The sequence below is a fragment of the Vibrio artabrorum genome, from assembly GCF_024347295.1.
Taxonomy (GTDB): Bacteria; Pseudomonadota; Gammaproteobacteria; order Enterobacterales; family Vibrionaceae; genus Vibrio; species Vibrio artabrorum.
The window spans coordinates 2,016,068-2,131,410 of the sequence record NZ_AP025458.1; the positions used below are offsets into that span (position 1 = coordinate 2,016,068).

Here is a 115,343-nt window from a genome sequence, read left to right on the forward strand (position 1 = left end):
GGTCTTTCGTAGAAGAGAACCTAGCTAAGTAATTATTGCTTACGCTCCGCTATTTATAGCGAGTTATCTATTGAAAGCTCATGCCCCGGCGTGAGCTTTTTTGTTCCTATCACATTTCACACAATCCAGACAATTCTAAATAAATCCATCAATATAGCCGACTTTTTAAGCGATTATTCCCGTTCTCATCTGTTGTGCATAAATTCTCTATTTGCCTGTAATTAAAGACTAAAGTTTGCCACTGCCATGCCGTTAAAGGTGTATCCAATGAGAGGTAACATGCAAATACATACTTTAGACAAAGCAGGAATCATCAACGAACTCAAGTTCGGCATCGGGATCAGCCAAGCGGTTGAACAAGGTCGCCGTGCAGATTTCGCGTTGTTGCTATCTCTGTTTTCTAATGATGTTCGTGATTGCACCCCCATCGACACCATCGAAGTCACAGAAACAAATGAAGATCGCCTGCGTAAACAATTTGGCGTAGCAGAACCTCAACAACTGCGTTCAAACCAGTCGTCGTATGAGATTTCAGCTCAGCAATCTAATCATTTTCATCAAGCTAGCCTTGCCAGCGCTAAGCTCAGCCATTACTTAAAACCTGAAGCGCTTGCCTTCATGCCTGAAGATACAGCCGACTTACCCGAAGAGGTTTACCAAAACCTTTCAGGTCATGACCGACGTAAATTAGCCAACAAGCAATTACCTGATCTACCACTTGCTACGCTCTACAATGAACTATCAACGGCCCACCGTCAGTATCAAATTCAAGCTCAAGCATAACGGTCACCTGCCTTTTTCACGTGGACTTTACTGCCATTCTTAATTAGTTCGTCATATTTTAAAGCATTCACGTAAATAATATGAACCATTAGCCTTGGATGAACTAAAAACTCGACTCGTCGGTTACTGCTTGAAGTTACTACAAAATGTGACTTGCCACTAAGTTCATAAAAACTTATTAATTGGCACGCCTTACTTTGAGCCAATTCACACCAACTGTACAAAATTTAACCCATCCTTGTCTAACATGAACGATTTGTTTAGGTGCTGGGATGGAAATAAAAAGCTCAATCATATTGGTAACATCTGCTGGTTCACGACTCGGAGGGACGATAGCCAACCACTTTGTTAACCTTGGAGCCACCGTCATTCTCTGCGATAGTGACACGCAAGCACTTCAGACGACCTATTCACAATGCACCCGGTTTTCTGATTCGGTTTATTACTACACACTCGATAGTAATGACAACCAAGCGATTAGCCGCGTATTTGATTTCATTCAAACCACCTTCAACACCACGCCGGATGTATTAGTCAATAACTGGATTAGCTCACCAATGCCAAGCCTGATTGGTGACCAGCCCGTAAGCCGATTTATTACTGACCTATCTTCTATGGCGTCGACCCTCTTCTCATTTGGTCAAATCTGTGCGGAAAGATTACGAGAAGAAAATAAGGAAGGCGTGATTGTGAATGTCATATCTCACGATGATTTTCATGATGTGTCTGGCTTAGAGAGTGCAAACTCAATGATCACCGGCTTTACCCACAGTTGGGCTAAAGAACTGAATCCATTTGGTATTCGAGTTGGAGGGGTGGTCCCCGCCGTTCATAACTCCGATGGCAAGCTCAACCGATGTCATTGGGCGCAGCTGCAAGACGAATTAACCAGAACCACTGAGTACATTGTCTCGAATGACTACTTCAGTGGGCGAGTTGTAGCGGCAGAGGTTTAATTCCAAATGAACATGACTAACTCCGCTCATATTAAGTAGCCTTTCAATCCGTTTTACAAACGAACCAAACATAAAAAAAGCCCCAGTCTCTCGACTGGGGCTTTCATCTTTTCCCGATAAGATAAGGTTCGTGCTAGCGAAAACTTATCTCAAAACTGAATGTTACTTATTCTTCAGTTCTTATTTTTTATTTTTTGCTGCTTTCTTGTCAGCTGGCTTTTGGTCTTCTTTCTTAAGGATTACCGTAGTACCTTCGAAAGTTTCGCCTTCAACGTAAGGAGTACCGAAGTACGACGTTGTTAGAACTTCTTTAAGCTCAGTGATTAGAGGGTAACGTGGGTTCGCACCTGTACACTGGTCATCAAACGCTTCAACCGCTAGCTCATCTAGTTTCGCAACGAAGTCAGACTCGTTAACACCCGCAGCTTGAATAGATAGTGGGATGTCTAGTTCAACTTTTAGCTCTTCTAACCAAGTCAGTAGACGTTCAATCTTCTGAGCAGTACGGTCACCAGCTTGGCTTAGGCCTAGGTGGTCAGCAACTTCAGCGTAACGACGACGTGCTTGTGGACGGTCGTACTGAGAGAATGCAGTCTGCTTAGTTGGGTTATCGTTCGCGTTGTAACGTACAACGTTTGAGATAAGTAGTGCGTTAGCAAGACCGTGTGGTAGGTGGAACTCAGCACCAATTTTGTGAGCCATTGAGTGACACACACCTAGGAATGCGTTCGCAAATGCTACACCAGCGATAGTTGCTGCGTTGTGTACTTTCTCACGAGCGATTGGGTCAGCCGCACCATTTTTGTAGCTTGATGGTAGGTATTCTTTAAGCATCTTAAGTGCTTGAAGAGCTTGACCGTCTGAGTACTCGTTCGCTAGAACAGAAACGTAAGCTTCAAGAGCGTGAGTTACTGCATCGTAACCACCGAACGCTGTTAGAGACTTAGGCATGTTCATTACTAAGTTCGCATCAACGATAGCCATGTTTGGTGTGATTTCGTAATCAGCTAGTGGGTACTTAGCACCAGTCTTGTCGTCGGTAACAACAGCGAATGGAGTAACCTCTGAACCCGTACCTGAAGTTGTAGTGATACATACAAGCTCAGCTTTTTGACCCATTTTAGGGAACTTGTAGATACGTTTACGGATATCCATAAAGCGCATTGCTAGTTCTTCGAAGTGAGTTTCTGGGTGCTCGTACATAACCCACATGATCTTAGCCGCGTCCATTGGAGAACCGCCACCTAGAGCAAGGATTACGTCAGGTTGGAAGCTCTTCATTGCTGCAGCGCCTTTCTCAACAACAGATAGCGTTGGATCCGCTTCTACGTCGAAGAAAGTTTGAACTTCGATACCTTGTGCTTTCAGCAGTCTAACTACGTCATCAGCGTAACCGTTGTTGAATAGGAAACGGTCTGTTACTAGGAATGCGCGTTTTTTACCTTCTAGGTCGCTCATTGCGATCGGAAGGCTACCACGGCGGAAGTAGATTGACTTAGGTAGTTTGTGCCACAACATGTTTTCAGCTCGCTTCGCTACAGTTTTCTTGTTGATAAGGTGCTTAGGACCTACGTTCTCAGAGATAGAGTTACCACCCCATGAACCACAACCTAGAGTTAGTGAAGGTGCAACGTTGAAGTTGTACAGGTCACCGATACCACCGTGAGTAGTCGGGATGTTGATTAGGATACGAGCGGTCTTCATCTTGTCACCGAAGTAACGGATGCGGTCTGCGTTTACATCTTGGTTAGTGTAAAGACCAGATGTGTGACCGATACCACCGATTTCAACCATAGTCACCGCTTGAGCAACAGCATCTTCGAAGTTGTCTGCGCGGAATAGACCTAGAGTTGGAGACAGTTTCTCGTGAGCGAATTCGTCATCGTAAGAAACCTTACCAAGGCCTTCACCTACAAGAACTTTTGTATCCGCAGGAACTTTAACACCCGCCATTTCAGCGATTGCTGGAGCAGGTTGACCTACGATTTTCGCGTTTAGCGCGCCGTCGATAAGCAGTACTTTACGTACTTTATCAGCGTCTGCTTTAGATAGTACGTGAGCTTTGTGAGAAGCGAAACGCTCTTTCACTTCGTCATAAACTTCGCTAACTACGATTGCCGCTTGCTCTGAAGCACATACAACGCCGTTATCGAATGTTTTAGACATAAGGATAGAAGCTACAGCACGTTTGATGTCTGCCGTTTCGTCGATAACAACAGGTACGTTACCAGCACCAACACCGATTGCAGGCTTACCAGAAGAGTATGCTGCTTTAACCATGCCCGGACCACCAGTTGCAAGGATAAGTGCGATACCGTCGTGCTTCATAAGCGCGTTAGAAAGCTCTACAGATGGTTGGTCGATCCAACCGATGATGTCTTTTGGAGCACCCGCTTTAACAGCCGCTTCTAAAACAAGTTTCGCAGCGTCGTTAGTAGAGTTCTTTGCACGTGGGTGTGGCGAGAAGATGATGCCGTTACGTGTTTTAAGAGAAATTAGAGATTTGAAGATTGCTGTAGAAGTTGGGTTCGTTGTTGGAACGATACCACAAATGATACCTACAGGCTCAGCGATAGTCATCGTGCCTAGGTTGTCATCTTCTTCTAAAATACCACATGTTTTTTCGTCTTTGTATTTGTTGTAGATAAATTCTGAAGCGAAGTGGTTTTTGATAACTTTATCTTCAACAATACCCATTCCAGATTCAGCAACAGCTTGTTGTGCTAGTGGAATACGAGCATGGTTAGCGGCAAGAGAAGCAGCACGGAAGATTGCGTCTACTTTCTCTTGAGAAAATGTTGCAAACTCTTCTTGAGCTGCTTTAACGCGTGCTACTAGAGCATCAAGTTCCGCTAAGTTAGTTACAGGCATGGTGGATCTCCTAAAATAATAAATATTAAAAACTTTTTATTAAAATCGCTGTTTGCCTTTAACCTTAAACACTAGCGTTCTTAGTAAATTGCTTTCAGGACTGAGTATATTATTTCACAGTGTAAAAAAAATTGACCCAGATCAGTTCCCAAAAAATAATTAACCATAAAGTAGTAATGAAATCACAGAATTAAAGTTAAGCTCATGATTTAGTTAGATTAAAATCACACTTTTCACTCGAGCAAAAAACAAGCAAACAGACATTTTTTTTCTACATCGCGTCATAACCTGTAAAAAAGTTTCATTTTTAGTCAGTTTTATTACATGTATACAGCGATATTCGTGCTACTGAGAGTATATCCATAGTGTTTCGGGGGCTAGATTCTGTCATAATTTTTATTAATTTCGTGCGACAGTTAACATTTACAAGAGAGAAGTTACAAAATGAAACAATTACAACCAAATTGAAACAGGTTTAATACAAAAGTGAAGTTCAATTAGTTTTTCTAAAAAATAGCCCCTGCTTCACGTTAGTTTTTTTCATTCGTGAAATTCGTAAATGTCACTTACATTACGCATTCTGACGATTCACAGAACACACCTTCATATCAAATACGCTAACTGGAGACCGCTCTCATGCAAGGTTTAGAACTGGCAATTTTTCTGCAATTCTTCCTTGGGCTTGTTGCTGCCGTAAACCCCATCGGCATCATGCCTATTTTTGTTTCTCTTACAGCTCATATGCCCCCTGAAGAGAGAAATAGGACCGCCTTGCAAGCCAACGTCGCCGTTGCCGTTATCTTAATTGTGTCGCTTGTTGCTGGGCAATTACTATTAGACATGTTCAGCATCTCATTGGATTCGTTCCGAGTTGCCGGCGGCTTACTCTTATTGAGCATCGCCTTTTCGATGATGAGCGGTAAGCTCGGTGAAGATAAACAGAACAAGCAAGAGAAATCTGAGTACATCAGTAAAGAGCAAATCGGTGTCGTACCTTTAGCGATGCCGCTCATGGCTGGTCCGGGTGCAATCAGCTCGACGATAGTGTACAGCTCTCGTTACCCTGCTGCGATTGATACACTCGGTATAGGCATTAGCATTATTGTATTTGCGACCTGTTCTTGGCTACTGTTCCGCTCTGCGCCTGTCATCGTTCGTTTCTTGGGACAAACAGGGATCAACGTCATCACACGTATCATGGGGTTAATTCTTGGCGCACTCGGTATCGAGTTTATTACGAATGGATTACGTAATTTATTACCTGGCTTAGCATAACGTTCAACAGCACCCCAAACGCCTTTTATTGGCATATCGTATCGTTCACACACGAGCCGAGTAGAGCACATTGGCTTTCACTCGCCTCGTGATTGTGAAGCTTGTATACTCGTTGTTAACAAGTTTAAAAAGACGAATGTCACTAATGCCATAAAACGTAAATCGTCTAGCGTGAAGCACAAAAAAGCGCCCTAAGGCGCTTCTTCGTTAATTCTTCTAAAAAATGAGGCAGTTACGCTTTCTCAGCAAGGATAATGCGCAGAGTACGACGTAGTGGTTCTGCCGCCCCCCAAAGCAGTTGGTCACCAACAGTGAAGGCGTTTAGGAAATCGTTACCCATCGACATCTTACGCAGACGACCGACTGGTACAGACATTGTGCCTGTTACTTTCGCTGGTGTTAGCTCCTGTGCCGTGATGTCACGGTCGTTAGGAATCACTTTAACCCAATCATTGTGCGTTGCGATGATCTCTTCGATCTCGTCCATTGGCACGTCTTGCTTAAGCTTGATCGTGAGTGCTTGAGCGTGACAACGCATTGCACCGATTCGTACACAAGTACCATCAATTGGGATTGGCTGACCATCTAGACCAAGAATCTTGTTCGCTTCAACACCGGCTTTCCACTCTTCTTTGCTCTGACCGTTTTCACGCTTTACATCAATCCAAGGAATCAGTGAGCCCGCAAGCGGAGCTCCAAATTGTTCAGTTGGGAATGACGATGAACGAATCGTATCTGCGACTTTCTTATCGATGTCAAGAATCGAACTTGCAGGGTTCGCTAATTCAGAACTTACGCTGCCATTGATCACACCCATTTGTGAAATCAACTCACGCATGTTCTTAGCGCCCGCACCTGAAGCCGCCTGGTAAGTCATGGCACTCATCCATTCAACCATGCCTTTCTCGTATAGGCCGCCCAGAGCCATCAGCATTAAGCTCACAGTACAGTTACCGCCAACGAAAGTGTTGGTGCCACTGTGAATGCCTTGCTGGATTTGAGCCAAGTTAACAGGATCAAGAGTGATGATTGAATCCGCGTCCATACGCAGAGTAGAAGCTGCATCAATCCAGTAACCTTTCCAACCGGCTTGACGCAGTGCTGGGTATACTTTTGATGTGTAATCGCCACCTTGACAGGTAATCACAGCATCAAGCTGTTTTAGGCTATCAATATCAAAAGCGTCTTGAAGGAGGCCTGCATCTTTACCACCTAGAACAGGGGCAGGAATACCAATCTGAGATGTGCTGTAATAAACAGGCTCAATCAGGTCGAAATCTTTTTCTTCAACCATACGTTGCATCAGTACCGAACCAACCATACCACGCCAACCAACTAGACCTACTCTCATCGCTCACTCTCCATGTATAAATTAAAAAATTACTCTCCCCCATCTATAAGTTTTTCAGAAACAGAACTCAAGTGCTTTTTAGCAAAAAGTGTAACTTTTTCGTTTATTTTAAGTGAACGCGATAAATAGTGCAGTTATCTCTAAATCGTATGAGGTGTCCTTGTCTTTAATACATCACGCATTACGTGGATCACCCAAGATGTTGCCGCCCAAAAGAGCCAATTGCCATTCCGATAAAAATCAACGTCAATAGTGATTGTCACTATTTGATAGCACTTAACCCGAGTAGCATTTCACAAAGCACAAACAATACACAACAAAAAACAACACATGGCATTCATCATTTTAACAAAAAATCAGACAATACAACCACAAATAAATAATTTAACAGTCAAATATCACAACTAATACGCATTTGTTCGATATAATACTCTAATTGATGTAATGTCTACTTCGCACCCCAAACCGATAACCAAGTACTATAAATGCTCGAAATAATAAGAGGCTTTTATGAAGCAGAGTAAAACTCGACTGCCGAACCTGTTGCAGGTATTCATTGCGTTAGGACTATTTCTATCCCTTGCTTTTTCCTTTACGGCAAAGTTCGACCTCCCAATCCAACTCGCCTTGTACATTGGCTGGTTCATTATCATTGTTCTTGGTCTTCGTCTTGGACACCAATACAAAGACCTAGAAAAAGCGGCACTCAAGGGAATATCGAATGGCTTAGGCGCGGTTTTAATACTTTTAGCCGTTGGCGCTCTTGTTGGTACCTGGATCTCTGGCGGGATTGTGCCAACCATCATTTACTATGGTCTTAAAGCTATTCATCCTTCTATCTTCCTTTTAGCGACTATGATCATCTGTTCCCTCACGGCTTTAGCAACTGGCACCTCTTGGGGAGCTGCTGGTACCGCGGGGATTGCAATGATGGGGATTGGCCAAGGTCTGGGGGTTCCAGCACCAATCACCGCGGGTGCCGTACTTTCGGGTTGTTACTTTGGCGACAAGATGTCTCCGCTTTCTGATTCAGTGATCCTTGCTTCATCGATGTCTGGTGTCGAAGTTGTTGAACATATTAAAGGCATGTTACCCGTCGCACTAATCAGCTACGTAATTACGGGGATAATGTTTACTGCATTTGGTTTCCACTACGCGGGCAACGTTGACATGAGCCAAGTCGACTCAGTAATTAAAGCAATGGAAGTCCAGTTCTACATCACGCCATACTCATTCGTACCCGTATTGATTGTACTTGGCCTGTTGGCTTTCCGCATGCCGTCATTCCCTGTGATCAGTTTTGGTTCTCTGCTCGGTATAATCTGGGCCGTGATGATCCAAGAAATCGACTTCCTTACTGCTTTTAATACAGCATGGGCACCGTTCTCTATTTCATCTGGCGTGGAGTTCATCGACTCGATTCTTAACCGTGGTGGCATGTCTTCAATGTTAGGTTCAGTTGCGGTTATCGTGTTTGGTTTAGGCTTCGGTGGTCTACTGGATAAAGTCGGTGTGCTAGAGACGATTGCTAAGGTGTTCGAACGCCGGGTTAAGAGCGCAGGCTCACTGGCAACCAGCACCATTGGTACAGCTTTCATGGGTAACGTTTTTGGTTCTGCAATGTATGTATCTCTCATCCTGACGCCAAAAATCTGTGCGAAAAACTATGACCGCTTAGGCTACAAACGTAAGAATCTCTCTCGTAACGCTGAATTTGGCGGTACGTTAACGTCGGGTATGGTTCCTTGGAGTGATAACGGTATTTACATGGCGAGTATTCTTGGCGTTGCTACACTCTCTTACGCGCCATTCATGTGGTTAAGCTTCATCTGTATCATCGTGACTATCGTAACGTCTTATATGGGTTGGTTCGTTGACAAGTGTGAACCAACAGCGCCAGCACTTGACACCGAAGAAGTGATAGAACTCACTAAGCAACAAGCTTAACATCCTGATGTGTTAGCGGCTTTATCACCCTCGATCTTTTGGAAGATCCGTACCCAAAAAGCATTAATGGTATCGATGCAAAAAGAGCGCCCTAGAGCGCTCTTTTTCTACTTTGACCAACACTCCCCTCACGATGGAGTGCTTAACCAAAGTCATATAAATCATCTCGACAGGCATTAACGCTGACGATCTAAATACGCTTGAGCAAAATCCACAGATGCTTTTATTGCCAACTCGAGTTCCATTAAATCGTGTTCCTCAATCGGACTCGACTGCTTCATTGTCAATTCAATACTCGTGGCAATGATCGCTAATCGAGATGCTTTAATCGTGCCTGCCACGCCTTTTAGGCTATGCACAACACGAACCGCTGAGGTTTGATCGTCGGCTAGTAGAGATTTAAACTTTGTAAAGTCCTCTGCGTGATCTTGAACAAAGACGCCAAGCAACAGTTCAACTGACTCAACATCACCATCGAGCGTTTCGAGCATATCTTCAATATCAATTGCAGGCTTTGAATTGATCACACTGGCGACAGAACGCTCTGCCTCCGGCACGTCTTGATTACTTTGCTCGATAGTTTGTTGATTGGTAATACTGTTCTTCTCTGGTAATGACACTTCGCAAGATTCATTAAGGTGTCCGTCCTCCCCTACGTAAGCGTCTCTGTCCGTTTTCGCTGAGAAAACATCACCACCACGAGAGGCACTGAATACCCGCTCTTCCTGGTTAGCCATCGTGAACGCATCTTGTTTGCTTAAATTAATATCAGAATCAAAAGAGGGTTTACTCTCTTCTTCTCTTCTCGTTTTTGAGCGAGCCCCCCATACAGCTAACACGAACACCGCCACTAAACTTAAACCTAACATCATGACTAATAGCTTAAATTGACGGTTATGAAATTCAGCTTCGAGTTTAATGATCTGTTCTGTCACTGAATTTATCTTGATTTTATCCACTAAATAATTGAGCTTCGCGTAATCCCCTAATAAGGTTGATGCCTCAGCAAGTAGTTGTTGCATCGCATCTTGCTCTTCGATTCCCAATGAATAAGATTTTTCTAAAATCATATCAAAGGCTCGATAGGTGGCTGACGATCTTTGATTATCAGAATACATAGCTTCAAAAACCACCACGCCGAATTCATTTAACAGCGGTTTTAGGCTGGGAGAAAGATTGGAGTCAGCACGTAATACCTTGATGTTATAAACGAGGTCTTGAACCTGACTTTCTATCGGGATGAACTCATCAAAGTTTTCTAGAAACTGATCGGCTACGTAAAGCAGTTGGTTGACATCAGGGCGAAACAAGGCATGTTGGAAATCTGATTCAATCTGAAGTCGAATTGAATAAACCAACTGAGCATTGAGTGCTAGATCATTGATACGAGAGACTCGAAGCGGTTCCGAGAAATAAAGAGATTGTCTCAATTCGTTAACGCGGATACCAAGCTCATTGATTTGAGCAAGAGAATTGGTGTAGGAGCGACTTAGATTAAGAAGAGCCAATGAAGGAACTAACCACAGAGCCAAGAGCACGACCAAGAAGGTGGCTGGTTTTTTAAAGCGTTTCGGCTTTACTACTGATTGTTCCATCTATATTCCTTGTGCATGTTAACTTGAAGCCATGACATTAGCTATAAGATTGAGCACAAAACAAGCGACAACACCCTGCTGCCGCTTTTATCCGTTAACCTAGGACTATGACTTATTGCGAGTCAGTTGGTCTCGTAAGTTCGGTGGTGTGCCTTTAATCGTTAGCGTGTCGGTCTCCGGATCGTAAAAGATACGCTCGCCTAGAAGTAGACTATCAAAACTAACATTTAAACCACCACCAGCACCAACAAATTTTGTTAGTTTACGCATAGTTGCGCGATCGGCAGGAAAGCTTTCTTCTAACTCATAGCCTTGCTCACTAGTATAGTCAAAGAAGCTTGTACCATCGGTACTTGTTGGCAACTCACCAGAAAGTTCACGCACTTGAACTTCATCGCCCGCTTTTAGCTGCTCATTACAGTAGTCTGCAACCTGCTTTTTATAGCTGATCGCTTCTTCTTTTTCTAACTTAGAATCCGAAACAAAATCTTCTACCGCTTGCATCAATACTTGGTTTTGCTGCTTTGCATCTAAACCAACTTCTGCCTGCAAGAAATCTAAAAAGAAATCGGCGACTTTACGACCAACACGCCCCTTAATATAAGTCAGGTAACGGTTTGACTCTTTGTCTGTATCGTATGTTGAGAGATCAAGGCGCGCGACAATGTCCATCTTCGAGATATCAAGATAATCCGTTGCACTGATATCAAGCCCTTCTGTCACTTTCAAGCTTTGGTTTGAAGGCAGTAAGCCAATGAACAGATAGTCTGTCGCCAGTGATTGATATTCCGCTAACACCAAAGTCCCCTCATCAGCAAAAGGATACTTTGAAAGCTCATCTTTTAGACGTAATGCACTTTTTTGAGAGAAATCATAGAAGCTTTGTTCTCCGGTACGAAATTCATGCAAAGACTGTTGAAATTCACTGTCGGATTTAAACGAACCAAACCCTTTGCCTGCTTTTGAGTTGAACACTCGGTGAAGCTCAGCCACTAGGCTTTCAGATGACGCATCGTTTTCGAGAGACTCAGCACGATAGTTAACAATCAGCTCTTCCTGATCGTTCTTGCTTAATTGATGTAAAATTACGTTGGAAAGGTGAAGGCTCATAATGAAAATATTACCGTTCAGGTTTCAGTTGTCGTGAATAGTAGGTTATCATAAGCCGCTTTTACTATCATTATTAGAGTCCTTATGCCGATTATATCGAAATACACAGATGATCAAGTTGAAAACATCCTGGCTGAAGTAGGCGCTGTGCTCACTAAGCACAAAGCTTCACCTGAGCTTTCACTGATGATCGCTGGAAATATCGCAACCAATGTCTTAAATCAGAATGTTGCAGCTTCACAACGCAAAGGAATTGCTGAAAAATTTGCCGAGGCTTTAATTTCTTCTCTTGAAGACAAAAAGTCTCACTAAATTTGATTGACGGATAAAAGAACTATACATGGTAGACAGCGCAAACTCATATAGCGATCGTGTATCTCGACTGGTTGGTTGGGGTCATTGGTTTGCATTTTTCAACATCATTGCGGCGATGTTGATCGGTACTCGTTATATCACTCAATCTGCTTGGCCAGAAACCCTATTAGGTCAATTCTATTTGGCCGTATCTTGGGTTGGTCATTTTGGCTTTTTAGTCTTTGCTCTCTACCTGTTAGTGCTGTTCCCACTTACGTTCATTCTTCCGTCGAGGAAGTTATTACGTTTGGTTGCCGTTATCTTTGCAACCATAGGTTTAACTGTCCTACTGATTGATACCCAAACGTATCAAAATATAAACCTCCACCTGACACCTGTCGTGTGGGAGGTTTTATTCAGTGGAGAGGAGTCTGCATTTACCTCAGATTTGCAGCACCTCTTCATTATGATGCCGCTCATATTCTTATTACAGCTAGGTCTCTCTGAATGGGTTTGGCGTAAACAACGTAAACTGTCTCACAAACGCATTGGCCGACCGATCGCTGCCGTCTTCTTCTTATGTTTTATCAGCAGCCATTTGACCTACATGTGGGCTGATGCTTATTTCTATAATCCAGTTACCAATCAAAAGACCAATTTCCCACTGTCTTACCCTATGACAGCAAAAAGCTTTATGGAAAAACACGGCCTTTTAGATCGAGAAGAATATCTACAGCGTTTAGAGGAAAATAAAGAGTCCGTAAACTTAATCAGCTACCCACTAGAAAAGATCCAATACAACCGCCGCAGCGATGATCTCAACATCCTGATGGTAAGTGTAAACAACCTTCGTTCTGATGCGCTCAATGCCACAGCGATGCCAAATAGCTATGCCTATGCACAACAGTCGATCAACTTCACCAATCACTACAGTTCCAGTAACGATATGTTTGGTGTTTTCGGCTTGTTCTATGGTCTTCCAAGCAGCTACGCAAGCAGCATTGAAGCACAGGGATCTAGCTCAGTGTTATTCGATGTTTTAGATAATCACAATTATAAGTTTGCTGCTTTTAGTGGTGATAACTTCGACGATCCTCTTTACTCGGAAATTATTTTCCGCGGCCGTGATGTGATGTCAAAGAAAGCAACCTACGATGATCAAAGCGCGATTCAAGCATGGTCAGATTGGGTGCAGTCGTCAGGGAAAAAAGGCCCTTGGTTCAACTTTATTGAGCTTACAACACTCGATAACTTCTCAAATTACGATTCTGTTTCTGATTCGGCGTTGAGCACTGATCAGCGTTTAGCGGCTGATTATCAAAAGTCAGCGCAGGCAGCAGACAACCAATTGGCAACTCTCTACGCTGAACTAAAACGTCTAGAACTTAACGAGAATACCGTCGTCATCATTACGTCTAATCACGGTACTGAATTTAACGAAACGAAGACCAACAGTTGGGGCGCAAACTCTAACTACAGTCGCTACCAGTTACAAGTTCCTTTGTTTATCCATTGGCCTGGCAAGCCGGCTTCCAAATACACGCACCGTTCGAGTCACTTAGATGTGTCAGTCACACTGATGCAAGAACTGCTTGGGGTATCTTCAAATCCTACAGATTTCAGTAGCGGTCGCAGCCTATTTGATGAACGTACGCGGAAATGGATACTTGCAGGCAATTCACGTGAACTCGCACTTGTTACCGACAAGCAAACCACGGTGCTCGATAAGTTTGGTAACTATAAGCTGTATGATGAACACTATAAGCGACTAAAAGACGTTAGCCCTCGTTTACCGGTATTGATGCAAGGCCTAACAGAACTACAACGTTTCTACACAAAGAATGATTAAATAATCATCAAATAAAAAAGGGAAGCGAGTGGCTTCCCTTTTTTATTCTCGTAATCGGTTAGAAAACAAGCAAGTAAACAATATTATTATAATTAAGGGTTTACAAGGCACTCTCTCCCTTATATTATTCACGCCACTGGAGGGATGGCTGAGTGGTCGAAAGCACCGGTCTTGAAAACCGGCAACCGTTAATAGCGGTTCTAGGGTTCAAATCCCTATCCCTCCACCACATTAAAGAAAGCCGCTGAGAAATCAGCGGCTTTTTTGTATCTAAAGCCTCGAAAATCATCTTGCACAGAAAGGTAGCACAGATGTACTTATTGAGACTTCCAAATAGCGTATACCACACACGCATCGCCATCCCACTTTCACTGCGTAGCAGCGGGGCTTTGTTGCTTAATTCAGAGAGAAGACATGCCTGTCCCATCGTGCTTAATTCTTAAACGATATACTGAATTTCAGGCATACCTAGCCCTGTAAGCTTATTCAGCGCTTTGATCATAGCGTAAGTCTCGCCAACTTGAGCGTTGTAGTTTCTCAGGCTTAACCTCCCACCTAGCAACTGCTTCACGCGATACATGGCTGTTTCAGAGAGCGAACGCTTGTGATAACCATACCGCTTTTTCCACTTATTGTTGGAGCCGTAGAGCTTCTGACAACCTACTGCTAAATTACGAGGGTGTCCTTGCTCCCAGAAGGCTGCACCTTCTCGTGGCGGGATAAGCGGAACCGCTCGCTTGATCCGTATGACATCATGGCAATTCCTTGTGTCATAAGCGCCATCACCTGATATCTCAATGATTTTACGACGTGTCTGCTTGAGTAAGTTGGGGAGCACTTCGGCATCGGTTACGTTAGATAAGCTCAGCTCTGCTGCGACTATTTCGTGGGTGCTTGTATCTACTGCGATATGCAGCTTACGCCAGACTCTGCGCTTCCCATCACTACCATGCTTCTTGACTTTCCGTTCACCTTCACCATAAACCTTGAGGCCAGTGGCATCAATGGCCAGATGTTGTATTGCTCCTCTGGTTTTGGTTTTAAATGAAACTTCAACTTCTTTAGCTCGGCGGCTTATACAAGTGTAGTGCGGCAAACAAGTGGGATGTTAGCCAGCTTAAATACTGAGTCTAGAAAACCTTGCAGCGCTCTCAATGGCATAGAGAAAACGCGTTTCACCATCAATCCAAAAGGTCAGAGAACCACGGTTGATTGAGGCTTTATGTACTGCTTCCAGTTAGTTGTTTTGTAACGAGGTTTAGGCATGAGGCTACGACGATTGATGGGTGTAGCCGATCAGATCGTAGCTTCTTGATTTAGTTCCATTGATTTAAGCATATTGATGATAATATCCAGTCCATTGGCTGCTCTCGGCCTCCATTAATAGTAAATCAAGTCACCTCGATGAACGCTTACAAAGAATGTGACATATTGCACACATTGTGAAGAGCACGTTAATAAAGTGTATCATTTTGTTTCATTTTCATTTTACTATTTCTTTAGCAGAGAGATTGGATGCAAGGAGAATGATATTGTTTACGAATGAAACTAAAGAATTTGAACTCGTCGGAATAGGCTGTGGACCATCGAATTTGAGTGTAGCTTCACTGCTGCACAACAAACCTGAGATAACTAATATCTTTTTTGATCAGAAACCTAGCTTTGCATGGCACGATGGGATGATGCTGAAGAATACGAGTCTTCAAGTCTCAATGTTTAAAGATCTGGTTACCTTAGCTGACCCCACAAACAAATTTTCGTTTGTGTCATATTTGCATCATCATGGTCGATTGCTTCAATTTTTAAACTCAAAATTCGACCAAATATCCCGACTTGAGTTTGCAGATTATCTTAAGTGGGCTGCAGAAAATAACAGCAACGTTTGCTTCAATGAGAGCGTAAATAGCATCGATTTTAATGGAGAGCATTTCATCATCAATACGTCACGTAGGCGAGTTCTTGGAAAACATGTTGTTATTGGCGCGGGTATTACCCCTTACGTTCCCCAATTTGTAAGCGATCAATTAGATTGTGACACAAATTTCCATATTCACGAGTTTGCTAAACGGCAACGAAATTTCGACGGAAAGAAAGTAGTAGTTGTTGGCGGAGGGCAATCTGGTGCAGAGGCTGTACTTGAACTACTAAATCGAACTGGAAATAATGCCCCGCGCGAAATTATATGGTTATCGCGTCGAGAAAACTTCTTCCCTATAGATGATTCCCCATTTACTAACGATTTTTTTACCCCCTCTCATTCGAACCATTTCTTTGAACAAGATCCAGATTTCCGTAATAGTTTTCTTGAACGCAATGTACTTGCTAGTGACGGTATCTCAGAGCATACATTACGAGATATTTACCAACGTATTTACTTCATGCGATATATTGAGCGTTCTCCTGTGTGTATAAATCTTATGCCAAGCCAAGACGTAAATATGATTAATCGTAAAGGGAGTGAATGGAAGCTTAAAGTTAAACACTTATATAGCAATCATTCTGAATTCTTATCTAGCGATGTGATCATCTGGGCTACGGGATTCCAGTCAGCTCCAATGCCATTCCTGAGTCCGTTGGATAATCGAATAGAACGAACAGGAAATGAAGTACTAATCGATAAAGATTATTCAGCGATATGGGATGGGCCAAGGGACAGGAAAATATTTTTTCTAAATTCCGCACGCTCTCAACGTGGACTCGCTGAGCCTAATTTGAGTCTTACTGCGTGGAGAAGTCAAATCGTAGTAAATAAAATACTTGGCCGCCAGGCTAGCAGTGTGCCTATTGATGATGCATTTGTAAAATGGGCAGCACCTTCTTCTATAACTGCCATCAGTGACAATGCATATTAAGCAGATACGAATTAAAATTTATGCTATCAAGGAGTAGGATGTGATTAATTTATTTCAAAAAGATACTATAGTTGTTGTTGGTGGTTTTTCCAGTGGGAACCATATAGCTCCCCTTTTCAGTGGATTAGGTTTCAACTGTGTTCACGTTTGCACTGAGGAAAATAAAGAACATCCACTTCTAAAGCCAACTTTTAATCCTAGCAATTATTCAGAAAATTACGTGCTTACCTCTGAAGCTGAAGCAGATGACTTTGTAAGGAAAATGTCCCAGCATCGTGTTAGGGCTGTAATTGCCGGTTGTGAACCATGCGTCGAATTCGCAGATAAGCTGAGCGAAAAGTTTGATACACCCCGTAATGATTTTTCACTAAGTCAAGCTCGGAGAAGTAAATTCCGTATGCATGAGACCTTGCATAAGAATGGTTTAAAGTCTGCCAGGCAAATTCTGACATCAGATATCGACGAAATTACTAACTTCTATAAAATGATAGGAGGTCAGATTGTTCTGAAACCTGAAGCGAGCTCCAATACTGATGGTGTATTTTATTGCAATTCAGTACAACAGATCCCCGAAACTGTAGACAAAATATTAGGTGTAAAAAACTATTTAGGTATTGTTAACTCAAAGGTGTTGGTTCAGGAATATTTATTAGGGAAACAGTATCTAGTAAATACAGTATCTTCTAATGGTTACCACTATGTTTGTGATGCCTGGGTCGAAACTCGATACAACGACGAAGCTCCTTCAAACGATAGTCATGCCGATTTTGTCACCGTAAATTCGGATATTTATCATGAACTAGCTGATTACACGGAAAAAGTGCTAAATGCACTGGGTATTCGATATGGAGCTGCACACCTAGAACTTCGAATGACTGACGAAGGACCATGTCTAGTTGAAGTGGCTGCAAGAATGTCTGGAAATGTTGATTTTTCAGTGCTTTACGACGTAAACAGCTTGACACAATTGTCTCTTCTACCTGATGCACTTTTGGACACGGAATCATTTATAAAGCGTATTAACTGTGCGAATTCGAGTGAAAAATTCGCGAGAAAGGTCTACCTTTCATCTTCGGTTGAAGGTCATGTGTGGAATGATCCGAATTTGGAACTATTTCTAGATATCGATAGCGTAAGGAGTGTCAGTTTTAGAATTGGCAATAGTGATTATTTATATAAAACTGACCGATCTCAAGGCAAAGGTAGGCCGGGATATCTGTACATGGTTGCTAGCTCCCAAGAAAAAATCAAGTGTGATTATGATTTAGTGCGAAACAACGAAGTAATACTGTACAAAATGATGCTCCGACTATCAGAAATAGCACAGGAATAGACCTCTTAGTGCATGGTGTGGCGCATACTAAAATGTTGAGCCCCCAAATTATTCTTTCATTTTTGATAAGACTTTTTTGTTTTCATTCTGATTAGAGACTAATAAGTTAATTATGAAAATTACAAAAAAAATACCAGATTCATTTAAAACCAAAACAAATAAGATTAATACTCGAGATTTAGTTATCCCGCCTTCAGAAAAAACAAATATTCATAACCATCATGACCGAGAATATTGGTCCGTAAAAAGCGGTGAGGGAGTGCTATACTCTAATAATAAAAAAGTAAAGCTAACTTCAGGTGATTACATTGAATTTTCACCTTTTGAAGCCCATACGGTTGAAAATCTAGGTAACGAAGATTTTTGTTTCACATCCTACTGGTATGTTGACTGGGAGTCTCTTTTAGCAGTGTTCGATCAAGAACAACAATTTGACTCAAAGTTGATGATTGAAACGGCGTTCCCAACACCGAATGGACCTCTTCATTTAGGGCATCTTTCTGGAGCTTACTTGATATCGGACATCCAAAAGCGATGCTGCGAACTAATAGGTATTGAATACTTCTCATATTGTGGAACCTATGGTCATACTAACCACATAGACAAAACGGCTATTTGTCAAAAAGTCTCTTATGATAACCTTGTATCAAGAAGTGAAGAAGCTATTTTTACTGCTTTAGAACGGTTCCAAGTAAACTACAATTCCTTCTTACCTCACTTTCCTTCTTCTGAAGAGTTTCAGTACTCTAAAAATATGTTTCTCAACCTATTGAACGCATCTCCATTTCTTATTGAACGTGAGGTAGATCATCCGTATAGTGAAGCGTCCAAGGAATACGTCTGTGAGAGTTATGTGGCTGGCGGATGCCCTCAGTGCGGAGAAATAACTATTGGCATTGAGTGCGAAAATTGTGGTTTATATCAGGATGAATGTAATTTGATTGCGCCTTTCCACTCTGTAACAAAAGAAAACCTTGTCCTTAAGCCAGTAAATCGACTTTATATTAAGCTAGAAAAAGAAATATCAGATAAACTCTTAATACAAATGTATTGTAACAACAATGCAATGAGTCGTGTTTGCTATGATAATTATAATAAATACTTAGATAAAGGAAACTTAAAGTATATTCCTGTTTCCTCTCTACGAAAAAAAGGTGTACCTGTATATGGTGAACAGGTTCTTTCTGTAGTAATGGAACGCGCTTTACGTTCTTATCATGGTATATCTCAATATCCACGAGCAAATCGACACTTATTTTTCTGTGGATATGACAATATGTGTGGTAGTGGGATGCTACTTCCATATATCTTAAAAATTTTAGGTATACCTAATTCTCAATTACCTGTAGGAGTTATCAATAACTTCTGCTTACTCGAAAATAAAAAATTCTCTACCGGAGAAAATCATGCCATCTGGGCGAATGAGTTCCTAAGTTCGCACCCTTCAGACTTAGTCCGACTTTATCTTTCTTATATTCAATCACCTACAATAAATAGTAACTTCTGCCTTAAAGAATTATATAACTTATCAAACCAATTCGTTACATTGCTCATTACTATTTTTGAAGAGTGGAATAGATTAAATACGTATTACACCGGCATCGTTGAAGCCGGACCTTGGCTGAAACAAGATATTATATTTTATAAAGAGCTCAATAGTTCAATGTCCTTCTGCATCGACAATCTATTAAGTTACGCTTCAAAAGCCACCGTAAATCGTGTGATATACTTATTAAAGTCAATTAAAGATTATATTTTTGAAAGTGACAGCTACCGATATAATCAAAATTATCTCAGAACAAGGCTTGCACTTATTTCCTATGCATATCAGTGTCTGGCATTTTGCTTATATCCTTTGACACCTATAATATCTACTTGCATCTTAGATTGTTTAAATACAGATATCGCCAATTATCAATCACAGAAAAACGAGATTCCGGTTATAGAAGGTTTGGATTTTTCTAAACTTATAGAGGAATTAAGTAAAATAAAAGAGGATGTCCTGTAAAATGAAAAAACGTATAGGATTAATTGGCTGTGGTAATCTAGGTTACTCTATTGCATATTACATTGGAAAGCTTGGATTTGACGAATTATATGTACACGACCTTGGAAAGGAAAAAGCTTTAAAGCTTAAAAAGCAAATATCAGAAATTTTCCCGCTAATGCATGTTGAAGAAGGTATTAACAGTGAAAAGTTGGATGTGGTAATTCTATCACTCAGTGGCCCAGCAACTATCGACTTTGTCACTAACCCCAAAAACCACTCATTCTTTAATGGGAATAAAGTCTTCGTAAGTTTAGGCAGGCCGAACTATGATGATGAGGCAAGACACAGAAAACTTAACAGCTATCTCGTTGAAAATGGTATTACTTTATTATTTGGTTTTGGATTAGAACCCGGTCTCGTTGAGATACTAATGAATTATTTGGGATGGAAGCATCGAGAAGACGAATTAGAGAGCATATACGCTGTTTGTGGTGGTGTTCCGAAGCATCCGACTAATCCATTAAATTACGATTTACTTTTCGGTGATCGATTGCCAGCATTAAATCGTAGGGCTTTATTCAAGCTAAATAGTGAGTTAAGTCATTGTAATCGCTTTGACATAAGCGAAAAAAGATTTGTTGAGGGTGTTGGCATGCTTGAAGTATATCACGATGGGCTATCACCGTACCTCCTTTCTTCGCCTTATATTCAAAAGATCCCAAATATAAAGCAACAAACTGGTAGGTGGCCTGGATTTTTCAACTGCATGCAAGTCTTAATTAATTTAGGTTTGCTTGATGAAAATAAAACACTAGCTTGTGAAGCCACACCTAGTGACTTAACACATTCTATCCTCAAGCGTAGTGGCAATCTCAAGTATAATAAACCTGATATTAGTTTTGTAGAAGTTTCTTGCCAAGTGACCTCGGGAGAACATTCAATAATTAGTGTTATATCTTCGTTTGATGAAAAAATTAATCTGACAGGAATGGCACAGATGACAAGCTTCATGGCTACATGGACTGCATGGTTAGTTTCACATCAAACAGATGTTTGCGAACCTGGATTAATGTTAAGTCACGAATATATAAAAGGCGATAAGACTTGTGATTTACTTGAGTCATTTAATAAACACCTAAACTGCGTAGTCAGGTTTTCGTAAACAAACTACAATAGATACGCTAATGTCTAGAATACATAATATGTATATTTCAATTATCAATCTCTTCAGAGATGAATTAATTATCACCTTGAATTAGTAAAAGAATCAAGGAACACCTTTATTGATGACACCTTGAAATCATAAGTAAAAGGAAATGTATGACTTCAACTAAATATGTTCCACTTTCCAGTGAAAATTTGATTGTGGTAATAATCCTAACTTTTCTACTTTTTATTGGATTGTTGGGTACAGATATTCATCTTTCTGCGTTACCGGAGATGATGGACTTCATGAATACCAATCAGCAACTGATGCAATCTTCAATTTCAATTTTCCTATTAGGGGTAGGAGTAAGTTCTCTCATTTATGGTCCGTTAAGTGACAAATATGGTAGAAAACCAGTTATTATAGTAGGTCTTTTCATTGCAATTTTTGGCAACTTATGGGCTGTTACACTTTCTACTATAGAGCCATTTCTGATTGCTCGCTTTGTTCAAGGAGTTGGTTGCGGTGTTTGCATTGCGCTACCAAGAATCGTACTATCAGATATAGTACAAGGTGAACGTTATGCTATCACCAGCTCTTACATTACTTTGTTTACAGGTCTTTCCATAGTACTTGGTCCAGTTTTAGGGAGTTTCATCCAAAGCTGGTATGGATGGAAGGCCAACTTCATTGCTATGGCACTAATGATTTTTTTTATGCTAATAATGTATACTTGGCTTTGCCCAGAAACGAACAAATATAAGAATCAATCCATACAATTAGTTAATGTATTTGCAAATTACAGGTTAGTTTTACAGAATAAAATATTTTTTTCGGCTACGTTATTAGCGGGCATTGGCATGACCTGCTTTGTGATGTATACCAGTTCTAGTTCTTTTGTATTACAGGAGCAGTTTGGGTTATCTCCGACAGTCTATGGCTGGATGTCTGCTTTCGTTGGTTCAGGGTTGCTGATTAGTCGCTTTCTGCTGCCAAAGTTTATAAAGCGCTATGGTATGAACCAAATGATCCTCACAGGGTTGTTCATCCTGATAATCTGCGGTTCATCTTTGCTTATTTTTTCGAAACTTGGGTATTTAACTATTGCTTCCTTTCTTTTAAGCGTAGCAGGAATATTCTTCAGTTACACATTCATTGTTCTTTGCGCTTCCGCAATATCTATGACCCCATTCACAGACAAACGTGGCTCAGCTGGTGCGGTATATTCATGCTCACAAATGGCGTTAGCATTTGCGGTGAACTCGATAGTATCGTTGTTATCAGATAATGCTGTTGAAATACTAGGTGTCAGCTATATAGCTCTTCCTGTACTTGGCATATATCTCTTAAGGAAAATACAAAGTAAACAAGATCACATAATTTCAGGAGTTAGTTCCTCATGATTAATTATCGTCATAACTACCCTCTAGATCCACAAGATGTTGCTAGAGTCTTCGATTCATCTGGTATTATACGACCTAGCAATAATATTCCTCGTATAAAACGGATGTTAGATGGGGCCAATTTAACATTTTCGGCTTGGGATGAAGATACACTAATTGGTGTCTGTCGTGCACTAACAGACTTTAGCTACTGTTGTTATTTATCAGATCTTGCCGTAGACGCAAAGTACCAGGGAAAAGGTATTGGTAAGCATCTTATTAGCATGGTTCAAGAAGCTATTGGCGAAGAAGTGTCTTTAATATTACTTTCAGCTGCCGGAGCTATAAACTATTATCCACATATCGGTTTATCGAAAGCTGACAATGCATTTATTTTAAAGAGAAGCCGATAATTATTAGTTCTAACTAATAATTATTAATGGTATTTTTCTAAGGGAGGAGACTTGGTCAGTAATCCTCCCACTGCAACTGTACGCTCTTGTTTTTGTTGCTCTGTATCCGCCCCATGATCCCACGGGGCGATATTATTAGTGTTTGAAGGGCTTTGTTGCTTAATTCAGAGAGAAGACATGCCTGTCCCATCGTGCTTAATTCTTAAACGATATACTGAGTTTCAAGCATACCTAGCCCTGTAAGCTTATTCGGCGCTTTGATCATAGCGTAAGTCTCGCCAACTTGAGCGTTGTAGTTTCTCAGGCTTAACCTCCCACCTAGCAACTGCTTCACGCGATACATGGCTGTTTCAGAGAGCGAACGCTTGTGATAACCATACCGCTTTTTCCACTTCTTGTTAGAGCCGTAGAGCTTCTGACAACCTACTGCTAAATTACGAGGGTGTCCTTGCTCCCAGTCTCATAGCGGGATAAGCGGAACCGCTCGCTTGATCCGTATGGCATCATGGCAATTCCTTGTGTCATAAACGCCATCACCTGATATCTCAATGATTTTACGACATGTCTGCTTGAGTAAGTTGGGGAGCACTTCGGCATCGGTTACGTTAGATAAGCTCAGCTCTGCTGCGACTATTTCGTGGGTGCTTGTATCTACTGCGATATGCAGCTTACGCTAGACTCTGCGCTTCCCATCACTATCATGCTTCTTGACTTTCCGTTCACCTTCACCATAAACCTTGAGGCCAGTGGCATCAATGGCCAGATGTTTTATTGCTCCTCTGGTTTTGGTTTTAAATGAAACTTCAACTTCTTTAGCTCGGCAGCTTATAACAGGTGTAGTGCGGGCAAACAAGTGGGATGTTAGCCAGCTTAAATACTGGGTCTAGAAAACCTTGCAGCGATCTCAATGGCATAGAAAAAACGCGTTTCATCATCAGTGCGGTAGTAATGGCTAAGTCGCTGAATCGGCTAGATCTACCGCGCTTGCCTTGTTTGTTTTGCTTCCACTTGGCTATCGCTTCCTCATCAATCCAAAAAGTCAGAGAACCACGGTTGATTAAGGCTTTATTGTACTGCTTCCAGTTAGTTGTTTTGTAACGAGGTTTAGACATGAGGCTACGACGATTGATAGGTGTAGCCGATCAGATCGTAGCTTCTAGATTTAATTCCATTGATTTAAGCAACAAAGCCTAGGTCAAATTATAGTCACGATAACGGACAGGAATGTGTCCGATTTTTCTCAAGAGGTATCAGAGAACGCTTGTTGATGTATGAATTAAGAGTCTTTGTTCTCGAGGAGTACGTTTGTGATGAACTAAATTGCTGCTAAAAGAATTAAGTAGATAAGGAGTGGGATGAGTTATCAAGAAGTGAACATGAAGGAAGTTTGGGAATTGCCTGCGTAATCCTAAATGAAAATCGCCCGCTGTTGGGTTAGATTAGGATGAGGACAACTTATCTAAAGCCAATAAAGTAAACCACTAATCCAAAGAAGCTTCTGTCCAAAAGTGTGTCAGCACTCAGTTTTAGGGACAAAGTTAGTAACTTAACAATCGTATATATCTTGACGTCAAATGGTGAACCAAGATTTAATCTGTACAATACAAACGATTAAATTGATTTTATAACATAACGAAAAGCTATTATAAAGTAAGCATTTAATTTTTTTGTGTTTGGGTTCAAATCCCTCCACCACATTAAAGAAAGCCGGGTATTTTGAACTGACCCCCCAATAGTTGGACACCAATTATTGGGGGTCTTTTTATGTCCAAATATAGCCGTGAGCTAAAATGTATCATTGCTAAGCAATACTTAGATGGCACGTCATCTCTCTACTTAGCAAAACAATATTCAATTTCTTCAAGGCAGATACGGTATTGGGCTCAAGTCTTTGCTACCCATGGTACTGATTCATTTTACCAACTAAGCATGCCGCGACTGTTCAAACAAAACGAAAAGCATTGAATTTAATGTGGACGAATGAATGGTCTCTCACGCACACTAGCGCTGTATTAAACCTCTCATCCCCTGGGATACTCTCTGTCTGGCTCAAAAGATTTAATGAGCTCGGTATCAAAGGGCTCAAAATGCGCCGGAAAGGAAGACCCTCAATGAAACAGCAACCTCAACGTACCACTAAGCCTGATAATGAAATGACGCTTGAGGAGCTAAAAGAGGAGTTGGTCTACTTACGAACCGAGAATGCCGTTCTAAAAAAGTTGGAAGAGTTGGAGCAGGAAAAAAACCGTCGAACAAAGAAAAAGCGGTCATAGCTCTAACTCTTAAAGGCAAGTACCCGTTAAAGTACTTACTACACACTCTACAGCTGGCAAAAAGTGTCTTTTATTATCAGGCTCAAACGAGCAAGCGCCCAAATAGCTACGAACGTGAGCTGCGGTTGATAAAGTCAATTTATCATGAACATAAGGGACGATACGGCTACCGCCGTATTCACTTGGAACTAAAAAATCAGGGGTTCGTGCTTAATCACAAAACGGTTCAAAGGCTTATGGCTCAGCTCAACCTTAAGTCGACGGTCAGGATTCAAAAGTACCGTTCATACCGAGGAGAGTCTGGAACAGCTGATCCCAACGTGCTTGAAAGAGATTTTAGTGCGACTCAACCCGACGAAAAGTGGGTAACTGATGTCACGGAGTTCAAAGTCAAAGAGCAGAAAGTATACTTGTCTCCCGTTGTCGACTTGTTTACTCAGGAAGTGGTTGCTTATAGAGTGGCCAAAAATACCTGCTTGCCGCTTGTCACGGATATGCTGACGGAAGCCATATCAAAGCTTAAACCCAACTCAAAGCCAATTATACACAGCGATCAAGGTTGGCAATATCGCCATCGACAGTATCAGAAAAAGGTAGCGGAGAGTGGGTTAACGCAAAGCATGTCGAGAAAAGGGAACTGCTTGGATAATGCTGTTGCTGAAAACTTTTTTGCTTTACTCAAAACCGAGATGTATCACAACCAAAACTTTGAAGACGCAGATGCTCTGATAGAGCAAATTAAAGAATACATAGAGTACTACAATACCAAACGTATAAAAGTGAAACTAAAAGGCCTGACTCCGATAGAATATCGAACTCAGGCCTTGAAAGCCGCTTGACAGAAATGTCCAACTTTACGGAGTCACTTCAGAAATCAGCGGCTTTTTTGCATCTGGTGATCACACAAGCTCATCGTTCAACGGCTGACAGCAAATGCCGCTTTCAACAGCTGCATATGAATCGGCACCAAATCTTGATGTTGAGTTCGATACCCGCCACCGACTACGCATGCCATCGGAATAGACTCTGATTTCGCTAATTCAATCATCAAACAGTCACGTTCAAATATCCCTTGTGTCGAGACATTCAAATAGCCCAGTTCATCGTCTTGATGGATATCGACCCCCGCATCATAAATAATCAGATCAGGTTGCTGGTGAGCAATCGCTAACTTAATGACTTGCTCAAAACAACGTAAGAACTCTTCATCTTCTGTTTCACGACTTAATGGCACATCGAAATCAGAGAGTGGTTTGCGTGCTGGGAAGTTTTTGTCGCAGTGAAACGACAGAGTAATGATGTCGTCGATCTCTTGGCAAAGAGTTGCTGTGCCATCACCATGATGAACGTCGCTATCGACGATCAACACTCTATCGATATGTTCAAAGGTCAGCGCGTGTTTTGCCGCTAAAACCAGATCGTTCAACAAACAAAAGCCACTGCCAAAATCATGATGCGCGTGATGATAACCACCACTCAAATGAATTGCTAACCCACGCTCTATTGCCATTTCAGCGGCCAAGCAGGTTCCACCACTGGAGTAGAGTGTTCTTTCGATAAGTTGCTCGCTCCACGGGAACCCGATACGTCTCATCTTTGCCGCAGGTAAATGCCCAGACACAAGTAAATCGACATATTCACTATCGTGAACCTGTTTGACTTGTTCAACCGAAACTGGCGTTGGTTCGAAAACTTCAAACTTGCTCTTCCATTGAGGCTCACTATCCATTAATGCCTCTACTGCACGATGTAACAACTGATATTTGTTGATTGGGTAGCGGTGGCCTTCTGGTAAAGACAACTGTGAATAGATTGAGTGGTAAATTAAAGGGATCATAATCAGGTTAATTGCGCATCTTTCTCAAAATCATAACAGTCTCAGACTTGGCGACAACCTTAATTAACAATGACTATTATCATTGGTATCAGGGATTATCAGGAGCGAAAGCGAACAACGAACGTAGCTCCTCTGAGTGATCTGTGACTCTATGCCAACAGTAATGATTTTTATAAGAATATTTAACGACCATCGATGGTGTGTTGGTTTTAACGAGTCAAGCCAGCAAAGTGAACTGATTGAACAGAGAAGGAATCACCATGATCGAAATGTCTATGCCTGAAGCGAACCGCGGCATTCAATTAGAGATAACTGACAAGATACACGAGTAAGCGACATATGAACCCTCACCTTCTGCCAAACTTATTGCTGCGCTCACCTCTGGTTTTAATCATCTTGGGGCTCGTCGGCTGTTTTGGTGAAGGACCCAAAGAGTTATTCGATGACTATCATACTAAGATAGCCAACGTGCAAGATGCTGACGAGATACAGGAAGACAGGGCGTTTGAAAGCCTACCGAGAAAACGAGAACTGTTGCTGGACGTGCCCTCGCTGTCTATTGGGCTCATCGACAGCTACCAACTTCGTCAGTGTGGATTGTTCAACCTGATTGCTGAAAGAAATTCTATTCTTGGAAAGGTCGCGGACGAGTTTCGTAATTACGATTATCAAGTTGCCCTGCTCAAAGGTGTTGGTCAGTGTTTATCTGATCATGAATTAGACCGAGAGATCTTAGAGCTTCTGAAAGAGATCGAGCAGCAGAAGCTCGCACAGTTTCCACTGCATCAATGGAATCTCATCTATGCCAGTGATGCGATGCAGTCACAAATGCGGGGGAGTCAGTGGTTACACGCTGATCTCGGTAATCAGGTACAACAAACCCGTGGGGCCTTAGAGCATATTAATCAAGCATTAAACGCACCGCTCGTGTCCGGTGAGACCACTAAAGTTCAAGAAATATTAGAGAGGAGTTCGACTCTCGGGGATTTGTACTACTCGCTCACACGAGCTTCGGCGGAACTTGATACCATCACCAAACAGCTGACAACTTTTGATGACAATATCATTTGTGGCAAGCAACGGGACACCACTAAGTTTCGTTATCTCAACAATGTGTTCGAGCAACAATACATAGGTAAGGTTCAGCCTTACATGGCGCAACTGGATGGCTACTATCAGCAGTTAGCCCCGCAACTCGGAATGTTTGACGCGCAACCTGATCTGCACAGTTATTACTTTCCCATTCAAGATGCACACCAAGCCTTTCGATCATCAACTCGTCGCCATGTGGATTATTGGCAGCAGCTGTTTAAACGTTGTGGTCGTAAAGTCGGACGTTAATATCGATTCCCAATATCGCTAGTAAACAGCGGTTTGCTCACAGTTTTAGCTCTTGGTGCCCTTCTTAGCGTAAGTCCCTTTAGCATAAGACTTCTTCGTACCACCACCTTTACGACGTTTAAAAGCCGGTCTTTCGACTTTAGGAAGATGGCGCAGAGACTCAGGAACTTCGCCTGTTTTGACCTTGCCCATCAAACCATCAATCTTGCTTTCTAACGCTTGCATGAAAGGCTGATACGCTTGATTTCGTTCTGCCATGCCTTGCAGCTGGTGCTCCCAATGTGCCGTCATGTCTGGGAAGGTCGAATCCTCAGGTAAGGCATGAATCAAGCCTCTGCCCGCAGGGCTACTGTGAATGCTCTTACCTTGGCGCGTTAGCAGTTGTCTTTTGAAAAGGGTATCGAGAATGCCTGCACGGGTTGCTTCTGTGCCAAGGCCGTCGGTCTCTTTCAAAATCGCTTTAAGGTCTTTGTTCGCGACAAAACGTGCGATACCTGTCATCGCTTGAAGCAATGTCGCTTCCGTGAAATGTTTTGGTGGCTCTGTTTTCTTATCACCAATCACGCCTTCACGACAGGTCAGCACCGTACCTTTATCCAATGGGGGAACCGTGTCCGTGCCATCACCTTTTTCTTCGGTGTCTGTTTTGCCCATCAACACCTTCCAACCGGGGTTGATAAGCTGACGCCCTTTTGCAATGAACACGCCACCAGCGATATCAAAAACCAGCTTAGCATCCGCAAAAACCGCAGGTGGGTAGAACTGCATCAGATACTGGCGAGCAATTTGCTGATAGATTTTCATCTCATTGGCAGACAGGCCATTCACTGATGACTTCTTCGATGTTGGGATGATTGCGTGGTGAGCATCGACCTTGCTGTCGTTCCATGCTTTTGATTTCAGAGAAAGATCCGCACCTTGAGCACCACTTTGTAGCTCTTTCGCATTGTTGGCGATAGCGCCTACTATCGATTCCCGCTGCGAGTAGTGCTCTTTAGGTAGATAGCGGCTGTCAGAACGTGGGTAAGTGATGAGTTTGTGCTTCTCGTACAACGACTGACACGTATCTAACACCTGCTGAGCACTCATACCAAAACGCTTAGACGCATCAATCTGCAAAGCAGACAACGAGTAAGGCAGTGGCGCTGCTTGTTTGCTTTGCTTCTGCTCTGATTCCGTCACCGTCGCGGGTTGATTCGCAATTCGGTTAGCCACATTCTCAACCAGCTTGCGATTGAGCACGCGCCCTTCTTCATCTTGCCACGGTTTACATGCTTCGCTTGGTTTCCAACGCGCACGAATATCAAAGCTCTGGCCGTTATTTTGGTAAGGGATCAGCGCATGCAGCGTGAAGTAATCTTTGGGAATGAAATTCTCAATTTCTTCATCACGTCTTACAACCAAACCAAGCACCGGCGTTTGCACTCGACCAACCGACAATACGCCTTGGTAACCGGCTTTTTGACCAAGCAAAGTATAAGCACGAGTCATGTTCATGCCGTACAGCCAATCGGCTCTAGAGCGTGCTAATGCAGAAATAGAGAGTGGAATAAAGTCGCGGTTACTGCGCATTTGAGAGAGCGCACGTTTTACGGCAGGTAAGTTCAGGTCGCTGATCAATAGCCTGTCCATCGACTCTTTTTTGGCCTTAGAGACCTTGCAATAATCAATGACTTCATCAACCAGTAACTGCCCTTCTCTGTCTGGGTCGCCTGCATGGACAATTTGGGTCGCGTCCTTCAATAGCTTTCGGATCACCGTGAGCTGTTTGCTTGAAGCTTTACGCGGTCTCAGCTGCCATTGCTCTGGCACAATAGGAAGATCGGCTAAGTTCCACTTTTTATAACGGTTATCATAAGCATCCGGTTCAACCTGTTCCAATAAGTGTCCAACACACCAAGTCACCACATCCCCATTACCACATTTGATAAACCCTTGGTCTTTCTTCTGTGGATTCGGTAGTGCAGCGGCAATCGCGCGGCCGAGGCTTGGTTTTTCAGCAATAATAAGGCGAGACATGTTTTTCCAGATGCTACAAACAATGAGGGCCACATTATCTAATGTGACCCTAATAAATCAAGAAAAACTGGTTGTTTATACAGTTATCATTCCACTATTCAAGTTTCAGCTTTCTTTATAAGAATTCGACGAACTTCGAGAAATCACGCTCTGGCACCTTCATTGGTGTACAACCCGGAGTACCTAGGTATAAGAAACCAACGATTTGGTCGTCACCTTCTAAGCCAAATGCCTGACGCACCTCTGGGTGAAACATCCAATGCCCGGAGCGCCAAAAACCTTGGAAACCTTGTGCGACGGCCGCCATTTGCATCGCCTGTGCAGCACACCCCGCAGATAGGTGCTGTTCAAATGCGGGCACTTTTTCGTGCTCAGTGACTTTTGCGATGATAGTGATGACCATTGGCGCTCGAAACGGCGATTTCTTTACTTTCTCAATCACCGCTTCTTCACTTTGATCCGCTTGTGCCGCACGAACCAAAATATCAGCAAGCTTTTGAAGCCCTGAACCTTGTGCGATAACAAAACGCCACGGTGTTAACGCGCCGTGGTCCGGTGCACGTAAACCTGCTTTGATGATATTTTCTAACGCCACACCTTCAGGTGCCGGATCAGAGAGTTTTGCGATTGAGCGTCTGTTGAGCAATAGATCCAAAGCATCCATTTGAAGTCCTTACTATTTCTTTATTATTTGTATACTTGAACTTTAGCACAGAATACAAACGATAATAAATCTCAATACCTATCCATTTTAAATAATATTTGAGCCGCGACGAAAAACAATTAAGGCCCCTAAATCGTTGACTTAGGAGCCTTATCTATCGTTCAATCGCTAAGTTAAACACCATTATTCAACGGTTTCTAAAGCTTAATAGCTAACTCAACACCTTGACGAATTGCGCGTACTGCATCCAGTTCGCCGGCGTAATCGGCACCGCCTATCACATGCAGTTTGCCACCAAACTCTTGCCACATATCTTCAAATGGACGAACAGACACTTGACCCGCACACACGATAACGGAGTCGGCATCCAACACTCGGTCTTTCTTATCAATGGTAATATGTAAACCTTGGTCATCAATCTTGTTGTAGATCACTCCCCCCAATAGATTAACGCCACGTTTCTCGAGTGTACGCTTATGGATCCAACCTGTGGTTTTACCCGGCCCTTTACCCACTCGGCCCACTTTACGTTGCATCACCCAAACCGTTTTGTCGCTGAATGAATCTGGATAAGGATAAAGCCCACCAGGATGTTCCATATTTTTATCAATGCCCCATTCGTGAAGCCAGTCCTCTAAACTGTGTGACGTCGGTTCTGTCAACATAGTCGCCACATCGATGCCAATACCACCCGCCCCCACAATCGCGACTTTTTCGCCTACCGGTGTCTTTTCGCGAATCAAGGTTTGATAATCGACTACATTTTCTTGGTCAATGCCTTCAATATCAAGCTTTCTGGGTTCAACACCCGCCGCCATCACGACTTCATCGTACTTCAGCAACATCTCAAACGTCGCTTCAGTATCCAGTTTTAAGTTGACGCCTGTCGCATCAATCTGGTTAGCAAAGTAACGAATCGTTTCTCTGAACTCTTCTTTCCCGGGTATCTGCATGGCCAGTCTAAATTGACCACCGATGCGGTCGTTTTTCTCTATCAAATCCACCTTGTGTCCACGCTGAGCTAACGTCGTCGCACAAGCTAAACCTGCTGGGCCTGCACCGACAACGGCAATAGTCTTCGTGGCTGTGGCTGGTTGGATAATAATTTCTGTTTCGTAACACGCGCGAGGGTTAACCAAACAACTCGCGCGTTTACCTTTAAACACGTTATCCAAACAGGCTTGGTTACAGCCGATACAGGTATTGATGAATTGAGCTTGGTCTTGCGCTGCTTTATTAACGAAATCGGGATCCGCCAAGAAAGGGCGAGCCATCGACACCATATCGGCCTGTCCTGAACTGAGAATACGCTCAGCTTCTTCTGGGGTATTAATCCGGTTACAGGTGATCACAGGAATTGTCACGTGAGGTTTCACTTTTTCAGTTACCCAAGAAAATGCACCTCTGGGTACTTGTGTCGCAATTGTCGGGATACGAGCTTCATGCCATCCAATCCCCGTATTGATGATACTCACGCCGGCCTCTTCTAGCTTTTGAGCCAAAAGGACAACATCTTCAAACGTACTGCCTTGTTCAACTAAATCAAGCATCGACAGACGGAAAATAATAATGAATTCTTTACCCACCACTTCGCGAATCGATTTAACAATCTCTATCGGAAAACGCATGCGCTTTTCATAAGATCCCCCCCATTCGTCATAACGCATATTGGTACGTTTACAGATGAATTGGTTAATAAGGTACCCCTCAGAACCCATGATCTCGATGCCATCATAACCAGCGACTTGAGCAAGCTCTGCACTGTTTGCAAAGGCATCAATGGTTTTCTTTATCTGACGAGGGCTCATTTCACTTGGTGCGAATTTGGCGATCGGCGCTTTAATCCCTGAAGCACTTTGCGCAAATGGATGCATAGCATAACGACCAGCATGCAATAATTGAAGCGCAATTTTACCACCATGCTTATGCACGGCTTCAGTCACAACTTGATGCGCTTTTGCGTGCTTAACTTTACTGAATTCAGCACTAAATGGGGTCAATCTACCCCGTAAATTAGGGGAGAAACCACCAGTAACAATAAGACCAACGCCTCCTTTCGCTCGCTCTTCATAAAACGCGGCAAGCTTATGTAGGCCTTCTTTATTTTCTTCTAAACCTGTGTGCATTGATCCCATCAATACACGGTTACGTAAATGAGTAAATCCAAGATCAAGAGGTTCAAGTAAATGTGGGTACATGGCAGACATCACTTCTATTATTTTATCCTTGTGGTCTGACCACGATATCGTTCAATCTTCAAAAGTTCAAACAACCGTTTACATTTTTGTAACACCGATCATAATGCTTTGAATTTTAATGCCTCAAAAGCGATGGAACTGGCTACAATTCAAGAGAATTAAGGCGATTAATACTTGTTGTGATAGTTTGAGCATGGAAATTATCGTAGGATACTAAGCAGTTCATAATATTGAGACTAGTGGTTCTAGCGCTTATTGAAGCGGCAAAATCTCACTGCGGAGACAGAATGAAAAAAATATTCAAATTTATAGGCATGATATTTAAAGGGATTTGGAAGCTGATCACTTTTGTGCGTCTTGCACTGGTCAACGTAGTCTTTTTACTCAGTATTGCCATCATTTACTTTTTGTACTTCCATTCGGGCACGACACAACCGGTTGCACCAAAACCATCAGCGTTAGTGCTCAACCTGTCAGGCCCCATTGTTGAACAAAGTCGCTATATCAACCCAATGGACTCTGTCACCGGTTCCTTGTTGGGAAAAGACTTTCCAAAAGAGAACGTCTTGTTTGATATTGTGAAAACGATTCGTCACGCCAAAGATGATGAAAACGTTACAGGTCTCGTTCTGACGCTCAAAGAGTTACCCGAAACCAACCTAACCAAACTTCGTTACATCGCGAAAGCACTCAACGAATTTAAAGCAACAGGCAAGCCTATTTATGCTGTCGGTGACTTTTACAACCAAAGTCAATATTACCTAGCCAGCTACGCCAATAAAATATTCTTATCTCCAGATGGTGGAGTCCTTCTAAAAGGCTACAGTGCTTACTCACTTTACTACAAAACCTTGTTAGAAAAGTTAGACGTGAACACCCATGTGTTTCGGGTTGGCACCTACAAGTCTGCAATCGAACCTTTCATTCGCGACGACATGTCGGATGCAGCGAAAGAGTCAGCTTCTCGTTGGTTAAGCCAACTGTGGGGGGCGTACGTGGATGACGTGAGCAACAACCGCCAAATTGATGCTAAAACGCTCAACCCAAGCATGGACACGTTCTTGAAAGAGCTTGAGTCTGTGGACGGTGACATTGCCAAACTCGCGGAGAAACTTGGCTTAGTCGACGAATTAGCAACACGTCAACAGGTTCGACTAGAGCTCGCAGATGTTTTCGGCAGTGATGGTCAAGACAGCTATAACGCGTTTGGTTACTACGAATACCAAGCAATGATACGTCCAGACGACACCACTGAATCGCACGATATCGCGGTGATTGTTGCCAGTGGCGCCATTATGGACGGTGAACAACCACGTGGCACAGTCGGTGGCGATACTACCGCAGCCTTGCTTCGCCAAGCTCGCAATGATGACCAAGTGAAAGCCGTGGTGCTTCGTGTCGATAGTCCTGGTGGCAGTGCTTTTGCTTCAGAAGTGATTCGTAACGAGATAGAGGCGGTCAAGCAAGCGGGTAAGCCCGTTATTGTGTCGATGTCGAGCCTTGCGGCGTCCGGTGGTTACTGGATCTCGATGGGGGCAGACAAAATTATTGCTCAACCAACCACATTAACTGGTTCGATTGGTATCTTTAGTGTTATCACCACCTTCGAAAAAGGGCTGAACGATATTGGTGTGTACACTGATGGTGTGGGAACGTCACCTTTCTCTGGCCTCGGTATCACAACCGGATTAAGCGACGGTGCCAAAGACGCATTCCAAATGGGCATTGAGCATGGTTACCACCGCTTTATCAGTCTCGTCGGCCAGAATCGCGGTATGGAAGCAGATGCTGTCGATAAGGTCGCTCAGGGTCGAGTATGGACAGGTCAAGATGCCATGCAAAAAGGTCTTGTCGATGAAATGGGTGATTTTGATGATGCCATTGCCGTTGCGGCTTCACTTGCAAAACTGGAAACCTACAACATCTACTGGGTAGAGGAACCACTGTCAACCACTGAACAATTTATTCAAGAGTTTATGAACCAAGTTCAGATGTCGATTGGTCTTGATATACACTCAATGATACCAAGCAGTTTACTACCCGTTACGCAGCAGTTAACTCAAGATAGTCAGCTATTGAGCAACTTTAACGATCCACAAGGCCGATATGCCTTTTGTTTAAACTGCCAAGTTCAATAAGATAAGCTCAACGCGGTATTAATAAGAGGCGCCTCTGTGTGAGACGCCTCTTTTTATTGCATGATAATTCGCTATAATCGCCCCCCTGTTCCCTATATCACACTAAGTATTAATCGCCATGGAAAGAAAACACATCTATATCGCGTACACCGGCGGCACAATTGGCATGCAAAAGTCTTTGGATCACGGCTATGTCCCAATCGCAGGGTTTATGGATAAGCAACTAGCGGGTATGCCTGAATTCCATCGCCCAGAAATGCCTGAATACACCATTCATGAATACTCTCCATTAATGGACTCTTCAGATATGACGCCACTGGATTGGCAGACGATCGCTGATGATATTCGCGCGAACTACGACAAGTACGATGGTTTCGTTATCTTGCATGGAACAGACACCATGGCTTACACCGCCTCAGCGCTATCTTTCATGCTCGAAAATCTAGGCAAACCTGTGATTGTAACGGGCTCTCAGATCCCACTGGCAGAACTACGTTCAGATGGACAAGCAAATCTGCTGAATGCGCTGCACCTTGCGGCTAACTACCCTATCAATGAAGTAACCTTATTCTTCAACAACAAATTGATGCGTGGTAACCGCAGCACAAAATCACACGCTGATGGCTTCAATGCGTTCACCTCACCAAACTTAACCCCATTGCTGGAAGCGGGTATTAATATCCAACTCAGCAATAACGTTGTGGTCAACAAGCAGCCAGAAGGTGCGTTCAAGGTTCATAATATTACTCCGCAACCCATCGGCGTCATCACTATGTACCCAGGCATCTCACATGAAGTGATTCGTAACACGCTCTTGCAACCAGTTAATGCGATGATTCTGCTTACCTTTGGGGTCGGCAATGCCCCGCAAAATCCAGAACTTCTCCAACATCTGAAAGAAGCCTCAGAGCGAGGGGTTATTGTAGTTAACCTAACTCAATGTCTGGCTGGTAAAGTCAATATGGGGGGGTACGCAACAGGATGTGCACTAGCAGAAGCAGGGGTAGTCAGTGGCTTTGATATGACACCAGAAGCCGCATTAGCCAAGCTGCACTATCTATTAAGCCAGAATCTAGCTTACGAAGAAGTAAAAGCTCAGATGTTACAAGTATTACGTGGCGAAATGAGTCTATAACTCTGTTCTGCTATTTGTTATGCCATAACCGGTTGTGTGAACCGTCACCTGAATCAAAAATTTTTAACGTCCAATAAATCGTCTTTTGGGGCTTAAAAATAAGCGGCAGAAAAGTCAAAGGGGTGGCACTGTGCCACCCCTTTGTTGTAATTTAAACTTAACGATTCGGGTTAACCCTAACAATATCGTCTTGGTCTGACTGAAACTGTTTTTTGAGTTCAGACTTAGATTTGAAGCTAATGTCACCGCCAGCGGCGATTGTCATATGTTGAGCTTCAGAATTATGTTTAGATTGGTATAACATAACGGCCTGCATACACGAGTCACGCTGCTCTTTAGAGAGTGCTGTACCTTCTGGCCATTTACCGGTTTCAACAGCGTAAGTTAAACGTTCGTAGACCTCAGGTGTCATTGCGCTAAGAAGTTGTTCTGCATCCATGGGAAAAGCCTTAGTATTAGCGATTTTCACCAGAAAATAACCCGTGACAGAATTGAGTCAAGAACCTGACCTAAAATAAGTGTATTTGATCACAAGTGAAGAAATATGAAAATCATGAAATGGTTACTGGTTAGTCTATTATCCTTAACGTTAGTGGGTTGTTTTAAAAACAAAAAAAGTACTGACCAGTTATGCCAAAACAACCCTGGACTACAATGTGAGCAATTAAACATGGACGACGGGCAATGTCGTATTGCACGTACTGACCTCATATGGCATCGGTTTGAGGTCCAAAAACACCCAACCGAAGCCAACAAAATCCAAGAGTTCAAGTTAGTGACTGCTTATAACAAATGCCTAGAGCTTGCAGCACAGATCGAAGCCCTTGACCAATCCAAACTTCAAGAACGTCGGTTCACCGCATTAATGCACAGTAGTGAAGAGTCTGAACGAATTGTCACTGAGTTGTCTCAATCGAAGTCACCAGAAACACTCTACTTCTTGTGGTCACAAATCGGCGACATCAATGCGAGACGCCACTTTCTACAGTTAGAAGGAACCGAGGCATTAAATACCGCTGAGATGCAATACGCATTAGCCACATTTTACACGACAAGAGATTATGCCAAGACATTAAAGCTACTCAATAATGCCCTGACCTTAACGCATGACCAACCGGTTAATACTGAGATATTTAAATCCATGGCCAGTATCAATCACAAACTTGGGCATAAAGAAAAAGCCTACGTATGGGCGATGGTAGCCAAAGAGTTTAATGTCCCCATCGTTTCTGAAGCTGAACTTTCCGTTCTTTATAACTTTGAAGAAAAAAAATACAGCCGATTAAATGAAGACGCCGACAAAATTGTCGACGCCATTAAAGATGGGGCTTACCAGGCTTCACTGATATCGGACTATTAGCATTTAATTTATTAATACATAAAAAGCAGCGGCGGCTTTGATGGTCGCCGTTTTTATTTTCACTAAAGTCATCACGACGAATTTGGCGATGTCCCCACCGCTTATTCGCTCCCAAAACAACTTGTAAGGATTAAACAACAGTGACAAGTTATTTCGTTGTTTTGTCATTTTTGTTGAAAATTAACGACACTGAGTTAACACAATACCGCTCACCGGTTGTCTTCGGTCCATCAGGGAAAACATGACCTAAATGGCTATTGCATGCGGTACAACGGATCTCTACACGCTTCATTCCGTGACTTAGATCTTCTATATATTGCACGGCTTGAGTACTCACTGGGGCATCAAAGCTTGGCCAGCCGCACCCAGAGTCATATTTGTTATCCGACAGAAACAAAGGGCTTTGACAGCATGTGCAGCTGTAGACCCCCGTCTTTTGGTTATGCAATAACTTACCGCTGTAAGGGGCTTCTGTCCCCCCTAGACGACAGACTTCAAACTCGTCGTCTGTCAGGCGTTCACGCCAGTATTCATCAGGCTTTATCATATCGTCTCCCTTTTGAATCACGTTAATATCTCTCCACATTCTCAGTTATTATATTTACTTTTTTCTATAAAGGCTTGCATATGAGTCGTTTTGTAGCACATACTTTCTCACCAGAAAACATTGTACATATATACTCATAAGTGAATCATCATTTAGGGGTATTTTACCCAACTGGAAGGGTACAGAGCCACTCGCAACGGTCAATTTTCAATCACTTACACCTAATTGTTAAGAAAAGCGTCTCTTTTTTTTGACATTGAACAAGTTAAGTCGGATTATCTATTGCAGATGCATACTGGATTCTGTAATTTTACTACCAGTTATCTTTAATCAAAAATTAAGTTGTGGAGCAACTACAATGACTATCAAAGTAGGTATTAACGGTTTTGGCCGTATCGGTCGTTTCGTATTCCGCGCAGCTCAAGAGCGTGCAGACATCGAAGTAGTAGGTATTAACGATCTAATCGACGTAGAGTACATGGCATACATGCTTAAGTACGACTCAACTCACGGCCGTTTCAACGGTACTGTTGAAGTTGAAGGCGGTAACCTAATCGTTAACGGTAAAACTGTACGTGTTACAGCTGAGCGTAACCCAGAAGACCTTAAGTGGGATGCTATCTCAGTAGACGTTGTTGCTGAAGCAACTGGTCTTTTCCTAACTGACGAAACTGCTCGTAAACACATTACTGCTGGCGCGAAGAAAGTTGTTCTTACTGGTCCTTCAAAAGATGCAACTCCAATGTTCGTTAGCGGCGTAAACTTCGACACTTACGCTGGTCAAGACATCGTTTCTAACGCTTCTTGTACTACTAACTGTCTTGCACCTATCGCTAAAGTACTTAACGACAAGTTCGGTATCGAATCTGGTCTTATGACTACAGTTCACGCGACTACAGCAACTCAAAAAACTGTAGATGGCCCTTCTGCTAAAGACTGGCGCGGTGGCCGTGGTGCTTCTCAAAACATCATCCCATCTTCAACTGGTGCTGCTAAAGCGGTAGGCGTTGTTCTTCCAGAAGTAAACGGCAAACTAACTGGTATGGCTTTCCGCGTACCAACTGCTAACGTTTCTGTAGTTGACCTAACAGTTAACCTTAAAGAAGGCGCATCTTACGAAGCTATCTGTGCAGCAATGAAAGAAGCTTCTGAAGGCGAAATGGCTGGCGTTCTTGGTTACACTGAAGACGCAGTTGTATCTCAAGACTTCATCGGCGAAGTTTGCACTTCTGTATTCGATGCTAAAGCTGGTATCGCACTTAACGACAAATTCGTTAAAGTTGTATCTTGGTACGACAACGAAATCGGTTACTCAAACAAAGTTCTAGACCTAATCGCTCACATCTCTAAGTAATTTCTTTTTAGAAATCGCTTTAGATAAGCATTAGTGAAGACTGTTTTGAGCAGACTTTGAAAAAGGCGACCTGGTGTCGCCTTTTTAATACCTGCTATCTTTTAAATCACGTCTACCTCAAGATAGCCCAAACGCAAAATTCAATTCCAATACTGTCTGAGCTTGTTAACTCGTCATATCACAAGCCTCACTCTAGTCAGCATTTGAATTCAATTTCCTTAGAAGGATCATGTAATGGATTTATCTACTCTACCTGCACTCGCTGTACTCTCTGACAACGTCACTGTCGTTGAACACCAAGGTGTAAAGCTGGTTCGCATCATCCACGATAAAGCAAACGCAGCCATTTCACTGTTTGGCGGCCATGTGGTGTCATTCCAACCACGCGGTCAAGAAGACCTGATTTGGATGAGTCAACAAGCTAAATTCGATGGCAAAACAGCCCTACGTGGTGGTATCCCTATTTGTTGGCCTTGGTTTGGGCGCATTGCAGCACCGGCGCATGGTTTCGCTCGTTCAAGTGAGTGGCAATTGGTTGAGCATCGTGAAAGCGAAGCTGGCGTGATTGTTAGCTTGGGTTTAAAACCGAGTGAAGAGACACTCGCAGTATGGCCTCATCAGTTCGATGCACGCTTAAATGTTGAAATAGGCGATGAGCTGAAAGTGACCTTGGACGTGAAGAACACAGACGCTAAACCATGGACGTTCTCTGGCGCGCTGCACACTTACCTTAATGTTGGTGATATTCGTAACACAACCACAATGGGCATGGGTACTGAGTACATCGACAGTCTACAAGGTGGCAAGATTTGCCAAGGCGGCACTGAGCTTGTGCTAACCGACACTATCGACCGTGTTTACACACAACCAGAAGCGCAGATCTTGGTTGCTGACAAGAAGCTGGATCGCACACTCACGGTTGAAAATCACGGCCACAACTCCGCAGTACTGTGGAACCCGTGGGCGGAAGGCGCAACAGCTATGGGTGACATGCAAGACGATGGTTACCTAACCATGATATGCGTAGAATCCACACTGCACGCACCAAGTCTAGAAGCGGGCAAAACGTTACAGCCGGGTGAAAGCCACCAGCTGATGACGGTCATTTCCTCAAACTAGACCTCTAGCGAGTTTAATTAATAACAAAAATGCAGCTCATTAAGCTGCATTTTTTATTGCCCTAACCTCACACGCATCGCCTAGTAATCAATGCTTTAACACAAGCCTATTAGTCCATCACCTCTTTGTTCAACCCCGCACCATTTAGCTCTCATCACTCTAGTTTATAAATATAACTATCAATTCATTAATTATTATCAATTACTGCCGATAAATAAGTAACTATGATAGAAAGCTCAATAACAAACTTCCTTAAAACCACTAACAACACCTCAATGAAGACAGGATAGTGAATTCATGTTCGAGAAATACAAAAATCAAAGTGTTGACTTCCAACTTAAGTTGGTCATTTTGCTGTGCTTGCTTATCGCCTTTGGCTCCATTGCGACACTCGTGTATAGAAATGCCTCTCAGGTGTTATTAGACAACACGTTAAAAGAACACCAATCCAAAGTAGAAGCGATGGCCAAAACCATATCTGGTCAGTTCGATGCCTACCTGCATACCGCCAAAGTTTTAGAGTCCACTTTTCGTAACGGTTACCTAGCAGGTGTTTATGTTGAAAGTTATGACGTTGAGTTCAACGGTCATTCCATTCCTAACATAACTCAATACGGTGAGAGCCTAATAAACGACACCAAACTAGTTGATAGCTTCACCCGTGACACCGGTGCCATAGCGACCCTATTTGCCCCATTTGGTGACGACTTTATTCGTGTGTCGACTTCTCTTAAAAAACCTTCAGGCGAACGAGTCGTTGCGACCACGCTAGGGAAAAATCATCCAGGCTATAGCAAGCTCAAAAATGGCCAACCTTATTACTCTCAAGTTAAGCTCTTCGGCCAACGTTACATCACTTACTATGCGCCTTTGACCAATGCTCAAGGTAAAGTAAACGGTGTCTCTTTCATTGGTCTGCCAGTAGAAGAGGCGACTCAAAGCCTGTTTGAATCTCTACGCTCTGTTTCTTGGGGGGATACCGGATACACCATCATTGTTGATAACGAGAAAGAGCATCAAGGCCAGTACTTACTGCACCCGACTAACGTTGGCGGTGGTAAATCGATTGTTGATGTTTCTGACTACGACGGCAACAAACCTTTCTACCAGATCTTTGAACAGCCATCAGGTCTAATCCTATATCCATACAAGGCTAAAGAAACCGTTGGTGAGAAGTACCTGGTATACACTGAAGTTCCTGGGTGGGATTGGAAACTGCTTGGCGGTACTTTTATCAAGGAAGTGACTAAAGGTAGCGACGAATTGCTCAAGCTCATCGCCATTATTGCGACCTTGATTGCTGCTGCTACCATCGTCGCGTTAACCTTCGTGTTAAACCGTACACTGACGCCACTAACGACGTTAAACGAGTACATGCTGCGTTTAGGAAAAGGCGAAGTGAGCTTACATATTCCAAACAATGGTAAGCAGACAAAGAACGAGATCAGCAACCTAAATACCGGTGTTGCGAACATGGCAGCCCAGCTGAACACACTCGTGGGCGAGATTCGTGCAACTAGTGATCAAGTACAGAACAGCTCGAGCAGTGTGTCACAAGATGCAAGCCACAACTTGAGCCAATCTGATCGCCAGCAAGCACAGGTAGAGCAAGTCGTTACTGCAATAGAAGAGATGGCCACCTCTGCTGAATCAGTGGCACAGCAAGTGAACAGCATTGCCGAAAATGTTCGCCTTGCCAATGAAGACAGCCAGAAAGGTTTAGAAGTCGTTGAAGGTGTGTGTATTGATGTAGCCCAGCTGAATGATCAATTAGACAAATCAGCATCGGCCATCGAGCAAGTAAGCGCTGATAGCGAAAGCATTCAAACCGTCACCAAAATGATTGACGACATTGCAGAACAAACCAACTTACTTGCATTGAACGCTGCGATTGAAGCAGCACGAGCGGGTGAACAAGGTCGTGGTTTTGCCGTTGTTGCTGATGAAGTAAGAACGCTCGCTCATAGAACACAAACATCAGTACAAGATGTAGTGAGCATCATCGAGAAGCTAAAGTCTTCGACCCACAATGCCGTAAACCTGATGACACAAAGCCAATCGAATGCCAACCAAGTACTCGATAAAGCGCAAGAAGCAGGCACCGCACTAGAGTCGATTGCTTCTCAAGTTGAATCGATTGCTTCTCAAGCTGAAACCATTGCTGCGACATCAGAAGAGCAAGCTCAGGTTTCTCAAGAGATAGCAGCGAACGCGCATGCGATCAGCGACTTGAACCAACAAAGCCGTGAAACCAGCGCTAAGACCTCTCACAGTGCTGATGAACTTCAGAAACAAGCGGAATCGTTGAAGAATCAAGTTAACTTCTTTAGCTAGAAGCTGAGTTCTCTGTTTTATCAGCGACTCGCTCATAACCAATAGAGCCAACCATGCGTTGGCTCTATCTCTTCATTGACTGGTTCTATCTACTCTCGGATTGCCGTTAGCCAACACAGCTGCGTTTATTCTAGCGCCCCACTATGCTTCCTGTTAAAATTTTGGACTTGAAATTTCTACCTTGAGTTCGTCATGACTTACCAATGCCCTTTGTGTCACCAACCTTTATCTCAAAACGATCGTACGTTTAAGTGTGAAAAGAACCATCAGTTCGACCTAGCGAAAGAAGGCTATGTCAATTTGATGCCAGCGCACCACAAACGCTCAAAAGATCCAGGTGACAACAAAGAGATGATGCAGGCACGTCGTCGCTTCCTTGAAGGTAACCATTATGACCCAATGCGCCAAGCGATGGTGACATTGTGTTCTCGCTTTTTACCAAAAGAGGCGCCTAGCCTATTGGATATTGGTTGTGGCGAAGGTTATTACACCCATGAAATTGCAGTGAATCTTCAAGAAAAGAATGGGGCGACTTTTGGCCTAGACATTTCTAAGATTGCTATCAAATACGCCGCTAAACGCTACCCTGCTGTCGATTTCTCTGTTGCATCAAGCCACCGCCTACCCTTTGCTGAAAACAGCTTAGACGGCATTCTACGCATTTACGCGCCTTGCAAGGCTGAAGAGCTGCAACGCACCATCAAAGACCGTGGTGTGGTGATCACCGTGACACCAGCTAGCCGACACCTGTATCAACTGCGTGATGCAATTTATGATGGCGTTCGCTTGCACGATGAAGATCCAGAAGTGATCGAAGGTTTTACGCTTGAGCATCAAGAGCAACTAAACTATATGATGGAACTATCGGGGTCAGATGCATTCGACCTGCTACAGATGACGCCGTTTGCTTGGAAGGCGAGTGAAGAGTTTAAACAACAACTCACCGAGGCAGAGCAATTCAACTGTGAAGCTGACTTTATGCTGCGAGTGTACCGCAAATAAATTTAATTGATATTGATTATCGTTTGCGCTGAAATCTTATCTTGCCTCCTTTAGTATGCGTGTTCTTCAAGGAGGCATTTCATGCAACGTATTATTCTTATCGGATTAGCTACTCTTCTCACGGCTTGTGCTAATCAACCTGCAAAAGACATTTCTCAAAAAGTGGCTCAAACGGAATCCGTTTCCACATTCTATGACTACCAGTTCGCTTCTCCACAAGGCGAAACACTTTCTCTCGATGCACTACCCGAGCAGCTGATTGACGCTGATGTGGTTCTTATTGGCGAATGGCACACGCATTCTGCTATTCACCGCTTCCAAACCGACTTCTTAAAAGCGCGCCGCAACGCAACATCGAACATCGCGCTTTCAATGGAACAGTTCACTCGAGAGCACCAAGCCACACTTGACCAATACTTAAACGGCGAAATCGGCGAACAAATTCTCATGTCTCAAGCGGCAGCTTGGCCGAACTATGAAAGTGATTACCGCGCATTAGTTGAGTTCGCAAAAACCAACGACGTCGATGTTATTGCAGCAAACGCACCAAAACCATTTGTTCAGTGTATTGGCCGTAAAGGATTACCTTACCTAGACCAATTATCGACCGAGCAACGCCAATGGATTGCCGCCGAAGTGAATACGGGTGATAGCCCTTACAAAGAAAAGTTCATGGCTTCTATGCATCACGGCACGCCAGAACAAACAGAAAAACAGTTTGCTGCTCAGGTTACTTGGGACGAAACCATGGCTGAGTCGATTGTGGATTACCTAGCGTCGAATCCGAATAAACAAGTGATTCATGTGGCTGGCAAGTTCCACACCGAAGGTGGTTTAGGGACAGCAGCATCGATTCTACGTCGTAACCCTGATTTAAAAATCGCCATCATCAGTCCGGTTGAAGCGATCTCATCGGATACGAGTGACTACCAGCTAAAAGTGCTCTCCCCACCCATTCGCTTTGTTCAACCAAAGAACCGGATGAAAGCATACAAGCACCTCGCCAAACGTGGGTCTAACTTAAAGTGCGACTAAATTCACTGTCCAGACTTAAAGGAGAGAAGTCCAAGTCTGGCACGCTAAACGCTTGTTCAATCACGCCCCCAAAAATTGATATGACCTCAGCCATTGGAAGAGCCTGATTAACTTTTATAAAGCCGATGAAAACGTGACACGCGAATAAAAAAACATCATTATGATGATTAAGTGCACAAGTTTATCTCACCTCTGCCGATACTCTTTTTAAGGTTAGGTAAGGAGAGTGATATGACGTCAATAGAAACGAATCACCATCAGCGGTATTCACCTTTACAAATAAACACACAAACTAAGAGCGTGGAAGCGGAAAAGCCCGCCCCTCTTAAGGTTGAGCAAAATACGGTTAAGCTTTCTGATGAAGGCAAAGCCCTATTATCTGCTCTTAAGGAAATCGATAGAGAAGCGAAGAAAGTGGAAGCGGAAAACGCAACGGTTACCGATAAAGTTGAGTCATTTGCTCACGGCGCATTGGGTATGGATCACCCTGATAAGATTGAAGAAGAAGATCCTTCTTATTCCGCAGGGCAATATTTTTCCGCAGCGATAACGGTTGGAGGAATTATTCTCGCTCTCGTGTAATATTCCCCTTACTGTATCAAAGCGATTTATCGTTACGACAACAGACCTGACTTGTTCAAAAAAACGAATGTACTCCATAATTCCGCTCTCATTTTTAATGGAATAATTCGTGTGAAAAACTCGTTTTCGCTTATTGATAAGCCCACCTTTTTTGGTGCGATAGCACTTCTCCTCATGATAGTCTTGCCGCTGATTATGTTCCCAACCCAAGGGGCAGACTGGATTGCGGTAGCCAAAACCTTTATGACAGATCAACTTGGTTTCTTGTATCTAGCGCTTGGACTCGCAGCTTGTGCCTTCATGGTTTATGTTGTGTTCAGTGATATGGGACAAATCAAACTGGGCGAAGCCGATGAAGAACCAGAGTTTAAAACCGCCTCATGGGCAGCCATGCTTTTCTGTGGCGGTATCGGAGCAAGTATCTTGTACTGGGGTTGTATTGAATGGGCTTACTACTATCAATCACCACCTTTCCAACTAGAGCCTGGCAGTGAAGAAGCCGTTCGCTGGGCTGCAACCTATGGTTTATTCCACTGGGGTCCGATCGCTTGGTCTATCTACCTAATTCCTGCGATTCCTATTGCCTACTTTTTCTATGTACGGAAACAACCTGTATTAAAAATTTCTAGCGCATTGATGCCTGTTCTGGGCGAACACCACAGCCGCGGTGTTGCAGGTAAAGTGGTTGATATCCTATTCATATTCGGTCTATTAGGTGGTGCAGCGACAACGTTAGGTTTAGCCGCTCCTCTTATTACAGAAGGCCTTAACCACTTGTTCGGCCTACCAAAAAACAACCTAACTCAAGCAATGGTGCTGCTGGTTTGTACTGCGATATTCGCGTACTCATCCTATGCGGGCTTAGAAAAAGGCATTAAATTCCTCAGTAACATCAACTTCTGGGGCGCGATGGGGCTATTGGCATTCGTTCTAATCGCTGGCCCAACAATTTTCATGCTTGAAACTGGCTTAGACTCGATTGGTCGCTTATTGTCTAACTTCTTTGTGATGGCGACGTGGGCTGAACCATTCGGCGGTTACGGTACGTTTGAAAATACCCACTTCCCACAAGACTGGACCATTTTCTACTGGGCATGGTGGCTCGTTTTCGCACCAAGTATGGGCCTGTTTGTAGCGCGCATCTCTCGCGGCCGAACCATTAAACAAATGGTGTCAGGCTCGATCTTCTTTGGTTCATTAGGCTGCTTCTTGTTTTTTATGATCCTAGGCAACTACGGTTTATCCCTACAGTTATCTGGTGAACTCGATGTCGTCGCAATCCTAAATGATGAAGGTGCAACCAAAGCAATCTTCTCGATGCTGGCACAGCTACCAATGAGCACGTTAGTGATTGCTGTGTTTACCTTGTTGTGTATTATTTTTACTGCGACAACATTTGACTCAATTTCTTATATTCTAGCGTCAGTTGTACAAAATAACGTAACGGAAGAACCAATGCGTTGGAACCGAATGTTCTGGGCATTTACCCTCTCATTCCTACCGACAGTTTTAATGTTCCTGGGTGGTTTAAGTACGCTTCAAACAGCTGCAATTGTCGGCGGTCTGCCACTACTGGCCATCTCGGTGATGCTGATGATCTCAGCCGTTCGTGCGACCAACCTCGATTTACGTCACCAGGAGAGTTACATCGAGCCAACGATTAACATCGAAGAGCTGCCCGACATGGATCCATGGTCGGCAGAAGGTATGGCGCTAGCACAGTTCGAGAAAGAGAAAGACGCAGCACAAGAAGCAGCAGAACTCGAACGTGAAGCTTATAAAGATCTTGCCGATGTGAAGAAAAAAATCCGCGCTTATGTTCTTGAACAAGGTGCACAAATGGAAACACATGAGCTTCCTGAAAACTTACAACTCGCGCTTGAACAGGCTGAAAATAACCTAAGCACAGCGCAAGCGAAAAAAGTAGAGTTATCAGAACAAGCCCAAAAAGCTCGAGTCGCGTTCAACCAAGTGGTTGCAGAACTACCACTTGTTTGACAATAGCCATGACACAGTCCATTTATTTGGACCCTCCTAAATAAGCCAAAGGCTCACAATAATGTGAGCCTTTTTTTATTCGGATGATTAACTCGTAATCGTTAACTAGCGATTCGGGTGATTGATAATGTGCAAGAATTAATTTTTGTTTTTATGAATCATGAGAGAGACCTGCAATACCAATGGGTTCATGGTTTTCTCAACAAAAAGCCCTTTCTCTAACCAAAACCTGAGAAAATCACCCCGAAATTCTCAACTTTCCCATCAAGTCGATCAAAGCAATACTCGACATTTTGTTGCTAGTCAGCGCTCTGCGATGCAAGCGAGCATTCCTCCTGTGCATCACACAGGCAGAACTCACACACAGGCAGAACTCCGCTTAAAAAACTTTTGGACAGAACCTTCTTAGAGTATTTATTTAAATTAGCAAAAAACGGATTATTTTTGATATGGCAAAACCTGTTAATATTAGTATCTACAGTCCACACGTATATAGCAATCGATCACCTAGTAAACTAAGGACTTCCCACGTATTGACAGAGTTGCTAGGTCGATATTGGAGCTACAGCAACTTGTCAGTGACTTAAAGGCAATAGAAATTGCACTATCAGGCAATCGAGTAGACAGATTCGGCATCGGGAAAGGCTTTTGTCGAGATGCTTGCTGCGTTTGAAATGCACATTAGATGTGAGCACCAAATGGAGGAAATCTCTGTCGTTTAAGTAGTCGGTAAGTACAAGGAGCGAATGCCGTTTTAACAACGATAAGGTAGAAGATTTTCTCCCTCTACGAACAGCACGATCCGATAACCTCAATATTTAGAATGTTGTAACAGTTTGATCTGAATCTGCTTTTTTCATTGACTTGTGATCTATGATTTCTTTTCATGCACAAAAGTTACCACGGTGACGAATAAGGGTTCCATGAAAAAAGTTAATTTTTGCGATGCTCAATTAAGGCAGAACTACTTTGCTGTTCTGTCCCTGATAGGACTTGTAACCTCTTTCTGCTTAATTGTGATTAAGGTTCCTGATGATAACAGCACCAGATTTGCTATCGGGGTATGTCTCGCTCTGTTCCTGTCCGCTGTATATGTTTATATGTGGTTCAGCGCAAATTCACGAAAATGCGCATCACTGACAATCAACAACTCTAAGATCGATATAAAAGTTGGTGATATCTTCAGTACTGAGGGGTTGAAGGTAATTGCTTTTAATGAATACTTCGACTCTATCGTTGATAATGATATTATTAGTGAAGGCTCGCTTAATGGCATTTACATTAATACTCAGGTCGATGACTTAGCCGAATTCGACAATACACTCGATAACAACAGCGCCCTTAACAAAAAAGTTATTGATACAAATAATGACCGTGAAAAAGGTAAAAATAAAAAATATAAACTTGGCACAATCTACGAAAAAGATGATTTTCTCTTAACTGCATTTTCAAAGTTTGACGTTGACAATAGAGCCTATTTGAACATCGATGACTACATTGATTTTTTGCTCAATTTTTGGAATGAAGTTGACATTATCTATTCCGGCCGTTCAGTTGTTATCCCTCTTCTGGGCTCAGGCATTACCAGATTTAAAGGCTACGATACCATCTCAGAACAAGAGTTACTTGAGTTGCTGATATGGTCATTCAAAGTTAGTCGAATGAAGTTCACTTACCCTTCCACAGTAACCATTTTGATCCACGAATCCAAAGCTGACAAAATTAATTTCTACGCATTACAAGGAGATTAACCTTGACTAGACGAACAAAAACATATCTAGCCGCCGAATGGGACGGTGACAGAAATGCCATCGAGCAACTTCACAAATGGAATGACAGTAACTTTTGGTCTCTATCTTTCACTGACGCCCATGACATAACGCAGGCTCGAGATGGTAGTTTAAATTGCAGTATAAAGACTTCCCTTAATACCAGGATAGATGCTTCGAAAACATTCGTTCTCATTGTTGGCTCAAATACAAAAACAGCTAGAAATGGCAGTTGTCAGTACTGTGGTAGCTACAACGCCTATCAAAGTCGATGTGTCCGGGGGAAAACCGTTAGTTATAGCAGCTACATAGAGCATGAGTGCGCTAAAGCTGTTCGTGACAATTTAAAGATTGTCGTTTTATATAATGCTGCATCAATTGACAAAAATAAGTGTCCAGAGGTCATTAGGTATTCAGGAACTCACAAGGCGATGCAATATATAGAAAACTCTAAACGATACTGGGATTACAACGCCGTAAAAGATGCGATAACCAATTAATGAACTAGTTAGTTACCACTCTCGTAATCAGGGCGGGAGCATGCTTTGATTGTTAATTGAGCAGCATGTTAGTTAGCTTAAATCTGACTCATTTTTGTTTCAAAATCCCAAAACAAGCAAACACAGAAGTGCAAATACCAATCAAACTGCCTCCGTCTTGAGCGATTTGGTTAGTATGCTCTCACTCTGCCCTCGTAACAAGTTTGTTTAAAGCTAGTTAGCCGATAGAATCTATTAGCCAGTTTTATAGTAAAAATTACACGTTCTAGCACGCTTTGAAGCATGTTACCAATTAAAGAAAAAATATGATCTAATTGGGGTTTTGCGCCCATTTCAACGATAAGTCCAATGTGACGGCTTTACCCCTCATCCGTAAAGGCGTTACAGCAAATCAGCTTCCACAGAATAATCAGTTAATGCCGATAGATTTTCGAATCAAAGCAGACATCGCTACTGCCATTTAAGTTATGACAGTGCCAAGTATGACAAATAAGTAATGACATATGATGTTTTTAGACTCAATAACTGCTGTGATCTAGAAGTGTACTCCAAAGTCATAACGGTTTTTGTGTAAAAATCACTCTAAGCATCGTTGATATTAGGAATCATAATTTCGCTAGACCTTATAGGGCATTGCCTCAGAGCTAAGTCTGGACTTTCTGCTGAAATGGGCACAAAACCCCGTATAGAAGTGACATGGAAAAACTCTTCACTTTACTGTTCGGATAATAATAGGCTGCTTAGGCAGCCCAAATAATTCTATTGCCTATCGATCAGGAAGAGGGTGCTTTTTCCTAGCATGGGTAGAAATATGTTCCAGCATCGCATTTGGTTGCGACTCTAAAGTCTGGATCATTTAAAGCCTTTTCAATAAGGCTCTTTTTGTTTGGAATATGTATTGTTGGAACTGACGACATAGAATCTCTGAACTTAGGAAGATTGTCCCATAAGTTTTTAATTTGTTGTTTTATGGTATTGCTCGAACAGTTTATGATATCACTCTTTTCCGAATATTCAGGGTATACCACAATGACTGGCAAACCATTTGTATTTATACCGAAGTCAACCTCTTCGCGTAATGCCCTTGAATTACAAGTATGTGAACTCAGAAAAAGAACAATGTTCTTAGATTTATTCAATCTATCCCGTAATCTAGGTTTTAATGTTTGCTCCCAATCGCTACCATCTCGTACGTTATAGTTTTTATTGTGTGAGTCCACAAAAGGGAAAGAAGCATCTTTACCTTTCCAGGCTCTAAGCAAGTTGTATGAGACAAAGTCCTTTGTGGAGTGAGCCCCCAAGTTAGTCTCACTGAATGGTTCCTTCACATAAAAGGCTGAGTAATTACCAGTTCTATTTGCCATGCTCAATTCTCTATACTTTTGATTAATTTGATCTTACCTTACCGATAAGCCCTAAATTTTTCTTGTTTTTAGACCAAATTGTGATTTGGGCATTACCGGAATCCGCATTTGCAACCGCGTGTTGGCTTTAGAAGACTCGTTAATACAGACCTTCTACCTAGATACATCTGTTTAGCTCAGAGGCCAGTATCAATCAACATGCTATATCAAACAAAGCACATAATCCTTCATTAAGAAAAGTAGGTCAAGCTAGAAATATTGTTATGGTGTAGACTTTTCGTCCTGAGTAATTTTGGGGCAGAATTGAGCTAGCTACAGCAGCTAGCTCAGTACATTTTTACATTATGCAGCTTCACTTAATCTCAAGCTTTCATAGTAATCCTCAGCCAAAGCAGTCGTTTTGAATTCGACTTCTATTCCAGCTATCTTTTCTACGGCTTCTTGGATAGATGCTAGGTCGACGTTAAAGAACTCTTTGCGAAGATTTACAGCGTTTACACGTTTAGAATTGAATTCGCGGTGTAGTGCTGTTTCAAGAGCTGGGGCATCATCGGTGTAAATCATGGCGTGTACGTCAAATGGGAATGGTACACTTGCATCGCCTAGTTCTTTAACTCTGTCCATTGGCTCTAGACGGCGAGTAAGACCGATCTTATAAACATCCTCTCCAAACGAACCAATGTTACTGATGACGTAAACATGCCCCTTACGGGTTTGTTCCGCCATGCTCTTAGCTCGTTCTTCTTTGGCTTCTGCTTCGGCAAGTTGCTGCTCAAGGATTGCTATGCGTTGCTCCATTTCAGAGCGATCCTGCTCAGTAGCCTTAGCAAGTTCTCGTTGTGCTTTATCAAGAAGATTGCGGTACATTTTTTCTTCTTTTTCGGCATCGGCAATCGCTTTTTCAAACTCTTTAATAGCTCGCTGTTCTTCACGGATCTGTTCTTTGATAAGCTTCTGCTCAACGACCTCTTCTTGCTTCTTAAGTGTGTATTGGTATTGTAGCTTGCACTCCTCGAACTTAAGTTCGATATAATCTATATCAAATCCGCACTCTAAGGTCGCTGCTGACTTCTCTAGTGTATTAGCAAGTTTTTCTATACGTTCCAGAGTACGCCCAAACGAACTCGGCGACACCTTGCCGATAAGAAGATCACATTCAATATTAAAAGCAGTAAGCATGAGCTTAACTTGACCATTTAGAATTTTATTATTGAATGACTTGTCGTTTGATATAACTGTTGACTCTGGGAAATTGACAGCGGTTTTATCTTTGATCATTTCTTTTTGCTGTTGCCTAACGTACTTAATCTCTTCCGCGAATCGAGTTGATGTTTCGTAAAGGTACTGCGGAATTTCAAAATGACCATGAGCAGTGTATTCATCAAGCCTTGAATATAAGTCGAGATCACCCATTAACTCTTCTAGATCAAGCTCACCTTTTTCAATACTTGAGTTGAGTTCGTCTAATTTTGATTTATTCGATTCTAAGATCACTTGCTGTTCTTGAATGCTCTGTTTTAGCGCATCATCTTGTCCTTTCAAAGCTTGAAGTTCCGCAGTTTCCTCATTGAGTTTATCTAGCTCTCGCTTTGCGGCTTTATTGGCAGCAATTATTGTTTCTCTGCTTATACATGCTGAATCATATTCCTCCTTTGTTTTTGCTAGCGCTTCATCTAGCGACTTATATTGCTCGACTTTCTTATCTGCTGAGCGTTTTGTTAGAATATAAGTTAATACGACAGCTACTAATGATAAGCCTGCCAACATCAGTAAATTATTGTCCATTGATTACTTTAGAACCTCTTGTATGAATTGCTTCCTAAGAGCAGCTCGCTCTTCACATCGCTCCTGATATTCTTCTGCGGCGTTAGCTACAGCATCTTTAAAAGCTTGTTTTGCTGCTGACTTATTTAGTCTCGATTGTCTCTGTAATTCGCGCTGAGCTTCTCGCACTTCTCTTTCATGCTCTCTTATTGCCTGAGCATGCGCTCGCTCACGAGCTTTTTGCCTACGCTGGGATTCACGAGCAGCTTGTTTGTTAGCTCTATCTATTGCTTTAACAACCTTTATAGCCGTTCGTAAACCACTACCTCGTCTAGCCAATGGTTTCTCCTTTAAAGTGGTCTAATGCTGAATTTTTTGGATGCTAACACAATCGAATATGCGCAACTGATGCTCATGTCAAACAGATGGCATATTTTTAGGATTTATGGGGTATAAAGGAATTACTAGCCTCTGTAGTACAGAGGATTGGCTCTAAACGATTTTGGGGTAGAAGCAAGCTTGCCACATACGGTTCTTAGCTTTAAACTAACTTTGAGATCCTCGGGTATCCCTGCTTTTTCTTGGAGTTACGATTTACTGTCTGGCCAGAAGTAATTGTATCGAATTGAACTTGGCTTAATTGCAAAGCAGACCACCGAGGACATACGATAAGTCTAGGTGCTTTCCCTCCCATATGCATTGGTGATTAAACACCCGACGCTGCACACAGAATGTATTGAATGACAAACCTTCTGTAGCTGTTTACAAAGCCATAGGCATTGCCTGTGGCTTTGTCGTATCTGGAACTAAAAAACTGGTTCAACAGGCTTACACACAAATTAATCTATTGATAGTTTCTTATGCTCTAAAAACGTTTAGGGGCGAAGGTGAGTTTGCTGTGAACTTTTTTGGAAACCTCTGGACACTATCTGCAATCGAAACAAACAGGGCATCCACACATGGTAAAAAAATGACATCCAACCACTAGTATTGCCTGTCTTTGTGTTTCCCAAAAGCTTGAATTAGTAGGTAGGCGTAATAACCGTAAATTTAACCTCATTTACGGTTGAATCTGAATTTCCCAGAAAACTGGCATGAATTGCGGTAAGATTAACCGAAAATTTAATAAAATTTACGGTTGAATTAGGTGATTGGTTGTTAACGCTGGTATTTTTTCTTCAGCTTTTTTAGCTCTTCTGGATTGTTTTTCTCTAGCTCTTTCTCATATTCATCCATATGTTTCGAGAGCCAAATGTGAACTTTTTGCGCATAGAGAGCAAAAACACCAATGGCTAAACTCAATGCGAATACAACACTTAAAAACAACATCCTAGTCCTCCCATGGTTTACATAGCGCTAATTATTACTAGCAAACAATCCTATCAGTACATCTATTTTAGCTGTCTTCCATGAACCACTGCTCGTTTATAGCATTTACAAAAATACGATGCTTGGACTAGTTTTAGTGAAGCAAAGCCAGCTTGCTATTAATTGAAAAGATTATGCAACTAGCAAACGTCGAAACATTTCCGTGTTAAAGTTATCAGGCTACGTCATATGTCACCTATTGTGTAAATGTAGTTAGATTCGGAGGTACTTTAATGTTCAGTGCAGCTTATGAAATGCTCGGAGGTGAGAAGCGTAAAGCTCAGAGCGTAATTGATAGTCTAAAAATTATTCGTCAAGGGCTTCCTGTTGAAACGCTGGATAGAGGAATGTTAACTCTTGGTTTGACTAAGACAGATTACGCGAAAATTATTGGCGTTAATCTGCGTACTCTCCAGCGAAAAATTAAAGAGCCGAACGCAACGCTAAGCCCAACGGCCAGTGAACATGCTCTTATGCTTGCAGATATGGTCAAAGAAGCAGATGAGTATTTTGGTGATCGTGATGCGACATTACGCTGGTTAAATAAACCCAGTTTGGTGTTTGAAAACGAAACACCACTTTCATTCTGTGACACAATAACCGGTATCATTCTGGTAACAGAAGAGATCAATAAGTTGAAGTACGGATATACGGCTTAACTGGAAACCTACCAATGATCTTGTCACAAAGCCACTTTTCTGACATAGCAGGGAAAGTTGGTCTGTTTGGTTCTGCGATATAGGCTCTTAGACACACTATGATTGGGTACAAGCGTGTTAGTTCCAGCCCATATAGCGTATCTCTGCCTTACAAAGTAGGCTTCATCCGGAAAGAGATGGCCAATGGATCAACATATCAACCTGATCTTTTGAGATAAAAACATCTCAAGAAAAATCACCATACTTGATACGATTTAATGCATCTAAAACGCGTTTTAAATCGCCTTTAAGCACAACTTCTAGCGGAGTTAGACCAGATAGCGCTGGAATTGCGGAAGTTAACCATTCTGCTCTCAAACCAGAGTCCTCAAACACATCCTCCATTTGCTCTTTTAAAGTAGGGTGTTGTGAAAGAATGTACTCTATAGACTTCGACTGGGTATCATCCTCAAGTTCAACTTTGCGTAAAGTCCATGAGCCATCGTTATTGTCGAGCCATTCGATTTGATCTCCTTCTTCCCATTGCAATTCTTCTTGCAGTATTTCTGGAATGTTGAAGAAAGCTTCACCATCACAGGTCTTCTCAATTTTAACTTTCATTGCTGCTTAGAACCTTATTCTATTCACATGGTGATTTTATGACACGCTTACTCTAGTTTAGCAAAAACAGATTGCCACTTATTGGAACGAACATACAACTAGCAAACTAAACATAAGTTACTTAAATTACACTTTTAAATAATTTCTTATACAGACACTTCAAAAGTGAGTTATAGTGAACCTATATTTTGAGGCGACCCCAATAGTAACAAAAGTACATTAAAAGGCACTTATGAAAAAAGGTAAGATGGTAAAGGCACAACCTATGCCTGATTTGAATACCGAGTTCAGTATGGAAACGCTGGGAGCCGCCATTCGCTCAAAGCGCACCGATAGAGGCTGGCGTATTGATGATCTCGCTTCAAAAGCCAACTTATCTCGTAGAACAGTCATGAAAGTAGAAAAAGGCGAGACCAGTGTCACCTTTGCCAATGTGCTCGTCCTCATGGACATCTTAGGGCTATCGTTACGCCTTATCGATTTAAACCTATTTGTTCGTCCACATAGCCAAATACCCTCCCAAGCTGAAAACAGCGTGAGAGGCAATGAGGACGGTTGGTATGAGTAAGTTACAACAGTTAGACGTGTTTATCGGTACGAATACCAAAATTGGTCGTTTGATTCTTCCTGTCGGAACAGAAACAGAGTTCTCATTCATCTATGAAGATGAATGGAAACACACTGGTTTCCCGATTTCGCCCCACATCCCTTTCGATGATCGGGCTTCGCCACGTAGTATTGAGAACTACCTCAGAAACCTCCTTCCTGAAGGAGAAGCCTTTGAGGAGATGATACAAAACACCACTATCTCCAAAAGCAACACTTTCGGGCTGATTCGTAAGCTTGGTGCGGAAACATCTGGCGCATTATCTTTTCGAGCTCCAGAATCAGAACCTCAAGAAACTAGTTTTAGATCTGTACCTGATGATGAACTAATAGAACGACTAGAGCGAAATCTAGCACCATTAGTTTATTGGGACGGTAAGGTTCGCCTTTCGGTTGCTGGTGTGCAAAACAAATTAAACTTACTTAAGCGCGGTGATGAATGGGGGTTTGGCGAAGGAAAATTAAGTTCGAACTACATTCTGAAATTTGAAAGCGGTAGAGCACCGTGTATTGCTGTTAATGAGTTCTTTTGCATGACATTAGCCAAGCTAGCAGGTTTGGACGTCGCTCATGTTGAGTTAACTCGCATTGGGAATACTAGGACGCTGATCATAGAGCGGTTCGATCGTGCCTATATCGCTACTCGTGATATCGTTCAACGAAGACATGTGATTGATGGCTGTCAGGCAACTGACTTACCTCCAGGTTACAAATACGAGCGTCAGAATGGGGATGAAGGCGATGGCGTATATATGCGTGATGGCGTTTCTTTCCCACGCATACTGTGTGTCAAAACCATAGACACGGTCATCACTAACCTAAAGCTCACCCAATGGATGCTCTTTAATCTAGTAACGCTAAACTACGATGCTCATGGTAAAAATATTAGCTTCTTCGTCACCCCTAAAGGGCTGGAACTAACCCCTTTTTATGATTTAGTAAACATAGAAGCCATCGCTCAAGAGGGAACAAAACGTAACTCACGAAGCGGTAAATTGTCTGCTGATGAGGGGCGTGCCGCCAGTATCCCTCAATATTTTGCAATGTCGATTGGAGATTGGGAAAGTGAGGACTTTCAAAATCCGCCGAAAGGTAACTTCAAACGCCCTATCACCAGCTATGATTTAGCTGAATTCGGCGCTCTACTCGGTTATTCTGGCACCAAAATGGCTTCCATAATGGTAGAAACCGTTGGTGCTATAAAAAATGCCCTGAAGGAAGCGATTGACCTTACCAAAGCTCAAGGAATCGATGATGGGGAACGTGAACACATAGAGCTATGTGTCTCACTCATCCAAACAGAGTGCGAATACTTGCTAGCGCAAGCCGATAGTGTCCCAGAAATGAGTGAGCTTCTTTAGTGGCTAATGCAGAAGCGAGCATTAGCAAGCGAGCATTAGCAATTTATAAACCACTTTTGGACATAAGCTTGTTAGTAGTTTTACTAAATTAGCATTTAACGGATTATCTTGGGTATTACAAAACCTCTAGTCAAGTGGCTAAATTTACTCATCAACTACAATTGGGATTAGGGAGAAACCTTGTTTGTTGGATTAGCCAGTCCTCCTTTTGGATCATATCAATCAAAAAGAAGCCGGACTCATGAGTTCGGCTTTTTTAACATCTGGGCTCTATGAGTTATCAAAGAAATGATTCGAGAAGATAATAAATATTATGAATAATTCTATTACTTGTTGATTTTACGCACGTTGTTAGACGATAAACCAATTTTTTACACCTGAATGCAACTGAACTCTATTACACTAGACTCTTATTTGGCGTGTTAAGGTTAATGATGATGAATGCGGTAGAATCAATAGTAGAGTGGTCCAAGGATAAGCCCGTATGGTGGAATCTAGCACTAAAGGTTGCTCTTGAAGAAGGAGAGCTAAACCAAAACCATATCGATTTTATTTTCAATTTTGCGAAGAGTGTTGAGGGCTTGGAACCGAAACACCCAAACCATGAGCAGTTGTTATCACCGATTGATATATCGGGCTACATGGCCGAAGAAAATTCGGTTCGACTGATTAGCTTGTCTCAAGTTGAAGGTGTTGCTGCGTTAGCGGAAGATCAAAAATTAGATTTTAGAAAAGATGGATTAACTATCGTATATGGAGACAACGGGGCCGGTAAGTCGAGCTATACGTCAATTTTAAAACATGCGTGTTTGACTCGGGGAGCATTGAAACCTATTGCGGGTAATGTTTTCACTTCTGCACCTAAACCTCCTCAAGCTTTACTCACACTCGAGATTGATGACACACCGACAGAATTAACATGGAGTAATGGGGCATCAAACAATAATGCTGCCAAGTCTATTCGTGTATTCGATTCATCTTCAGCACACCACTATTTATCTAATGAAGATGCTTTAGGTTATAAACCAGTAGGTTTGAACTTAATCACAGAGCTTACAAAGGTTGTGGAAAGCATAAAAAATAGAATAAGTGAAGATGTCATGGGTGGTAACGGTTTTGTTGCTATTCCATCGTTAAATTCACAAAGTAAAGCTGCATTGTTTCTTAATCAAATTTCAGAGTTAACAAATGAAGCTGATATTGAATTGCACTGCGCAACTAAGGAAGAAATTGAATCTATAAAACCATTGCAGGACGAGCTGGTTAGTGACATGGCCAAATCGCCAGAACAAATCAGAAAGAGTTTAATTAAGCAGCGTAGTTATATTGCCCCTTTACTTGAGTCCTACAAAAGACCTATCGAAGTACTCGGTTCTAGTAATTTCGATGTATTAAAAGGTTTAGAACTCGACTATCAAGAAAAGAAACGAGTATCTGACGCGTTGAGACAAAAGACACTAAGTGATCTACCGTTTGATAATATTGGTGATACACAATGGACTGTCCTTTGGAGAGCAGCAAAAGACTTCTTGGTAAAAGAAAATAAAGGCCAACAATTCCCTCCAACAAAAGGTGATTCCTGTCCGTTTTGCTTACAAGACATCCAAGAGACATCGGCCGACAAATTACAAGAACTCGAAGCTTTTCTTAATGATAAGGCTGCAAGAAATACAGCTGAAGCACTGAAAGCACTAACTCTGGCTAAGGTTGCCGTTAAGTCTTTGAGTTTGAATATTGCCCAATTTGAAGGTGTATTGAACGACCTTGACATAATAAAACCTGGGTTAAAAGTTGGGCTTGAGGAATTAAACCAGAATTTAGTAAACAGGCAGACTGTTTTATCAGGTTCCGTGCTACCCGAGTCGTTAGACGGAGTTAGCTTGTCTCATTTCCAAGCATTGCGGGAAATAGATAAAGATCTGTTCACGCAAATCGGAGAACTTGAACAGCAAAGCAGTAACAACGAATTTGTGGCTAAGAAACAAGCAAGACTGACCGAATTAACAGATCGAGCCTACATTGCCAAACACAAAGCAAACATCATAACTAACGTAAGACGGTCAAAAAGAGTAGCTAAGTTAAATGAGATCTCAAGTCAGTGCGCTACGAGAAGTATATCAACGTTGTCAGCTAGGATTTATTCACAAAGTGTTATAGAGCCACTAAAAGAGTCTTTTGTGAAAGAGCTTAAATCCTTTGGTTTTAATAGATTTGACATCAAAGTTAAAACTAGAAATAAAGCCGGACAACAGCAATTTAAATTAGAGCTAGCCAACTCAAACGAATCTGTTGTTGGTAAAGTTGCTAGTGAAGGTGAACAAAGGTGTATTGCAATTGCGAGCTTTTTATCAGAAATGAAAGCTGACTCTAGAAGATCTGCTGTTCTATTTGATGATCCAGTGAACTCGCTTAGCCATCAATGGAGTGCAAAAGTCGCAAAAAGATTAGTAGAGGAATCACTAGAACGCCAAGTCATTGTGTTTACTCACGACATAGTATTCTACAAGCTACTACTAGAAGCTTCAGATAGCCTAAAGCAAGATAAGGTCAATTGCATCAGCCTAGAAAGATCTAGAAGTAACTCCGGCCTTGTAAGAACCAATCCTCCGTGGGATGCGCTTCCTACATCGAAGCGAATTGGAGTTTTAACTACTAAGCTCCAAAAACTTCGAAAGATTGATGAGACAGGAACAGAGACTGAATTTAGAGAAGCTGCTGCGGTTTTCTATAGTTTTCTGCGTGAAGCATGGGAGCGATTGGTTGAAGAGAAACTATTAAATAAAGTCGTTAATAGGTTCGAAAGAGGTGTGCATCTGCAAAGATTAAATCGAGTAGACGATATTACTAATGTTGATTTAGAGCGTATTCACCTTGCGTATGATAAATGCTGTATCGACTTTGTTGGTCACGACACAGCCGCAGGTATACGTCCTTGTCCAACGATCGATGAAGTAGTAGCCGATTTTGATGAAATTAAAGATTACCTCAAACATCTACAAACAGATCGAAAAAGAACTTAAGACTAGTTAACACTGAAGGAAAGGTGGAATTTACCCCCGTGATACATCACGGGGATTAACCGCATGATAAGAATGGATAACTTTTAGTATGGCAAAAGCTTATTAACAGGATGCGAATGAGTAAAAGGTCTAAGCAACTTCGGGGCAGAAACGAGTTACGTTCCCTTGCCCCATTACACTTGCGTATTACTTTATTGGCGTCACAACCGAATGTTCATCCAACAACTCTTGTTGGAGCTCAAACACCCTAAATCGGAGCCTGGTGTTCTCAGCCTCTAACTGCTTTCGGGCCTCAATGGCATTATTTCGTTGCACCCTGTATTTACTTTTAAGCTCATTGGCTTTCTTTAGCTGATGTTTTAGCCCATCAAGCTCAGACAAAGGAACGCATAGCTCAATATCTAAACCTGTTGTCATCGCCTTATCGCGGTTGAGGTTGTATTCATCAATAACAGGTTTGGCGTAAGTCACGAAATCCTTGAACTTATGGACATAGCTATTGCCAAGCTGGGCTTCATTATTGATTCGGTTTAACGTGAGTTTTCCGGTTGCCTTAACATGGAGCGGCTTACCATCTAGTAGTCGCTGAAATGCATTGACCAATAACCCTTCTGCCTTGCAGGTTGCCTTATACTCTACTTTCATGACCACACCGCCTTAATATCATCATTGAAGTTATCAAAAGGGATGCTGTGTTTGACTAGAGTTGGTTCAATAGACTGAATCTTCTTTTTCCTGGCATCCAGAATCAACTCATTGGCATAATCACCCATGTCATTGATTACCCTGAATGAAGCGATGAGGTTGTCCCGCTCCCTTGAAAGCCTTTTGGCCGCTTTATCAGTGATAATCTTATGCGTACAAGGAGCTTCAACGATATCCATCAGTGAGCAGAGGCGCTCACAATTGCGGTTGGTGCAGTACCCCCCCGTAGGCAGTAATACAATGGATTTGTCACCAGACCTTACCAAAGCTAACAATTCACTTCGTGACATAACGATTTGTTCACCCTGTGCTAACCGCTCTGCTTTATTTTTGGCTATGCGCTCGCCTTCTTCACCGCTTAAGGTTTCCGATACGTTGTAAATCTCATCCCATGCATCGACCGCTGAACTTTCAACGGCTTTCTCAAATTCATTCATTAATTCAGTATCCATCAACAGCTGATTGGTACGCGCCAGTTCGGAATAGTTTGCATACCAGTTCGACATATTGATATTGCGGTGTTTAAGCTGATATTTGACTGTAAGAGCATTACCCAGACGGTTCTTTACCATAAAGACTACAAAACTTCGCCGTAAATCGTGGGGACTAAGCTTTGGTAGACCACATCCGACCTTCAAACTACCAGCTCGTTCTGGATTTAAAAGGTCGAATTCCTCAACATCTTCTTCGGTCGCTGTGATATTTAAATCTTTCATATTCAATGAATTATCAGCACCATCAACCTTGTATTGTAGCGACATTTTATTTATCAGTGCTTCACTGTCATAAGGGATATCAGAAGAAATAAAGGCACTCTGAAGATCTTGTAGCATTGCATTATATTGGTCTTCGGTTAACAAACTATTTTGATAACCATCATCTAGTATCTTTAACGAATATTTTCTAGCGGCTTGCGTGGCGTCAAAAGCTAACTCCAGTGCCTGTTTTGCGATAGGAGCTGTATTCCACGTTGTATACACTCTTTCACCCTTATTTCCTTTAGTAGAAAATCCTGAGATCTTAGGCACAGCAGCAAGTGTGTCGTCATAGCTCTCTTTGCTCATGGAAAGCAATTCTTTCTTTCGTGCAGCAGAGAATAACCCCACACACAAAAAACACATCCTGAGCAATTTGCCCAACCAATTTCCTCTCCTATGAAATGAGAAATTGGGAATAGCTTTTCGTTCAGGCCACTTGCTTGTTATACGAGACATATTTCCTGTAAATGTCTTCATTTCACTGTCGCTTAGAGCACTCACACCTAGAGCTTTAAGCTCAGCGTTAAACATTTCATCCTGATAACTATAAAGTTTTTCCATAGCCTTTGAAATTTGGTGGCGATATGGATGATAAGTTTCCACAAATTCAATAACTACCTTTAAAATGCTGATGTGGATAGCTTCAGGAAATGCGATTGCTTGCCCATTACCAGCGTTAGGGTTAACCCACTTAGTATACTCTCGCCTATGGACATATCGCGTTACAAGACCCGCTTTATTCAACGAATTAATGACACTTGCAAGTTTACGACACGAAACCTTACTGCCAACCCATTCCAATTTTTTGGTGCATTTTTTCCATTCACGTTCACTCGAAAGCAAGCTGAATTCACTCTTTCCCCAGAGTTTTGCGAGTTTTGTAAAATGATTCCTACTACTTTTCAACGAACCAACAGCCACATGTGAATTAGAGCTCGAATTCTTCTTTTGCCATTGCATCAGCGCATAAAGGTAAGACTGAATATCGTGGCGATATTTCACATCAATATGCCCAAAACAAAGTATTTTTGTGTTCTGCTTTAGGGCGCGAAAATCCCACTCTACATCAAAGACACGTGACTTGCCTTTCCCTTCAGAGTCAAACGTCACATACGGATTTTCAGCAAGTTCTTGGCGAAGTTGTATAAGTGCTTCAGACATAGGTTATCCTTTAAAAAATTGGTTCGCACTGGCTCTGTCTTGGTAAAGAGGGTGATACTCTCCATCATCCACTTTTTGTTTTGCTTCAGCGTAGTTTTTAGGTGCTTTCTGCTTCAGTCTGAGAAGAACTTTTTTCAACATGCCTTCAACCACGAAATACTCTTCCTTAGGTGTGGAATTACTAGCCACCATATTTTTTAGGTCTTCAATTTGACCTAAAAATGACAGCATTAACCAGATATCATTTTCTGAGGCAACTAACTTATGACTGTTACAATCAAAACAAGCCAGAAAATCCGTACAACGCCCTGTATCTTTAGAGAAATCAATGCCTAACTGCTTCATGCGCCTCGCCTCAGCAACAAGCTTTTCTGGTGTTGCCCCTGCGCATTTGACACCACTGGGCGTTGTCATAAATGGCTGTTCTTTACTTTCACGGTTACGCAATTTCTTATAGTCATAATCTGATAAAATATCGCTATGGAGCACCTTTGCACCCTTGATTGCTTCACCAATTTCCACGCCCTTGGCAACAGCGCTTAACGCGCCAAACGTGGCATTTAGGTTACTATCATGATTAGCCTGAACGCCACTAGAGTAACGCTTGGCGACAACATTTATGGTATTGTTCAGCCCCTGTGACACAAGGAAGATATCTTCTGTGACTCGCATCAGTACATCAGATTTTGTTGCCCTGAATCGACTTGTAGTAACCTTTATCCCAGTAATCTTCTCAAGCTGTGTATTGAGATAGCCAATATTTGTACCCTTATCATTGAAAGTCCATACCTCACCGTTGGCGTTAAAGAAAGGGCAAAGAGGAAGCTCATTTGAAAGCGGTATATTTAGTGATTGGTACATCAATTGAGATGTTTTAATCCATCTGGTAATCAGCTCTTTGGTTCGCTGACTAAAACCACAGCTATTATCCAAGGACCTATAACCTGCCCTACACTTTTCACCGTCAAAAACAAACCTTCCGCTTCCAATACCCTTAAATGCGATATCCTTACGTCGCACATTAGCGAGCACTGATGTATTCATACCTGTCAGCATTGAGAACAAAAAAAACCAATTGCGTGATGCTTGATTATAAAAAACCTGCCGATACAGTCTCTCAAGTGGAAGCAAGCTATCCTTTATTGTTCCAGGGACAGGTTGCATACACAACTTAAAGCCTCGTTTCTTGCCTGCACTTACGCTTGGTGTCCAGCCTTGAAGCTTTGCTCGTTCAGAAAACAGCTCATCGTCATAGAACGGGTGAATATCTAGCAACTCACTTTTCTCAATCGCTTTCTGAAAGGCCAGTGCGCCTCTAACTAACACCTTTGACAATGGTTTCAGCTCTGTTTCAATATTGAACGCTTTGGACGCTGCAATAGGTTTCGCTGCAACTTCTGGCAGCGTCTTAAGGTCAGACTCCCGATTCCACAGCCTTAATAACACTGATAAGGACTTTTGAATCTGCTCTCCTACCGTTACCCGTTCACCTTTTTCGCGTAATTTATTGAAGTGCTTAATACAGTCAATCATGGCTGTAATACTAAAAAGATCACCGCGATAACCAACACCGTCAAGGTATCGAAAGTAGCTAACAAGCCCACTAAAATATGTTTTCTTTGATCTGTTTTCAGGTAAGGATTTGAGCCTTTGGTGAATGTCTCTGACGATATCATCCCGATTTGCTAACTCCACATTCCCTAACTTTATTTGTTCCACTGTTGGGACATTAAGATAGCGTAAGCGATGAGTGTAATCTTTATATCCGTTGCCGCTGAGTAAAACCATATCCTCAAAGCGTAATGGAATGATCGGTGCGATGGTCTTCTCTATCGTAATTCTGGTGCGCTTTCGCCCTTGATTCATAATGCCCCCTCTAAATCATCAAACGCGCCAATATAGTCCAGTACGTCTTCGTAAATTTCATCGGCAGAAGGCATATCCTGTGCAATTTTCAGGTACTCTAGCGTCGTCGCTTTATCTTCATGGCCTAGCAGCGCTGACACCCTATCCAATGCATCATCGGGTGTAATTGAGGGGTTACCATATTCATCCTTTTTATTTAAAAGATGGCGAAAGATATTCACGGCAAACGTTGAGCGTAAATTATGTATGGAACCGACAATAGGGTGGTCAAGATCTTGAGTTAGATTTGCAGTATTACGTATTTCAATCCAGCGACCTGTAAAGTCCTGTAGTCGTGTAAACATGGGTTTTCCAGACTGGGTAATAAATAGGTACTCAAGCTCTGGGTTAATCGCATCGTCTCCCTCAAAAAGGTGCGTGTTACCAGCTTCAGCCTGCTCCCTACACCATGCTTTGAATTTATCAAGGCGCTTTTGATACCTGTCGGACTGCGAGTAATCATAAAGCATCTTCATCAATGGGGCGGGGATAATGGTTTCACGGCTTTTATTCTTCTCAGCAAAGCCCTCAGCAGTCTTTGTGAGTGATTGGTATTTATCACCGACACCCAAGTCCATCACAGGCTTTTTAAATACCTCTTTGCCGTCCTGAATCATGGTTTCGGGGTTAACAATCTGTCCCAAGTGAAGACTTGCAGCTTCTTCTCTACGCAATCCAGTATTACGACAAATCAATGGGTGTAGACAAAACTCAATCGGCAGAGAGTGCAGTTTATTATTGTCACCATGACGAACCACCCTGCGAGACTTCATTAATATGTTTTGTAGGATGTTCCATTCATTATTGGTAAACGGTTTTAAGTCACGGCGTAGATTACTGAGGTTTGTGCCGCCACTGCAAGCTGGTTTAGAAAACTTAATCCGCATATCTGTCGTGTGAACCTGCTTACGTTGATAAGCCTTCATACTGGATGCAGACGCCTCGAAATGAATGTTAACTGTCTCAAATTGGAAGGGAGGGTTATTGAAGCGGATACCTTGGCGAAGGCAGTGCTTATAGAAACCAACGACACTGCTCATGTATTGCCTAGCCGTAGTTTTAGCTAATACACCATGAATAGCGAGCTGCTTTATGCCATCCCGATACTGGTAAGTTAACCGTTCTTGCTTGTTGCGAGGAAAGCTACTCCATTCTGGTCGAGGGTCATCATAGAGAGGGTCAAAGTCCTCTTCATCATATTTAGCATCCCACTCTGCCTGCTTATCCAATACAAAACTGAAGTAATGAGCAAGCCCCTGCACATCGGTGCCAAGCTCAAGCACACCATTATCGATTGCTTTCGACAATAAGAACTCATTGACCATATCTAATGGTTGGTAGCTGATTAGGTTGTTTTTGTCGTCATACCCAACAATATTGAGTAAGGGGAGTTTCTTGATGGAGATCTTATTGCCATTGGCACGGTATGTAACCTGAGGTTCACCATTCTCATCAATGGAAACCAATGGTTTCTTGTAAACGAAGTTAGGGATAGTCGAAATTTCTATCTCTTTTCGTATGACCTTTTTCTGATTTATATCGTTATCTAACATACTAAACCTCATGCTGTACATATAATCAGCATATACAGCATTCTCAACTTTGAAAGTTAATTATGAGGTTATAGTCTATCAGGTAAGTTTTGGATGTGGTCTTCCCAATCCACCACATCAATCTCATACACCACTTTATTGCGAACACTTTCACCAGCAGCGTGCATCTCTGATTTAGAACCCGTAATCAATGGGTGCCACTCAGGGATCGGCTTCGATTCTGATAGAAGACGGTACGCACAAGTGTCTGGCAGCCAGTGAAACTCATCGATCTTGTCACGAGTCAGCTTCAAACACTCTTCACCTGAAGTGAAGCGATTTAGGTAATCTTTACACGAACATGTTTTGTCGTTTAACCAGCTACACGCCACATTGGTGTAGTAAACTTCATCGCTATCTTCATCCATTAGTTTATGTAGGCAGCACTTACCACAACCGTCACACAGTGATTCCCACTCATTCTCGGTCATCTGTTCTAGTGTTTTTTCTTGCCAAAATGGATTCGTCATAGGATTACTTCTTACTCTTTTACTGGGGTGCGTGTTATACCGCTAGCCCATAAAAAGTTCAAGGATAATAATTGTTCATTCTTTGATTCAATCAACAGCTGTCACTCTCATCATTTTTTGCTACTATCGCGCCCCTGTTATTTAGTGAGTTTAATTTGATGGAATGTCGCCTAGGTTGTGGAGCCTGTTGTATCGCTCCAAGTATTACGTCTGCTATCCCGGGAATGCCTAATGGCAAGCCTGCTGGTAATCTATTGAACAAAGGTAAACAATAACTTATGGAATGTAGACTTGGTTGTGGTGCTTGCTGTATTGCACCTACTATTAGTTCTTTAGGTAAACCTGCTAACATACGTTGTAAGTACCTTGACGACGGTAACTTGTGTACCATTTTTGGCAAGCCTGAACGCCCTCAAGTATGTAGTGATTTCAAGGCAGAGTTCGACTTCTGTGGAAAGACAAATGAGGAGGCGATGGCTAATCTTATTTATCTTGAGAAAGTGACATGACAACAGTCCTCTACTACACCAGATTCAGCTCATCTAAACAACGTGATGGTTCATCAATAGAACGTCAATTGAAGCTCTGTGACACATACAGGCTGACCCACAACCTACCATCACCCAACCACACCTACACCGACAAAGGTACATCTGCTTACCATTCCAAACAACTGGAAGGTGAATTAGGTCAACTACAACATGACCTTGAAAACAACGTGTACCAAAAGCCCATAACAATCCTATGCGAAGCTATTGACCGCATCAGCAGAGCCTCCATTCGTGATAGTCAAACAATCATAAACAACATCACCGAACACGCTGACCTTGTAACTGTATCTGACGGTAAAGTTTACACGCACTCTGACGATTCACTGGAAACCTCATTAATTCAATTGGTGAAATCAGCCACGAGCCGTGAAGAATCAGACAAGAAAAGTAAACGAGCAAAAGAATACTGGGCGACCTGTAAAGAGAATGGAATAGCTCAAAACTCTGTTTGCCCTAAATACCTCAAGCTCAATGCAGATAAAAAAGGTTACACAGTAAAAGGCGACATTGCTGATGAAATTAGAGGTATCTACAAACTCCTAAAAGCAGGTCAAGGTATCAAGAAAGCCCACCAATCATTCCCTTCATGGTCTCCCAGCTCAATCGCTCGCCTACGTAAAGATGAACGCATCGTAGAGCATGGCATCATAAGTAATACCGACTTCTGGAAAGTTCAAAGCACACTAAAGACTACAAGTAAATCAGGGGCTAAGAACTCAAAGAACTTGTTCCGTTCGTTATTTGAATGTGGTGCATGTGGCTCTAATCTTGTTTATGTTGCGCCTAGACCGTCTCGACCAACATGGTCAGGGCATTTGATGTGTAAGAACCGCCAATCCAAAGGAAGGGCTGCATGTCCAAACTCTAAGAACATCAATTACAACAAGTTTGAACCTATCTTCTTAGACTTTCTTGAGTCTGTTAGTAGTGAGCTATTTAGGTCTAACCTTGCAGAGGTTGAAGCAAAAAAGAGTCAGCTTGAAGCTCTTGTGATGCAGTACGAGCAACTAGAAAAGAAAGTGGATAATCTCTACGACATTCTAAGTGAAACTCCAACCAAGCGCGGTAAAGCCAAAATAGACCAGCTTGAGACACAACTGAATGAACTAGAAGCAACCAAAGAGACGCTTGAATCAGAAGTCCAAGGCTACACTGACATTCAGCTTGAACAACCCTCTACAGACCTAGAACGTGAAGAGTTCAACACGCAGCTCCTACATGCTTTCAAATCAATTACAGTCAAATACCCAACTGAAAACAACCAGTGGTTTACATTTGACGATAAGTTTGAGATTAGTAGTGATTTCACAAGGTGGGAATTGATTCATACTGATACAAATGAACAACCCATTGTTTTAGAGTTTTAGTAAAGACACTAAAAAGGGCTATCCAGAAAAACTGAACAGCCCTCTCACCTACCCTCAATTTTTGCTTCAAGCAAGACCACCTCTCTCGATGATAATGAAAGTCTCTATTTACAGAATACTGTTAATCGCACTTCGGCTTTCTAGGTTAGTCTGTGGTATTCTCTTACCAATAAAATACTGATTAAAATGAGTTATTCATAACTCGCAGACTCCTACCAAACAATTGTCAGTGAAGATAAATGGATAGATTAAGCATAACCACACACCTCATTGCAGTCCTCACTGCTTTCTCCGCATTCACCATGCCTATAGCCCTTGAGGTTCTTAACCGTGTAAAAAGCCGCTACGGCTCCGCCCATTACATGGACTCTATAGAGCAAATAATGGGCTTCAAGATTCAATTACTCTTTCGTGAATTAATCGTTACTTTAGTCGCTCTCATAGCGTTCACTTTATTTGTTAGCACTGTTGACGATAAGACCTTTTCAGACCGCTACGTCCTGTTGTCAGAACTTGCATTTGCTCTGATTACGTCCGCTTTACTAATCAAAGAGTTTCTGTTTATAAAAACCGTTTTCCTTGCTACACGCTCAGATGACTTGGTAACAGAGCACCTAATTTCTAAGCTATCAACAACTAGTAGCAATAACACAAACCATTCAAGAGAAGTAGAACTGCTAATACAAATAGCGTGCTTTAACATTGAAAACACTGCAATCACCTCCGAAAAATCTACAGAAAAGCAACTATTTGATTTAATAGAGAGCTCATGCATAAACAACGAAAGCAGTATTGACACTAGTACACTCAAGAAACTAGTCGACGGCTTAGCTGCCACATTAACGTCAGCAAGAAACACTAACAGTCGGGATAAATACGTATCGCTCCAAAGAGATTATGGAAGGCTTCTAATCTTATTCTTTGATAAAAAAATGCTGAACTACGATGTATTCGAACGGTTTAGTCAGGAGTTCTATGAAGAGAGCATCAAGGAAATCAACTCTGGTCAATACTGGCTTTTAAAGGCAGATTTCTTGATTAGCGTAAACGCATGGGACATCCAAAGCCCCAACACAATCACCTTTATTGATAGACACATCCGAAACCTCATTGATTTCCTAGTCGACAAAAAGCCTGAGCTACTACCAGAGTTAATAGAGAATTATCGTAGTTTCATTGCTTATGAAAGTCATTTTAATGATGACCTTTACAGACTCTCAGATTTATTTGGTGATTATAATAACAATTATTTTGAAGAAATGAGCAGCTTCACAGCCAACAACGAAGAACTGCTAAAAACAAAACCTCAAGAGTACATCGATAACTTTATCCTTCTATTGGACAAATACACACAAGACTCCTTATTACCATCGGTATTGCCCAATCGTCGCGAAGAAATCAAGCAAATCGCAAGTGAATACGAACAAGAAATGATTACTGAGATAATCAGAGAGCTTGCAACAATAGCAGCTAAAAATACGGCTCAACACGCGATTAGAGCTCTAGCACAAAAGAGTCAATGGGGTTGTATCTTAGACTGCCATGAAAGGTTCAGCCCAGCCAGTTCTAAAGTCATTCGATTGGGTGTAAGCCTATTACCATCATCCACAAGTTGCATAATACAACAACTAGGAAAATCTCATGGCTACAGTTCATTGCACTCTGAAGAACTGGGTTCTGCCTACAATAGAGCGTTCCCACTCTTAGTCATGTACGCCCTTTACAACTGGAGAATTAATAATCTGGAGAAAAACTTAAGGCATGGAGTTACCAGCATTTCAGGAACATTCAACATCGGTGAAAAAACAATTAAAAATGCAAAAAAGATACTGAGTGAACTCACACGTTCAATGTATTACGCTAAATCTAGAAGCTATGCAGAATCACTTTGCTATCACTTTGACATCAAACATGAAGAAGCTGAGTTCCACAATGCCACCCTTTTAATTATTAGGGCGATAAAAAAGCATCTCAACAATCAACTACAAGAGATGAAACGAACACAGCCATTAAGCGAAACAATCAAACAAAGATACATAGATAGCATTCGATTGAGAAGCAAAGACTTACAGTCTAGATTACCACTACTTAGCTCTGCATCTTTTACAAGAGAGAGACAAGAACCGCGAACTTACCCAGCGATGACCTACAGTAGGGAAACGTTCCTAGATAACACGGATGTAACCACATCATTTAGCAGTAAAAAGATAATTGAGCACATTCACAGCAACCTTGCATTCAAAAAGATTGAGGATAGTGGTCTACAGCTCATAAACTTAGAAATCAGTGACTTAGAGGATAATCACACTGTAATTATGACTAATAAAGATTGGCAAAAATGGACAGAGTCAAAAGATAGAGAAAAGTTGAATAGTATAAATCGTTACTTGGTTCGCTCTACAGCACCATTAAATAGTTATTACCTTTATGATTCAGAAAATGTATCGCCAATGATAACTCTTTTTGCTCCAAATCATGAAGCAGATGCAATACCTATAGTTGAACACATTAATAATGCATTTGAGTTTCGCTTCAATGATAACGGTAGTCAGGTCTCAGTCGAAATTGATGCCCACATTTACTACTGATTAACTCTGGAGTTAGACGACTAGCTCCCTTGCATTGCTTTTTTAATGCGTTGCACTGAACTAACTCCGCAACCCAATTTTTTAGCAATCTTACGAAGACTTAGAGGGTTATCAGCACACAGTTCATCAATAACCTGCTGGTGGAGCTGAACATTCTTCTTTCGACCTTGAAACTTTTCCTTCCACTCATCATCAGATAACTTATCTCGACCAGCTTGAGCACTGGCAAGGCGAGCCTGACGTTCATTCTCCGCAATACCAGCAAGTAACGTCAACTGCACATCAACGAGCATGTCTTCAGTAGCCTTGCCTGTGTATTGAAGTACCAGCTCTTGGTTTACCGTCTTCAATACAACACCACGCTTAAGAAGCATCTGAGACATTTCCCTAGCATCGTGATAGTTACGACCAAGACGGTCAAACCACCACATAATGAGCTCATCACCCTTGCGTAGACCAGTGACATCACCAAGCAACTTACTCAACTCAGGACGCTCAGAACCATTTATAGTGCCACTGACACCATACTCCTCAACAATTTTCACATCAGTACCAAACTTATTGTGAATGGCTTTCACTTGAGACTCCAAGCTCTGGTCAACTGTACTTACTCGAACATACGCAATCTTCATAACACCCAAACTGTATTCATTAGCTTACGCGTTCATAATAATCGTATTCACAATCACAAATCAACACCTATTGAACACAATTCTATTTCTTTATTCAGAACATGAAGTGTAGTCAATAGCCTATAACCCAATGAATACAAACTATTAAGAACCCCAAAAAGACAGAAGTAACATAGAGTTCACTATTAATAACTTTAACGTGTTGTTATTGGTATTGCTTTTTGTCATGTTCACTAAAAGGTATTACTAAATAACGCTATGAGTATTTATAGAAATGAAAACAACAAAGACAAGATAAAGGAGAAGATAGAAGTGATTAGTAGGGACTGTTAAACAGTAAATTTAACAAGTAATTAGAATAGCATACTTTTCAATAAAAGTCAATACCAGAACGCCAACAAAGTCAAGGATTATCTTCGACTGCTGATTGTGTTGTGCACCTATGACTTTGTTCCTCTTCTTCAGGGTAGGAAATCCTGACAAAAAAACCAATTCATTCTTTGGGGCACCTTAATACCGAGACCTCGGATTTTTAGGAAAAAATAAAAATAAATAGTCCTGTAACCTTGTCACACCTCTCTCCTTCCCTGTGATAATTAGAACTTCCATAACAATAAATACAACTAAACAACACACAATAGATTGTCAAGCGGCAAGCCTGCTGGCGTACGTTGCATCCAATTAAATGAACAAAACCTCTGTAAGCTATTTGGTCAACCTTCACGCCCGAAGGTGTGTCACCAATTCAAAGCTTGCCCTATCATTTGTGGCAAAACTGACCAAGAAGCCCTTGATAACCTGATCGAGTTAGAAGCTATTACCTGAACGAATTTGCCCTTTATCACCCTCTATACACCTAAGATTTCACAACTTCACAGAATCTAAACTATCTTATTGATACTGGTAAAGATTAATAAGGATAGTTATGAATAAGTATTTCGCAGAAATGTTCGGTACATTTTGGTTGGTGTTAGGTGGTTGTGGTAGTGCCGTCTTAGCCGCTGCTTTCCCCGATGTGGGTATTGGCTTACTCGGGGTTTCTCTCGCCTTTGGTTTAACTGTACTCACCATGGCTTTTGCTATTGGCCATATATCCGGCTGTCATCTCAACCCTGCTGTTACGATCGGTCTTTGGAGCGGTGGTCGCTTTGATACCAAAGACGTCGCACCTTACATTATTGCTCAGGTCATTGGCGGTATTATCGCAGGTGGTGTGTTATTCGTGATTGCTTCAGGCCAAGCAGGCTTTGACGCTGCGGCATCTGGCTTTGCTTCGAATGGTTATGGTGAACATTCACCGGGTGGTTATTCACTAACAGCGGCGCTCGTCAGTGAAGTGGTGATGACCATGGTGTTCCTGTTTGTTATTATGGGTGCTACCGATTCAAAAGCACCCGCTGGGTTTGCACCTATCGCAATAGGCCTTTGTTTAACCTTGATCCACCTTATCAGTATCCCCGTCACTAATACCTCTGTGAATCCTGCTCGAAGTACTGGCGTGGCTGTGTTTGTCGGTGATTGGGCCGTTTCGCAATTGTGGCTATTCTGGGTTGCACCGATTATTGGTGCCGTAATTGGCGCGATGATATACAAAGCAGTGAGAGGTTCAGATTAAGCGCTGAAAAAAGTCTAAAGCAATAAAAGAAAAAGCCGCTTAGTGATGACTCACCAAGCGGCTTTTTTAGATCTTATGGCGACCGAGTAAGGAGTGCGAAAGCGTGGTGCCATCCACCAGCTCTAGCTCACCACCAACAGGAACGCCATGAGCGATACGGCTAGCGTTCACTTCATGGGCATTACATAGCTCAGCAATGTAGTGCGCTGTTGCTTCACCTTCAACCGTTGGGTTGGTCGCTAAAATAACCTCTGTGATATCACCACGACGTAAACGGTAATCCAAAACATCGAGACCGATATCACTTGGACCGATTCCATCAAGTGGAGAAAGGTGTCCCATCAACACAAAGTAACGACCCGAATACTGGCCAGTTGCTTCAATTGCTGCAATGTCGGCGGGACTCTCTACGACACAGATTTGACCATTTTCCTGACGTTTAGGATTAGTACAAATGTGGCAAGTATCTTCTTCAGTAAAAGTACGGCACTCATTACAGTGACCAATTTCGGTCATTGCTTGGCTAAGAGCTTCAGCCAACTGCAGGCCGCCTTTTCTATCGCGCTGTAACAAATGAAAGGCCATACGCTGCGCCGACTTGGGGCCAACCCCAGGTAGACAACGTAAGGCCTCCATCAAATGCTCCAGCATATGACTGGTACGCATAGTTAACCGTTCTAATGTTCAAGTAATAGCTTGTTCAACACAAACCACTACCTGAATTAACCTTTAAAAATAAGTTACTTAGAAAGGCATCTTCATACCTGGTGGAAGTTGCATTCCGCCAGTTACGCTAGCCATTTTCTCTTTTTGAGTCTCTTCAATGCGACGAGCCGCATCGTTGAAAGCAGCAGCGATAAGATCTTCAAGCATCTCTTTATCGTCTTCCATTAGGCTTTCATCGATATCAACACGGCGAACGCTGTGGCTACCAGTGATCGTTACTTTTACAAGGCCAGCACCTGACTCACCTGTAACTTCCATATTCGCGATTTCTTCTTGAAGCTTTTGCATGCGCTCTTGCATTTGCTGGGCTTGCTTCATCATGTTGCCCATACCGCCTTTACCAAACATGTTAATACTCTCTGGTCTAATTGGTTTATTAAAATTAATTAAGCTATACGAGCTTAAATGGGGGTTAAAACCGTGTGATTCAACCCCTCGATGTTCAGTTCTCAGATTTGCTTATCTGGGATGATACGTCGGTCACGAAACGAGAAAACGTTCTAGATAGGACGAACACTGTCTCTGTCGAGTTCAGCGGCAAAACGTCTTTCAATGAACTGTACATTGGCATCGTTTTCTAAAGCGGTAAACGCATCTTTCAACTTACCTTGATACAATCGTTCTCGTAATTCTAGCGGCGTTTCTCCACCATCACCGATTTCAACACTCAAATGACACTCTTCTCCAAGCACAGTATTGAGAGACTGCAATAGCTCACTCTGTGCACGATCCGTATTCAAGTGAGCTTGGCTCGCTCTTAACGTTAAAGTGATTGATGTGTCGTTTTTAGCAAACACTGAGTTCAAAGCTAACTGTTCAACAAGCTTGGCTGTCTCTAGCTTTTGAATCGTGGCGGACCATTCATCTTGAGCAATCGACTCTTGAAGCAATTTGTCGACCATTTCTGGTGTCTTAATATGCTCTAACGCACGCTTGATCTGAGTAGGTGTCAGCTCTTTGCTCACCTCTTTCACTACAGGTTTAGACGGTTTCCAGCGATAAGGTTCATTATCGTTGGTCACATTTTCTGTCGAAGAGGCTGATAAAGAAGCTGGCGACACCCGCTCAGAACCACCGTGTTGCTGAGCAACTCGATCAAGAACTGAAGTTTTAGCAGGTGTCGCTTTAGCCTTTTTTGGCGCCGAGCCTTTGTTTTCTGTTGCCGAACTGCCTCTACGTTGAGAGCGCAATTGGTGGCGTAAACCACTCACCGGCGAAGTGGCACGCGCTGGTTGCTCTTGCGGAGCAGAAGGTGCAGCGCTTGGCTGTTGAACCGGCCCCTGGTTCTGATAATTCGTTTGTTGCGGCTGAGGCTGTTCTGCACCGTAGCTTGGACACTCATCATAAGCCGGTGGTGCGTCATACTGGCTATGCGGGTAATCCTGATCTGGATAACCTTGATTGCCTACGTGATCAGCGTAACCTTGCGAATCTGAATATTGACTCTGATTCTGCTGCGGAGCCTGTTGCACCGGTTGCTGCTGCATAGGCTGCTGTTGAGGCGCCTGTTGTTGCATCTGAGGCTGTCTCGGAGCTACCATTGGCGCAGATTGGCTCACAGGTTGAGCAACGTTCTGAGCTTGAGCTGCTGGAACTGGCGCTGGGCTTGCCGACTGAGTCGAGATTGCAGTAGCAACCGCTTGTTCAGCTGGTCTAAATGCCAACATGCGTAAAACCACCATCTCAATACCAACGCGAGCGGTTGGCGACAATGGTAAGTCTTCACGACCTTTCAACACGATCTGGTAGTAGAGTTGAATGTCTTGTGGGCTAAGCGCTTTGCTCAGTAGTTCAAGCTTCTCTGCGTCAGGCTGTGCCTTATCTAATGTAGATGGCAAAGCTTGGAACATCGCAAGACGATGCAGTTGGGCCGCAAGCTGATTCAGCAAACCATCCCACTCAACACCGTTCTCAGCAAGGCTTTGGATACACGCCATCGCTTGCTGTGGCTGCTTACTGCTAATCGCTTCAAGCAAGTGGATAGCTTGGTCGGTATCCAGTGTTCCGAGCATGTGAGCAACAGTATCTGTTACGACATTGCCATTACCCAATGCGATAGCTTGGTCTGTAAGGCTTAGCGCATCACGCATACTGCCATCAGCAGCATGAGCAATCATTCCAAGCGCACGAGATTCAGACGTCACATCTTCTTGTTCAAGAATATGATCGAGCTGCTCGTGAATATTATCAACGCTGATCGGCTTGAGATGGAACTGCAAACAACGCGACAAGATCGTTACTGGAAGCTTCTGTGGATCCGTTGTTGCGAGCAAGAATTTCACATACTCAGGCGGCTCTTCTAAGGTCTTTAGAAGCGCGTTAAAGCTGTGCCTGGAAAGCATGTGGACTTCATCGATTAGGTAAACCTTGAAGCGACCACGTGCAGGCTTGTACTGAACATTGTCCAGAAGCTCGCGGGTATCTTCTACCTTTGTACGTGATGCCGCATCGATCTCGAGCAGGTCAACAAAGCGACCTTCATCGATTTCTTTACAGGTTGCACATTCACCACAAGGGGTTGAAGTAATGCCTGTTTCACAGTTGAGTCCCTTAGCAAACAAACGACCGATGGTTGTTTTACCAACACCTCGTGTACCGCTGAACAGGTATGCGTGGTGCAACCTGTTCTGGCTAAGGGCATTTTCTAATGCTGTTAAAACATGGGCTTGACCAACCACTTCTTTGAATTTGGTTGGTCGCCATTTTCGCGCTAACGCAAGATAGCTCATGAATAATTCCGAAAAGGATTAATGACCGTCGAATTCGCAGATGCTAAACACTTCTAGACCTAAGCCTTGTAAGCGCTTGTCACCACCGATTTCTGGAAGGTTAATAACAAATGCAGCGTGTTCTACCACACCACCAAGCTGACGAATCAACTTTGTTGTTGCTTCAATCGTACCGCCCGTTGCTAGCAAATCATCAACCATAAGCACTTTATCGCCTTCAACGATAGCATCGGTATGGATTTCTAGTGTATCAGTGCCGTACTCAAGCTCATAAGATTGTGCCACCGTTTGACGAGGCAGTTTGCCCGGCTTACGAACAGGGATGAAGCCAACACCTAGCTCAAGTGCAAGAGGCGCACCAAATAGGAAACCACGAGCTTCAGTACCCACGATCTTAGTAAAGCCCATGTCCTTGTATGTTTCCGCTAGCAGGTCGATAGTCGCCTTATAAGCTGCTGGGTCTTCCATCAAGCTTGTTACGTCACGGAACAAAATACCCGCTTTAGGGTAATCAGGAATGCTTTTGATGCTTGCTTTGATCAGAGAGATTTTTTCTGTGTTCATAATCTTATGCACTTCATTAGGCTGCTTTCCCAACTCTCGTTAACGAATTAAACATCAACGTTCGGAATTAAGGAAAGGTACGATTGGTATTCATTGCAATGAGAGTCATAACTCTGACTGCTGAAATAATAAACGCCCGCTATACAAGCAGGCACACTGGCTTAATGGTAGTGATTTTCTTTGCTGTCAGCAACCAACTCATGGGTTGGAAGTCGCATAAACCATGTGAGAAGAATAACAAGTACGCAAATTAGGAAAGCTTTCACCCAAATGATAGGGGTAAAGTAGATAGATAACGCAAAACTCAACAAGATAAAGAGTACGCCACGTATTTTAACCTGTTTGGTGACGGCACCATATTGATACCAATTATTCAGCAAAGGTCCCAGCGTTTTGTGCTCATGCATCCACTTGTGCACTTTCGGATTGCTTCGCATAAAGCATGCACTGGCAAGAAGGAGAAAAGGCGTCGTAGGCAGAACAGGTAATACCATCCCCAGAACGGCGAGGAGTACGCAAAGACCACCAACAATATTCAGACTTAAAACTCGAATGCTAATTGTGGTCTCCTTGAGTTAATAATAGTCTGTCAAAAATAGCTGACTAGAATGTGGCGTCATCTTTGAATACCTGAATCAACGTGAGTGTTACTGGTACCAAAACACGGCTAATAAGCCTTGGAAATAGAATACATGAAACAGGCCGTGAAAATCTTGATTATCTCTCATGATGACTTCTTGTTTTTGTTAGGAAAAGTAAGCGACTAACAAACAAAGCTTGTCTCGATATGCCACAAAAAAGGTATGGCTGCACCCACTGCACAGCCATACCTTAATCGATTATTCACCCAAACAGAGGACATATAGAGTTAATCAATAGACCCTTGGTGAATGTCTAAACTAAAACTTGCCGCGCCGAGTAGGCTCAATGAAAGTTGGCAGCCCTGTTCAATCGGAAGGTCGCGGGTAATAAAGTTCTTTTTGCAGTTCTCGCCCAAGCGCTCACCTGCTGCAATATGTTGATTCAATTCACCATTCGACCATTGCCCGTCTAAACCCGCAGGTAAAATGGAAATGGTTCCCTCGGCAAGGTCCGCAACACCAAACAAAGCATTTACTGGGGTGGAACATTTAGAGCAACGAATGCCCTTTTCTAAGATCTCAGCAATATCTTTGAGATCAATATTAAAATCTTTCCTGTTTCTGATGTAATCGTGGAACAGCGCTCTCACCAACAGTGTTGTCGCCGAGCCGCCATGATCAGACGACGACGAATCGACGAGGTAAAAAGCAAACTGCCCGTTCATCATCCATGCGTAATCAAACACAAGTGGCATCATCTCTGTTGATTGCAGCAATCGATAGCTACAGCGCCATGCTCCTTGTCGTGTGTCTTTTTCCGGAAGCAGAGCATGGAGCAAGTCTTTTGCTGCACTCGGGTTATCTTGCAAGTAATTCAGATGCCAATGCAATTCTTGGTCTTCTGGAATCTCTCCACCGCCATCAACACAAAACCATTGGCTTGAAAAATCTCGCTGGTCTGAAATATTATCAAACGAGTCTGCTAATGTATTCGCTATCGCACTCCCTAGATGTGCATGATCCTCCAACGGTTTAGCTAGAAAATCTTTAATACCAAATCGCAATGCTTTAGCAACAGACGACATATCATCGGTTGCTGACACCACAATCATAGGTAATGATGGATACTCTAAGCTAAGCTCCTCGACGAGTTCAATACCATCTAAAATTGGCATTGATAAGTCACACACAATCAAATCAGGTGCTGACCCCCTAAGCTTCTGTAAAGCGTCCAGCCCATTCTCAGCCTCAACCACTTTGTACCCCGTCGCATCTAAATACGCGCTCGTTATACGACGAAAAATAGGGTCATCATCAACCAACATCACACATTTTTGGTCGGTTATCTCTTGAGCCGAGGTCATGACAGGCTGACTGTAAGTTTTGTACATAATCTCGAACCTCACAAAACTAAGTCGAATTATTATTGTTATCTGTTTTAAGCATTAATATAAAACGTAGTAACAAAATACTAAATACACAAATTTGCTCTGTTTACTGGAAATTCGTGACAAGCGTTGGAATACTTGTATATAGTGCAACAAGTTGACGTGACGCAAACATTGATTTCAATGTTGCGTATAAATTAGGTGAGATTGTAAACAAATGTGTCTGGATTTATGAAATTAGATGATTTAAACCTCTTTAGACTCGTCGTTGAGAATGGAAGCTATACCGCAACATCGCGCAAAACTATGATTCCGGTTGCGACCATTACACGACGCATACAAGCCTTAGAAGACTCTCTAAACCTGAGGCTTCTCAATAGACACGCGCGCAAACTCTCTTTAACGGAGGCTGGCGAACGTTTTTTTAATGAATGCTCTCCGCTATTGCAACGTTTGTCTTCTACTGCAGAAGAACTTACTGATATGTGCAAAGGAGCATCCGGTAAGATTCGTATTACGGCCCCTTCTAACCTGACCAAACGCATGATGATGCCGATGTTCAGTGAATTCATGACTCAATACCCTGACATTAATATCGAGTTAATGATGAACAACCAAGCCGATCAGCTTGATCCAACTGAGTGGGACGTTATCTTCAGAGTCGGCCCACAACGTGACTCAAGCCTCATTGCAAGAAAGATCAGTGAGGTAAAAGATATTCTTATCGCCAGTCCTGACTACTTAGCTAAGAACCCTGCGCCAAATCATGCAGAAGAGTTGGCTAACCATTCTCTACTTAAAGGCTATCCACTGATTAAGTGGCAGTTGAGTAACTCGAATGAAGAGACAGTGATTAATAGCGAAAAAGGTCGTTTCAACGCCAATGCACTTAATGTTGTGAGGCAAGCGTGTACTGAAGGCCTAGGTATCACCCTAATGCCTGATGTGATGATCCGTGAATACATTGAAGATGGCAGTTTAGTGCAAGTCTTAGAAGACTGGAGCGCTAACCCTCGCGATATTTACATGCTCTATAACCACAAAGACCACCTGCCAGAAAAAGTGAGACTGTTCATTGATTTTGTGATCGCATACCACATTCATTAACGTCGGCTCTTTTTTCTGCCAACAAAAAACCAGAGCCAATGCTCTGGTTTTTTATTACTCATTTTTATGAGTACGCTAACAATGATGCTTTATTGTTGACGAGAATGATTTATTGCTCGCTAAGCACCTTCGTTATGTAACTCTAGGTTCGCTAAGTCTTGTTGGATCTCACGCAGAACCTTTGAATCGTCATTGCGTAAAGAATCAAGAAAATCTAAGTATGCCTGATCGATATCACCCGTTACATACTCACCATTAAATACCGATGTATCAAATCGAGAAATATCTTGATTACCCATACCGACCGCAGAGATTAAATCTGGCAGCGTTTGGAAGATCAAAGCATCGGCGCCAATCTGTTTACAAATCGTTTCATTGTCACGGCCATGAGCAATCAGCTCTGTCGCGCTCGGCATATCGATACCGTAAACATTCGGGAAACGAACCTCTGGTGCGGCTGAAACCATGAAAACTTTGTTTGCGCCAGAGTCACGAGCCATTTCAATGATCTGCTCAGATGTGGTGCCACGAACAATCGAGTCATCCACTAACAGTACGTTCTTGCCTTTAAACTCAGAACGGATCGCATTAAGTTTACGGCGAACCGACTTCTTACGCTGTTGTTGACCTGGCATGATGAACGTGCGACCTACATAGCGGTTTTTCACAAAACCTTGACGGTATGGCTTATTGATCGCTTGAGCAATACGCAATGCAATATCGTTCGACGTCTCAGGAATCGGAATAACCACATCAATATCTAAGTCTGCGTATTCTTCTTTAATACGCTTACCAAGCATTTCACCCATCTCTACGCGAGCACTGTAAACTGAGATTTTGTCGATGAACGAGTCCGGACGAGCAAAATAAACAAACTCAAAGATGCACGGGTTAAGTTGTGGGTTATCTGCGCATTGCTTAGTGAAAAGCTCACCGTCGAACGTTGCATAGATAGCTTCACCGGGTGCTACGTCACGCATGAAGTCGAAACCAACAGCATCGAGTGCTACCGATTCAGACGCAACCATATACTCTATTTTACCGTTAACTTCGCGCTTACCAAGACACAATGGACGGATACCATGCGGGTCACGGAATGCAATCATACCGTGGCCGATGATCATTGCCGTTACGGCGTAAGCACCGCGAATAGTGCGGTGCACGTTAGCAACTGCACGAAAAACGTCTTCTGAAGTCACATTACCTTTAACGGTATCGATCTCGTGAGCTAATACGTTCAGCAGAACTTCAGAATCAGAGGTGGTGTTTACATGACGACGGTCTTTTTCGAACAACTTCTCACGAACTTCGTTTGCGTTCGTCAGGTTACCGTTGTGTGCCAACGTAATGCCAAAAGGAGAGTTTACATAGAAAGGCTGAGCTTCAGAAGCACTTGAACTACCCGCGGTAGGGTAACGAACATGGCCAATCCCCACTTCACCTTGTAGGCGCTGCATGTGTTTTGCTTCAAAAACATCTTTTACTAAACCGTTCGCCTTGCGCAGACGGAAACGATTGCTTTCTATGGTACAAATACCCGCGGCATCTTGGCCACGATGCTGCAATACCGTCAAAGCGTCATAAATAGACTGGTTTACAGGTGTTGAACCCACGATTCCAACAATACCACACATGTCCTAATCCTCGATTTTCGACATTAACTGGCGCTAAATCACGCCAGATAAGAAACTAGATGTTGCTTGTAAATGCTCGAAGAACGGCGCAATGATTCGGCTAAATTCCGGCACCAATTGCGAATTCTTCCACCATTCAGAACTTGGGAATGCAGTAAACGCATCCATGAAAAACAACACTGCGGACACAATCAAAACACCACGTAAGCCGCCAAAGACGACCCCCAATATTCTGTCTGTACCCGACAAGCCTGTTTTCTGAACTAGCTGACCGATGACATAATTAATTAAGGCACCAACAACTAATGTTGCAACAAACAATGCTGCTATCGCAGTTCCGTTTCGAAACATCTCGTCATCGATATTGGTAAAGTACATGGCTAATTTCGCGTAGTACTGGCTAGCAATAAAAAATGCTCCAAACCAAATAACGAGTGACAACGCTTCTTTAGCGAAACCACGAACTAAACTGATCACGGCAGAGAAGCCGATCACGCCTAAAATGATAAAATCTAACCAATTCATGAATTCTTCATCTTAAGTTGGCGCGCATTTTAACAGAAAAAATGCTGACGCAAACGTTTTCTTATGGGTTTAACGGTTTAAATTTGAGCAATTGGCCTTTTGAGCCCGTGATTTTTTCTAATTCCTTAACTTGTCGCTCAAGTTTGGATTTAGAGACATCAGGCCCAATAATTACCCGCGTAAAAGTTTTTTCTTGTTTGGTGTGAGCTTGGTAACCGCGCTTTTGTAGATCCTTAACAACGTTTTTTGCGTTATCAGCATTCTTCAAAGCCATCAATTGAATAATCCAAGCGCTGTCTTGGTATTCGTTTTTTTCAGGCACCGGCTTAACCACAACAGCGACTCTGTCTGCCTCTTTCTTACTTGAAGCTGACATGCTTTGCGTATTTGAATGATCAGCGCCGCCACCGTCAATCACTTGCTCAACCGGGGCATCGGGTAACGCAATCTGATCTTCAACGGGATCGAGGACTTCAAACACTTCAACATTACTCTCAAGCTCAGGCTTAATCGGAATGCTTGCAAACTCTTCTTTATAGTGGAGCTTCTTACCATCGAGCACATCAGGCAATACAATCACGCCAATGGCGACTAAAATGATGGTGCCGACTAATCGGCTTTGGAATTTACTTGCCATTTAGTTTCCTTTTCTCTGCCAATGCTCCAACACTTCACCCACGGTATGGAAAGAACCGACAACCAACACAACATCGTCACCTTTAACAGAAGCTAAAGCCGCTTCAAACGCTGTGACAGGGTTTGAATGCTGCTCTACGCCTGCTGGTAGGCTTTGACACAATTCAGCGGCTGTCGCTGCGCGTGGCCCTTGCAATGAAGCTGGATACCAATGGGTTGCGATTGGCGCTAATACTTCCAATGTCGCTGGGATATCTTTGTCGTGAAGCATGGCGACTACAACGTGTAAATTTTTGCCTGCATACTTTTTCGCTACTTGCTGTGCAAAATATTCAGCGGAATGCGGGTTATGTGCCACATCAAGTACAATCACTGGCTGTTCGCAGATTTGCTGCATGCGTCCAGGCAACTGTGCGTTCTTCATACCATTAACGATATTTTCGTCACTAATATTGAGATCTGAAACACCTAATGCCATTAAAGCGGTTGCTGCATTCGGTAATGGTAAGCTTGGAATGGGCAACGATTCTAATTGAAATGCACCACTGCGCCATTGCCAAGTGTCACCGTCAACAGCATAGCTGTATTGAATACCCACTTGATAAAACTCAGCTTTGATATCATCAGCATGTGCAGCGACCGTTGCTGGCGGTTTAGGCTGTCCACAGATCGCTGGCTTACCACTACGATAAATGCCCGCTTTTTCAAAACCAATCACATTAATGTCGTCACCCAGCCAATCAACGTGGTCGACTGCTAAGCTAGTAATCACGGACACGTCATGCTCAACGATATTGGTCGCGTCTAAGCGCCCTCCGAGGCCCACTTCTAATAATACGATATCGACAGCTTCAGTCTGAAAAGCGCGCAGCGCTGCTAACGTTCCGTATTCGAAGAAACTAAGGCTGATTTCACCCCGCTCTTTTTCAATGAAATCAAAAGATCGAACCATCTTTTCATCAGACAGATCTCGCCCGTTAATACGAACACGTTCGTTATAGCGAATTAAGTGAGGAGAACTATAAACACCAACCGAATAACCCGCGTCCAATAGAATGGCTTCCATCAGAGCACATGTGGAGCCTTTGCCATTGGTTCCAGCAACGGTAATAACATGTTGAGCTGGTTTGGTAAGGTTGGCCTTAGAGGCGACAGCCTGAACTCGGTCTAAACCAAGGTCAATCGCGCTTGTGTGGATCTTTGATAAATAATCAAGCCACATCTCCAAAGAGGATGTGGCTTGAGGAGTAGGTTGTTGACTCATCTAACTCATAACCATGATTAAGTAGGTTTGTTAGAAGGTACTTTACCCTTTTTCTGGCGCTTCTGGTACTTCATAAGTCGCTTCATTCGGTGAATCGTTCACAGAAACGACTAGCGGTGAAGGCTGATTGGTCATTTTAGCAACAAGACTAGCAACACGCTGACGCATCTCACGACGATCAACAATCATATCGATAGCCCCGTGATCTAATAAGAACTCACTACGTTGGAAACCTTCAGGAAGGTCTTCACGCACAGTTTGCTCGATAACGCGACGTCCAGCAAAGCCGATAAGCGCTTTAGGTTCACCGATATTGATATCACCAAGCATTGCCAAACTCGCAGAAACACCACCCATTGTTGGGTCGGTCATGACTGAGATAAAAGGTAAGCCTTTAGATGATAAACGCTCTAGCGCCGCACTGGTTTTTGCCATTTGCATCAGAGACATAAGTGCCTCTTGCATACGTGCACCGCCACTTGCAGAGAAACAAACCAAGCCACAGTTGTTTTCGATAGCCGCATCAACCGCTCTCACGAAACGAGCACCAACAACAGAACCCATTGAACCGCCCATAAACGAGAATTCAAACGCACACGCTACGATTGGCAAACCAAGCAGTTCGCCCTTCATCGCCACAAGTGCATCGGTCTCTCCGCTGTTTTTCTGCGCAGCTGAAATGCGTTCTTTATAGCGCTTTGAGTCTTTAAACTTAAGTTTGTCTTTTGGTTCAAGATCAGCACCCAGTTCAACACGCTCGCCTTTGTCTAGGAATGTATCCAAACGACGACGTGCCTTCATGCGCATGTGATGGTCACATTTCGGACACACTTCTAGGTTACGCTCTAGTTCAGCATGGTAAAGCACCTGCTCACAAGATGTACATTTAGTCCAAACCCCTTCAGGGATAGACGCTTTACGAGAAGTTACGATGTTGCTTTTTTCTAAAATCTTTTCAAGCCAACTCATGGAAGACCTTTTTGTTTCGATTCTTCCGCTTGATTGCGAAAGAAATAAATTTGGGAATTATGCGTGCGAATTAAAGCACATAAAACGGCAACTGTAGATAAAAAACTGGTTGTACCTATTTTTTATCACTTCTTTACTAACGAAACCGCTATGCTTTTTGAACCTAACTATCACATTTAGTTCAAATTATCCGATAAAAACAGAGGGCCAATAGGCTCTCTTGGTAGCTTAAAATGTTCAGGGTAATCAACATCAACCAAATACAAGCCTTCCGCCTTTGCCGTCGCGCCTGCCACTTTTCGATCTTTGGCTTCTAAAAGCCATTTAATCCATTCTGGTTTCTGTTCACCCTTACCCACCGCAATTAAGCTGCCCGTAATGTTCCTCACCATGTGGTGAACAAACGCATTCGCTTTAATGTCGATAACAATGTAATGCCCATGACGAGTCACGTTTAAATGAATCATGTTTCGCCAAGGACTACGAGATTGACAGTGTGTTGCTCTGAACGATGTAAAGTCATTCTCACCTAATAGGTGCTGACCCGCTTCGTGCATCTTTTTTTCGTCAAGGTGTCCATGATAATGGCTCACCCCTGAATTCAAAATACCAGGACGCAGAGCGTGGTTAAAGATAATGTAGCGATAGCGACGAGCCGTTGCAGAAAAGCGGGCATGAAAATCTTCATTCACTTCTGTCGCCCAGCGAACAGCGATATCCTTAGGCATATTGGCATTCGCCCCCATTGTCCATGCGACCATCTTACGATCCACATTCGTTTCAAAGTGAACGACTTGCCCTGTACCATGAACCCCAGCATCGGTTCGACCTGCGCACATAACTTCTACCGGGTGATTCGCAACCACTGAAAGAGCCTTTTCCAATTCTTCTTGGACACTTTTTACGTCTCGTTGGCGCTGCCAACCAAAGTAGTGGGTACCATTATATTCAATACCTAAAGCAATTTTCATGTTCTTGTTCTCTTTGAAAATGGGCGAGAAGTATATACGGAAATAGGTTTTAGCCCAAATAGGATGGGCTAAAACTTCAACAAACAATCCCCGCTACCCTCGACAACACCTTTGAGAAACCCAATAAAACAAAAGCTCTTTGTACCAGTCTAAAATAAAGGAGAACCCGTATTACCTTTATGGATCGTTGAGTTTATCGACCGTTTAACGCATCAATAAGATTCTTCGCTTCTCGGCGAATATCATCACTGCCGTCTACTATCGCCTCTTCTAAGAGCTTAATCGCCCCTTGAGAATCACTCATCTCAATGTAGATTTTAGCCAAATCAAGCTTACCCGCCGCTTCTGCATTGCTATCCACATCAAAATTACCAATATCGCCGATAACATCAGGGAACTCATTAAGGCCAACGTCCAACTTTAACTCTTCGTCATCTGGATTATTGCTGCCTTCGCCTTCTTGCTCGACTTGAGCCATCAGCTCATCAATCGTCATGTACTGCTTATCATGACGGTGACCGGGCTCTGCTAAGTTATCTTGCTGTGCCCAATTTTCTTCTTTGATTTTAGGCTCAACTTGTTGCTCTACCGATGCCCAAATATCTTGTTGATCCTCAGGGACATCAACATGCATGCTTGATTGTTGTTCTGGCGCTAAATTAAAACCTTTCCAATCTTCGCCACCCGCTTCAAGCATCGCATCAATATCGAGCCCCGCACTAGCGATCGATGTCTCATCCAATGGTTTATTGAACATGTTGTCGACAGAGCTTTGCACATCCTCAGCAAGCAACTCAGCCAGAGCTGTCTCATCAAAATCATCCAAACCTTCTAACGGATTATCTTGAACCCTTGTTGGTTCAGATTTTGGTTCTGAACGTGAATTCAGTAATTCGTCTGAATGTACAGAGCTCGCTAATTCGGAGCCTTCTGAGTCCGGAAACTCATCGATATGACTGAATCGATTTGGGTTTGAAAATAAGTCATGCAGCGCATCTTGCTCTTCGCCTTGCGGACTGAAAGATGTTAATGGTGTCAGCTTCTCGGCAAACGCGTCAGAGAGAGCTTCGTCTTCACCATATTCTGGTAAATCAAATTCATCTAACTCTACACCTTCTTCTTCCGCTACAGGCTCAGTACGGCTTTGTTCGATGTCGTCGAGTACTGAATCCGCTTTTGCACTCTCTTCGTCGTATTCAGGTAGCTCAAGATCATCAAACTCAAAGGTCTCTGCACTATCAGTTAAGTCTTGTTCTAACTGTACTTCATCCGGTTCGCTAAGCACTTCCGCTAACGCATCTTCTTCATCAAACTCAGGCAATTCGAAGTCTTCAAAAGAGAATTCGTCTTCACTGACTTGTGACGTCACTTCAGACTGTGTTTCCGCTTGGGGCTCGGCGTTACGTGGTGATGCAGTGTCTGCTTGAGAGTCAACTGCGGCGACGACAGGTTCTGGAGCAACGTCAGTATCCGCTTTCTCTAACACGTCGCCTTTAATGGTATCTTCTTCCACCAACCAATCATCGTCTTCAGGAACGCCGAACTCGTTGGGAATGATCTCTGGCATATTTACAGCACGAACTGGCTCTGGCTCTGGCTCTGGCTCTGGCTCTGGCTCTGGCTCTGGCTCTGGCTCTGGCTCTGGCTCTGGCATGGATTCAACAACATCCTCAAACTGATCGCTACCTTGAATTTTCGGTTCAAAGTCAAAATCAGAATCAATGTTCGTTGGCGATTCTACATCGTCGATCGCTTCTGCTAGCCAATCTTCAACCGTCTCTTCATCCACTTCAGAAAGATCATTTAAAGACGATGGTGAGGCTGCGGTTCCAAAACTAGATAAAGAGTCTTCATCACGGCCTTGTGCGACAGGCTGTTCCTGCTTAAGCTCTTGCGGCTCGGCTTCTTCCTGAGCCTGCTCGTCAAAATCAGGGGCTTCAAAGTCAGCATTGTCAGAACGCAGTGAATCGATTCCGAATTCATCGTCTGTAACAGGTGCGAGGCTCTCTTCAGGCAATGCCTCCGTAACATCCAAAGAAGGCATTTCTGGCTCAGAAGCATTGTCGATTGTTGCTTCAACTGGCTCTTCAACAGCGTCTATCGAATCGCTGTCATCAGACGTCATCAACTCATCAATCAATGCTTCGTCGGTGGTTTCTAATGAGTCATCAAGCAGAGCATCGGTTGCAGGTGCTACTCCAAACAAATCATCAATAAAATCATCACTATTGAACATTTCGTCATTTTCAGACTTAACCGCAACATTGTTTTCCGCAAATTCCGAATCGAACGGTTCATCACTGGCTGAATGTTGTTCTGGCTGTAATGTTTCACTTCGCTCGTTAGCTTGTACTGACTCGGCTTCTGAGGGAGCAAGGTCAGCCGCCTGAGTGCTTACCGGTTTGGGTTCAACACCTGAATCCTTAATAAGATCATCATTGGCTTTGTCAAAATCAAAAGCAGCGTCTAGCACTTTATCAAAGGTCTGTTCCTCTGATTCGAGTTCGTCCTCAATGCCACGGGTCAATAAGTCATCAAACGGGTCGAGAGGCTCCAATTGTTGATCGTCGTCACCATCCGATGAAAGCTCATCACCTGACCATTCATTATCAAGGAAATCATCAAGTAAATCGGTACTCTCTGCAGCGATTTCGAAGTCATCATCAGAATCACTGATCAATTCATCCAACGTTTCCGTGCTGTCTTCAGCGATGTTTAGTTCACCATCGGTTGATAAACCTGACAGTTCTTCGAGTTCAGACAGCTCATCAAAGCCTAAAGGTTCGTCGTCAGAATCCTCATCAGGTTCGTCTTCCAGTATTTCGTCAAGGAGAACGGTTGAGTTACTTAGGTCAACGTCACTTGCTGCCAATTGCTCATCAAGCAGCTCAATGCTGTCTTGAGCTTGCTCGCTTTCGGTCGGTTGTTCAGGCTGTGCTGCAACTTGAGCAAATATATCGTCAATATCATCATTCGCAGTCGGAGCCGCAGGCCCTGAGCCTTGCTGTTCAGAGATTAAGGCATCAATATCAAAATCATCGGTGTTTAAATCGCTTGAAGCCGAGCTATCCTGTTGCTCTGAAATCAGAGCATCAATATCGAAATCATCCGTCGCTGGCGTGCCCGATGGTAGATTAGAATCGTTTTGCTCCTCAGAGATCAACGCATCAATATCAAAGCTGTCGTCATCTTCGTCATCAAGCGCGAACAAATCATCCAATAACGACTGATCTAATTCATTCGAACCTAAATCCTCCGTTGCTGACTCTTGAGCTAACAGATATTCGATATCTTCGGCAGACATCGGTTTATCATCAGAAAGGTCAAAATCTACGTCATCAGAATCGAGTGCACTTTCAACGGTTTCGTCGAGTGCACGTTCCATCTCTTCAAGACCAAGCGCCTTCTCTCCACCATTGACACTGATTCCATTACTGCTGTCTAACTCCAGCTCATCGAAGGTAGTATCTAAATCACCATTTTCACCAATACTCGCAAACGGATCATCATCTTCACCGTCAAGATTGAAGTTGAGATCCGACTCATCCAAACCAGAAAATACATCGTCTTCTTCAACTAACGCTTGATCGTCAAATAGCTTGTTAGCCTCATCTTCTGTACCGAACAATTCTTCGTCTAGAGACAGCTCGTTATCAAAATCGCCTATTTCATCGTCTGAAATAATTGGCGCAACAAGATTGGGCTCCGATTGAATTGGCTGGTCTTGCGTTGTTTGCTGTTGATCATCCTGTTTAGAACGGCGACCCAATAGCATCACTATGATTAAGCCAAGTAAAAGACCTGGAATAATGGCAAGAGCGGCGACTAACCAACCATTCGATAGCAGTTGGTCCATCGCTGTTGGTGTCATTTTTTCAATTTCAGCGCTCTTTCTACGCTCCTCAGCGAGTAACTTTTCAACTTCGCTACGAATACGATCTTCATCACTCAACTCGGTTTTAAGTACATCAACCTCAGACTGAACGTTAGATAACATTAAACGGAGTTGGTGGTTTTTCGCTTCCAATGACAACAATTCTGCTTTCGAAGGCTCTAACTGCGTCTCTAACTTGTCCATATCTTTAGTTGGGGACAAGGTTTTTTTAGCGATTTCAGGTGTGCTTATTTTTTTATCCGGAGTGGATTCAGTTAATGTTGATAATTGAGCTTTTGTCTCTTGTTGGCTTGGCACTTGAGTCAATTTAGGTTTTGAGACGGCAGCTTTAGTCGTAGATGCATCGAGCTTAGCAAGATGCAAATTCATAATATTGATAGCTTGCTGTGTAGAGCTCGCACGTATTTGCTCTATAGAAGGCACTCGTAAATGACTGGCTGGCAGCAAACTATGAATATTCTGATCTTCAAACGCTTGAGGGTTCAATCGATAAATCGCCAACAGGGTTTGTTGAACCGAAACAGAGTTATCTGGGCGTAATTTTGAGGCAATAGACCATAGAGTTTCAGACCCACGAGTAGGGCCATAGAAACGAGAAGGTTCACTCACGCGATTCAAGGCACTAAACTGCGATGCTCTTTGAACAGGTTCTGAAAATGTAGGCGCTGATTGTATCTGGCCATTAGGCCCTACAACTCGAATGGAATCTGCACGAACAACGGAAATCTGAGTCGCAATGATAACGGCAAAAGGCATTAACCATGGCTTAAAAATTTGAAACATAAAAGGCTCAGCTAGGTGCTTAAATTCGGATAAAGTGATGAACTATTAAATATATCGGATAAATGACGTAAAACTATAGAGATGAAAACAAAAAATGTGTTGCAGAGACAATATTCGCAGCAATTTCACATAATTTAATGAATGATATTTTTAATCGATTAAAAAAGCCTCACTAATGAGTGAGGCTTATTTCTCTATTCAGCGAAGCTTAGAAGTAATCGCGAATCAAAACTTCAGCGATTTGAACTGCGTTTGTCGCTGCGCCTTTACGAACGTTATCAGCAACCACCCACATATTTACCCCGCTGTGATGGCTGATGTCGTTACGAATACGACCCACCATCACGTGGTCTTTACCACCTGCATCACGAACTTGAGTGGGGAAGTCTAAAGCTTGGAAAACTTCAACACCTTCCGTGTTCTCTAAAAGCTGAATCACTTGCTCTGCAGCAATTGGCGCGCGAGTTTCAATGTGTAGAGATTCAGCGTGACCGTAAAACACTGGAACACGAACACAAGTCGGGTTCACTGTAATTGACGAATCAGCAAAGATTTTTTGAGTTTCCCAAACCATCTTCATCTCTTCACGTGTGTAGCCGTTCTCTGTAAATTCATCGATTTGAGGAATACAGTTGAACGCGATCTGCTGTGAAAATGCTGACTTGTCAGCTGGCATACCGTTAAGAAGCTTAGCCGTTTGACCCGCTAGCTCATCGATACCGGGCTTACCTGCACCAGACACCGATTGGTAAGTTGAAACGTTAATACGCTCAAGACCCACTTCATCGTGGATAGGTTTCAGTGCGACGACCATCTGAATCGTAGAACAATTAGGGTTTGCGATGATGTTACGGTTACGGAATTCAGCTATCGCTTCAGGGTTCACTTCTGGCACCACCAGAGGAACATCGTACTCATAACGGAAACATGATGTGTTATCGATAACAACCACACCTTCATCCGCAGCGATTGGCGCCCAACGCTCTGAAAGTTCGCTACCTGCAGAGAAAAATGCAATATGTACTTGAGACCAGTCGAAGTCTTCTACGTTTTGTACTTGTATTGTTTTGCCGTTAAAACGGGAAGTTTTGCCTTCACTACGTTCACTTGCTAGTAAGTGCATTTCACCGACAGGGAATTTACGCTCTTTAAGTACTTCAAGAATGGTCTCACCAACCGCACCAGTCGCACCTAAAATAGCAATATTAAATTCTTGGCTCATTGTTTCTCTCTTTTATAAAGTTGGCTTTACCATAAAACCGAGTTTAGATAACGGCGTTAAATGACAAGATTCATCGCCCGTTAACTCGACTGCACTGTACTCTCTTCGGTCCCAATATTCTTTACGCATCTTGTCAAAAGACCCTGGCGTAGCAATATTGCGACGGAATACCGCGTCGTCTTTGCGCACATCATAGATCAACTGAGTCAAATTGTGCAGTGTTGCTTCATCCCAAGCTCTATCTAATTTCATCTGAGGTATCGGGGCTGTCGGCAATAAGTCACTTGCATAAGCACGCTGTTCAGTACCTAAAAACTCACAATAACTGTTGAAGATCATCGTGGTACCGCGCGCTTTACCCTCCAAACCGTAGCCCGCTACGTGAGGGGTTGCAAAAGCAAGCAGTGGAAGCAGTTCCATGTCGACTTCCGGTTCAAATTCAAACACATCAAGAACCGCAGTAAAACCGTCGGCTTTTTGCAAGCGAGTTTTTAGCGCTTGGTTATCGACCACAGGACCGCGAGCGGCATTGATCAGGATTTGGTCAGCACGTAAGTTGTTCAGCACTTGCTCATTGATTAAGTGATGCGTTGGGAACTCACCCGTTTTCGTGATGGGTGTATGCAATGTAATAACGTCTGATTGCTCAAGCAGAGTCTCTAGCTCAGTAAACTCGCGAGTATCACCCTCTTGCTGTTTTAGAGGATCGTTCAACAGTACTTTAATACCAATGCCTGCCAAGCATTTCGCTAAGTAACTGCCGACTTGACCACAGCCGATAATACCGATCGTTTTGTCGAAAACAGAGAAGCCTTGTTGTTGAGCCAGCACCATCATCGCACTGAACACATACTCCGCGACCCCTACCTTGTTACAGCCCGGTGCTGCGGTAAAGAAAATGCCACGCTCTTTCATCAATTCTTGGTCAACGTGATCCATACCAGCCGTCGCAGTACCGACAAACTTCAATTTATTGGCTTTGCTGATCAATGACTCGTTTACTTTAGTAACAGAGCGAATCATCAAAGCGTCTACGTCAACGAGGTCGTCAGCCGTTAATGTGCGACCAGGCTTCATTGTCACTTCCCCTAGCTGGCTAAAAAGCGCTTCAGCGTAAGGCATATTTTCGTCGATTAAGATTTTCATTTGGCGAGTACTTTTGTTGGGGTCTGTCGACCTAAATGTGAATTGAAACGATTGTGCAAAATTCCACACACGGTGTCGAGTCGCAATTGGAATACATGATAAATAAGGGCGATATTGGCAGTTATGACACCATAATGCCAAATGGAGTCAGCACTGAAGATCGTACAGCTCAGAAATGAAAAATGCCCGATTGAATAAACAACCGGGCAAATATCCAGAACAAAAGGATCCTATCTCGCTCTCCAGGAGACAGAGTCTTGCGTCTGTTCAACCCGTACTAACCAAAGTCAGTCCGGGTCAAGCTCTGGAAACCTTTCAATTTCTATACCTAAGCTTCGATTAGCCTTGGTATTTTTTGATAACCAGTGTTGCGTTCGTGCCACCGAAACCAAAGCTGTTAGACATCACAGTCGTTAACTCTTGCTCACGAGTTTCCGTTACGATGTCTAGGCCTGCGCCTGCTTCGTCTAGGTTTGCAACGTTAATGCTTGGAGCGATGAAGCCGTTATCGAGCATTAGCGTTGAGTAAATTGCTTCGTGTACGCCAGCGGCACCTAGAGCGTGACCGGTCATCGCTTTAGTTGCAGAAATAGCAGGGCTGTTGCCACCAAAGACTTCTTGGATTGCGCCAAGTTCTTTCACGTCGCCCACTGGTGTTGAAGTGCCGTGAGTATTCACGTAGTCAACGCTGTCAACGTTCTGCATTGCCATCTTCATACAACGAACCGCGCCTTCACCAGAAGGAGCAACCATGTCGTAGCCATCTGAAGTTGCACCGTAGCCTACGATTTCGCCGTAGATTTTTGCACCACGAGCAACAGCGTGTTCAAGTTCTTCGATAACGAGCATGCCGCCGCCACCAGAGATAACGAAACCGTCACGATCGGCATCGTAAGTACGAGAAGCCTGTTCTGGTGTGTCGTTGTACTTAGTAGAAAGTGCGCCCATTGCGTCGAACATCATCGTCAGAGACCAATCCAGTTCTTCACCGCCACCAGCGAATACAACGTCTTGCTTACCTAATTGGATAAGCTCCATTGCGTGACCAATACAGTGTGCAGATGTCGCACAGGCAGAGCTCATTGAGTAGTTCACACCACGGATTTTGAAAGGCGTTGCTAGACAAGCCGAAACCGTAGAAGCCATTGTACGTGGCACCATGTATGGGCCAACGCGCTTCACGCCTTTCTCACGAATAATGTCTACCGCGTTAACTTGGTTTAGAGATGAAGCACCACCTGAACCCGCAACGATACCCGTACGGTCATTAGAGACTTGATCTTCCGTTAAACCTGAATCAGCAATAGCTTGTTCCATCGAAAGGTATGCGAATGCCGCTGCATCACCCATAAAACGCATTTTTTTGCGATCAATATGGTCAGCAGGGTTCATTTTTAGGTTACCCCAAACTTGAGAGCGCAAGCCTTGTTCCTTGAACTGCTCTGAAGCGGTAATACCAGATTTACCCTCTTTCAGTGATGCTAAAACTTCTTCGACGTTGTTACCGATACTTGAAACAATACCCATACCGGTGATTACGACTCGTTTCATGTGACATTCCTATAATTCTAAATTCAGCTAGATAATAACTAAGAAGCTTAACAAAAGTGGTCAGCTTTCCCAGAAATTCGTACAATCTCTATCAACATATCGCTTCAAATCACAAAATGATAGATTTTATGACCTCAATTACGAATGCAGAACTGGAATGGAATGAGTCTGGCACGCCAGTCTCAGACCAATTTGACGATGTTTACTTCTCCAATGTTAATGGTTTAGAAGAAACTCGCTACGTCTTTTTAAAGCAAAACCACCTTCCAGAGCGTTGGCTTGAGCACAACCACCGTCGTTTTGTGATAGCGGAGACCGGCTTTGGCACTGGTCTTAACTTTCTTGCAGTCTGGCAGTGGTTCGATACTTTCCTCAAGGATAACCCTCAAGCGATGACCAAAGAGTTACATTTCATCAGTTTTGAAAAATATCCTTTAAATAAAGAAGATCTCATCAAAGCCCACCAATCATGGCCAGAATTAGCGCAATACGCAGAACAACTGCAACAACACTACCCTATTGCTCTGCCTGAGTGTCACCGCATTGTACTGGGTGACGGGGCTATCACGCTTGATTTATGGTTTGGTGATATTAAAGATTGCATGCCTAACGTACCAACCCCACGTAAAGGTTTGGTTGATGCTTGGTTCTTAGACGGTTTTGCACCAAGTAAAAACCCTGAGATGTGGAACCAAAACCTATTCAACGGCATGGCCAAGCTCGCGAAACAAGATTGCAGTTGCGCCACCTTCACCGCAGCTGGCTTTGTTCGCCGCGGTTTAATCGAAGCTGGCTTTGCCATGAAAAAGGTCAAGGGCTTTGGCACTAAGCGAGAGATGATTGCCGGCCGACTTGGCGAGAAGCACCCGCACACCAACATCAAACCTTGGTATGGCTTATCAGAGCACTGTGACTCGCAAGACATCGCCATTATCGGTGGTGGTATCGCCAGTGCTGCGCTTGCAAAAGCCTTAAGCCACCGAGGTAAGAACATCACCCTTTACTGTGAACACCCACAAGCTGCAGGTAATGCCTCTGGTAATAACCAAGGCGCGATTTATCCGCTATTGAGCGAAGCAACATCGAACGTCTCTCGCATATTTGGCCCAGGGCTGCTGTTTGCTCGTCAGTTCATCAATCAAGCTGCGCAAGCTATTGAATTCGATCATAACTGGTGTGGTGTGAACATTTTGATGTGGGATGAGGGTTCGACTAAGAAGCTCAATCGTATGTTGGAAGGCAATTTCCACACCGACTTGATTCAGCGTTTATCACCAGAGCAAGCCAACGAAAAGGTTGGCTTACCGGTCGACAAAGAGAGTGTTTACTTTCCGCTGGGTGGGTGGTTAAGCCCGCTTCAACTGACTCAAGGTCTTATTGGCAAGTTAGAACAGACCAATAAAGTAAGCACACACTATCAGCACCAAGTCACAGAGTTAAAGTGGCTCGAAACTGAACAGCAATGGCAACTAACCATTGATACGCCACAAGGTGAAATTCAAACTCAGCACGACCAAGTCGTGGTTGCGAATGGGCACAAGTTCACCCAATTTGAACAAACTCGCGCCGTTCCTTTGACGCCCGTTAAAGGGCAAGTGAGCCATATCCCAACCACGGAAAATCTCAGTAAACTAAAAACTGTGTTGTGTTTTGATGGTTATTTAACGCCGCAGAATCCAAATAACGGCCACCACTGCATTGGTGCGAACTACGACAAAACCAATATCGACCAAGAATTTGATATTGATGTTCAACAGCACAATGGTGAGCGCCTTCAAACCTCATTGCCGGACCAAGCATGGACACAAGATGTCGATACCAGTGGCAACTTATCGCGCCAAGGTATCCGAAGTGTAAGCCGTGACCACCTTCCGTTTGTCGGAAACGTCGGTGACTTTGAAGCCATTAAGGAGCAGTACCAAGATCTCCACAACTTCAACCCGCAGCGTGACTCGGTTGAGGATGTTGAAACGGTCACTAGCTTCCCTAACCTTTATTGCTTTATCGGGCTAGGCTCACGTGGCTTAAGCTCTACGCCATTATTGGCAGAAGTATTAGCATCACAAATCTGTGGCGATCCGCTTCCTTTACCTGTTGATGTGCTTGAGGCGATTCACCCAAGTCGTATGTGGGTACGCAGACTGCGAAAAGGAAAAGCATTAACGGCTGGATGGGTTGCTGACAAGCACTCTAAATCCAACCCGTAGTTTCTAGTTCAGCGATTCTGGCCTCTGAAACTAAAAGCTAAAAAGCCCGAGCGACGTTATGTCCCTCGGGCTTTTTGTTGTTCGTATTGTTCTAAACGGATGCGCTAAAAGAAGCAATGCTTAAAGCTTAGCAACCGCATCTTTAATTTGTCGAGCGATCGCTTCGTTACTGATAGAACCAGACGTAAAATCAAAGTTATCGTAGAAGCTTGGCACGGAAACTGACGCTTGCACATTGCCACCAAAATAAGGGGCAGAACCGGTTGCTGTACCCAGTACCGTTTGTGCGCCGCCCGGGCCGGGTGAAGTCGCGAGATAAACCGCAGGCTTTTCGCCAAACACTGAACGCTCAATGCGTGTCGCCCAATCAAATAAGTTTTTGTACGCTGCTGGGTAGTGACCATTGTGTTCAGCGAACGAGATAACAAACGCGTCAGCTTCGGCTAAGTCACTCAAGAATGCTTGAGCACCTTCCGCTTGACCAATCTCTTTTTCAATATCTTCACTGAACATCGGGACATTATAATCGTTGATGTCTAGAACTTTAACGTCAGCACCTTCAATCAAGTTTGCTGCGTAAGTTGCGAGTGTTTTGTTGATTGAGGTAGAACTTGTGCTTGCGCCAAATGCGATAACTTTCATGATGTAACCTTTTCAGTAATTCCGTTAAGTAGAATTAGAATAACGTCGTCAGAAAATAGCACCATCACAATTAATGAACGGACTCATTCAAAAATTTCGAACGAGTCTCAATACATCAAGATTAAGCTTGGTTTTGTAGCTCAACCCAAAGGTCATTAACGATCGTGCGGTCTGCTGGCGTTAATTCCGTGCGAGCATCATCTAGGCTTTTTTCAATGCGAGCTTTTACTTCTGCCACATCCTCAATGCCTTCTTCTTCACATGAAGCCACAGAAAGAGAAATATGACCACGCAAGTAACCACCAGCAAACAGCTCGTCATCGGATGCGTTTTCGATGCGAGCATCAATTACTTCGAGGAGTTTTTCTTCAAATTCGATAATCATAATCTTCTCTTACTTCACTATAAATTGGCTAGCACATAAAGGTTCGACATTGTAGAAGCGACGTAATGCTTCAGAGAGCATTTTGACACGAGGTGGAAGCCCAACTTCCAATATACTCATGACTTCACTATGCACTTTATTCATAAAAGCCAAACGGTCTGGCTCAAAATCGCCGTGTAGATTGTCACAGCTAACATTAAAAGGAAAGCCTGCGCTCATCGCAATGATCCATTCATACGCTTGTGGGCGAATTTCCACTTTTTCAAACTCAGCTTGAACCGTCTCAGTGCGACCATCAGGTTCATACCAATAACCGAAATCTTCTAATAAACGACGTTCAGGACCAGCAACACACCAGTGTGCTATTTCATGCAACGCAGAGGCGTAGAACCCACGCGCAAAAATAATTCTGTGATGTGGAATCTCATCATTGGCAGGCAAATAAATTGGCTCATCTGCGCCTAGCTCCAATTTAGTATTAAAGCTGTCATAAAAAGTTTGATTAAAAATATCGATAATGTCTGAATATTGGTGAGTCATAAAACGTGCTTGAAATGAAATAAACAGGTGTATTTTGCGTTGTTTTCTCAACTTGGTAAAGCCCCTATCAAGCGTAATGCTGTCAACACAAGCATTATCTACTATTGCACCGCAGTCCCTCTCTGCGATAGGCAATCTCAAGTTACTCAAATGGATTACTTCAACTAATCTGAAACCTTGATTCAGGGTACAAATATTCATTCGTCAACAAGCATTTTTACTACTACACTCGCGCTTCATTTTTATATCCCTAAGGCCTATAACACTGCAATGTATAGACCTAAATTATAGAGCTACAGCAATGCTACTAAGTGTTTTGTATATCATTGGCATCACGGCAGAAGCCATGACCGGTGCTCTCAGTGCCGGCAAACAAAAAATGGATTGGTTTGGTGTAATGCTGGTTGCCAGTGCAACAGCAATCGGCGGTGGTACAGTGCGAGATATCTTACTCGGCCATTACCCTTTAGGTTGGGTTGAAAACCCACAGTATCTGGCGATCACCTGTATCGCTGGCGTTATCACAACCGGGCTCGCCAAATGGGTACTCAAGCTAAAAGGCTTATTCATTCGTTTGGATGCGTTGGGGCTTATCGTGTTCAGCATCATTGGTACTAAAGTGGCGATGACCATGGGTCTGCACCCAATGATCTGCATGGTGTCTGCGCTAGTCACGGGTGTCTTTGGTGGTTTGTTGCGCGACCTTATCTGTCGTCAAACACCATTAGTGTTGCACGAAGAGCTGTATGCCTCTGTCGCACTTGTCGCTTCAGGTTTATACCTAGGTTTACTTGAACTGGGCATTAACGACGTAACCGCGACGACTGTTACACTCGTGGTGGGTTACTTGCTACGCATGGCGGCCGTACGGTTCAAGTGGCGCTTACCTTCATTCCAGCTTGATCCTGAAAGCTCTGTGCATTAATTAGATAAAGCGTTCACTAGAAAACAAAAAGGGTTGCTCCAACAGGAAGCAACCCTTTTTCATTTACTCAATCGCTAAATTTGAGGTGTATTGGTCGTTACGCCATGGTTTTGACCACGATGACGTAGCAAGTGATCAAGCAATACAATCGCTAACATCGCTTCTGCGATCGGTACCGCACGGATACCCACACATGGGTCATGACGACCTTTCGTGATTAACTGCGTTGCTTCACCGTCTTTAGTGATCGTGTCACCAGGAACGGTAATGCTTGATGTGGGTTTAAGCGCAATGCTTGCCACAATATCTTGGCCAGTAGAAATACCACCTAAGATACCGCCAGCGTGGTTGCTGCTGAAACCTTCTGGAGTTAATGGGTCACGGTGTTCACTACCGCGTTGATTAACGACATCAAAGCCATCACCAATCTCAACACCTTTTACCGCATTGATGCTCATTAGAGCGTGCGCGATATCTGCATCTAGACGATCAAAGATTGGCTCACCAAGGCCTACAGGCACTTTAGTCGCCACCACTTGAATCTTCGCACCGATCGAGTTGCCTTCTTTTAGCAAGTCGCGAATCAGTTGGTCAAATTCTGGTACTTTGTCGGCATCTGGGCAGAAGAAAGCGTTGTTTTCAATCTCGTTCCAATCCACTTTATCAATGGAGATATCACCCATTTGAGAAAGGTAAGCTTGGATTTCAACACCAAATTCTTGTTTTAGGTATTTCTTCGCAATTGCCCCTGCCGCTACACGCATTGCAGTTTCACGAGCAGAAGAACGACCACCACCACGGTAATCACGCACACCGTACTTTTGATGGTAGGTATAGTCAGCGTGTCCAGGGCGGAACTTGTCTTTTATTTCGGAATAGTCTTTAGAGCGTTGGTCTGTATTTTCAATCAATAGACCAATAGAAGTGCCCGTAGTTTGGCCTTCAAATACACCTGATAAGATTTTCACTTCATCCGCTTCACGGCGAGCCGTTGTATAACGTGAGGTACCTGGGCGACGACGATCCAAATCTCTCTGAAGGTCTGCTTCGGTAATGTCTAATCCTGGTGGGCACCCGTCTACGATACATCCTAGTGCGATACCGTGACTTTCTCCGAACGTGGTCACGCGGAAATGTTGTCCGATACTGTTTCCTGCCATTACTTCCTCTAAATCAGCTATAAACCGACTGGCTAATAACTTTACTTGTCTATTCTTCGTAAATTCATAGTCGCTTTATTACTAAATGATGTAAACCCCAAAAAACGAACAATTTTAATTTTCTGTTCGATGAACCCAACGAAATAAACAAAACAACAAAGGAAAATGACTCGCGCGTCAAAAGACCGGTTTTTATGGTAGGTAAAATGCAAAAAACCCGACAACTCGGAAAGTTATCGGGTTTCTTTAAATAATGGCACGCCCTGAAGGATTCGAACCTTCGACCACCTCCTTAGAAGGGAGGTGCTCTATCCAGCTGAGCTAAGGGCGCGCTACAGGGACGAATTATACGAATTAGAATCAGTAAAGCAACGGCTTTATGTAACATTATGATCTAAGTGAGTAAAAAAAGGGCAATAAGCCTATAGGTGTTGAAAATTAAGCCAAGGCAAACGTTTGCCTAATGGTAATTAAAAAGATTTTCTGGAATAATGCGCCAAAAACATCAGCCACTAACTTGAATATCAATAATAAGGAAATTCATGACTGCTCAAAATATTGATGGAAAGCTAATCTCTCAAACGGTTCGTTCTGAAGTAGCAGCACGTGTAAAAGCACGTAATGAAGCTGGATTACGTGCTCCGGGTCTAGCGGTTGTTTTAGTGGGTGAAGACCCGGCTTCTCAAGTTTACGTTGGAAGTAAGCGAAAAGCGTGTGAAGAGGTTGGCTTCGTTTCTAAATCTTACGATTTACCAGCCACTGCAACAGAAACAGAATTATTAGCCCTGGTCGATCAGCTAAACCAAGATCCAGAGATTGACGGTATTCTCGTTCAATTGCCTTTGCCTGCTGGTATCGATACAACCCACGTGCTCGAACGTATCACGCCAGAAAAAGACGTTGATGGTTTCCACCCATACAATGTCGGTCGCTTGGCTCAGCGGATGCCTAAGTTACGTTCTTGTACACCAAAAGGCATTATCACGCTGCTTGGTCGTTACAACATCGATCTACGTGGTAAACATGCGGTTGTCGTTGGTGCCTCAAACATCGTTGGTCGCCCAATGACATTAGAACTACTTCTTGCTGGCTGCACCACAACCACATGTCACCGCTTCACCAAAGATCTTGAAGGTCATGTTCGTCAAGCGGATGTGGTTGTGGTTGCCGTAGGGAAACCAAATTTCATTCCCGGAGCTTGGATTAAGAAAGGCGCTGTCGTGGTCGATGTAGGCATTAACCGTTTAGATTCAGGTAAGCTGGTTGGCGACGTTGAATACGATGTCGCGAAAGAAAACGCAAGCTTCATCACTCCGGTACCCGGTGGTGTTGGTCCAATGACCGTTGCAAGCCTAATCGAGAACACCATGATTGCTTGTGAGCAATTTCACTCGAAATAACGCACAAACGGCAACATAGATCGCGACACCTACCGTGACGTCAACAGACTAAAAAAGCCGCAATGTCATGCTCATTGCGGCTTTTTTGATAAGAAGTGTCGATAAGTCGTTATTCTACAATCAAAATTTCTAACGACGTTATCGAGTGTTTTAACAAGCTAGGATGACCCGTTATTGACTACGATTGGTATTATTACACTTTATTTTGTTCAAGCTGCTGTGGAGCGGGTAATAAACTAATGATTTCGCATTCTGTCGATATCAACTTATCCAAATCAGAACCTTGTGTAACTAAGCGGAACTCACCGTTAGTAATCACACCAAGTGGAATGGCTTTAGGGTAAAGAGTATTAAATTCATTAAGGTCAAACGCTTCTGTTAAACCTGTACTCTTAATTTGACTGCCTTGAGCCATCAGCGAATTCAGTTTCGAATACGTCATCCCTTCCGCAAACAAACGCCGGTTTTTACTGCGACTCACATGATGCCTTTCGTGCTTAGTCTCTGATGACTCAAGTTCAAACACTTTGTTGTCACCAAATTCACCCTGATAGTGCATACTGACTAATGGGTTCGTTTGACGATAAGGCGAAACAATCATGGCACGCCCTATCCCATCCAACTCGAGATTAATTTCTGCGTGGCTTGAGGCTGGATTACCGAAATAGACATTCAGGTTTTCCATCCGAGCCAAGCGAATGCTTTCCCAGTTGGTATCGGTAAGCACACTGTTAATGTTGTGTGTGGCCAAGATTTTAGCTAACTGTCTAGCAAAAAGAGTCGCACCAAAGAAAACCACACCTTGTGCTTTCTCTTGTGTCACTCCTAATCTTCTTGCCCACCAACTTGCAGTCAGGCTCTGAATCACAACCGTACCAATGATGACCAAAAACACCATAGGGACCAGCAAATCCGCCCCTTCAATTAATTGCTTTTCTTGGAGCTTAATAGCAAACAATGAAGAAACGGCAGCGGCGACGATCCCGCGAGGTGCCATCCAACTTAGGAACCATTTCTCGGCTGAAGTAAGATCGGTGCCGATCCCGCTGAGCCAAACACTCAAAGGACGAGCGACAAGCATAACAACCGCTAATAAGCCCACACCGCCCCAACCTATCGAGAGAAAATGCCCCGAATCCAATCGACTCGCTAACAGAATAAACAGGGCTGAGATCAGTAACACCGTCAGAGTTTCTTTAAACTCGATAATATCTTCAAGATCCAAACTTTTCACATTGGCTAGCCAAATCCCCATGATCGTCACAGTTAGTAAACCAGACTCTTCACTCAGGTCGTTTGAAAAGGAAAATGCGCCCAACATTAACGTCAGGACGGCTACGTTACGCAAATAATGCGGCACCCAATGCCCTTGCAGCATTTTGGCTATCACATAGCCACCGATGATCCCTAAGCTTAAACCTATGGACAGAGTCAGCCCTAATGCGGACAGTACATGGCTCGTCGGATCGGCTGAAGAGACAATGTATTCGTAAACGAGAACGGCAAACAGTGCGCCAATCGGATCTATCACTATCCCTTCCCATCGCAAGATACTGCCTAACGAAGATTTAGGCTGAATGCTTCGCAACATCGGAACAATAACCGTCGGGCCTGTCACCACAACTAATGCACCAAATAAAGCCGCTAATGGCCAACTGAAATCCACAAAGTAGTGAGCTCCAATAACAATGCACACCCATGTAATCAACATGCCGAAACTCACCAAGTGAGTCACCATCCGACCATGCCCTCTGATTTCTTTGAAATTCAAGGTCAACGCGCCTTCAAATAGAATGATGGCGACACCTAATGAAATCAATGGGAACAACACATCGCCAAAGATGACATCAGGATTGAGGATATTTAACCCCGGACCGAGTAGCAAACCAACGATCAAGAGTGGAAGAATGGCAGGCACTCGTAAACGCCAGCCTAATAACTGGCACGCTAAGGACAAAAGCCCTATTAGCGCTAAGGAAGAAGTGATCGACAAATCCATTTTGCCTCCTAAATATGGGGACTGCCAATGGCAAAAATCTAAAATAAATGCAGAGAAAAAGGACTCCGAGGAGTCCTTTATATCATTTGGCCTATGATAGGCTAAATGCTATTCAAAACAGAGTTAGTCTCTTAATCAAACTTAATTCTGTCAGCTAAATGGCTAACGGCTAAAGCAAAGTAATAAGAGCGATTCCACTTCATTAACACATTGTAGTTGTTGTAAACGAGGTATGCGCGACCCGCTTCGTCATCCGGCATAATCAACCAAGCTTTGATGTCTTCATCTAACATTGGAAGTGGGCGATCGTCGTAACGCTTGATACCAAGTTCAGACCACTCTTTTAGGTATTTCGCTTTCCCTTCACCTCGTCCTTGTAGGTCAAGAGACACCGTTGATGGCACATGAACCTGACGACCCCAAGTATATTTGTCATCCCAACCCGATTTGCTGAGATACTTGGCCGCCGAAGCAAAGACATCTTCTTCGGTTCCCCAAATATCTTTCTTTCCGTCACCATTACCATCAGCGGCATAAGCAAGAAATGAGCTTGGCATAAACTGAGGTTGTCCCATCGCGCCTGCCCACGATCCTTTCATATCTTTAGGGGCAATATGACCTTGTTCGAGAATCGTCAATGCCGCCATCGCTTCTTTACGGAAAAATGCTTCTCTACGCCCCTCATAAGCCATCGTCGTCAAAGCATCGATAACACTGTAATGGCCCGTGAACTGACCAAAATTACTCTCTACGCCCCATAGAGCGACAATGAATCTCGGCTGCACACCGTATTCATCGCCAATGCGCTTTAGCGCTTGATAGTGTTGTTTATACAACGATTTCGCTTGTTTCACTTTCCAACCAGGGACAGCTCGTGGAATATACTCATCCAACGTCAGTTTCTTTTCGGGTTGATTTTTGTCCGCTTTCACCGCTCTGGGCTTAAACGTCACGCCATCGAAAGCTTCATCAATGATCGCTTCAGAAATACCTTGCTCTCGGCCTTGTTGCTTTAATGTTTCCACATACTGTTCAAAGCTGACACCTTCAGCTTGAACTGAAGCAATGGTTAGGCTATTACCCAAAAGTAACGCCGATAGTGCCAATATCGTTTTTGAAAATTTATACAATGACCATTCCTCCTTGAATAGGGTGACTATCACTCATCATCTTGAGCATTATGTTGAGCTTTACGCTCTTTGTGTCGTTCAAGTTCGTTGACAGGCGGAGGCGGAACTTGCAAAAAGAAACCATCGGTATTGAGTGACTCTCTCACTTTGTCGATGTTCACTTGCGCTAACTTTCGGCCGTCCATTTTAATTACCATGACAAAACTAGGTTTACCAAACATTTGCATCAATGCGTCAGGAACTTGTGAAAAATCATCCTTTTTGGGGATATAAAGATATGTTCCTTCTTTCTTTGAACTCTTATATATAGAACACAGCATGACAAACCTTTTTAAATGTTTATGACTACAAAACTCTCACTTGCGAGAGCTATAGTTTATGTTAGGGAAATTTTGGGAACAAAACGTTCATTTGACAACAAGATTACTTGCTGTGCTTGGTTTGGGAATATAACATGATAAGTCTCGTTTCAGGCAATGCCCTTTATTTTTTATTAATAAAGAATTGTTACCCATTCGCTATTGAGGTCCTGTAGTTTTTCGATGCCTAGTAACCCAGATCTAAAAGGTAGTAGTTTTACGCTATCTGTTTTGCACTTATCCGATGATCAAGTCGAAAATGCAGTCTCTTTTCTTCAAGAGAAAGTCGACCAAGCACCGACGTTTTTCGCCGCAGCCCCTGTTGTTATAAATATCAGCAAAGTGGTTGGCGATATTGATTTCGTGCAACTAAAAAATGGCATATCTCAAGCGGGAATGATTCCCGTTGGCGTAACGGGTTGCTCAGATAAACGCATGCAAAACCTAGCTAAAGAAGCAGGATTCGCCGTGATGACGGCAAGCAAGTCGCCATCTCAAGCTCCTGCCCAAATGGCACCGATTAAAGTCGTCAGAACCCCGATTCGTTCTGGTCAGCAAGTGTATGCCAAAGATGGTGATTTGCTGATTCTTAGTCATGTGAGTGCAGGCGCGGAAGTGATTGCTGATGGCAGCATCCATATTCATGGCACGCTACGTGGCCGTGCGATTGCAGGAGCAAGTGGCCAATCTGACGCGAAAATAATTTGTAATGATTTACAAGCTGAGTTGGTTTCGATTGCTGGTAATTACTGGCTCAGCGACCAAATTGATAGCGAATACTGGCAGAAAAAAACCATGTTCAGTATGGCAAACGGTGTATTACACGTTGATGTCATCGCAATATAAGAGAAATAAAAGGAAAACAAGAATGGCACGCATTATCGTTGTAACGTCAGGCAAAGGCGGGGTAGGCAAAACGACCTCCAGTGCAGCTATTGCCTCAGGACTGGCTTTAAAAGGGAAAAAAACCGCAGTTATCGACTTTGACATCGGTCTGCGTAACCTAGATTTAATCATGGGTTGTGAGCGCCGCGTTGTGTACGATTTTGTGAACGTTATCAATGGTGAAGCAACGCTAAACCAAGCGATGATCAAAGATAAGCGTACAGAGAACCTGTTCATTCTTCCTGCATCTCAAACTCGCGATAAAGATGCCCTGACGAAAGATGGGGTTCGTCGTGTGTTTGATGAACTGGATGAAATGGGCTTTGATTTTATCATTTGTGACTCTCCTGCTGGCATCGAGCAAGGAGCTCTGATGGCGCTGTATTTTGCGGATGAAGCCATTGTAACCACCAACCCTGAAGTTTCTTCAGTTCGCGATTCAGACCGTATTTTAGGCATCCTTGACTCGAAGTCTCGACGCTCTGAAGACGGATTAGAGCCAGTGAAAACACACCTTCTACTGACACGCTACAACCCTGCACGTGTCAACCAAGGCGAAATGCTCAGTGTTGAAGACGTTGAAGAGATTTTGCACATTTCTCTACTGGGTGTGATTCCAGAGAGTCAAGCAGTACTGAACGCGTCAAACAAGGGTGTGCCTGTCATTTTTGACGAAGCAACCGACGCCGGTATGGCTTACAATGATACAGTAGAACGACTACTGGGTAGCCAAGTGGACTTCCGTTTCTTAACGGAGCAAAAGAAAGGCATCTTCAAAAGACTGTTCGGGGGCTAATACGCAATGTCATTATTAGAGTTTTTTAGACCACAGAAAAAGACGACCGCAAATCTAGCTAAAGAGCGTTTGCAGATCATTGTTGCCGAGCGCCGTAGTCATGACGACCCCGCTCCATCGTACTTACCGCAACTGAAAGAAGACATCTTGAAGTGCATTGCGAAGTACGTTGATGTCGACCCGTCGATGGTTGATCTGACGTTCGAACACAAAGATGACGACATCTCAGTACTCGAGCTGAACGTTAAACTTCCAGAAGAAGAGCGATAGCCTTTCTGTTCGAAATCGACCAGCCGTCTGTGGCTTATGTCGACGGAATAAAAAAGAGAGCCTAGGCTCTCTTTTTTGTATCGGTCATTGAATCACTGTCACTCAATTCGAGTGTATAACAACAAGCGGTTATTTGATCGCTTTACTCAGCTTCTCACCAACCACATCTAAACGCCAGCCTTGCATCACATCAGGTAACTTCTCTGGGTTACGATTGTGCTTCCACACCCAACTTAACACTTGGTTAAGTTGCTTCTTCGACGCCAAAAACTCAGTTGCTAAGCCACTGTGTTGCGATGCGACTTTCACTTCATCTTTCAACACTTTGAACAGCTGTTTGTAACCTGGGTGGTCCATCAGACGTTCTACTGGCGCTGGGTACTCTTCTTCTGGCGTATGCTCAGCCAATTTCACGATGGAGCTGATCTTGGCGCCATGGCGACGCACAGAGCGGTAATCAAAACCTTCTTGCTCCATATGCTTAGGATCTTTGATCGCGAATCGAGCCACTGCCCATAAGTCTTGTTCTTTAAAGACAAAGTTCAATGCCAAATCACGCTTAATCGCTTCTTTTAGACGCCAAGTTGCTAAAGGTCTCAAAATTGCTAACTGTTGAGGTTTTAGCTGCCACGCGCCTTTAATATCAAGGTAAGCGTTGTCTGGGTTTGCTTTACGGATGCGCTTAGCCACTTGTAAATCAGACTCTTGTTGCGCCGCTTCCCACCAGCCCGCTTCCATCACTTTTTCGAGAAGCTTGTTGTACATTGGCATCAAGTAGTGAACATCTGCGGCAGCATAGTCGAGTTGCTTTTGAGAAAGTGGACGAGCTAGCCAGTCAGTACGAGATTCACTCTTATCTAGGTCAACACCAACAAACTCTGAAACCAGAGCCGCAAAGCCCGTTGATAAGCCATAACCTAAGAATGCCGCCATGATCTGCGTATCAACCATTGGCGTTGGTGTGCAACCAAATGCGTTTTGGAAGACTTCTAAATCTTCGCCACACGCGTGCAGCACTTTCAATACTGAAGCGTCTTTCAACAGCCCAACAAAGGGAGTCATTTCATCAAGAGCAATAGGATCAATCAGTGACAGCGTTTCACCATCAAATAACTGAATTAAGCCTAATTGAGGGTAATAGGTTCTTGTACGAACGAACTCTGTATCAAGCATAACAACATCGGCTTCACGTGCTTGTTGGCAAACTCGCTCAAGGTCTTTCACTTGGGTAATGATTTGATAATCCACAAAAACTCTCACTGATTTACTTTGATTGTCGGATACAAAAATGCCGACATTAACTGTCGGCATTCTAACACCATTTTTCAGCGCTCGCTTAGATTAAGCGCCTGAACGATTTCAGGTGCACCCCAAGCATTACTCACTTGCGCGTTTGGCAAGCTCTGCGTCGTTTTCTTCACGAAGCACTCGGCGCAAGATTTTGCCTACATTGGTTTTTGGTAGTTCTTCACGGAACTCAATCAATTTAGGGATCTTGTAACCCGTTAGGTGTTCACGACAGTGTGCGATAATGTCTTCTTTGGTTAGGCTAGGATCACGCTTCACAACATAGATCTTAACCAACTCACCAGACACTTCATGAGGTTGACCAATAGCGGCCACTTCTAACACTTTGCCATGAAGAGCCACTACGTCTTCAATTTCGTTCGGGTAAACATTGAAGCCTGACACAAGAATCATGTCTTTCTTACGGTCAACGATGTACAACAAGCCTTCGTCATCAAACTTGACGATATCACCAGTCGATAACCAACCCTCTTGGTCGATCACTTCTTTGGTCGCTTCAGGACGCTGCCAGTAGCCTTGCATCACTTGTGGACCACGAACCTGCAATTCACCCACTTGGTCATTACCAACCACTTTACCTTCATCATCCACAATACGAACTTCTGTCGATGGTACCGGTAGACCGATTGCCCCCGTGTAGTCTTGTAGATCGTATGGGTTACCTGTGACCAAAGGAGCACATTCGGTTAAACCATAACCTTCTAAAAGGTGAACGCCTGTTGCTTTCTTCCATTGCTCAGCAACAGCGCGTTGAACCGCCATACCACCGCCAACAGATAAACGCATATTACTGAAATCCAATTCGTGGAAATCTTCGTTATTCACGAGCGCGTTGAACAAAGTGTTTACGCCGGTAATCGCAGTAAACGGAACCTTTTGCAGCTCTTTAATAAAGCCGGGAATGTCACGCGGGTTCGTAATCAGAAGGTTGCGCCCCCCCATCTCAATAAACAGTAAACAGTTCACCGTTAGTGCGAACACGTGGTAAAGCGGCAATGCCGTTACGACCAATTCACGGCCTTCTTGCAGCACAGGGCTGTATGCCCCTTTCGCTTGAAGGACGTTCGCAATCATATTGCGGTGCGTTAAGATTGCCCCCTTCGCTACCCCTGTTGTCCCCCCGGTGTACTGTAAGAATGCGATGTCATCGCCCGCCATAAATGGCTTCACGTACTGTAGACGACGGCCCTTATGCAATGCTTTTCTAAATGAGATAGCACCCGGTAGATCGTACTTAGGTACCATACCTTTTACGTATTTCACGACGAAGTCGACAATCGTCCCTTTCGCTCGTGGTAGCATTTGCCCAAGGCTGGTTAAAACAACGTGTTTAACCGGTGTTTTGTCAACGACCTTCTCTAGCGTACTCGCAAAGTTAGAAACGATCACAATCGTCTTGGCACCAGAATCATTCAGCTGATGTTCAAGTTCACGAGGCGTATACAGTGGGTTGACGTTCACAGCAATCATACCGGCACGTAATACACCAAAAAGTGCAATTGGGTATTGCAGCAAGTTTGGCATCATCAGTGCAACACGATCGCCCTTCTTCAGTTTTAGATCATTCTGTAAATAAGCCGCAAAAGCACGACTGCGCTCTTCAAGCTTACGGAATGTCATAATAGATCCCATGTTCTCGAATGCTGGTTGGTCGGCGTACTTCTGTACCGACTGTTCAAACATTTCAATAAGAGATGGGTACTGATCTGGATTGATCGTCTCTGGTACGTCACTTGGATAACGTGAAAGCCAAGGTTTATCCACTATGTTACTCCTCGTTTATCAGCTTACGACTGCTCGCCGCTATTTGTCATTGCGGTATTACAGCACAGCTTTAGTGCATGAGCACTAAAAGGCTCAAACACTTGTTTAAATTTTGTTAACTACACCAAGAATTAGTTCTGAAACTAACTCTGGGCTCTCTAAATGGCAATGATGTCCGCCAGGAACCATCTCTATCTGCGGAGGACTATGCTCTGATTTGTAGCGGTTATGCTGCAAATATCGAAATCCATGACTCCCTAATATGACTAATTGGGGACATTCTATCGCCGCCATTATCGCTTCAGCATGCGCTTGCGACATTCGATAGAGCGAATCACACTTTAGGTTTGGGTCGCATCGCCATTGCCAAGAGTTCTCGCATTCGACAATACCTTGATCAACAGTACCTCGCTCAACGATTCCTCGTTCAACAATAGGTGCTATGAGTTCAGCATCAATTTGGTTGGCGTGAGCTCTCAACTTAATTGCATCCTCAAGGCTAGCTAAAGGACGTGAAGGTTTTCTGCGCTGTCGAAGACGACTGAGTACCCCATCCCTCAAGCGAGAGACCGTTTCTTGGGGAGCTTCTGAAAGAGGTCCGTGACCTTCAATTTGAATTAATCCTGACACTTTTTCAGGAAAGGCGGCACTATAGCAACTTGCGATCAATGCACCAAGAGAATGTCCTACTAGAACCAGTCTGTTTGGTGATAATTTAACCACCAACTGATACAGGTCATCAATATAGTCATGAAATGGGTAATAACTGCCCAATTTGTGCGATGAGAAACCATGTCCAAAAAGATCGATAGCGACGAGGTGAGCATTAGGAGAAGATTGAGCCACTTGCTTCATGATCTGATTAAAACTGGCGGCGTTATCTAGCCAACCATGAATAAAAACGACCGTCGTGGCTGTGGGGTGTGGATTGCCAATCTGTTGTGTTGCAAGCGTTCCATTGGCCAAAGAGTATGACTTTTCAATCATTGAGAATGTTTCTCCCCACTTTATGTTCTTGAACGAAGGCATGGTGCTCACCTATTCCACGTTTTGAATGACACGTTTAAGCTTAACTCTTGCCTGCAACCACAAATAGAGAAATGAATAAAGGAACAATAGATAGATATAAAATTATAACCAATCACGGTTGCTGTGTTTGGTTACAAGCGTTGGTTATAACCAGTCACACAAAAGAAAAATAAAGATCATCACCCATGATGCGATTAGGGAGAACCACTAAGATGGCGACACAGGCTTGAGCAAAGCTAGATATAAATATCAACCCCAATAAGCTTCGCAAGTTCCTCTTTTTTTGCCTGGTTCATCACGTCCATATACTCTTCCATTGCACGTCGTCCACGCCCTTCTGGAAGGTCATATTGCACCTGAGCTTTATGGATCTCAGATTCTTTGACTTGGCGGATAGAATGCGAGACAGCATTCGCGACCTTAGTTGGCTGACCAACTGAGGTTTTTGCATTGCCTTTTTTTACCCCATTCTTTTTGTTGGTTCGATTGGGTTTGGAAGTGTGCCCTATCGAAGAAGGAGGTAAGCCGTTTATTGAAACCATGCTTGGAGATTCGTAGACCTGATTTAAATGATTTGTTGATTAACTTTAATAGCGGCTCTACACAATGAATTATAGAGCCAAAGTCATAGATATTTACACGTACTCGCCGTCGTTTATTCGCGGCCTGGTAGCTTTTTCCACGTCACTTTATCACGAAGATAAACAGGCTCAGACTCTTCGGCTGCGACCGCTTTACCTTCTGCATAAGCAAATTGAGCAAGGAAGGCCATATCTTGAGCTTCTGGAAACAGCACCTCACACGCTTTAGTGTGGATTGCAAGTGTGTCCATGTGCTCTGCATACGCTTCCCAACCGGTGCCGACTTTTGCCCATGTCTCAGAGTCAACGTCAACCTGCGCGGCTAATTCGCTTGGCGGTGTCACACATTCAGCATCAACCGCCGTCCAACGACCATCTTGCTCTCGACGGTATCGAGCCCAGTACACTTCACTCATGCGCGCATCAATCGCAGCTGCAACGTGAGTTTCACCAAATTTACGGTAGCTACCCTGCGCCATCGCAGCCAATGTAGAGACACCGATCATCGGTAAATCAGCACCAAAAGCCAAGCCTTGAGCAATCCCAATGCCAATACGCACGCCCGTGAAGCTACCAGGACCTTGGCCAAACGCAATAGCATCGATATCGGTTAAAGCGACATTCGCTTCTTTCAGTACTTCATCAACCATAGGTAGAATTTTTTTCGTATGGTCTCGAGGAGCCTCTTCGCTACGTGCGAACACCTGGTCACCCATTACTAATGCAACTGAACAGTTTTCAGTTGCGGTATCTACTGCAAGAATTTTTACGCTCATTTGTGTCTCAAATATCTGTTATCTAATCTAAAAATAATGGCTAAACTCACCCATGCCAATTAATCAGCAGCGGTTGAATGATCTTTAGCTAAGAATTCTTTAATGACCCCTAAGTCACGTGTGCGAGGGATCGGCGGTAAACTCGCCAAAAATATGCCACCGTAATCGCGTGTCACCAATCGGTTATCGCAAATAATCAGAGCGCCACTATCGCATTTGTCACGTATCAATCGGCCAACACCTTGTTTCAAGGTTATCACAGCGTCTGGCAACTGTACTTGTGCAAAAGGATCCCCCCCTTTTAACTTACAGTCCTCAATTCGAGCCTTAAGCAAAGGATCATCAGGAGCCGTAAAAGGCAATTTATCGATAATAACACAGCTTAATGCGTCGCCCCTAACATCGATCCCCTCCCAGAAGGCCCCCGTCGCCACCAACAATGCGTTACCCAATTCCATGAATTCGGCCAACGTTTTTTGTTTACTGGTCTCACCTTGCAATAGAACAGGTACAGTGAGTGTTTCACGAAATCGCTCGCCCAACTCTTTCATCATGCTGTGTGAAGTACACAAAAAGAAACAGCGACCTTGATTTTGCTCAATCACCGGGGTCAACATTCTTACTAGTTTATCCGCGAGACCGGGGCTATTCGGTTCAGGAAGATAACGAGGCACACACAAGCGCGCCTGATTCGGATAGTCAAACGGGCTTGGCAACGAGAACTGTGCTGAAGGCGTTAAGCCAAGTCGCGATGTGAAATGATCGAAATCATCCGACACCGCCAAGGTCGCAGAGGTAAACACCCAAGCCCCCGGTTTAAGCTCAATTTGTTCGTAAAATTTATCCGCCACGGAAAGCGGCGTGATGTGCAAAGCAAAGTGGCGTGGCGTGGTGTCATACCAATACGAGTAGCCGGAAATCGACACATCACACACACGTTCGATACGCGACTTAATCATGGTGGCGCGTTCGAAAGCCGTATCTAACAGTTGACTCCGCCCAAGTGCTAACTTCAATACATCCACTGCGAGTTGTAGAGCATCTTGTAAACGCACCA

Annotated in this window: 92 protein-coding genes, 2 tRNA genes and 7 pseudogenes (2 of these 101 running past the window's edge); 47 read left to right on the top strand and 54 right to left on the bottom strand. The window is 43.2% G+C overall.

Annotated elements, in window-relative coordinates; genetic code table 11:
- The 3 genes from sodB to OCU36_RS09005 form a co-directional block, all read left to right on the top strand.
- Positions 1 to 32: the final stretch of a superoxide dismutase [Fe] gene (gene sodB, locus OCU36_RS08995; RefSeq protein WP_004734050.1), read on the top strand. It extends 553 nt beyond the left edge of the window; 32 of the gene's 585 nt are visible here — the last part of the coding sequence; its start codon lies beyond the left edge, outside the window; it ends in the stop codon at positions 30 to 32.
- A gap of 247 nt (positions 33 to 279) precedes the next feature.
- The gene (locus OCU36_RS09000) at positions 280 to 783 is read left to right on the top strand and encodes a VC2046/SO_2500 family protein (protein ID WP_261837698.1); all 504 of its coding nucleotides are present in this window, start codon (positions 280 to 282) and stop codon (positions 781 to 783) included.
- A 272-nt stretch (positions 784 to 1,055) separates the two neighbouring features.
- A complete protein-coding gene (locus OCU36_RS09005; RefSeq protein WP_261837699.1) occupies positions 1,056 to 1,739 on the top strand; it encodes an SDR family oxidoreductase in 684 nt (227 codons plus the stop codon).
- Between the two features lie 180 nt (positions 1,740 to 1,919).
- Here OCU36_RS09005 and adhE read toward each other — a convergent pair whose 3' ends face one another.
- Entirely contained in the window at positions 1,920 to 4,610 is a 2,691-nt protein-coding gene (adhE, locus tag OCU36_RS09010) for a bifunctional acetaldehyde-CoA/alcohol dehydrogenase (RefSeq protein ID WP_261837700.1), read from the bottom strand.
- A gap of 636 nt (positions 4,611 to 5,246) precedes the next feature.
- On the opposite strand from adhE, the gene OCU36_RS09015 reads away from it, so the two are divergent.
- Complete coding sequence (locus OCU36_RS09015; RefSeq protein ID WP_261837701.1) at positions 5,247 to 5,885, top strand: YchE family NAAT transporter; 639 nt, start codon at positions 5,247 to 5,249, stop codon at positions 5,883 to 5,885.
- 232 nt (positions 5,886 to 6,117) lie between these two features.
- Here OCU36_RS09015 and asd read toward each other — a convergent pair whose 3' ends face one another.
- Positions 6,118 to 7,236, bottom strand: coding sequence for an aspartate-semialdehyde dehydrogenase (gene asd, locus OCU36_RS09020; RefSeq protein ID WP_261837702.1), 1,119 nt, complete (start codon positions 7,234 to 7,236; stop codon positions 6,118 to 6,120).
- Positions 7,237 to 7,746: 510 nt separating this feature from the next.
- Here asd and nhaC point away from each other — a divergent pair.
- Positions 7,747 to 9,183 carry a Na+/H+ antiporter NhaC gene (nhaC, locus tag OCU36_RS09025; RefSeq protein ID WP_261837703.1) on the top strand — a complete coding sequence of 479 codons (1,437 nt, stop codon included), beginning with the start codon at positions 7,747 to 7,749 and terminating at the stop codon, positions 9,181 to 9,183.
- A gap of 176 nt (positions 9,184 to 9,359) precedes the next feature.
- Here the strand turns inward: nhaC and OCU36_RS20080 are convergent.
- The 3 genes and pseudogenes from OCU36_RS20080 to yejK form a co-directional block, all read right to left on the bottom strand.
- Positions 9,360 to 9,722 (bottom strand): annotated as a pseudogene (locus OCU36_RS20080) (Hpt domain-containing protein); the annotation flags it as partial.
- A gap of 299 nt (positions 9,723 to 10,021) precedes the next feature.
- A pseudogene (locus tag OCU36_RS20085) lies at positions 10,022 to 10,778 on the bottom strand (Hpt domain-containing protein); the annotation flags it as partial.
- A 105-nt stretch (positions 10,779 to 10,883) separates the two neighbouring features.
- Positions 10,884 to 11,888, bottom strand: a complete 1,005-nt coding sequence (gene yejK / locus OCU36_RS09035; RefSeq protein ID WP_261837705.1) for a nucleoid-associated protein YejK — start codon at positions 11,886 to 11,888, stop codon at positions 10,884 to 10,886.
- An 84-nt stretch (positions 11,889 to 11,972) separates the two neighbouring features.
- Between yejK and OCU36_RS09040 the strand changes: the two genes are divergently transcribed.
- The 3 genes from OCU36_RS09040 (at position 11,973) to OCU36_RS09050 (ending at position 14,260) form a co-directional block, all read left to right on the top strand.
- Entirely contained in the window at positions 11,973 to 12,200 is a 228-nt protein-coding gene (locus tag OCU36_RS09040) for a YejL family protein (RefSeq protein ID WP_261837706.1), read from the top strand.
- 28 nt (positions 12,201 to 12,228) lie between these two features.
- The gene (locus OCU36_RS09045; RefSeq protein WP_261837707.1) at positions 12,229 to 14,031 is read left to right on the top strand and encodes a DUF3413 domain-containing protein; all 1,803 of its coding nucleotides are present in this window, start codon (positions 12,229 to 12,231) and stop codon (positions 14,029 to 14,031) included.
- A gap of 138 nt (positions 14,032 to 14,169) precedes the next feature.
- Positions 14,170 to 14,260, top strand: a tRNA-Ser gene (locus OCU36_RS09050).
- 210 nt (positions 14,261 to 14,470) lie between these two features.
- Here OCU36_RS09050 and OCU36_RS09055 read toward each other — a convergent pair.
- A pseudogene (locus tag OCU36_RS09055) lies at positions 14,471 to 15,297 on the bottom strand (IS5 family transposase).
- Between the two features lie 266 nt (positions 15,298 to 15,563).
- Here OCU36_RS09055 and OCU36_RS09060 point away from each other — a divergent pair.
- The 6 genes from OCU36_RS09060 (at position 15,564) to OCU36_RS09085 (ending at position 23,148) form a co-directional block, all read left to right on the top strand.
- Complete coding sequence (locus OCU36_RS09060; protein WP_261837708.1) at positions 15,564 to 16,883, top strand: lysine N(6)-hydroxylase/L-ornithine N(5)-oxygenase family protein; 1,320 nt, start codon at positions 15,564 to 15,566, stop codon at positions 16,881 to 16,883.
- A gap of 40 nt (positions 16,884 to 16,923) precedes the next feature.
- On the top strand, positions 16,924 to 18,216 hold the full coding sequence (locus OCU36_RS09065; protein ID WP_261837709.1) for an ATP-grasp domain-containing protein: 1,293 nt from the start codon (positions 16,924 to 16,926) through the stop codon (positions 18,214 to 18,216).
- A gap of 112 nt (positions 18,217 to 18,328) precedes the next feature.
- On the top strand, positions 18,329 to 20,224 hold the full coding sequence (locus tag OCU36_RS09070) for a class I tRNA ligase family protein (protein WP_261837710.1): 1,896 nt from the start codon (positions 18,329 to 18,331) through the stop codon (positions 20,222 to 20,224).
- A gap of 1 nt (position 20,225) precedes the next feature.
- Entirely contained in the window at positions 20,226 to 21,368 is a 1,143-nt protein-coding gene (locus tag OCU36_RS09075; RefSeq protein ID WP_261837711.1) for a saccharopine dehydrogenase C-terminal domain-containing protein, read from the top strand.
- Between the two features lie 158 nt (positions 21,369 to 21,526).
- Positions 21,527 to 22,756 carry a multidrug effflux MFS transporter gene (locus OCU36_RS09080; protein ID WP_261837712.1) on the top strand — a complete coding sequence of 410 codons (1,230 nt, stop codon included), beginning with the start codon at positions 21,527 to 21,529 and terminating at the stop codon, positions 22,754 to 22,756.
- Positions 22,753 to 23,148: a GNAT family N-acetyltransferase gene (locus OCU36_RS09085; protein WP_261837713.1), complete on the top strand. Its 396-nt coding sequence runs from the start codon at positions 22,753 to 22,755 to the stop codon at positions 23,146 to 23,148. The genes OCU36_RS09080 and OCU36_RS09085 overlap by 4 nt, the downstream gene beginning before the upstream one ends.
- Positions 23,149 to 23,350: 202 nt before the next feature.
- Here OCU36_RS09085 and OCU36_RS09090 read toward each other — a convergent pair.
- Positions 23,351 to 24,260, bottom strand: a pseudogene (locus OCU36_RS09090) (IS5 family transposase).
- Between the two features lie 652 nt (positions 24,261 to 24,912).
- Between OCU36_RS09090 and OCU36_RS20040 the strand changes: the two are divergent.
- Together OCU36_RS20040 and OCU36_RS09105 are read left to right on the top strand one after the other, a co-directional pair.
- Positions 24,913 to 25,421: pseudogene (locus OCU36_RS20040) on the top strand (helix-turn-helix domain-containing protein).
- Positions 25,418 to 26,260: an IS3 family transposase gene (locus tag OCU36_RS09105; RefSeq protein ID WP_261839717.1), complete on the top strand. Its 843-nt coding sequence runs from the start codon at positions 25,418 to 25,420 to the stop codon at positions 26,258 to 26,260. The pseudogene OCU36_RS20040 and the gene OCU36_RS09105 overlap by 4 nt, the downstream one beginning before the upstream one ends.
- Before the next feature lie 77 nt (positions 26,261 to 26,337).
- On the opposite strand, the gene OCU36_RS09110 is transcribed toward OCU36_RS09105, so the two are convergent.
- Positions 26,338 to 27,258, bottom strand: a complete 921-nt coding sequence (locus OCU36_RS09110; RefSeq protein WP_261837714.1) for a histone deacetylase family protein — start codon at positions 27,256 to 27,258, stop codon at positions 26,338 to 26,340.
- 339 nt (positions 27,259 to 27,597) lie between these two features.
- Here OCU36_RS09110 and OCU36_RS09115 point away from each other — a divergent pair, with 339 nt between their 5' ends.
- A complete protein-coding gene (locus OCU36_RS09115) occupies positions 27,598 to 28,599 on the top strand; it encodes a DUF3080 domain-containing protein (protein ID WP_261837715.1) in 1,002 nt (333 codons plus the stop codon).
- Positions 28,600 to 28,644: 45 nt separating this feature from the next.
- On the opposite strand, the gene OCU36_RS09120 is transcribed toward OCU36_RS09115, so the two are convergent.
- The 3 genes from OCU36_RS09120 to OCU36_RS09130 form a co-directional block, all read right to left on the bottom strand.
- Positions 28,645 to 30,618: a DNA topoisomerase III gene (locus OCU36_RS09120; protein WP_261837716.1), complete on the bottom strand. Its 1,974-nt coding sequence runs from the start codon at positions 30,616 to 30,618 to the stop codon at positions 28,645 to 28,647.
- A gap of 115 nt (positions 30,619 to 30,733) precedes the next feature.
- Complete coding sequence (locus OCU36_RS09125) at positions 30,734 to 31,282, bottom strand: NAD(P)H nitroreductase (RefSeq protein ID WP_261837717.1); 549 nt, start codon at positions 31,280 to 31,282, stop codon at positions 30,734 to 30,736.
- A 197-nt stretch (positions 31,283 to 31,479) separates the two neighbouring features.
- Entirely contained in the window at positions 31,480 to 33,489 is a 2,010-nt protein-coding gene (locus OCU36_RS09130) for an NADPH-dependent 2,4-dienoyl-CoA reductase (RefSeq protein WP_261837718.1), read from the bottom strand.
- A 278-nt stretch (positions 33,490 to 33,767) separates the two neighbouring features.
- Here OCU36_RS09130 and sppA point away from each other — a divergent pair, with 278 nt between their 5' ends.
- The gene (sppA, locus tag OCU36_RS09135) at positions 33,768 to 35,618 is read left to right on the top strand and encodes a signal peptide peptidase SppA (protein ID WP_261837719.1); all 1,851 of its coding nucleotides are present in this window, start codon (positions 33,768 to 33,770) and stop codon (positions 35,616 to 35,618) included.
- Between the two features lie 118 nt (positions 35,619 to 35,736).
- The gene (gene ansA / locus OCU36_RS09140; protein ID WP_261837720.1) at positions 35,737 to 36,753 is read left to right on the top strand and encodes an asparaginase; all 1,017 of its coding nucleotides are present in this window, start codon (positions 35,737 to 35,739) and stop codon (positions 36,751 to 36,753) included.
- A 157-nt stretch (positions 36,754 to 36,910) separates the two neighbouring features.
- On the opposite strand, the gene OCU36_RS09145 is transcribed toward ansA, so the two are convergent.
- Complete coding sequence (locus OCU36_RS09145) at positions 36,911 to 37,192, bottom strand: YeaC family protein (protein WP_261837721.1); 282 nt, start codon at positions 37,190 to 37,192, stop codon at positions 36,911 to 36,913.
- A gap of 114 nt (positions 37,193 to 37,306) precedes the next feature.
- Between OCU36_RS09145 and OCU36_RS09150 the strand changes: the two genes are divergently transcribed.
- Positions 37,307 to 38,113, top strand: coding sequence for a DUF2989 domain-containing protein (locus OCU36_RS09150; RefSeq protein WP_261839718.1), 807 nt, complete (start codon positions 37,307 to 37,309; stop codon positions 38,111 to 38,113).
- A gap of 148 nt (positions 38,114 to 38,261) precedes the next feature.
- Here the strand turns inward: OCU36_RS09150 and msrB are convergent, their stop codons facing one another.
- Positions 38,262 to 38,660 (bottom strand): peptide-methionine (R)-S-oxide reductase MsrB, encoded by a 399-nt coding sequence (msrB, locus tag OCU36_RS09155; RefSeq protein WP_261837722.1) that lies wholly within the window; start codon positions 38,658 to 38,660, stop codon positions 38,262 to 38,264.
- A 358-nt stretch (positions 38,661 to 39,018) separates the two neighbouring features.
- Between msrB and gap the strand changes: the two genes are divergently transcribed.
- The 9 genes from gap to OCU36_RS20090 all read left to right on the top strand — a co-directional run bounded on the left by gap (position 39,019) and on the right by OCU36_RS20090 (position 50,353).
- Positions 39,019 to 40,014, top strand: coding sequence for a type I glyceraldehyde-3-phosphate dehydrogenase (gene gap / locus OCU36_RS09160; protein WP_261837723.1), 996 nt, complete (start codon positions 39,019 to 39,021; stop codon positions 40,012 to 40,014).
- Between the two features lie 234 nt (positions 40,015 to 40,248).
- A complete protein-coding gene (locus OCU36_RS09165) occupies positions 40,249 to 41,133 on the top strand; it encodes a D-hexose-6-phosphate mutarotase (RefSeq protein ID WP_261837724.1) in 885 nt (294 codons plus the stop codon).
- 297 nt (positions 41,134 to 41,430) lie between these two features.
- A complete protein-coding gene (locus OCU36_RS09170) occupies positions 41,431 to 43,467 on the top strand; it encodes a methyl-accepting chemotaxis protein (protein WP_261837725.1) in 2,037 nt (678 codons plus the stop codon).
- Positions 43,468 to 43,659: 192 nt separating this feature from the next.
- A complete protein-coding gene (rlmA, locus tag OCU36_RS09175; protein ID WP_261837726.1) occupies positions 43,660 to 44,469 on the top strand; it encodes a 23S rRNA (guanine(745)-N(1))-methyltransferase in 810 nt (269 codons plus the stop codon).
- A gap of 81 nt (positions 44,470 to 44,550) precedes the next feature.
- The gene (locus OCU36_RS09180; RefSeq protein WP_261837727.1) at positions 44,551 to 45,504 is read left to right on the top strand and encodes a ChaN family lipoprotein; all 954 of its coding nucleotides are present in this window, start codon (positions 44,551 to 44,553) and stop codon (positions 45,502 to 45,504) included.
- 231 nt (positions 45,505 to 45,735) lie between these two features.
- Complete coding sequence (locus OCU36_RS09185; RefSeq protein ID WP_261837728.1) at positions 45,736 to 46,086, top strand: hypothetical protein; 351 nt, start codon at positions 45,736 to 45,738, stop codon at positions 46,084 to 46,086.
- A gap of 111 nt (positions 46,087 to 46,197) precedes the next feature.
- Complete coding sequence (locus OCU36_RS09190) at positions 46,198 to 48,084, top strand: BCCT family transporter (RefSeq protein ID WP_261837729.1); 1,887 nt, start codon at positions 46,198 to 46,200, stop codon at positions 48,082 to 48,084.
- 923 nt (positions 48,085 to 49,007) lie between these two features.
- On the top strand, positions 49,008 to 49,835 hold the full coding sequence (locus tag OCU36_RS09195; protein WP_261837730.1) for a macro domain-containing protein: 828 nt from the start codon (positions 49,008 to 49,010) through the stop codon (positions 49,833 to 49,835).
- A 2-nt stretch (positions 49,836 to 49,837) separates the two neighbouring features.
- Positions 49,838 to 50,353 carry a TIR domain-containing protein gene (locus OCU36_RS20090; protein WP_115339079.1) on the top strand — a complete coding sequence of 172 codons (516 nt, stop codon included), beginning with the start codon at positions 49,838 to 49,840 and terminating at the stop codon, positions 50,351 to 50,353.
- A gap of 794 nt (positions 50,354 to 51,147) precedes the next feature.
- On the opposite strand, the gene OCU36_RS09200 is transcribed toward OCU36_RS20090, so the two are convergent.
- The 4 genes from OCU36_RS09200 to OCU36_RS09215 all read right to left on the bottom strand — a co-directional run bounded on the left by OCU36_RS09200 (position 51,148) and on the right by OCU36_RS09215 (position 54,810).
- Positions 51,148 to 51,717 (bottom strand): TIR domain-containing protein, encoded by a 570-nt coding sequence (locus OCU36_RS09200; protein WP_115339070.1) that lies wholly within the window; start codon positions 51,715 to 51,717, stop codon positions 51,148 to 51,150.
- A 342-nt stretch (positions 51,718 to 52,059) separates the two neighbouring features.
- A complete protein-coding gene (locus tag OCU36_RS09205) occupies positions 52,060 to 53,502 on the bottom strand; it encodes a DUF4041 domain-containing protein (protein ID WP_261837731.1) in 1,443 nt (480 codons plus the stop codon).
- A gap of 3 nt (positions 53,503 to 53,505) precedes the next feature.
- Positions 53,506 to 53,820 carry a hypothetical protein gene (locus OCU36_RS09210; protein WP_261837732.1) on the bottom strand — a complete coding sequence of 105 codons (315 nt, stop codon included), beginning with the start codon at positions 53,818 to 53,820 and terminating at the stop codon, positions 53,506 to 53,508.
- A gap of 819 nt (positions 53,821 to 54,639) precedes the next feature.
- Entirely contained in the window at positions 54,640 to 54,810 is a 171-nt protein-coding gene (locus tag OCU36_RS09215) for a hypothetical protein (protein ID WP_019281385.1), read from the bottom strand.
- A 272-nt stretch (positions 54,811 to 55,082) separates the two neighbouring features.
- Between OCU36_RS09215 and parS the strand changes: the two genes are divergently transcribed.
- On the top strand, positions 55,083 to 55,508 hold the full coding sequence (parS, locus tag OCU36_RS09220) for a type II RES/Xre toxin-antitoxin system antitoxin (protein ID WP_125319434.1): 426 nt from the start codon (positions 55,083 to 55,085) through the stop codon (positions 55,506 to 55,508).
- Positions 55,509 to 55,733: 225 nt separating this feature from the next.
- Here parS and OCU36_RS09225 read toward each other — a convergent pair whose 3' ends face one another.
- Positions 55,734 to 56,108, bottom strand: a complete 375-nt coding sequence (locus OCU36_RS09225) for an MbcA/ParS/Xre antitoxin family protein (RefSeq protein WP_038885217.1) — start codon at positions 56,106 to 56,108, stop codon at positions 55,734 to 55,736.
- 232 nt (positions 56,109 to 56,340) lie between these two features.
- Here OCU36_RS09225 and OCU36_RS09230 point away from each other — a divergent pair, with 232 nt between their 5' ends.
- The 3 genes from OCU36_RS09230 to OCU36_RS09240 all read left to right on the top strand — a co-directional run bounded on the left by OCU36_RS09230 (position 56,341) and on the right by OCU36_RS09240 (position 61,095).
- Positions 56,341 to 56,676: a helix-turn-helix domain-containing protein gene (locus tag OCU36_RS09230; RefSeq protein ID WP_039554378.1), complete on the top strand. Its 336-nt coding sequence runs from the start codon at positions 56,341 to 56,343 to the stop codon at positions 56,674 to 56,676.
- Entirely contained in the window at positions 56,669 to 58,075 is a 1,407-nt protein-coding gene (locus OCU36_RS09235; protein WP_261837733.1) for a HipA domain-containing protein, read from the top strand. Before OCU36_RS09230 ends, OCU36_RS09235 begins: the two co-directional genes overlap by 8 nt.
- 431 nt (positions 58,076 to 58,506) lie before the next feature.
- The gene (locus OCU36_RS09240; protein WP_261837734.1) at positions 58,507 to 61,095 is read left to right on the top strand and encodes an AAA family ATPase; all 2,589 of its coding nucleotides are present in this window, start codon (positions 58,507 to 58,509) and stop codon (positions 61,093 to 61,095) included.
- Between the two features lie 186 nt (positions 61,096 to 61,281).
- On the opposite strand, the gene OCU36_RS09245 is transcribed toward OCU36_RS09240, so the two are convergent.
- The 5 genes from OCU36_RS09245 to OCU36_RS09265 form a co-directional block, all read right to left on the bottom strand.
- Complete coding sequence (locus OCU36_RS09245; protein WP_261837735.1) at positions 61,282 to 61,740, bottom strand: hypothetical protein; 459 nt, start codon at positions 61,738 to 61,740, stop codon at positions 61,282 to 61,284.
- Positions 61,737 to 63,719, bottom strand: a complete 1,983-nt coding sequence (locus tag OCU36_RS09250; protein WP_261837736.1) for a site-specific integrase — start codon at positions 63,717 to 63,719, stop codon at positions 61,737 to 61,739. Before OCU36_RS09250 ends, OCU36_RS09245 begins: the two co-directional genes overlap by 4 nt.
- A gap of 3 nt (positions 63,720 to 63,722) precedes the next feature.
- Complete coding sequence (locus OCU36_RS09255) at positions 63,723 to 65,585, bottom strand: hypothetical protein (RefSeq protein WP_261837737.1); 1,863 nt, start codon at positions 65,583 to 65,585, stop codon at positions 63,723 to 63,725.
- Positions 65,582 to 67,177, bottom strand: a complete 1,596-nt coding sequence (locus tag OCU36_RS09260; RefSeq protein ID WP_261837738.1) for a site-specific integrase — start codon at positions 67,175 to 67,177, stop codon at positions 65,582 to 65,584. The genes OCU36_RS09255 and OCU36_RS09260 overlap by 4 nt, the downstream gene beginning before the upstream one ends.
- Positions 67,178 to 67,245: 68 nt before the next feature.
- Complete coding sequence (locus OCU36_RS09265) at positions 67,246 to 67,686, bottom strand: YcgN family cysteine cluster protein (protein WP_261837739.1); 441 nt, start codon at positions 67,684 to 67,686, stop codon at positions 67,246 to 67,248.
- Positions 67,687 to 67,844: 158 nt separating this feature from the next.
- Between OCU36_RS09265 and OCU36_RS09270 the strand changes: the two are divergent.
- The 4 genes and pseudogenes from OCU36_RS09270 to OCU36_RS09285 form a co-directional block, all read left to right on the top strand.
- Positions 67,845 to 67,934: pseudogene (locus OCU36_RS09270) on the top strand (YkgJ family cysteine cluster protein); the annotation flags it as partial.
- A 30-nt stretch (positions 67,935 to 67,964) separates the two neighbouring features.
- On the top strand, positions 67,965 to 68,195 hold the full coding sequence (locus OCU36_RS09275; protein WP_136998900.1) for a YkgJ family cysteine cluster protein: 231 nt from the start codon (positions 67,965 to 67,967) through the stop codon (positions 68,193 to 68,195).
- Positions 68,192 to 69,604, top strand: coding sequence for a recombinase family protein (locus OCU36_RS09280; protein WP_136998899.1), 1,413 nt, complete (start codon positions 68,192 to 68,194; stop codon positions 69,602 to 69,604). The genes OCU36_RS09275 and OCU36_RS09280 overlap by 4 nt, the downstream gene beginning before the upstream one ends.
- Before the next feature lie 239 nt (positions 69,605 to 69,843).
- Positions 69,844 to 72,192 (top strand): hypothetical protein, encoded by a 2,349-nt coding sequence (locus OCU36_RS09285; protein ID WP_261837740.1) that lies wholly within the window; start codon positions 69,844 to 69,846, stop codon positions 72,190 to 72,192.
- Between the two features lie 20 nt (positions 72,193 to 72,212).
- Here the strand turns inward: OCU36_RS09285 and OCU36_RS09290 are convergent, their stop codons facing one another.
- Positions 72,213 to 72,770: a recombinase family protein gene (locus tag OCU36_RS09290; protein ID WP_261837741.1), complete on the bottom strand. Its 558-nt coding sequence runs from the start codon at positions 72,768 to 72,770 to the stop codon at positions 72,213 to 72,215.
- 696 nt (positions 72,771 to 73,466) lie between these two features.
- Here OCU36_RS09290 and OCU36_RS09295 point away from each other — a divergent pair.
- Positions 73,467 to 73,649 carry a Fe-S-cluster oxidoreductase gene (locus tag OCU36_RS09295; protein WP_261837742.1) on the top strand — a complete coding sequence of 61 codons (183 nt, stop codon included), beginning with the start codon at positions 73,467 to 73,469 and terminating at the stop codon, positions 73,647 to 73,649.
- Positions 73,650 to 73,749: 100 nt separating this feature from the next.
- Positions 73,750 to 74,439, top strand: coding sequence for an aquaporin Z (gene aqpZ, locus OCU36_RS09300; protein ID WP_261837743.1), 690 nt, complete (start codon positions 73,750 to 73,752; stop codon positions 74,437 to 74,439).
- 66 nt (positions 74,440 to 74,505) lie between these two features.
- Here the strand turns inward: aqpZ and recR are convergent, their stop codons facing one another.
- The 6 genes from recR to OCU36_RS09330 form a co-directional block, all read right to left on the bottom strand.
- Positions 74,506 to 75,105 carry a recombination mediator RecR gene (recR, locus tag OCU36_RS09305; protein WP_017079504.1) on the bottom strand — a complete coding sequence of 200 codons (600 nt, stop codon included), beginning with the start codon at positions 75,103 to 75,105 and terminating at the stop codon, positions 74,506 to 74,508.
- 78 nt (positions 75,106 to 75,183) lie between these two features.
- Complete coding sequence (locus tag OCU36_RS09310) at positions 75,184 to 75,513, bottom strand: YbaB/EbfC family nucleoid-associated protein (protein WP_261837744.1); 330 nt, start codon at positions 75,511 to 75,513, stop codon at positions 75,184 to 75,186.
- 152 nt (positions 75,514 to 75,665) lie between these two features.
- Positions 75,666 to 77,894: a DNA polymerase III subunit gamma/tau gene (dnaX, locus tag OCU36_RS09315; protein ID WP_261837745.1), complete on the bottom strand. Its 2,229-nt coding sequence runs from the start codon at positions 77,892 to 77,894 to the stop codon at positions 75,666 to 75,668.
- 18 nt (positions 77,895 to 77,912) lie between these two features.
- Positions 77,913 to 78,458 (bottom strand): adenine phosphoribosyltransferase, encoded by a 546-nt coding sequence (gene apt / locus OCU36_RS09320; protein WP_017101994.1) that lies wholly within the window; start codon positions 78,456 to 78,458, stop codon positions 77,913 to 77,915.
- 161 nt (positions 78,459 to 78,619) lie between these two features.
- Entirely contained in the window at positions 78,620 to 78,991 is a 372-nt protein-coding gene (locus OCU36_RS09325) for a YbaN family protein (protein WP_290334897.1), read from the bottom strand.
- A gap of 335 nt (positions 78,992 to 79,326) precedes the next feature.
- On the bottom strand, positions 79,327 to 80,430 hold the full coding sequence (locus OCU36_RS09330; RefSeq protein ID WP_261837747.1) for a response regulator: 1,104 nt from the start codon (positions 80,428 to 80,430) through the stop codon (positions 79,327 to 79,329).
- A gap of 228 nt (positions 80,431 to 80,658) precedes the next feature.
- Here OCU36_RS09330 and OCU36_RS09335 point away from each other — a divergent pair, with 228 nt between their 5' ends.
- Complete coding sequence (locus OCU36_RS09335; protein ID WP_261837748.1) at positions 80,659 to 81,534, top strand: LysR family transcriptional regulator; 876 nt, start codon at positions 80,659 to 80,661, stop codon at positions 81,532 to 81,534.
- A 119-nt stretch (positions 81,535 to 81,653) separates the two neighbouring features.
- On the opposite strand, the gene purF is transcribed toward OCU36_RS09335, so the two are convergent.
- The 9 genes from purF to OCU36_RS09380 all read right to left on the bottom strand — a co-directional run bounded on the left by purF (position 81,654) and on the right by OCU36_RS09380 (position 94,579).
- A complete protein-coding gene (gene purF, locus OCU36_RS09340; RefSeq protein WP_261837749.1) occupies positions 81,654 to 83,168 on the bottom strand; it encodes an amidophosphoribosyltransferase in 1,515 nt (504 codons plus the stop codon).
- A gap of 33 nt (positions 83,169 to 83,201) precedes the next feature.
- Positions 83,202 to 83,693 carry a CvpA family protein gene (locus tag OCU36_RS09345; RefSeq protein ID WP_261837750.1) on the bottom strand — a complete coding sequence of 164 codons (492 nt, stop codon included), beginning with the start codon at positions 83,691 to 83,693 and terminating at the stop codon, positions 83,202 to 83,204.
- A 61-nt stretch (positions 83,694 to 83,754) separates the two neighbouring features.
- Positions 83,755 to 84,330: an SPOR domain-containing protein gene (locus OCU36_RS09350; protein ID WP_261837751.1), complete on the bottom strand. Its 576-nt coding sequence runs from the start codon at positions 84,328 to 84,330 to the stop codon at positions 83,755 to 83,757.
- Complete coding sequence (gene folC / locus OCU36_RS09355; RefSeq protein WP_261837752.1) at positions 84,331 to 85,593, bottom strand: bifunctional tetrahydrofolate synthase/dihydrofolate synthase; 1,263 nt, start codon at positions 85,591 to 85,593, stop codon at positions 84,331 to 84,333. It lies immediately after the preceding gene.
- Positions 85,594 to 85,635: 42 nt separating this feature from the next.
- Positions 85,636 to 86,562: an acetyl-CoA carboxylase, carboxyltransferase subunit beta gene (gene accD / locus OCU36_RS09360; protein ID WP_261837753.1), complete on the bottom strand. Its 927-nt coding sequence runs from the start codon at positions 86,560 to 86,562 to the stop codon at positions 85,636 to 85,638.
- Between the two features lie 176 nt (positions 86,563 to 86,738).
- Positions 86,739 to 87,533, bottom strand: a complete 795-nt coding sequence (gene truA / locus OCU36_RS09365; RefSeq protein WP_261837754.1) for a tRNA pseudouridine(38-40) synthase TruA — start codon at positions 87,531 to 87,533, stop codon at positions 86,739 to 86,741.
- A 193-nt stretch (positions 87,534 to 87,726) separates the two neighbouring features.
- Entirely contained in the window at positions 87,727 to 92,211 is a 4,485-nt protein-coding gene (locus OCU36_RS09370; protein WP_261837755.1) for a FimV/HubP family polar landmark protein, read from the bottom strand.
- A gap of 208 nt (positions 92,212 to 92,419) precedes the next feature.
- Positions 92,420 to 93,433 carry an aspartate-semialdehyde dehydrogenase gene (locus OCU36_RS09375; protein ID WP_261837756.1) on the bottom strand — a complete coding sequence of 338 codons (1,014 nt, stop codon included), beginning with the start codon at positions 93,431 to 93,433 and terminating at the stop codon, positions 92,420 to 92,422.
- Between the two features lie 12 nt (positions 93,434 to 93,445).
- Positions 93,446 to 94,579: a 4-phosphoerythronate dehydrogenase gene (locus OCU36_RS09380; protein WP_261837757.1), complete on the bottom strand. Its 1,134-nt coding sequence runs from the start codon at positions 94,577 to 94,579 to the stop codon at positions 93,446 to 93,448.
- A gap of 134 nt (positions 94,580 to 94,713) precedes the next feature.
- Here OCU36_RS09380 and OCU36_RS20095 point away from each other — a divergent pair.
- A pseudogene (locus OCU36_RS20095) lies at positions 94,714 to 94,922 on the top strand (hypothetical protein).
- Here OCU36_RS20095 and fabB read toward each other — a convergent pair.
- On the bottom strand, positions 94,919 to 96,130 hold the full coding sequence (gene fabB / locus OCU36_RS09385) for a beta-ketoacyl-ACP synthase I (RefSeq protein WP_261837758.1): 1,212 nt from the start codon (positions 96,128 to 96,130) through the stop codon (positions 94,919 to 94,921). The pseudogene OCU36_RS20095 and the gene fabB overlap by 4 nt on opposite strands.
- 56 nt (positions 96,131 to 96,186) lie before the next feature.
- Between fabB and mnmC the strand changes: the two genes are divergently transcribed.
- Complete coding sequence (mnmC, locus tag OCU36_RS09390) at positions 96,187 to 98,337, top strand: bifunctional tRNA (5-methylaminomethyl-2-thiouridine)(34)-methyltransferase MnmD/FAD-dependent 5-carboxymethylaminomethyl-2-thiouridine(34) oxidoreductase MnmC (RefSeq protein ID WP_261837759.1); 2,151 nt, start codon at positions 96,187 to 96,189, stop codon at positions 98,335 to 98,337.
- A 120-nt stretch (positions 98,338 to 98,457) separates the two neighbouring features.
- Here mnmC and OCU36_RS09395 read toward each other — a convergent pair whose 3' ends face one another.
- The 3 genes from OCU36_RS09395 to OCU36_RS09405 all read right to left on the bottom strand — a co-directional run bounded on the left by OCU36_RS09395 (position 98,458) and on the right by OCU36_RS09405 (position 99,904).
- A complete protein-coding gene (locus tag OCU36_RS09395; protein WP_261837760.1) occupies positions 98,458 to 98,979 on the bottom strand; it encodes an NADPH-dependent FMN reductase in 522 nt (173 codons plus the stop codon).
- Positions 98,980 to 99,100: 121 nt separating this feature from the next.
- A complete protein-coding gene (locus tag OCU36_RS09400; RefSeq protein ID WP_261837761.1) occupies positions 99,101 to 99,364 on the bottom strand; it encodes a YfcL family protein in 264 nt (87 codons plus the stop codon).
- A 9-nt stretch (positions 99,365 to 99,373) separates the two neighbouring features.
- Positions 99,374 to 99,904: an elongation factor P hydroxylase gene (locus OCU36_RS09405; RefSeq protein ID WP_261839719.1), complete on the bottom strand. Its 531-nt coding sequence runs from the start codon at positions 99,902 to 99,904 to the stop codon at positions 99,374 to 99,376.
- 301 nt (positions 99,905 to 100,205) lie between these two features.
- Between OCU36_RS09405 and OCU36_RS09410 the strand changes: the two genes are divergently transcribed.
- Positions 100,206 to 100,829: a trimeric intracellular cation channel family protein gene (locus tag OCU36_RS09410; protein WP_261837762.1), complete on the top strand. Its 624-nt coding sequence runs from the start codon at positions 100,206 to 100,208 to the stop codon at positions 100,827 to 100,829.
- A 74-nt stretch (positions 100,830 to 100,903) separates the two neighbouring features.
- On the opposite strand, the gene aroC is transcribed toward OCU36_RS09410, so the two are convergent.
- Positions 100,904 to 101,989, bottom strand: a complete 1,086-nt coding sequence (aroC, locus tag OCU36_RS09415; RefSeq protein ID WP_261837763.1) for a chorismate synthase — start codon at positions 101,987 to 101,989, stop codon at positions 100,904 to 100,906.
- A gap of 254 nt (positions 101,990 to 102,243) precedes the next feature.
- A tRNA-Arg gene (locus tag OCU36_RS09420) sits at positions 102,244 to 102,320 on the bottom strand.
- A 211-nt stretch (positions 102,321 to 102,531) separates the two neighbouring features.
- Between OCU36_RS09420 and folD the strand changes: the two genes are divergently transcribed.
- On the top strand, positions 102,532 to 103,389 hold the full coding sequence (gene folD / locus OCU36_RS09425) for a bifunctional methylenetetrahydrofolate dehydrogenase/methenyltetrahydrofolate cyclohydrolase FolD (RefSeq protein WP_261837764.1): 858 nt from the start codon (positions 102,532 to 102,534) through the stop codon (positions 103,387 to 103,389).
- A gap of 193 nt (positions 103,390 to 103,582) precedes the next feature.
- Here folD and OCU36_RS09430 read toward each other — a convergent pair whose 3' ends face one another.
- The 3 genes from OCU36_RS09430 to OCU36_RS09440 all read right to left on the bottom strand — a co-directional run bounded on the left by OCU36_RS09430 (position 103,583) and on the right by OCU36_RS09440 (position 106,838).
- A complete protein-coding gene (locus OCU36_RS09430) occupies positions 103,583 to 105,388 on the bottom strand; it encodes a cation:proton antiporter (RefSeq protein WP_261837765.1) in 1,806 nt (601 codons plus the stop codon).
- A 131-nt stretch (positions 105,389 to 105,519) separates the two neighbouring features.
- Complete coding sequence (locus OCU36_RS09435) at positions 105,520 to 106,518, bottom strand: lytic murein transglycosylase (protein ID WP_261837766.1); 999 nt, start codon at positions 106,516 to 106,518, stop codon at positions 105,520 to 105,522.
- Positions 106,519 to 106,547: 29 nt separating this feature from the next.
- On the bottom strand, positions 106,548 to 106,838 hold the full coding sequence (locus OCU36_RS09440; RefSeq protein ID WP_261837767.1) for a YcgL domain-containing protein: 291 nt from the start codon (positions 106,836 to 106,838) through the stop codon (positions 106,548 to 106,550).
- Between the two features lie 222 nt (positions 106,839 to 107,060).
- Between OCU36_RS09440 and minC the strand changes: the two genes are divergently transcribed.
- Genes minC through minE form a run of 3 tightly spaced genes read left to right on the top strand, consistent with a single transcriptional unit; the run spans position 107,061 to position 108,828 of the window.
- Complete coding sequence (gene minC, locus OCU36_RS09445; RefSeq protein WP_261837768.1) at positions 107,061 to 107,723, top strand: septum site-determining protein MinC; 663 nt, start codon at positions 107,061 to 107,063, stop codon at positions 107,721 to 107,723.
- A gap of 22 nt (positions 107,724 to 107,745) precedes the next feature.
- Positions 107,746 to 108,558: a septum site-determining protein MinD gene (gene minD / locus OCU36_RS09450; RefSeq protein ID WP_008221225.1), complete on the top strand. Its 813-nt coding sequence runs from the start codon at positions 107,746 to 107,748 to the stop codon at positions 108,556 to 108,558.
- 6 nt (positions 108,559 to 108,564) lie between these two features.
- Positions 108,565 to 108,828 carry a cell division topological specificity factor MinE gene (minE, locus tag OCU36_RS09455; RefSeq protein ID WP_261837769.1) on the top strand — a complete coding sequence of 88 codons (264 nt, stop codon included), beginning with the start codon at positions 108,565 to 108,567 and terminating at the stop codon, positions 108,826 to 108,828.
- 129 nt (positions 108,829 to 108,957) lie between these two features.
- Here the strand turns inward: minE and rnd are convergent, their stop codons facing one another.
- From rnd to OCU36_RS09485, 6 genes are all read right to left on the bottom strand, one after another.
- A complete protein-coding gene (rnd, locus tag OCU36_RS09460) occupies positions 108,958 to 110,076 on the bottom strand; it encodes a ribonuclease D (RefSeq protein ID WP_261839720.1) in 1,119 nt (372 codons plus the stop codon).
- Between the two features lie 129 nt (positions 110,077 to 110,205).
- Positions 110,206 to 111,900, bottom strand: coding sequence for a long-chain-fatty-acid--CoA ligase FadD (gene fadD, locus OCU36_RS09465; protein WP_261837770.1), 1,695 nt, complete (start codon positions 111,898 to 111,900; stop codon positions 110,206 to 110,208).
- Between the two features lie 105 nt (positions 111,901 to 112,005).
- Positions 112,006 to 112,887 (bottom strand): alpha/beta fold hydrolase, encoded by an 882-nt coding sequence (locus OCU36_RS09470; RefSeq protein ID WP_261839721.1) that lies wholly within the window; start codon positions 112,885 to 112,887, stop codon positions 112,006 to 112,008.
- A gap of 278 nt (positions 112,888 to 113,165) precedes the next feature.
- Complete coding sequence (locus OCU36_RS09475; RefSeq protein ID WP_261837771.1) at positions 113,166 to 113,471, bottom strand: chromosome partitioning protein ParA; 306 nt, start codon at positions 113,469 to 113,471, stop codon at positions 113,166 to 113,168.
- Between the two features lie 113 nt (positions 113,472 to 113,584).
- Positions 113,585 to 114,286 (bottom strand): tRNA (adenosine(37)-N6)-threonylcarbamoyltransferase complex dimerization subunit type 1 TsaB, encoded by a 702-nt coding sequence (tsaB, locus tag OCU36_RS09480; RefSeq protein WP_261837772.1) that lies wholly within the window; start codon positions 114,284 to 114,286, stop codon positions 113,585 to 113,587.
- Between the two features lie 59 nt (positions 114,287 to 114,345).
- Positions 114,346 to 115,343, bottom strand: partial view of an ATP-dependent DNA helicase gene (locus tag OCU36_RS09485; protein WP_261837773.1) — the 3' portion only. It continues 931 nt past the right edge of the window; 998 of the gene's 1,929 nt are visible here — the last part of the coding sequence; its start codon lies off the right edge, out of view; the stop codon is at positions 114,346 to 114,348.

Excerpts from the sequence above, each read along its gene's own strand:
- OCU36_RS09000 (WP_261837698.1), top strand. The coding sequence starts at position 280 with ATGCAAATACATACTTTAGACAAAGCAGGAATCATCAACGAACTCAAG.
- OCU36_RS09005 (WP_261837699.1), top strand. The coding sequence starts at position 1,056 with ATGGAAATAAAAAGCTCAATCATATTGGTAACATCTGCTGGTTCACGA.
- adhE (WP_261837700.1), bottom strand. The coding sequence starts at position 4,610 with ATGCCTGTAACTAACTTAGCGGAACTTGATGCTCTAGTAGCACGCGTT.
- OCU36_RS09015 (WP_261837701.1), top strand. The coding sequence starts at position 5,247 with ATGCAAGGTTTAGAACTGGCAATTTTTCTGCAATTCTTCCTTGGGCTT.
- asd (WP_261837702.1), bottom strand. The coding sequence starts at position 7,236 with ATGAGAGTAGGTCTAGTTGGTTGGCGTGGTATGGTTGGTTCGGTACTG.
- nhaC (WP_261837703.1), top strand. The coding sequence starts at position 7,747 with ATGAAGCAGAGTAAAACTCGACTGCCGAACCTGTTGCAGGTATTCATT.
- yejK (WP_261837705.1), bottom strand. The coding sequence starts at position 11,888 with ATGAGCCTTCACCTTTCCAACGTAATTTTACATCAATTAAGCAAGAAC.
- OCU36_RS09040 (WP_261837706.1), top strand. The coding sequence starts at position 11,973 with ATGCCGATTATATCGAAATACACAGATGATCAAGTTGAAAACATCCTG.
- OCU36_RS09045 (WP_261837707.1), top strand. The coding sequence starts at position 12,229 with ATGGTAGACAGCGCAAACTCATATAGCGATCGTGTATCTCGACTGGTT.
- OCU36_RS09070 (WP_261837710.1), top strand. The coding sequence starts at position 18,329 with ATGAAAATTACAAAAAAAATACCAGATTCATTTAAAACCAAAACAAAT.
- OCU36_RS09075 (WP_261837711.1), top strand. The coding sequence starts at position 20,226 with ATGAAAAAACGTATAGGATTAATTGGCTGTGGTAATCTAGGTTACTCT.
- OCU36_RS09080 (WP_261837712.1), top strand. The coding sequence starts at position 21,527 with ATGACTTCAACTAAATATGTTCCACTTTCCAGTGAAAATTTGATTGTG.
- OCU36_RS09085 (WP_261837713.1), top strand. The coding sequence starts at position 22,753 with ATGATTAATTATCGTCATAACTACCCTCTAGATCCACAAGATGTTGCT.
- OCU36_RS09110 (WP_261837714.1), bottom strand. The coding sequence starts at position 27,258 with ATGATCCCTTTAATTTACCACTCAATCTATTCACAGTTGTCTTTACCA.
- OCU36_RS09115 (WP_261837715.1), top strand. The coding sequence starts at position 27,598 with ATGAACCCTCACCTTCTGCCAAACTTATTGCTGCGCTCACCTCTGGTT.
- OCU36_RS09120 (WP_261837716.1), bottom strand. The coding sequence starts at position 30,618 with ATGTCTCGCCTTATTATTGCTGAAAAACCAAGCCTCGGCCGCGCGATT.
- OCU36_RS09125 (WP_261837717.1), bottom strand. The coding sequence starts at position 31,282 with ATGGATGCTTTGGATCTATTGCTCAACAGACGCTCAATCGCAAAACTC.
- OCU36_RS09130 (WP_261837718.1), bottom strand. The coding sequence starts at position 33,489 with ATGTCTGCCATGTACCCACATTTACTTGAACCTCTTGATCTTGGATTT.
- sppA (WP_261837719.1), top strand. The coding sequence starts at position 33,768 with ATGAAAAAAATATTCAAATTTATAGGCATGATATTTAAAGGGATTTGG.
- ansA (WP_261837720.1), top strand. The coding sequence starts at position 35,737 with ATGGAAAGAAAACACATCTATATCGCGTACACCGGCGGCACAATTGGC.
- OCU36_RS09145 (WP_261837721.1), bottom strand. The coding sequence starts at position 37,192 with ATGGATGCAGAACAACTTCTTAGCGCAATGACACCTGAGGTCTACGAA.
- OCU36_RS09150 (WP_261839718.1), top strand. The coding sequence starts at position 37,307 with ATGAAATGGTTACTGGTTAGTCTATTATCCTTAACGTTAGTGGGTTGT.
- msrB (WP_261837722.1), bottom strand. The coding sequence starts at position 38,660 with ATGATAAAGCCTGATGAATACTGGCGTGAACGCCTGACAGACGACGAG.
- gap (WP_261837723.1), top strand. The coding sequence starts at position 39,019 with ATGACTATCAAAGTAGGTATTAACGGTTTTGGCCGTATCGGTCGTTTC.
- OCU36_RS09165 (WP_261837724.1), top strand. The coding sequence starts at position 40,249 with ATGGATTTATCTACTCTACCTGCACTCGCTGTACTCTCTGACAACGTC.
- OCU36_RS09170 (WP_261837725.1), top strand. The coding sequence starts at position 41,431 with ATGTTCGAGAAATACAAAAATCAAAGTGTTGACTTCCAACTTAAGTTG.
- rlmA (WP_261837726.1), top strand. The coding sequence starts at position 43,660 with ATGACTTACCAATGCCCTTTGTGTCACCAACCTTTATCTCAAAACGAT.
- OCU36_RS09180 (WP_261837727.1), top strand. The coding sequence starts at position 44,551 with ATGCAACGTATTATTCTTATCGGATTAGCTACTCTTCTCACGGCTTGT.
- OCU36_RS09185 (WP_261837728.1), top strand. The coding sequence starts at position 45,736 with ATGACGTCAATAGAAACGAATCACCATCAGCGGTATTCACCTTTACAA.
- OCU36_RS09195 (WP_261837730.1), top strand. The coding sequence starts at position 49,008 with ATGAAAAAAGTTAATTTTTGCGATGCTCAATTAAGGCAGAACTACTTT.
- OCU36_RS09200 (WP_115339070.1), bottom strand. The coding sequence starts at position 51,717 with ATGGCAAATAGAACTGGTAATTACTCAGCCTTTTATGTGAAGGAACCA.
- OCU36_RS09205 (WP_261837731.1), bottom strand. The coding sequence starts at position 53,502 with ATGGACAATAATTTACTGATGTTGGCAGGCTTATCATTAGTAGCTGTC.
- OCU36_RS09215 (WP_019281385.1), bottom strand. The coding sequence starts at position 54,810 with ATGTTGTTTTTAAGTGTTGTATTCGCATTGAGTTTAGCCATTGGTGTT.
- parS (WP_125319434.1), top strand. The coding sequence starts at position 55,083 with ATGTTCAGTGCAGCTTATGAAATGCTCGGAGGTGAGAAGCGTAAAGCT.
- OCU36_RS09225 (WP_038885217.1), bottom strand. The coding sequence starts at position 56,108 with ATGAAAGTTAAAATTGAGAAGACCTGTGATGGTGAAGCTTTCTTCAAC.
- OCU36_RS09230 (WP_039554378.1), top strand. The coding sequence starts at position 56,341 with ATGAAAAAAGGTAAGATGGTAAAGGCACAACCTATGCCTGATTTGAAT.
- OCU36_RS09235 (WP_261837733.1), top strand. The coding sequence starts at position 56,669 with ATGAGTAAGTTACAACAGTTAGACGTGTTTATCGGTACGAATACCAAA.
- OCU36_RS09240 (WP_261837734.1), top strand. The coding sequence starts at position 58,507 with ATGATGATGAATGCGGTAGAATCAATAGTAGAGTGGTCCAAGGATAAG.
- OCU36_RS09245 (WP_261837735.1), bottom strand. The coding sequence starts at position 61,740 with ATGAAAGTAGAGTATAAGGCAACCTGCAAGGCAGAAGGGTTATTGGTC.
- OCU36_RS09250 (WP_261837736.1), bottom strand. The coding sequence starts at position 63,719 with ATGTCTGAAGCACTTATACAACTTCGCCAAGAACTTGCTGAAAATCCG.
- OCU36_RS09255 (WP_261837737.1), bottom strand. The coding sequence starts at position 65,585 with ATGAATCAAGGGCGAAAGCGCACCAGAATTACGATAGAGAAGACCATC.
- OCU36_RS09260 (WP_261837738.1), bottom strand. The coding sequence starts at position 67,177 with ATGTTAGATAACGATATAAATCAGAAAAAGGTCATACGAAAAGAGATA.
- OCU36_RS09265 (WP_261837739.1), bottom strand. The coding sequence starts at position 67,686 with ATGACGAATCCATTTTGGCAAGAAAAAACACTAGAACAGATGACCGAG.
- OCU36_RS09275 (WP_136998900.1), top strand. The coding sequence starts at position 67,965 with ATGGAATGTAGACTTGGTTGTGGTGCTTGCTGTATTGCACCTACTATT.
- OCU36_RS09280 (WP_136998899.1), top strand. The coding sequence starts at position 68,192 with ATGACAACAGTCCTCTACTACACCAGATTCAGCTCATCTAAACAACGT.
- OCU36_RS09285 (WP_261837740.1), top strand. The coding sequence starts at position 69,844 with ATGGATAGATTAAGCATAACCACACACCTCATTGCAGTCCTCACTGCT.
- aqpZ (WP_261837743.1), top strand. The coding sequence starts at position 73,750 with ATGAATAAGTATTTCGCAGAAATGTTCGGTACATTTTGGTTGGTGTTA.
- recR (WP_017079504.1), bottom strand. The coding sequence starts at position 75,105 with ATGCGTACCAGTCATATGCTGGAGCATTTGATGGAGGCCTTACGTTGT.
- OCU36_RS09310 (WP_261837744.1), bottom strand. The coding sequence starts at position 75,513 with ATGTTTGGTAAAGGCGGTATGGGCAACATGATGAAGCAAGCCCAGCAA.
- dnaX (WP_261837745.1), bottom strand. The coding sequence starts at position 77,894 with ATGAGCTATCTTGCGTTAGCGCGAAAATGGCGACCAACCAAATTCAAA.
- apt (WP_017101994.1), bottom strand. The coding sequence starts at position 78,458 with ATGAACACAGAAAAAATCTCTCTGATCAAAGCAAGCATCAAAAGCATT.
- OCU36_RS09330 (WP_261837747.1), bottom strand. The coding sequence starts at position 80,430 with ATGTACAAAACTTACAGTCAGCCTGTCATGACCTCGGCTCAAGAGATA.
- OCU36_RS09335 (WP_261837748.1), top strand. The coding sequence starts at position 80,659 with ATGAAATTAGATGATTTAAACCTCTTTAGACTCGTCGTTGAGAATGGA.
- purF (WP_261837749.1), bottom strand. The coding sequence starts at position 83,168 with ATGTGTGGTATTGTTGGAATCGTGGGTTCAACACCTGTAAACCAGTCT.
- OCU36_RS09345 (WP_261837750.1), bottom strand. The coding sequence starts at position 83,693 with ATGAATTGGTTAGATTTTATCATTTTAGGCGTGATCGGCTTCTCTGCC.
- OCU36_RS09350 (WP_261837751.1), bottom strand. The coding sequence starts at position 84,330 with ATGGCAAGTAAATTCCAAAGCCGATTAGTCGGCACCATCATTTTAGTC.
- folC (WP_261837752.1), bottom strand. The coding sequence starts at position 85,593 with ATGAGTCAACAACCTACTCCTCAAGCCACATCCTCTTTGGAGATGTGG.
- accD (WP_261837753.1), bottom strand. The coding sequence starts at position 86,562 with ATGAGTTGGCTTGAAAAGATTTTAGAAAAAAGCAACATCGTAACTTCT.
- truA (WP_261837754.1), bottom strand. The coding sequence starts at position 87,533 with ATGAAAATTGCTTTAGGTATTGAATATAATGGTACCCACTACTTTGGT.
- OCU36_RS09370 (WP_261837755.1), bottom strand. The coding sequence starts at position 92,211 with ATGTTTCAAATTTTTAAGCCATGGTTAATGCCTTTTGCCGTTATCATT.
- OCU36_RS09375 (WP_261837756.1), bottom strand. The coding sequence starts at position 93,433 with ATGAGCCAAGAATTTAATATTGCTATTTTAGGTGCGACTGGTGCGGTT.
- OCU36_RS09380 (WP_261837757.1), bottom strand. The coding sequence starts at position 94,579 with ATGAAAATCTTAATCGACGAAAATATGCCTTACGCTGAAGCGCTTTTT.
- fabB (WP_261837758.1), bottom strand. The coding sequence starts at position 96,130 with ATGAAACGAGTCGTAATCACCGGTATGGGTATTGTTTCAAGTATCGGT.
- OCU36_RS09395 (WP_261837760.1), bottom strand. The coding sequence starts at position 98,979 with ATGAAAGTTATCGCATTTGGCGCAAGCACAAGTTCTACCTCAATCAAC.
- OCU36_RS09400 (WP_261837761.1), bottom strand. The coding sequence starts at position 99,364 with ATGATTATCGAATTTGAAGAAAAACTCCTCGAAGTAATTGATGCTCGC.
- OCU36_RS09405 (WP_261839719.1), bottom strand. The coding sequence starts at position 99,904 with ATGACTCACCAATATTCAGACATTATCGATATTTTTAATCAAACTTTT.
- OCU36_RS09410 (WP_261837762.1), top strand. The coding sequence starts at position 100,206 with ATGCTACTAAGTGTTTTGTATATCATTGGCATCACGGCAGAAGCCATG.
- aroC (WP_261837763.1), bottom strand. The coding sequence starts at position 101,989 with ATGGCAGGAAACAGTATCGGACAACATTTCCGCGTGACCACGTTCGGA.
- folD (WP_261837764.1), top strand. The coding sequence starts at position 102,532 with ATGACTGCTCAAAATATTGATGGAAAGCTAATCTCTCAAACGGTTCGT.
- OCU36_RS09430 (WP_261837765.1), bottom strand. The coding sequence starts at position 105,388 with ATGGATTTGTCGATCACTTCTTCCTTAGCGCTAATAGGGCTTTTGTCC.
- OCU36_RS09440 (WP_261837767.1), bottom strand. The coding sequence starts at position 106,838 with ATGCTGTGTTCTATATATAAGAGTTCAAAGAAAGAAGGAACATATCTT.
- minC (WP_261837768.1), top strand. The coding sequence starts at position 107,061 with ATGCCTAGTAACCCAGATCTAAAAGGTAGTAGTTTTACGCTATCTGTT.
- minD (WP_008221225.1), top strand. The coding sequence starts at position 107,746 with ATGGCACGCATTATCGTTGTAACGTCAGGCAAAGGCGGGGTAGGCAAA.
- minE (WP_261837769.1), top strand. The coding sequence starts at position 108,565 with ATGTCATTATTAGAGTTTTTTAGACCACAGAAAAAGACGACCGCAAAT.
- OCU36_RS09470 (WP_261839721.1), bottom strand. The coding sequence starts at position 112,887 with ATGATTGAAAAGTCATACTCTTTGGCCAATGGAACGCTTGCAACACAA.
- OCU36_RS09475 (WP_261837771.1), bottom strand. The coding sequence starts at position 113,471 with ATGGTTTCAATAAACGGCTTACCTCCTTCTTCGATAGGGCACACTTCC.
- tsaB (WP_261837772.1), bottom strand. The coding sequence starts at position 114,286 with ATGAGCGTAAAAATTCTTGCAGTAGATACCGCAACTGAAAACTGTTCA.